The organism is Caballeronia sp. SBC1 (assembly GCF_011493005.1).
Taxonomy (GTDB): domain Bacteria; phylum Pseudomonadota; class Gammaproteobacteria; order Burkholderiales; family Burkholderiaceae; genus Caballeronia.
Genome location: NZ_CP049157.1, coordinates 628447 through 742284, shown reverse-complemented (window position 1 = coordinate 742284; position 113838 = coordinate 628447). Strand labels below are relative to the sequence as shown.

Annotated in this window: 108 protein-coding genes and 3 pseudogenes (2 of these 111 cut by a window edge); 58 read left to right on the top strand and 53 right to left on the bottom strand. The window is 59.3% G+C overall.

Annotated features, from left to right (window positions below):
• A protein-coding gene (locus tag SBC1_RS21380) for an FMN-binding negative transcriptional regulator (RefSeq protein ID WP_165096688.1) crosses the window boundary here: on the bottom strand, positions 1–268 show its 5' end (the start). 377 nt of this gene lie to the left of the window's left edge; 268 of the gene's 645 nt are visible here — the first part of the coding sequence; its start codon is at positions 266–268; the stop codon falls past the left edge of the window.
• 166 nt (positions 269–434) lie between these two features.
• Here SBC1_RS21380 and SBC1_RS21375 point away from each other — a divergent pair, with 166 nt between their 5' ends.
• From SBC1_RS21375 to SBC1_RS21365, 3 genes are all read left to right on the top strand, one after another.
• A complete protein-coding gene (locus tag SBC1_RS21375; protein WP_165096691.1) occupies positions 435–1964 on the top strand; it encodes a PLP-dependent aminotransferase family protein in 1530 nt (509 codons plus the stop codon).
• A gap of 164 nt (positions 1965–2128) precedes the next feature.
• Positions 2129–3142 carry an SGNH/GDSL hydrolase family protein gene (locus SBC1_RS21370; RefSeq protein ID WP_165096694.1) on the top strand — a complete coding sequence of 338 codons (1014 nt, stop codon included), beginning with the start codon at positions 2129–2131 and terminating at the stop codon, positions 3140–3142.
• 327 nt (positions 3143–3469) lie between these two features.
• The gene (locus SBC1_RS21365) at positions 3470–4927 is read left to right on the top strand and encodes an NCS1 family nucleobase:cation symporter-1 (RefSeq protein ID WP_165096697.1); all 1458 of its coding nucleotides are present in this window, start codon (positions 3470–3472) and stop codon (positions 4925–4927) included.
• Between the two features lie 72 nt (positions 4928–4999).
• Here SBC1_RS21365 and SBC1_RS21360 read toward each other — a convergent pair whose 3' ends face one another.
• On the bottom strand, positions 5000–5794 hold the full coding sequence (locus SBC1_RS21360) for a DUF899 domain-containing protein (protein ID WP_165096700.1): 795 nt from the start codon (positions 5792–5794) through the stop codon (positions 5000–5002).
• 930 nt (positions 5795–6724) lie between these two features.
• Between SBC1_RS21360 and adhP the strand changes: the two genes are divergently transcribed.
• The 5 genes from adhP (at position 6725) to SBC1_RS21335 (ending at position 13260) form a co-directional block, all read left to right on the top strand.
• Positions 6725–7753 (top strand): alcohol dehydrogenase AdhP, encoded by a 1029-nt coding sequence (gene adhP / locus SBC1_RS21355; RefSeq protein ID WP_165096703.1) that lies wholly within the window; start codon positions 6725–6727, stop codon positions 7751–7753.
• A gap of 508 nt (positions 7754–8261) precedes the next feature.
• Positions 8262–9773, top strand: a complete 1512-nt coding sequence (locus SBC1_RS21350) for a sugar ABC transporter ATP-binding protein (protein WP_165096707.1) — start codon at positions 8262–8264, stop codon at positions 9771–9773.
• Positions 9774–9797: 24 nt separating this feature from the next.
• Complete coding sequence (locus SBC1_RS21345; RefSeq protein WP_165096711.1) at positions 9798–10823, top strand: ABC transporter permease; 1026 nt, start codon at positions 9798–9800, stop codon at positions 10821–10823.
• 107 nt (positions 10824–10930) lie between these two features.
• Positions 10931–11872, top strand: coding sequence for an ABC transporter substrate-binding protein (locus SBC1_RS21340; protein WP_165096714.1), 942 nt, complete (start codon positions 10931–10933; stop codon positions 11870–11872).
• Between the two features lie 89 nt (positions 11873–11961).
• Entirely contained in the window at positions 11962–13260 is a 1299-nt protein-coding gene (locus SBC1_RS21335; RefSeq protein WP_165096717.1) for an L-fuconate dehydratase, read from the top strand.
• A gap of 83 nt (positions 13261–13343) precedes the next feature.
• Here SBC1_RS21335 and SBC1_RS21330 read toward each other — a convergent pair whose 3' ends face one another.
• From SBC1_RS21330 to SBC1_RS21320, 3 genes are all read right to left on the bottom strand, one after another.
• Positions 13344–14417: a helix-turn-helix domain-containing protein gene (locus SBC1_RS21330; RefSeq protein WP_243830314.1), complete on the bottom strand. Its 1074-nt coding sequence runs from the start codon at positions 14415–14417 to the stop codon at positions 13344–13346.
• A 351-nt stretch (positions 14418–14768) separates the two neighbouring features.
• Positions 14769–15275 carry a hypothetical protein gene (locus tag SBC1_RS21325; RefSeq protein ID WP_165096723.1) on the bottom strand — a complete coding sequence of 169 codons (507 nt, stop codon included), beginning with the start codon at positions 15273–15275 and terminating at the stop codon, positions 14769–14771.
• A gap of 422 nt (positions 15276–15697) precedes the next feature.
• Positions 15698–17617 carry a DUF3857 domain-containing transglutaminase family protein gene (locus SBC1_RS21320; RefSeq protein WP_165096726.1) on the bottom strand — a complete coding sequence of 640 codons (1920 nt, stop codon included), beginning with the start codon at positions 17615–17617 and terminating at the stop codon, positions 15698–15700.
• A gap of 658 nt (positions 17618–18275) precedes the next feature.
• Here SBC1_RS21320 and SBC1_RS21315 point away from each other — a divergent pair.
• Together SBC1_RS21315 and SBC1_RS21310 are read left to right on the top strand one after the other, a co-directional pair.
• On the top strand, positions 18276–18539 hold the full coding sequence (locus SBC1_RS21315) for a hypothetical protein (protein WP_165096729.1): 264 nt from the start codon (positions 18276–18278) through the stop codon (positions 18537–18539).
• Between the two features lie 193 nt (positions 18540–18732).
• A complete protein-coding gene (locus SBC1_RS21310; protein ID WP_165096733.1) occupies positions 18733–19536 on the top strand; it encodes a lipid II flippase Amj family protein in 804 nt (267 codons plus the stop codon).
• A gap of 287 nt (positions 19537–19823) precedes the next feature.
• Here the strand turns inward: SBC1_RS21310 and SBC1_RS21305 are convergent.
• Positions 19824–20393 (bottom strand): annotated as a pseudogene (locus SBC1_RS21305) (HD domain-containing protein); the annotation flags it as partial.
• Positions 20394–20544: 151 nt separating this feature from the next.
• Here SBC1_RS21305 and SBC1_RS21300 point away from each other — a divergent pair.
• Entirely contained in the window at positions 20545–21414 is an 870-nt protein-coding gene (locus SBC1_RS21300; protein ID WP_243830313.1) for a LysR family transcriptional regulator, read from the top strand.
• A 93-nt stretch (positions 21415–21507) separates the two neighbouring features.
• Here the strand turns inward: SBC1_RS21300 and SBC1_RS21295 are convergent, their stop codons facing one another.
• Positions 21508–21672, bottom strand: coding sequence for an FmdB family zinc ribbon protein (locus tag SBC1_RS21295; RefSeq protein WP_165096741.1), 165 nt, complete (start codon positions 21670–21672; stop codon positions 21508–21510).
• Positions 21673–21912: 240 nt separating this feature from the next.
• On the opposite strand from SBC1_RS21295, the gene SBC1_RS21290 reads away from it, so the two are divergent.
• Together SBC1_RS21290 and SBC1_RS21285 are read left to right on the top strand one after the other, a co-directional pair.
• The gene (locus SBC1_RS21290) at positions 21913–22398 is read left to right on the top strand and encodes an adenosine-specific kinase (RefSeq protein WP_165096745.1); all 486 of its coding nucleotides are present in this window, start codon (positions 21913–21915) and stop codon (positions 22396–22398) included.
• A 57-nt stretch (positions 22399–22455) separates the two neighbouring features.
• Positions 22456–23385, top strand: coding sequence for a DUF4922 domain-containing protein (locus tag SBC1_RS21285; RefSeq protein WP_165096749.1), 930 nt, complete (start codon positions 22456–22458; stop codon positions 23383–23385).
• 128 nt (positions 23386–23513) lie between these two features.
• Here the strand turns inward: SBC1_RS21285 and SBC1_RS21280 are convergent, their stop codons facing one another.
• The gene (locus SBC1_RS21280; RefSeq protein ID WP_165096752.1) at positions 23514–24149 is read right to left on the bottom strand and encodes a cytochrome b; all 636 of its coding nucleotides are present in this window, start codon (positions 24147–24149) and stop codon (positions 23514–23516) included.
• A 392-nt stretch (positions 24150–24541) separates the two neighbouring features.
• Here SBC1_RS21280 and SBC1_RS21275 point away from each other — a divergent pair, with 392 nt between their 5' ends.
• Complete coding sequence (locus tag SBC1_RS21275; RefSeq protein WP_165096756.1) at positions 24542–24817, top strand: metal/formaldehyde-sensitive transcriptional repressor; 276 nt, start codon at positions 24542–24544, stop codon at positions 24815–24817.
• 8 nt (positions 24818–24825) lie between these two features.
• Positions 24826–26103: a CDF family Co(II)/Ni(II) efflux transporter DmeF gene (gene dmeF, locus SBC1_RS21270; protein WP_165096760.1), complete on the top strand. Its 1278-nt coding sequence runs from the start codon at positions 24826–24828 to the stop codon at positions 26101–26103.
• A 94-nt stretch (positions 26104–26197) separates the two neighbouring features.
• On the opposite strand, the gene SBC1_RS21265 is transcribed toward dmeF, so the two are convergent.
• Positions 26198–26662 carry a cupin domain-containing protein gene (locus SBC1_RS21265; protein ID WP_165101389.1) on the bottom strand — a complete coding sequence of 155 codons (465 nt, stop codon included), beginning with the start codon at positions 26660–26662 and terminating at the stop codon, positions 26198–26200.
• A 604-nt stretch (positions 26663–27266) separates the two neighbouring features.
• Between SBC1_RS21265 and SBC1_RS21260 the strand changes: the two genes are divergently transcribed.
• The 3 genes from SBC1_RS21260 (at position 27267) to SBC1_RS21250 (ending at position 30104) form a co-directional block, all read left to right on the top strand.
• Positions 27267–28349, top strand: coding sequence for a sensor histidine kinase (locus tag SBC1_RS21260; RefSeq protein WP_165096763.1), 1083 nt, complete (start codon positions 27267–27269; stop codon positions 28347–28349).
• Positions 28337–29041, top strand: a complete 705-nt coding sequence (locus tag SBC1_RS21255) for a LytTR family DNA-binding domain-containing protein (RefSeq protein WP_165096766.1) — start codon at positions 28337–28339, stop codon at positions 29039–29041. Before SBC1_RS21260 ends, SBC1_RS21255 begins: the two co-directional genes overlap by 13 nt.
• A gap of 109 nt (positions 29042–29150) precedes the next feature.
• Entirely contained in the window at positions 29151–30104 is a 954-nt protein-coding gene (locus tag SBC1_RS21250) for a sterol desaturase family protein (protein WP_165096769.1), read from the top strand.
• On the opposite strand, the gene SBC1_RS21245 is transcribed toward SBC1_RS21250, so the two are convergent.
• Positions 30062–30958, bottom strand: a complete 897-nt coding sequence (locus SBC1_RS21245) for a LysR family transcriptional regulator (RefSeq protein ID WP_165096773.1) — start codon at positions 30956–30958, stop codon at positions 30062–30064. The genes SBC1_RS21250 and SBC1_RS21245 overlap by 43 nt on opposite strands.
• Positions 30959–31083: 125 nt before the next feature.
• On the opposite strand from SBC1_RS21245, the gene SBC1_RS21240 reads away from it, so the two are divergent.
• The 3 genes and pseudogenes from SBC1_RS21240 (at position 31084) to SBC1_RS21230 (ending at position 32914) form a co-directional block, all read left to right on the top strand.
• Entirely contained in the window at positions 31084–31827 is a 744-nt protein-coding gene (locus SBC1_RS21240; RefSeq protein WP_165096777.1) for an SDR family oxidoreductase, read from the top strand.
• Between the two features lie 92 nt (positions 31828–31919).
• Positions 31920–32378: pseudogene (locus SBC1_RS21235) on the top strand (SDR family NAD(P)-dependent oxidoreductase); the annotation flags it as partial.
• Complete coding sequence (locus SBC1_RS21230) at positions 32375–32914, top strand: hypothetical protein (RefSeq protein WP_241202245.1); 540 nt, start codon at positions 32375–32377, stop codon at positions 32912–32914. The pseudogene SBC1_RS21235 and the gene SBC1_RS21230, both read left to right, overlap by 4 nt.
• A 175-nt stretch (positions 32915–33089) precedes the next feature.
• On the opposite strand, the gene SBC1_RS21225 is transcribed toward SBC1_RS21230, so the two are convergent.
• The 8 genes from SBC1_RS21225 to SBC1_RS21190 form a co-directional block, all read right to left on the bottom strand.
• A complete protein-coding gene (locus tag SBC1_RS21225) occupies positions 33090–33425 on the bottom strand; it encodes a type II toxin-antitoxin system HicB family antitoxin (RefSeq protein WP_165096781.1) in 336 nt (111 codons plus the stop codon).
• Positions 33422–33676, bottom strand: coding sequence for a type II toxin-antitoxin system HicA family toxin (locus tag SBC1_RS21220; protein WP_165096786.1), 255 nt, complete (start codon positions 33674–33676; stop codon positions 33422–33424). Before SBC1_RS21220 ends, SBC1_RS21225 begins: the two co-directional genes overlap by 4 nt.
• Positions 33677–33794: 118 nt before the next feature.
• Positions 33795–35339, bottom strand: coding sequence for a methyl-accepting chemotaxis protein (locus tag SBC1_RS21215; protein ID WP_165101395.1), 1545 nt, complete (start codon positions 35337–35339; stop codon positions 33795–33797).
• A gap of 65 nt (positions 35340–35404) precedes the next feature.
• Positions 35405–35665, bottom strand: coding sequence for a hypothetical protein (locus SBC1_RS21210; RefSeq protein ID WP_165096790.1), 261 nt, complete (start codon positions 35663–35665; stop codon positions 35405–35407).
• A 24-nt stretch (positions 35666–35689) separates the two neighbouring features.
• Positions 35690–36856, bottom strand: coding sequence for a GGDEF domain-containing protein (locus SBC1_RS21205; RefSeq protein ID WP_165096794.1), 1167 nt, complete (start codon positions 36854–36856; stop codon positions 35690–35692).
• Positions 36816–37439, bottom strand: coding sequence for a hypothetical protein (locus SBC1_RS21200; protein WP_165096797.1), 624 nt, complete (start codon positions 37437–37439; stop codon positions 36816–36818). The genes SBC1_RS21205 and SBC1_RS21200 overlap by 41 nt, the downstream gene beginning before the upstream one ends.
• A gap of 676 nt (positions 37440–38115) precedes the next feature.
• Positions 38116–38289: a hypothetical protein gene (locus tag SBC1_RS21195; RefSeq protein WP_206366126.1), complete on the bottom strand. Its 174-nt coding sequence runs from the start codon at positions 38287–38289 to the stop codon at positions 38116–38118.
• Positions 38290–38358: 69 nt separating this feature from the next.
• Complete coding sequence (locus SBC1_RS21190) at positions 38359–39321, bottom strand: zinc-binding alcohol dehydrogenase family protein (RefSeq protein WP_165096802.1); 963 nt, start codon at positions 39319–39321, stop codon at positions 38359–38361.
• Positions 39322–39430: 109 nt separating this feature from the next.
• Between SBC1_RS21190 and SBC1_RS21185 the strand changes: the two genes are divergently transcribed.
• Positions 39431–39883 carry a MarR family winged helix-turn-helix transcriptional regulator gene (locus SBC1_RS21185; protein ID WP_165096806.1) on the top strand — a complete coding sequence of 151 codons (453 nt, stop codon included), beginning with the start codon at positions 39431–39433 and terminating at the stop codon, positions 39881–39883.
• Positions 39884–39933: 50 nt separating this feature from the next.
• Here SBC1_RS21185 and SBC1_RS21180 read toward each other — a convergent pair whose 3' ends face one another.
• The 4 genes from SBC1_RS21180 to SBC1_RS21165 form a co-directional block, all read right to left on the bottom strand.
• Positions 39934–41406, bottom strand: coding sequence for an MFS transporter (locus SBC1_RS21180; RefSeq protein ID WP_165096809.1), 1473 nt, complete (start codon positions 41404–41406; stop codon positions 39934–39936).
• 75 nt (positions 41407–41481) lie between these two features.
• Positions 41482–42690, bottom strand: a complete 1209-nt coding sequence (locus SBC1_RS21175; protein WP_165096813.1) for a CaiB/BaiF CoA-transferase family protein — start codon at positions 42688–42690, stop codon at positions 41482–41484.
• Positions 42687–43616: a hydroxymethylglutaryl-CoA lyase gene (locus SBC1_RS21170; RefSeq protein WP_165096816.1), complete on the bottom strand. Its 930-nt coding sequence runs from the start codon at positions 43614–43616 to the stop codon at positions 42687–42689. The genes SBC1_RS21175 and SBC1_RS21170 overlap by 4 nt, the downstream gene beginning before the upstream one ends.
• Positions 43617–43829: 213 nt before the next feature.
• Positions 43830–44723 (bottom strand): LysR substrate-binding domain-containing protein, encoded by an 894-nt coding sequence (locus tag SBC1_RS21165; RefSeq protein WP_165096819.1) that lies wholly within the window; start codon positions 44721–44723, stop codon positions 43830–43832.
• A 307-nt stretch (positions 44724–45030) separates the two neighbouring features.
• On the opposite strand from SBC1_RS21165, the gene SBC1_RS39980 reads away from it, so the two are divergent.
• The gene (locus tag SBC1_RS39980; RefSeq protein WP_241202266.1) at positions 45031–45351 is read left to right on the top strand and encodes a helix-turn-helix domain-containing protein; all 321 of its coding nucleotides are present in this window, start codon (positions 45031–45033) and stop codon (positions 45349–45351) included.
• Here SBC1_RS39980 and SBC1_RS21155 read toward each other — a convergent pair.
• Entirely contained in the window at positions 45320–46249 is a 930-nt protein-coding gene (locus SBC1_RS21155) for a glycosyl transferase family 90 (RefSeq protein WP_165096824.1), read from the bottom strand. The genes SBC1_RS39980 and SBC1_RS21155 overlap by 32 nt on opposite strands.
• 652 nt (positions 46250–46901) lie before the next feature.
• Complete coding sequence (locus SBC1_RS21150) at positions 46902–47804, bottom strand: LysR family transcriptional regulator (RefSeq protein WP_165096827.1); 903 nt, start codon at positions 47802–47804, stop codon at positions 46902–46904.
• A 124-nt stretch (positions 47805–47928) separates the two neighbouring features.
• Between SBC1_RS21150 and SBC1_RS21145 the strand changes: the two genes are divergently transcribed.
• The 4 genes from SBC1_RS21145 (at position 47929) to SBC1_RS21130 (ending at position 52467) form a co-directional block, all read left to right on the top strand.
• Positions 47929–49182: an MFS transporter gene (locus SBC1_RS21145; RefSeq protein WP_165096830.1), complete on the top strand. Its 1254-nt coding sequence runs from the start codon at positions 47929–47931 to the stop codon at positions 49180–49182.
• Positions 49183–49194: 12 nt separating this feature from the next.
• A complete protein-coding gene (locus SBC1_RS21140; RefSeq protein WP_165096833.1) occupies positions 49195–50100 on the top strand; it encodes an amidohydrolase in 906 nt (301 codons plus the stop codon).
• A 71-nt stretch (positions 50101–50171) separates the two neighbouring features.
• Positions 50172–51059 carry an oxaloacetate decarboxylase gene (locus SBC1_RS21135; RefSeq protein ID WP_165096836.1) on the top strand — a complete coding sequence of 296 codons (888 nt, stop codon included), beginning with the start codon at positions 50172–50174 and terminating at the stop codon, positions 51057–51059.
• A gap of 91 nt (positions 51060–51150) precedes the next feature.
• Positions 51151–52467: an MFS transporter gene (locus SBC1_RS21130; RefSeq protein WP_165096839.1), complete on the top strand. Its 1317-nt coding sequence runs from the start codon at positions 51151–51153 to the stop codon at positions 52465–52467.
• A 114-nt stretch (positions 52468–52581) separates the two neighbouring features.
• On the opposite strand, the gene SBC1_RS21125 is transcribed toward SBC1_RS21130, so the two are convergent.
• Entirely contained in the window at positions 52582–52977 is a 396-nt protein-coding gene (locus SBC1_RS21125; RefSeq protein ID WP_165096842.1) for an ester cyclase, read from the bottom strand.
• Positions 52978–53099: 122 nt separating this feature from the next.
• Positions 53100–53819, bottom strand: a complete 720-nt coding sequence (locus SBC1_RS21120; protein WP_165096845.1) for a hypothetical protein — start codon at positions 53817–53819, stop codon at positions 53100–53102.
• Between the two features lie 369 nt (positions 53820–54188).
• On the opposite strand from SBC1_RS21120, the gene SBC1_RS21115 reads away from it, so the two are divergent.
• Both SBC1_RS21115 and SBC1_RS21110 read left to right on the top strand, forming a co-directional pair.
• Entirely contained in the window at positions 54189–55097 is a 909-nt protein-coding gene (locus SBC1_RS21115; RefSeq protein WP_165096848.1) for a LysR family transcriptional regulator, read from the top strand.
• 274 nt (positions 55098–55371) lie between these two features.
• Positions 55372–55674 (top strand): hypothetical protein, encoded by a 303-nt coding sequence (locus SBC1_RS21110; RefSeq protein WP_165096851.1) that lies wholly within the window; start codon positions 55372–55374, stop codon positions 55672–55674.
• 177 nt (positions 55675–55851) lie between these two features.
• On the opposite strand, the gene SBC1_RS21105 is transcribed toward SBC1_RS21110, so the two are convergent.
• Together SBC1_RS21105 and SBC1_RS21100 are read right to left on the bottom strand one after the other, a co-directional pair.
• Positions 55852–56310, bottom strand: a complete 459-nt coding sequence (locus SBC1_RS21105) for a GNAT family N-acetyltransferase (RefSeq protein ID WP_165096854.1) — start codon at positions 56308–56310, stop codon at positions 55852–55854.
• A 93-nt stretch (positions 56311–56403) separates the two neighbouring features.
• Positions 56404–57159, bottom strand: a complete 756-nt coding sequence (locus SBC1_RS21100) for an AAA family ATPase (protein WP_165096858.1) — start codon at positions 57157–57159, stop codon at positions 56404–56406.
• Positions 57160–57393: 234 nt separating this feature from the next.
• On the opposite strand from SBC1_RS21100, the gene fabV reads away from it, so the two are divergent.
• The gene (gene fabV, locus SBC1_RS21095) at positions 57394–58590 is read left to right on the top strand and encodes an enoyl-ACP reductase FabV (RefSeq protein ID WP_165096861.1); all 1197 of its coding nucleotides are present in this window, start codon (positions 57394–57396) and stop codon (positions 58588–58590) included.
• A 102-nt stretch (positions 58591–58692) separates the two neighbouring features.
• Here the strand turns inward: fabV and SBC1_RS21090 are convergent, their stop codons facing one another.
• Genes SBC1_RS21090 through SBC1_RS21080 form a run of 3 tightly spaced genes read right to left on the bottom strand, consistent with a single transcriptional unit; the run spans position 58693 to position 62913 of the window.
• The gene (locus tag SBC1_RS21090; protein ID WP_165096864.1) at positions 58693–60159 is read right to left on the bottom strand and encodes an efflux transporter outer membrane subunit; all 1467 of its coding nucleotides are present in this window, start codon (positions 60157–60159) and stop codon (positions 58693–58695) included.
• A 20-nt stretch (positions 60160–60179) separates the two neighbouring features.
• On the bottom strand, positions 60180–61781 hold the full coding sequence (locus SBC1_RS21085) for a DHA2 family efflux MFS transporter permease subunit (protein WP_165096868.1): 1602 nt from the start codon (positions 61779–61781) through the stop codon (positions 60180–60182).
• A complete protein-coding gene (locus SBC1_RS21080; RefSeq protein WP_165096873.1) occupies positions 61774–62913 on the bottom strand; it encodes an HlyD family secretion protein in 1140 nt (379 codons plus the stop codon). Before SBC1_RS21080 ends, SBC1_RS21085 begins: the two co-directional genes overlap by 8 nt.
• A gap of 92 nt (positions 62914–63005) precedes the next feature.
• On the opposite strand from SBC1_RS21080, the gene SBC1_RS21075 reads away from it, so the two are divergent.
• The gene (locus SBC1_RS21075; RefSeq protein ID WP_165096876.1) at positions 63006–63812 is read left to right on the top strand and encodes a CerR family C-terminal domain-containing protein; all 807 of its coding nucleotides are present in this window, start codon (positions 63006–63008) and stop codon (positions 63810–63812) included.
• Positions 63813–63870: 58 nt separating this feature from the next.
• Here SBC1_RS21075 and SBC1_RS21070 read toward each other — a convergent pair whose 3' ends face one another.
• Positions 63871–64926 (bottom strand): class I SAM-dependent methyltransferase, encoded by a 1056-nt coding sequence (locus SBC1_RS21070; protein ID WP_165096880.1) that lies wholly within the window; start codon positions 64924–64926, stop codon positions 63871–63873.
• A 123-nt stretch (positions 64927–65049) separates the two neighbouring features.
• A complete protein-coding gene (locus tag SBC1_RS21065) occupies positions 65050–65262 on the bottom strand; it encodes a DUF1059 domain-containing protein (RefSeq protein WP_165096883.1) in 213 nt (70 codons plus the stop codon).
• Positions 65263–65840: 578 nt separating this feature from the next.
• Here SBC1_RS21065 and SBC1_RS21060 point away from each other — a divergent pair.
• The 3 genes from SBC1_RS21060 to SBC1_RS21050 all read left to right on the top strand — a co-directional run bounded on the left by SBC1_RS21060 (position 65841) and on the right by SBC1_RS21050 (position 67628).
• Complete coding sequence (locus tag SBC1_RS21060) at positions 65841–66179, top strand: hypothetical protein (protein WP_241202247.1); 339 nt, start codon at positions 65841–65843, stop codon at positions 66177–66179.
• 144 nt (positions 66180–66323) lie between these two features.
• Entirely contained in the window at positions 66324–66851 is a 528-nt protein-coding gene (locus SBC1_RS21055; protein ID WP_165096888.1) for a Spy/CpxP family protein refolding chaperone, read from the top strand.
• A 222-nt stretch (positions 66852–67073) separates the two neighbouring features.
• The gene (locus SBC1_RS21050) at positions 67074–67628 is read left to right on the top strand and encodes a cysteine hydrolase family protein (RefSeq protein WP_165096891.1); all 555 of its coding nucleotides are present in this window, start codon (positions 67074–67076) and stop codon (positions 67626–67628) included.
• Here SBC1_RS21050 and SBC1_RS40640 read toward each other — a convergent pair.
• Positions 67529–67915: an NPCBM/NEW2 domain-containing protein gene (locus SBC1_RS40640; protein WP_371826763.1), complete on the bottom strand. Its 387-nt coding sequence runs from the start codon at positions 67913–67915 to the stop codon at positions 67529–67531. The genes SBC1_RS21050 and SBC1_RS40640 overlap by 100 nt on opposite strands.
• Before the next feature lie 585 nt (positions 67916–68500).
• On the opposite strand from SBC1_RS40640, the gene SBC1_RS21040 reads away from it, so the two are divergent.
• Both SBC1_RS21040 and SBC1_RS21035 read left to right on the top strand, forming a co-directional pair.
• Positions 68501–69670, top strand: coding sequence for a DUF6402 family protein (locus SBC1_RS21040; RefSeq protein ID WP_241202248.1), 1170 nt, complete (start codon positions 68501–68503; stop codon positions 69668–69670).
• Positions 69667–70032: a hypothetical protein gene (locus SBC1_RS21035; protein ID WP_165096898.1), complete on the top strand. Its 366-nt coding sequence runs from the start codon at positions 69667–69669 to the stop codon at positions 70030–70032. The genes SBC1_RS21040 and SBC1_RS21035 overlap by 4 nt, the downstream gene beginning before the upstream one ends.
• 669 nt (positions 70033–70701) lie before the next feature.
• On the opposite strand, the gene SBC1_RS21030 is transcribed toward SBC1_RS21035, so the two are convergent.
• Both SBC1_RS21030 and SBC1_RS21025 read right to left on the bottom strand, forming a co-directional pair.
• Entirely contained in the window at positions 70702–71976 is a 1275-nt protein-coding gene (locus SBC1_RS21030) for an MFS transporter (RefSeq protein WP_165096901.1), read from the bottom strand.
• A 113-nt stretch (positions 71977–72089) separates the two neighbouring features.
• Positions 72090–73274, bottom strand: a complete 1185-nt coding sequence (locus SBC1_RS21025) for a M20 aminoacylase family protein (RefSeq protein ID WP_165096904.1) — start codon at positions 73272–73274, stop codon at positions 72090–72092.
• A 115-nt stretch (positions 73275–73389) separates the two neighbouring features.
• Here SBC1_RS21025 and SBC1_RS21020 point away from each other — a divergent pair, with 115 nt between their 5' ends.
• The gene (locus SBC1_RS21020) at positions 73390–74349 is read left to right on the top strand and encodes a LysR family transcriptional regulator (protein WP_165096907.1); all 960 of its coding nucleotides are present in this window, start codon (positions 73390–73392) and stop codon (positions 74347–74349) included.
• Between the two features lie 16 nt (positions 74350–74365).
• Here SBC1_RS21020 and SBC1_RS21015 read toward each other — a convergent pair whose 3' ends face one another.
• On the bottom strand, positions 74366–75580 hold the full coding sequence (locus SBC1_RS21015) for a gamma-butyrobetaine dioxygenase (RefSeq protein WP_165096910.1): 1215 nt from the start codon (positions 75578–75580) through the stop codon (positions 74366–74368).
• A gap of 351 nt (positions 75581–75931) precedes the next feature.
• On the opposite strand from SBC1_RS21015, the gene SBC1_RS21010 reads away from it, so the two are divergent.
• On the top strand, positions 75932–76897 hold the full coding sequence (locus tag SBC1_RS21010) for a GlxA family transcriptional regulator (RefSeq protein ID WP_165096922.1): 966 nt from the start codon (positions 75932–75934) through the stop codon (positions 76895–76897).
• 36 nt (positions 76898–76933) lie between these two features.
• On the opposite strand, the gene SBC1_RS21005 is transcribed toward SBC1_RS21010, so the two are convergent.
• From SBC1_RS21005 to SBC1_RS20980, 6 genes are all read right to left on the bottom strand, one after another.
• Positions 76934–77446 carry a DinB family protein gene (locus tag SBC1_RS21005; protein ID WP_165096925.1) on the bottom strand — a complete coding sequence of 171 codons (513 nt, stop codon included), beginning with the start codon at positions 77444–77446 and terminating at the stop codon, positions 76934–76936.
• A 159-nt stretch (positions 77447–77605) separates the two neighbouring features.
• Positions 77606–78514, bottom strand: coding sequence for an ion channel (locus SBC1_RS21000; RefSeq protein ID WP_165096928.1), 909 nt, complete (start codon positions 78512–78514; stop codon positions 77606–77608).
• A 75-nt stretch (positions 78515–78589) separates the two neighbouring features.
• Positions 78590–80440: an FAD-dependent oxidoreductase gene (locus tag SBC1_RS20995; RefSeq protein ID WP_165096931.1), complete on the bottom strand. Its 1851-nt coding sequence runs from the start codon at positions 80438–80440 to the stop codon at positions 78590–78592.
• Positions 80441–80492: 52 nt separating this feature from the next.
• Positions 80493–81836: an NAD(P)/FAD-dependent oxidoreductase gene (locus SBC1_RS20990; RefSeq protein WP_241202249.1), complete on the bottom strand. Its 1344-nt coding sequence runs from the start codon at positions 81834–81836 to the stop codon at positions 80493–80495.
• Complete coding sequence (locus SBC1_RS20985) at positions 81833–82492, bottom strand: PadR family transcriptional regulator (protein WP_165096935.1); 660 nt, start codon at positions 82490–82492, stop codon at positions 81833–81835. Before SBC1_RS20985 ends, SBC1_RS20990 begins: the two co-directional genes overlap by 4 nt.
• Before the next feature lie 223 nt (positions 82493–82715).
• Positions 82716–83441 carry a sulfite exporter TauE/SafE family protein gene (locus SBC1_RS20980; RefSeq protein WP_165988996.1) on the bottom strand — a complete coding sequence of 242 codons (726 nt, stop codon included), beginning with the start codon at positions 83439–83441 and terminating at the stop codon, positions 82716–82718.
• 277 nt (positions 83442–83718) lie between these two features.
• Here SBC1_RS20980 and SBC1_RS20975 point away from each other — a divergent pair, with 277 nt between their 5' ends.
• Both SBC1_RS20975 and SBC1_RS20970 read left to right on the top strand, forming a co-directional pair.
• Positions 83719–84126, top strand: a complete 408-nt coding sequence (locus tag SBC1_RS20975) for a MerR family transcriptional regulator (protein ID WP_165096943.1) — start codon at positions 83719–83721, stop codon at positions 84124–84126.
• Positions 84081–84482 carry a carboxymuconolactone decarboxylase family protein gene (locus SBC1_RS20970; protein ID WP_165096947.1) on the top strand — a complete coding sequence of 134 codons (402 nt, stop codon included), beginning with the start codon at positions 84081–84083 and terminating at the stop codon, positions 84480–84482. The genes SBC1_RS20975 and SBC1_RS20970 overlap by 46 nt, the downstream gene beginning before the upstream one ends.
• A 60-nt stretch (positions 84483–84542) precedes the next feature.
• On the opposite strand, the gene SBC1_RS20965 is transcribed toward SBC1_RS20970, so the two are convergent.
• Positions 84543–85436, bottom strand: coding sequence for a LysR family transcriptional regulator (locus SBC1_RS20965; RefSeq protein ID WP_165096951.1), 894 nt, complete (start codon positions 85434–85436; stop codon positions 84543–84545).
• 276 nt (positions 85437–85712) lie between these two features.
• Between SBC1_RS20965 and SBC1_RS20960 the strand changes: the two genes are divergently transcribed.
• Complete coding sequence (locus SBC1_RS20960; RefSeq protein ID WP_165096954.1) at positions 85713–86789, top strand: nitronate monooxygenase family protein; 1077 nt, start codon at positions 85713–85715, stop codon at positions 86787–86789.
• A gap of 87 nt (positions 86790–86876) precedes the next feature.
• Here the strand turns inward: SBC1_RS20960 and SBC1_RS20955 are convergent, their stop codons facing one another.
• Positions 86877–88280, bottom strand: coding sequence for a PLP-dependent aminotransferase family protein (locus SBC1_RS20955; protein WP_206366106.1), 1404 nt, complete (start codon positions 88278–88280; stop codon positions 86877–86879).
• A gap of 106 nt (positions 88281–88386) precedes the next feature.
• On the opposite strand from SBC1_RS20955, the gene SBC1_RS20950 reads away from it, so the two are divergent.
• The gene (locus SBC1_RS20950) at positions 88387–89274 is read left to right on the top strand and encodes a DMT family transporter (RefSeq protein ID WP_165101411.1); all 888 of its coding nucleotides are present in this window, start codon (positions 88387–88389) and stop codon (positions 89272–89274) included.
• 100 nt (positions 89275–89374) lie between these two features.
• On the opposite strand, the gene SBC1_RS20945 is transcribed toward SBC1_RS20950, so the two are convergent.
• Entirely contained in the window at positions 89375–90361 is a 987-nt protein-coding gene (locus SBC1_RS20945) for a zinc-dependent alcohol dehydrogenase family protein (RefSeq protein ID WP_165096957.1), read from the bottom strand.
• 111 nt (positions 90362–90472) lie between these two features.
• Here SBC1_RS20945 and SBC1_RS20940 point away from each other — a divergent pair, with 111 nt between their 5' ends.
• The 4 genes from SBC1_RS20940 to SBC1_RS20925 all read left to right on the top strand — a co-directional run bounded on the left by SBC1_RS20940 (position 90473) and on the right by SBC1_RS20925 (position 93805).
• Positions 90473–91327, top strand: coding sequence for a LysR family transcriptional regulator (locus SBC1_RS20940; RefSeq protein ID WP_165096962.1), 855 nt, complete (start codon positions 90473–90475; stop codon positions 91325–91327).
• 707 nt (positions 91328–92034) lie between these two features.
• Positions 92035–92337, top strand: coding sequence for an H-NS family nucleoid-associated regulatory protein (locus SBC1_RS20935; RefSeq protein ID WP_165096965.1), 303 nt, complete (start codon positions 92035–92037; stop codon positions 92335–92337).
• Positions 92338–92750: 413 nt separating this feature from the next.
• The gene (locus SBC1_RS20930; protein ID WP_243830312.1) at positions 92751–93134 is read left to right on the top strand and encodes a MarR family winged helix-turn-helix transcriptional regulator; all 384 of its coding nucleotides are present in this window, start codon (positions 92751–92753) and stop codon (positions 93132–93134) included.
• A gap of 236 nt (positions 93135–93370) precedes the next feature.
• Positions 93371–93805: a tautomerase family protein gene (locus SBC1_RS20925; protein WP_165096971.1), complete on the top strand. Its 435-nt coding sequence runs from the start codon at positions 93371–93373 to the stop codon at positions 93803–93805.
• A gap of 386 nt (positions 93806–94191) precedes the next feature.
• Here SBC1_RS20925 and SBC1_RS20920 read toward each other — a convergent pair whose 3' ends face one another.
• Positions 94192–94608 (bottom strand): MarR family winged helix-turn-helix transcriptional regulator, encoded by a 417-nt coding sequence (locus SBC1_RS20920; RefSeq protein ID WP_165096974.1) that lies wholly within the window; start codon positions 94606–94608, stop codon positions 94192–94194.
• Between the two features lie 210 nt (positions 94609–94818).
• Here SBC1_RS20920 and SBC1_RS20915 point away from each other — a divergent pair, with 210 nt between their 5' ends.
• From SBC1_RS20915 to SBC1_RS20885, 7 genes are all read left to right on the top strand, one after another.
• Complete coding sequence (locus SBC1_RS20915; RefSeq protein ID WP_165096977.1) at positions 94819–97080, top strand: TonB-dependent siderophore receptor; 2262 nt, start codon at positions 94819–94821, stop codon at positions 97078–97080.
• 133 nt (positions 97081–97213) lie between these two features.
• On the top strand, positions 97214–98137 hold the full coding sequence (locus tag SBC1_RS20910; RefSeq protein ID WP_165096979.1) for an ABC transporter substrate-binding protein: 924 nt from the start codon (positions 97214–97216) through the stop codon (positions 98135–98137).
• The gene (fhuB, locus tag SBC1_RS20905; protein WP_165096983.1) at positions 98134–100158 is read left to right on the top strand and encodes a Fe(3+)-hydroxamate ABC transporter permease FhuB; all 2025 of its coding nucleotides are present in this window, start codon (positions 98134–98136) and stop codon (positions 100156–100158) included. Before SBC1_RS20910 ends, fhuB begins: the two co-directional genes overlap by 4 nt.
• 56 nt (positions 100159–100214) lie before the next feature.
• The gene (locus tag SBC1_RS20900; RefSeq protein WP_165096986.1) at positions 100215–101903 is read left to right on the top strand and encodes a cyclic peptide export ABC transporter; all 1689 of its coding nucleotides are present in this window, start codon (positions 100215–100217) and stop codon (positions 101901–101903) included.
• 5 nt (positions 101904–101908) lie between these two features.
• Entirely contained in the window at positions 101909–102748 is an 840-nt protein-coding gene (locus SBC1_RS20895; RefSeq protein WP_165101414.1) for an ATP-binding cassette domain-containing protein, read from the top strand.
• Between the two features lie 16 nt (positions 102749–102764).
• Positions 102765–105218, top strand: a complete 2454-nt coding sequence (locus SBC1_RS20890; protein WP_165096990.1) for a penicillin acylase family protein — start codon at positions 102765–102767, stop codon at positions 105216–105218.
• A gap of 118 nt (positions 105219–105336) precedes the next feature.
• The gene (locus tag SBC1_RS20885) at positions 105337–105843 is read left to right on the top strand and encodes a GAF domain-containing protein (protein WP_165096994.1); all 507 of its coding nucleotides are present in this window, start codon (positions 105337–105339) and stop codon (positions 105841–105843) included.
• A gap of 75 nt (positions 105844–105918) precedes the next feature.
• On the opposite strand, the gene SBC1_RS20880 is transcribed toward SBC1_RS20885, so the two are convergent.
• From SBC1_RS20880 to SBC1_RS20870, 3 genes are all read right to left on the bottom strand, one after another.
• Complete coding sequence (locus SBC1_RS20880) at positions 105919–106878, bottom strand: alpha/beta fold hydrolase (protein ID WP_165096997.1); 960 nt, start codon at positions 106876–106878, stop codon at positions 105919–105921.
• Between the two features lie 82 nt (positions 106879–106960).
• Positions 106961–107890: an AEC family transporter gene (locus SBC1_RS20875; protein ID WP_165097000.1), complete on the bottom strand. Its 930-nt coding sequence runs from the start codon at positions 107888–107890 to the stop codon at positions 106961–106963.
• Positions 107887–108786 (bottom strand): NAD(P)-dependent oxidoreductase, encoded by a 900-nt coding sequence (locus SBC1_RS20870; RefSeq protein ID WP_165097005.1) that lies wholly within the window; start codon positions 108784–108786, stop codon positions 107887–107889. Before SBC1_RS20870 ends, SBC1_RS20875 begins: the two co-directional genes overlap by 4 nt.
• A gap of 240 nt (positions 108787–109026) precedes the next feature.
• Here SBC1_RS20870 and SBC1_RS20865 point away from each other — a divergent pair, with 240 nt between their 5' ends.
• Complete coding sequence (locus SBC1_RS20865) at positions 109027–109884, top strand: LysR family transcriptional regulator (RefSeq protein ID WP_165101417.1); 858 nt, start codon at positions 109027–109029, stop codon at positions 109882–109884.
• 82 nt (positions 109885–109966) lie between these two features.
• On the opposite strand, the gene SBC1_RS20860 is transcribed toward SBC1_RS20865, so the two are convergent.
• Together SBC1_RS20860 and SBC1_RS20855 are read right to left on the bottom strand one after the other, a co-directional pair.
• Positions 109967–110221 (bottom strand): hypothetical protein, encoded by a 255-nt coding sequence (locus tag SBC1_RS20860; RefSeq protein ID WP_165097009.1) that lies wholly within the window; start codon positions 110219–110221, stop codon positions 109967–109969.
• 79 nt (positions 110222–110300) lie between these two features.
• Entirely contained in the window at positions 110301–110879 is a 579-nt protein-coding gene (locus SBC1_RS20855) for a TetR/AcrR family transcriptional regulator (RefSeq protein ID WP_165097013.1), read from the bottom strand.
• Between the two features lie 150 nt (positions 110880–111029).
• Between SBC1_RS20855 and SBC1_RS20850 the strand changes: the two genes are divergently transcribed.
• The gene (locus SBC1_RS20850; protein ID WP_165097016.1) at positions 111030–111452 is read left to right on the top strand and encodes a hypothetical protein; all 423 of its coding nucleotides are present in this window, start codon (positions 111030–111032) and stop codon (positions 111450–111452) included.
• 62 nt (positions 111453–111514) lie between these two features.
• A pseudogene (locus SBC1_RS20845) lies at positions 111515–111912 on the top strand (VOC family protein).
• Positions 111913–111962: 50 nt separating this feature from the next.
• Here the strand turns inward: SBC1_RS20845 and SBC1_RS20840 are convergent.
• Positions 111963–112577: an HAD family phosphatase gene (locus SBC1_RS20840; RefSeq protein WP_165097019.1), complete on the bottom strand. Its 615-nt coding sequence runs from the start codon at positions 112575–112577 to the stop codon at positions 111963–111965.
• Positions 112578–112808: 231 nt separating this feature from the next.
• Between SBC1_RS20840 and SBC1_RS20835 the strand changes: the two genes are divergently transcribed.
• Both SBC1_RS20835 and SBC1_RS20830 read left to right on the top strand, forming a co-directional pair.
• Complete coding sequence (locus SBC1_RS20835) at positions 112809–113171, top strand: translation initiation factor Sui1 (protein ID WP_165101420.1); 363 nt, start codon at positions 112809–112811, stop codon at positions 113169–113171.
• A 333-nt stretch (positions 113172–113504) separates the two neighbouring features.
• Positions 113505–113838: the 5' portion of an AAA family ATPase gene (locus SBC1_RS20830; protein ID WP_165097024.1), read on the top strand. Its footprint extends 242 nt past the window's final position; the window shows 334 of its 576 coding nt (coding positions 1–334); the start codon lies at positions 113505–113507; its stop codon lies off the right edge, out of view.

Genomic DNA, 113838 nt, shown 5'->3' with positions numbered 1-113838 from the left:
ACCAGGTGGGGGAAATGTAGGCGTCGCCAGCGCGAAACACGACCAGCACCTCGTCTCCGTTGGCCACGTCCTGCCAGAACGGATTTGCGCGGGCTACGTGGGCATGAAGAACGCCACATGCGCCTTCTTCGGCTTTCAGGTCAAACGGAATGTGATTGGCATCCAGACCGCTCTTGCCGTGCGTGAACAGAATGCCAAGCGGATTCTCCGCGATCAGCGTGTGCAGGACCTCAGCGCGCGGTTCATCGAAATGGGTTGGTACGTACATATAGGCTCCGTGATGGTTGCACGATTGCAGCTGATCGTGGCGATGCGCTAACCCTCATGCAGCAGGTTCGCGCATTGTCGGGCTCCATGCCAGTACAAGAATTGTGGCGGCAAACTGGTTTATGTTGTAGAACCAGTTTGGATCATTTTCTTTGGACCAGAAAGCAATGGCTCGAAAACCAAAAGGGGTCGAGGTTCCGTCGATCGGGACGCTGGATCGAGCGATGGGTAACTTGGGGCGTCAGCTCGCGCAGGCGCTCCGCGATGCTATCCGCCGAGGCGACCTCAAACCCGGCGAGCTGCTGCCATCCACGCGCACGCTGGCTGCGTCGTTGCATGTTGCCCGGGGAACGGTCGTCGAGGCATTCGAGCAACTGATCGCCGAGGGCTTTCTGCAATCGCATCCTGGAGCCGGCACGCGCGTGGCGCAGTCGCTAACGCCGCCCGCCGAGGCGCGGGCGCGTTCGTCATCCGTCGAAACAGCCCCGCTTTCAGAACGCATCCGCCTGTTTGCCCAGGTTGCACGTCAGTTTGCTGCGGTACCGCAAGCGCCATTTGCTGTTTCGGTGCCGGTTGGACCTGCCGCTCCTGACGATGTGTGGCGTCGTCTAGGCAACCGGCTGCGCGCCCGCGGCCCCGGCGCACCGGCAGGGTATGGCGACCCGCACGGGGCGCGGGCGCTGCGTGAAGCAGTAGCCGATTACGTCAGGAAATCGCGCTCGGTTCGCTGCGAAGCCGAACAGGTGATCATCACCAGCGGCACACAGCAGGGCCTTTACCTTTCATGCCAGGTGCTGCTCGATGCCGACGAGCCGGCGTGGGTGGAGGACCCTGCATATAGGGGTATTACGGCAATTCTGGAAAGTACGGGTCGCCCGGAACGCATGATCCGGGTGCCCGTCGACGCAGAGGGTCTCAACGTCGACGCGGGTATCAAGCTGTGCCCGCATGCACGGGCGGCATTCGTCACATCGTCGCACCAGTATCCGTTGGGAATGCCACTGAGCATGGCAAGGCGTAACGCGTTGTTGGCGTGGGCTCGATCAAACAACGCGTGGGTGGTCGAGGACGACTATGACAGCGAGCTGCGTTATGCGGGACATCCGTTTCCGTCGCTGCAAGGACTGGATCCAGACCGGGTGATTTATCTCGGCACCTTCAGCAAGATACTGTTCCCGTCGTTGCGACTCGGCTATGCCGTTGTTCCGGAGAACCTCGTGGAAGCATTCTGCGGCGCGCGCGTGCTAATGGATCGCAATCCTCCCAATGCCGATCAGCACGTGCTGGCTGCTTTCATCGCGGAAGGTCACCTTGACCGTCACATCCGGCGCATTCGTGGCGTGTATGCGGATCGCCGCGCGCGGATCATCGAGACAATCGAGCGATTTTTGCCGAAAGAGGTCGCCTGGTTGCAGCCGAGTGATCAGGGCATGCACCTCGTGCTCTGGCTTGGAGAAGGCGTCAACGACAGGTTAGTAGCGTCGTTGGCGTCCGAAAGCGGGGTGGTGGTACGAGCGGTGTCTCCCATGTATTCCGGTGGAAAAGGTCCAATGGGTTTGATCTTAGGTCTTGGGGGCTTCAGCGACGATGAGATTGAAACCGCCACCCAGCGTCTCGCCACGAGTATTGCCGCGGTGGCAAAAGCTGCTCACTGTGATCTTCCGCATTCGCCAAGGAAAAAGGCGGCTCGAAGCTAATTGGCGCAGACCACCCAAAGGACCTGTTCAATATTTGAAAGCAGGACGATAGCGCATGCTTTTTGCTTAACGAAGGTGCATATTGCAAGAGCGATATGCAGTCTGTCAGGCTGCCCATAAGCCCGCCGCACGAGGCGGGTGCCTGAGTGACCAGCGGAGGAGCTATGCAAGGAATTAATGACACGGTACGGGCTGCAATTCTTGCCGTGGCGATTTCTCTGCTTACCTCATGCGGCGGCGGTGGAAGCGGCTCAAGTGGCGCGCCTAACCCGCCGGGCGGCATTGATCTGCAGGTTATCTCGTTCGGCGACAGTCTGTCGGACGTCGGAACCTATGCGCCGATCGCCAGCGCGGTCGGCGGGGGGCGTTTCACAACCAACCCAGGGCAAGTGTGGACTCAGGATGTTGCGCAGTACTACGGGGACACGCTCACCGCTGCGTTTACGATCAACGTCGCTCATGAGTTGAGTGCGCAAGGTGGCCTTGGCTATGCCGAGGGCGGCGCTACGGTGGCAACGCCAGCAAACCTGTACAACTTTCTTACCGACGTGATCGGCAATATAGAAATGCCCGTCAATCAGCAGGTGTCGAGCTATTTGAGCGAGCACGGCAGCTTCAACTCTAATCAACTGGTGCTGGTCTGGGCTGGTGCGAACGACGTGCTTCGCGCCGGGCCGCTGCCGGCGGCGGCGTCGACCGTGCAGACGGCGGCAACGACGCTGGCTCAGGTTGTTGGACAGATCATCCAGAGCGGCGCCAGTCATGTTGTAGTGGTTAATGTCCCGAATATTGGACTGACGCCCGATGGCATCGCTCAGTCCGACGGCGGAGCAAACCTGACCCAGTTATCGCAGCTCTTCAACAATGACTTGAATGCTGCCTTACAGGCCGATGGCCTGCAAGGCAAGGTGATCCAAATCGATTCCTATACTTGGGCGGATCAGATCATTGCGAACTTTCAGGCGAATGGCTTTACCGTGTCGAACACCAGTACCGCCTGCGACCCTTCGAAAACGCCTGATGACACGGCATTGCTGTGCTCACCGGCTACCTACGTGACGGCCAATGCCGATCAGACGTATATGTTCGCCGACGACATTCATCCGACAACGCATCTGCACGCCCTGTTCGCCCAGTATGTGGAGCAGCAGATTGCCGCGAGCGGTCTTGGTCATTGAGCTTGGGGAATGATGACTCGCCAACAGAATGGCCGGGTACTCGCACGCCCGCTCTGACGTTGTTTTGCTATCGCGTCAATCAAGCGCATTCCTGCGCGCCGTGACCATACGCGAACTTGCGACCACGCTAATGGTGCGTGGGACCGGGCGTTCAGCTTATATTTAGCTTGTACTCTCACGCATCTCGACTAGGGTTAACCCATTCGAAACTCTGCGACAAAGTGCATAGAGTTCTTGCATATCAGCATGCTTCAGACGCGGGGGCATTTCCACCCAGGAGTGTCCGGCGGTGTTTCCTCAGTTCCACGAACTCAAAGGAGATGACAGATGGAAATCCGCGATCCTTCCCCCGGCCTCTACAACGAAGATCTCGCACCCTCCAGGCAGCGCAACTGGGGAACCTTCAGCATTTTCAACGTCTGGACATCGGACGTGCACAGCCTCTGGGGTTACTACCTCGCCGCCAGCCTGTTCCTTCTGTGCGGCAGCTTTGTCAACTTCGTGCTGGCGATCGGGATCGGCTCGCTAGTGATCTTCGCGCTCATGAACCTGATCGGCTACGCCGGCGAGAAGACTGGCGTGCCTTATCCGGTGCTGGCGCGCGCCTCCTTTGGCGTGTGGGGCGCCAATCTGGCCGCACTGGTGCGCGCCGTGGTGGCTTGCTTCTGGTACGGCGCACAGACGGCAGCCGCGTCGGGTGCGATGGTCGCGCTGCTGATCCGCAACGACAGCCTGATGGCGTTCTATAAGGGCACGCACTTTCTAGGTCACTCGGGGCTGGAGGTGATCTGTTACGTGGTCATATGGGCGTTGCAGTTGCTCATTATCCAGAAGGGCATGGAGACGGTGCGCAAATTCCAGGACTGGGCCGGTCCGGCGGTATGGGTCGCAATGCTGATCCTGGCGATTGGCCTGTGCATCAAGGCGGGCGGCTTCTCGTTCAGCAGTGGCATTCCAATGAACGTGCTCCTCGATAAAACCAAGGACGCCGGCGTCAGCGGCGAGCCTGGCTCGTTCTGGGCGCTGATGGCAGTGGGCGCGACCTGGATCACCTACTTCGCGGCGCTATACCTGAATTTTTGCGACTTCTCGCGTTATGCAAAAAATCGCGACGCAGTGAAGAAAGGAAATCTGTGGGGTCTGCCGGTCAACCTGATCGCGTTCTCGCTGGTCGCCGGCGTCACCACCATCGCCGCCTTCAGGGTGTACGGCGAAGTGCTTCTGCACCCCGAGCAGATCTCGGCCAAATTCGATAGCTGGGTGCTGGCACTGATCGCAGCGCTGACCTTCGCAGTCGCCACGCTGGGCATTAACGTGGTGGCCAATTTCGTCTCGGCCGCGTTCGACATTTCCAACACGTTCCCCAAGCAGATCAGCTTCAAGAAGGGTGGCTACATTGCCGCGGCCATCGCGCTGGTACTGTATCCATTCGCGCCGTGGGAAGGCAACGCCGCGCACTTCGTCAACGCGATCGGCGCCACGATGGGCCCGCTGCTGGGGATCATCCTGGTGGACTACTATCTGGTGGCCAAGGGCAACATCAATGTCGCGGCGCTCTACCAGGAGTATGGCGAATACCGCTACGAAGGCGGCTGGAACGTCAACGCGCTGGTCTCCGCGGCGGTCGGCAGCGTGTTTTCGACCTTCTTGCCCAATTTCACCAACTTGCTGCCGGTCTGGTGGAATACCTATGGGTGGTTCTTTGGCGTGGTGATCGGCGGCGGCATGTACCTGATCATGGCGACGCTGCGGCCGCGGACCGCGATCGCAGCGACCGGCGCTTGACGGTTTAGTGGGGGCGATCGCCGCCCCCGCCTGACTGTCGCCGCCGTTAGAGCCCACAGGAACGGGCGCGACTCAAGGCTTCGTGCTCGCGTCCTGGTTTCGGAACGCCGCTTCTCCGGCGTCCGACACCTCGACCCACTTTTTGTCTGGCGCCGCGTCTGCTACATAGCTGTCGTGCCAGTTCCACCACTTGTAGGTTGGGGTTTGAGGGTAGCCCTCGGGCGAGTCCTCCCAGAGTTCTTGCCGGCCCAGCGGCGTGATGTCGAGGTAGTTCCAGGTGCCGCCCATCTGCTCGTCGCCGCGGTTGTTGATGAAGTAGGTGCGGAACACGCGGTCGCCGTCGCGGTAAAACACGTTCGTGCCGTGCCACTCGTCTACGCCGAAGTCGGCGTCGAAGCTGTCCGTGAGGGTGAACCACGGTATCTCCCAGCCCATCTCCGCCTTCAGTCGCGCGATGTCCGCCTGAGGCGCACGCGAGACGAAGACGAGGGTAGTGTCGCGGGCGTTCAGGTGGGCGAGGTGCGCCACCTGATCCGCGACCATGGAGCAGCCCCGGCAGGCGTGCTCGGGCCAGCCGAACACGCCCGGCTCGAAGAAGGCGCGGTAGACGATCAGCTGACGCCGGCCGTCGAAAAGATCGAGGAGACTGACCTTGCCCGCAGGCCCCTCGAATGCATACGCCTTCTCCACGGCCATCCACGGCATGCGCCGGCGCTCGGCGGCCAGTGCATCACGGGCGCGGGTGTGGGCCTTTTCCTTCACGAGCAGTTGCTCGCGGGCCGTCTCCCACGCCTCTGACGACACGACCGGCGGCGTGTGCATGGCAGGCTGTCCTTCTTTGAGTCCGTTCTCGGCTGATGATGTCATGACTTTTGCAATCTCCTGGTTTGGATAAATTCGCGCGCCCCGTGACTGAAGCGCGACTCCATTCGCTGGTCATCGATCGTTGTTGGCTGTGGAATGGTTTGAGTTTGGCACCGGAAATAGAACGTTGGGAGTAACAAGCGTGGCGGTATTCCGATGGAGTCGCTGACTCCAGCCGCGGCGCGTGGGTCCGAAGCGGGTGATCCGCCGGCGCCTTGAACGATGTGGTGTTGTGCCTATAGCCCCGGATTCCAAAGCGAGTTTTTATATGATTGCCCGCAATGGCGTCGCTGGCAGGCGCGCTACCTGGCGCGCCTGTGCGAGCGGACCGTACCCGTTCACGAGTGCGTCGATTTCGCCTCGACAATGTGAAGGATAGAAAACCAGACCATGATCTGGATCAACGGCAGCTATTTTCGATAAGCTATCCTGATCATATCGAGTTATTTTTTCACGATGGCATGACCGCGACAGAATCCTTAAAGCCAATGCTCTGTCAGTGGAACATTTATTTTTCACTACGACGACAGTTCACCGCTATGCAGCCCACTAGCAATGCGAATTGCCCCATGACAGGCAAAAGGGTCTCATACAGAAGTCGCCATGGTTGCCGTTGGTTCTTTTGTATCGCTTTGCCACATATGCCCGCCTGCTGTCTCGAAACGGCACACCCCACTGAACATATTGGCCTCAGCCCGGATCAGCCGATTAGTTAAGCAAACCTTTGCCAGACGTGCAACGCAGGGAAAGAATGCGCCTCTGGCACATCTCTCGCGTATCTACAGATGCCGGCAGCGGACAGAATTCGCTGAGTACTTTTAATGACATGCGAGGCAAACGCTCACGTCGCACGAAAACGCGGTGTCGGTCTGGGATCGCGAGCAACACGAAACAAGTTCGCATCACCCGATGCGTTCACAAGGAGATCGATTGATGAGCAAGATAATGAAAGCCGCAGTGGTCCGCACCTTCGGCCAGCCGTTGCAGATTGAGGAAGTGGCTGTGCCAACGCCGGGCACAGGGCAGGTTCTAGTCAAGATCGAGGCGTGCGGGGTCTGTCATACCGACCTGCACGCTGCCGAGGGCGACTGGCCGCTCAAGCCCAACCCGCCCTTCATACCGGGGCATGAAGGTGTGGGCTATGTTGCCGAGGTTGGCGCAGGGGTGAAGCACGTCAAGGCCGGCGACCGGGTCGGCGTGCCCTGGCTGTACTCCGCCTGCGGCCATTGCGAGCATTGTCTCGGCGGCTGGGAGACCTTGTGCGAATCGCAACAAAATACCGGCTACTCGGTGAACGGCGGCTTTGCCGAATACGCGCTTGCCGACGCCGACTACGTTGGCCACCTGCCCAAGGGGATAGGCTTTGTCGAGATCGCGCCTATTCTGTGCGCCGGCGTCACCGTCTATAAGGGGCTCAAGGTCACCAATACCAAGCCCGGCGACTGGGTTGTCATCTCCGGCATAGGGGGCTTGGGCCACATGGCGGTTCAATATGCGAAAGCGATGGGGCTCAACGTCGCCGCAGTCGATATCGACGATGCCAAGCTCGCGCTCGCCACGCGCCTTGGAGCCGCCCTCACCGTCAATGCGAAGACCACCGACCCGGTCGCCTTTATCAAAAAGGAAATTGGCGGCGCACACGGTGTGCTGGTCACCGCAGTGTCACCGCGGGCCTTCTCGCAAGCGCTGGGCATGGTGCGGCGTGGCGGTACGGTCGCGCTGAATGGCTTGCCGCCGGGGGATTTCCCGCTGCCAATCTTCGATGTGGTGCTCGGTGGCATCACCGTGCGCGGTTCCATAGTCGGCACACGGCTCGATCTGCAGGAGTCGTTGATCTTCGCCGAAGAGGGAAAGGTCAAGGCGACCGTATCCACCGACAGCCTCGACAATATCAACAAGGTGTTCGAGCGCATGCGTCTGGGTGATATTGAAGGCCGGGTCGTGCTCGACCTCGCGCTGTAGACCGCCCGAAGCAAAACGGCGTGCCGGAGGCCGTGCGGGGTCCAGGAACCCGCGCGGCCCGCAAACCATGACCGCTCGTTCGACATAGTGCGGGAAGGCCGTAGTCTGCTGGGGTGAAACCACCCCGCGCGCAGAGCAATTCGGATACGGCCGGGAAGAAGACCGTCCCGGAATTCAGGATGGCGGAGTTTTATTCGACGAACGTACTGACGAAGCCTCGGCACTTTCCGGCTAACCGAGGCGCGAACGCTATGCGCACAACACTAGGGAATGCCTACGGTTGAGCCGCTGCCGTCCAGCGTCGTAAAATCGTGGCACATCGGTTTGGGGGCCCAGCAATGTGTCTGGCTTCTCGTTGCGATTTCCGCCGCGGTTTTCACCGCAATTCCAGCCACGATTTTCATCGTGATACCCGGCTACGCCCGGCGCATCCACACTTGGCGCTTTTTCGACCCGCTTCTCGCGATGACGCCGGCCGCCGTCGCGGAAATGCCGATAACTCCGCGCCATGACCCCGCTCATTTCCGTCAAACGGCTCAGCAAGAGCTTTCCCGGCGTAAGGGCGCTTCACGAAGTCCAATTCGAGCTGATGGCAGGTGAAGTCCACGCGCTGATGGGCGAGAACGGCGCCGGCAAGTCGACGCTGATGAAAATCCTCGCCGGCGTGTACACCCGGGATACCGGCGAAATTCTCTATGACGGCCAGCCCGTCGACTTCTCAAGCCCGCGCGAGGCGCAGGCCGTGGGCGTCTGCATCATTCATCAGGAACTCCAGCTGATGAATCATCTGAGCGTCGCCCAGAATATGTTCATCGGCCGCGAGCCGCGCGGACGCCTCGGCCTGTTCCTCGACGAAGACAAGCTCAACGCGCAAGCCCGCGACATTCTTGCCCGCATGCATGTGAATCTTGATCCGCGCGCGGTTGTCGGCACCCTCACGGTCGCCAGCCAGCAGATGGTCGAGATCGCCAAGGCCTTGTCCTTCGATTCGCGCGTCCTGATCATGGACGAGCCCACCTCCGCGCTCAACGATGCCGAGATCGCCGAGCTGTTTCGCATCATCCGGGAGCTGAAGAGCCGGGGCGTGGGAGTCATCTATATCTCGCACAAGATGGACGAGCTGAAGCAGATCGCCGACCGCGTCACCGTGCTGCGTGACGGCGAGTATGTGGCCACCGTCACCGCCCGCGACACCAGCGTCGAAGCGATCATCGGGATGATGGTCGGGCGAACCTTGACCGACATCGCGCCTTCTCATAGCGCCGCAAGCGAAGGCGAGATCGCACTCGAAGTAAAGAATCTGAACGCCGGCCCCTTGGTCAGGGACGTAAGTTTCACGCTGCGCAAAGGCGAGATATTGGGTTTTGCGGGCCTGATGGGCGCCGGTCGTACCGAGGTCGCGCGAGCGGTGTTCGGCGCCGATCCGGTCGAATCCGGCGAAATCCTGGTGAGAGGCGTGAAGGTGACGATCAGGACACCGAGCGACGCGGTGGCGCGCGGTATCGGCTATTTATCGGAAGACCGCAAGCGCTTCGGTCTTGCGACCGGAATGGACGTCGAATCGAACATCGTGATGTCCAACCTGGGTAAATTCCTGTCGCTCAACGTTTTCTTGCGCCGCGCCCAGATACGCCGGACAGCCGCCCATTTCATCAATCTGCTCGCCATTCGCACGCCCTCCGCGACTCAGCAAGTGCGGCTCCTTTCGGGCGGCAATCAGCAGAAAATCGTCATCGCCAAATGGCTCGAGCGCGACTGCGACGTGCTCTTCTTCGACGAGCCGACGCGCGGCATCGACGTCGGCGCGAAGAGCGAAATCTACAAGCTCCTGCGCTCACTGGCGGGGGAGGGCAAGGCGATCGTGATGATCTCGTCGGAACTGCCCGAAATCTTGCGCATGAGCGACCGTATCGTCGTGATGTGCGAGGGCCGCATTACTGGCGAACTCTCGGCCATGGACGCGACGCAAGAGCGCATCATGCAATTGGCGACGCAGCGTGAAACCTTAAAAGCGGCATGAGTCTTTAGAGGAGAGGTCCGTTTCATGACACTGCCATCGGATACTTCGGCGCTGGGAAATCAGGGACGGGTGTCCGGCCTGAGAGCCCGTCTCTTCTCGCCGACCGCCCTGCAAAAGCTGCTCGCCTTCGGGAGCCTGGTTTTGCTGCTGGCGTTTTTTAGCTTCGCCTCGCCCGCTTTCATGCAGATGGACAACATGCTCGGGATTCTGCAGGCGACGGCGGTCAACGGCGTTCTGGCGATCGCTTGCACGTTCGTCATCATTACCGGCGGCATCGATTTGTCCGTCGGCACGTTGATGACCTTCACGGCGGTCATCTGCGGCGTGTTCCTGACCTATTGGCATTTGCCGATGTCGCTCGGCGTGATTGCTGCAATTGGCACAGGCGCGCTCTGCGGGACCGTTTCGGGCACCCTCACCGCGAAAATGAAGATACCGCCGTTCATTGCCACCCTGGGCATGATGCTGCTGCTGAAAGGACTTTCGCTCGTGGTCTCGGCCGACAAACCGATCTATTTCACCGACACTGAAAACTTCTACAGGATCTCTCAGGATTCGCTGATCGGCTATTTCCTTCCGAGCTTGCCCGTTCCGAATGCGGTCCTGATCCTGTTTTTCCTGGCTGTCGTGAGTTCGATCACGCTTAACCGCACGGCGCTGGGCCGATACACCTTTGCGCTCGGGAGCAACGAAGAAGCCGTGCGCCTTTCCGGTGTGAATGTCGACCGGTGGAAGATCGCGATTTACGGCCTGAGCGGGGCAATTTGCGGCGTCGCCGGCCTGCTCATCGCCTCGCGCCTGAATTCGGCCCAGCCGGCGCTAGGCCAAGGTTACGAACTCGAAGCGATAGCCGCCGTGGTCATTGGCGGGACGTCTCTCAGCGGCGGTTCGGGCACGATCATGGGCACGATCATCGGCGCCTTCATCATGAGCGTGCTGACCAACGGCCTGCGGATCATGTCCGTCGCTCAGGAATGGCAGATCGTGGTGACCGGTCTCATCATCATTCTCGCGGTCTATGCCGATATTCTGCGGCGCAAGAAAGGCTGACGAAAGCTGACTAACGTTGCAGCGACGCGGAACAAAATCAAGAAAGGGAGCGCCAAGGCTCCCCCAACGGCTGAAGGTTGATAGCCCACCTTAGGAGGAGAACCACCATGTTGAAAAGAAGACTAATCGGTGCTGTGGTCGGCGTTGGCGCGCTCATTGGCGGGGCGAGTCTTGCGCGCGCAGACGAAGCCTACATCCCGCTGATCTCGAAAGGTTTCCAGCACCAGTTCTGGCAGGCCGTCAAAGCCGGCGCGGAACAGTCGGCCAAGGAGCACAGCGTCAGGATCTCCTTCGAGGGTCCGGAAACCGAGGCCATGGTCGACAAGCAGATCGACATGCTTTCAGCCGCGCTCGCCAAGAAGCCCCAGGCGCTCGGCATCGCCGCACTCGACAGCAAGGCGGCCATTCCGCTGCTGAAGCGGGCGCAGGCCGACAAAATTCCAGTTATCGCCTTTGACTCCGGCGTCGACAGCGACATTCCGCTCACGACCTGCGCGACGGATAACCTTGCCGCCGCCTCACTCGCCGCCGACAAGATGGCCGAGGCGATCGGCAATTCCGGTGAGGTTGGCCTGATCGTGCACGACCAGACCAGCCGCACTGGCGTTGATCGTCGCGATGGCTTCCTGAACGAGATGAAAGCCAAGCATCCGAACATCAAGATCGTCTCGGTCCAGTATGGCGGCGGCGACCATTTGAAGTCGGCGGAAATTGCCAAGACGATGATCCAGGCCAACCCCAATCTCAAGGGCATTTTCGGCTCGAATGAAGGCTCGGCGGAGGGCGCCGCGATCGGCGTCAAGGAGTCGGGTAAAAAGCTCGTGCTGATTGGCTATGACTCCGGCAAGGAGCAAAAGGACGACATCAATTCGGGCCTGATGTACGGCGCCATTACGCAGAACCCGATTGGCATCGGCAAATGTGTTGTCGACTCCGCGGTGAAGGCGTTGAAAGGCGAGAAGCTGCCGAAGAAAGTCGACACAGGCTTCTACTGGTACGACAAGAGCAATATCAACGATCCGAAGATCACCGCCGTGCTCTACGACTGACCGTCGCCTGCCGGAACGCGACGAGAGAGGAAGGGGTGCGGCGCCTGTTTGGGCTGCGGCCCTCGTTGTTCAATGGGGAGGAGGTTCAGATGCCCACGATCACCAAGCTGTCCGTCCGGGACATCCGGTTTCCGACCTCGCGTTCACTCGACGGCTCCGATGCGATGAACGCCGCGCCGGATTACTCCGCCACCTACGTGACGCTTGAAACGGATTCGCCTGAGACGCTCACGGGTCATGGCCTCACGTTCACCATCGGGCGCGGCAACGAGATCTGCGTGAGTGCGGTACACGCGCTTAGCGCTCTCGTTGTCGGCAAAAAACTTGAAGATATTGCAGCGAACATGGGCGCTTTCTGGCGCGCGCTGACGTCGGACAGCCAGCTGCGCTGGATCGGCCCAGATAAAGGCGTCATCCATCTGGCAACGGCCGCTGTCGTGAATGCCGCCTGGGACCTGTGGGCCAAAGCGGAAGGCAAGCCGGTGTGGAAGCTGCTCGTTGACATGAGCCCCGAAGAACTCGTGCGTTGCCTCGATTTCCGTTACGTGACCGATGCGATCACGCCGCAAGAAGCCATCGCCCTATTGCACCGCCATGCAAAGACCCGGGGCGAGCGCGAAAGGGAGATGCTGGCGCACGGTTATCCGGCCTACACGACGTCGGCGGGCTGGCTAGGCTATGACGACGACAAGATCCGCCGGCTCGCCCGTGAAGGCGTGGCGCAAGGCTGGACGCACTTCAAGCAGAAGGTGGGCGGCAACCTCGAAGAAGATATGCGCCGCGCCCGCATCCTGCGCGAGGAAATTGGCGAAGACCGCAAGCTGATGATGGATGCGAACCAGGTGTGGGACGTCGATGAAGCGGTCGCGAACATGCGGCGCCTGGCGCAATTCGATCCGTGGTGGATCGAGGAACCCACGAGCCCCGACGACATTCTCGGCCACGCGGCTATCCGCCAGCGGATCCGGCCCATCGGCGTCGCGACGGGCGAGCATTGCCATAACCGGGTGATGTTCAAGCAGTTGCTGCAGGCGCAGGCAATCGACTTCTGTCAGGTCGATAGCTGCCGCCTGGGCGGTCTGAACGAAGTGATCGTCGTCCTGCTGATGGCGGCGAAATTCGGCGTGCCCGTTTGCCCGCATGCGGGCGGTGTGGGCTTATGCGAGTACGTCCAGCACATTTCGTTGTTCGACTACATTTGCGTGTCGGCTTCGCTGGAGAACCGGGTGCTCGAGTACGTGGATCATCTGCATGAGCATTTCGTCGATCCTGTCGTGATCCAAAACGGCAGATACATGCCGCCGCAACGTCCGGGCTACAGCATCGAAATGCAGGCGGCGTCGCTCGATCAGTATGACTTTCCTGAGGGTCCTGCCTGGCGGGCCTGAGACGGTACGCGCTGGGCTTTGGTATTCGACGACGCCATGCATGGGCGTTCGGGATGCGCGGCTGAGCCGCGCGCATTGCCCGACTATGTGAAGCGCTCCTGCGTTGCATGTTTGCGTTGGAGCAGGGGCGCGTACTCATGCAGTTCCCGTGGCGCGATGTCGAAGGCGCGGCGGAATGCACGGGTAAAGCTCGACGCATCATTGAAACCCAGCCCCGAGGCAATGTCCTGTACCTCCATATGCGGAAAGCGCACCAGCTCATCGGCCGCCATTCGCAGCCTGCGGCTGCGAATATAAGCGGCCAGGCCGCCGTCATGTTCGAATAGACGATACACGCTGGCGCGCGAGAGATGCAGCGATGCCAACACGCTGTCAGGCGTCAAATCCGGATCGTGCAGGTTAGCCTCTACATACCGCCGCACTTGTCCATAGACGGCCGCGCGCACCGCTGCGCGGCCGTCGCCGGAAAGCCCCGCTTGGCGGCTGAAAGCGGCCGCGAGCAGCTCTACAGCGGTGAGAAAAGACTGATGCGCGTCCACCTTGCTCAGTCCGACGATTTGTCGCTTCAGCGCCACCAGATGGTCAATCAATATGCGCGTTACAGGGGTGGTGGCGCGGACCCAGCGGCCATGCAGCGAGGCGGCATCTGGGAACGACCTTTCCACCAACGCGCGGGGCACAAAAAGGAGCAGCAAGCGACCATGAAAACTCTGGATCGTGCACGGCTGATCCATGTCCAGCGCGAGGATGCTTGGCACTTGCGGTATGTGCGGCGCATCGAGCCGCGGCTTGCCGCCCAGGAACTGCGACGGTTGCCCTTCAAGGAACACGCTGAAGCTGATGTCACGAACGCTTTCGGTCGAAACACGACCTAACGACCGCACGGCCAGGTTCGGCCCGGTGCGGAAATCGAAAAGGCTCAGATTGTCGATTGTGTAACGAGACAGCGATGCAGCGAAGGTATCTTCAGCTTGATTTGAGGACGGCTGTATGTCGTAGACAGGGCTCATACGCTCCTGCCAGGCGAGGAAGCTTTGACGGGCGTTGCCTTGAACGCTGAAATTGCTGTGTACGATGCCGGGTGAAAGCGTCGGCGACTCCGGCGGCGATAACAAGCGGCTTAGCGGTATGGCAGTGTGGTGCGAGTCGTCGTTCAATGCAGTGCCCATCGCTGTTTTTTGTCCAGTTTTGATCCGCCCCGTGCGGCTGGATTTTATGTCGAGCCACTAGCCCGCTCCGAGCGCGCTAGTGTAGGTTGCAAAGCATATCAGTACTTGTTCGCCGTAGCGCGCGCGGCCCCGCGCGGGGAGTATCGGGCGAACGTTTCTTTGATTTTGGATGTGAGGCGAAAGATCAAAGGGCGATATATCGCGCTCTGATCAGCCTCCGGACGTTGACAGACCGGGACCAGCCACTTTCAGTCCTTCGAAAGGGGGCCCCCAATTTGTCGATAATATAGCTGCACGCGAAGCGTCTGCAACGTAGTCAGTGACTGACCTCCTGAGAGGTCAGTCACTGACTGGCAGTCCGGCGACTAACGCGATTCCATTCGCTGCCTGCTCGCCTACCGCATTCGAAACCTCTTCCATCGAACGAAAACCAGTAATCGCCCAGTCTAGCCACGTGTCTTCCTCAATCTCAAAGCTAGCATCCCCCACACTGACGACTCCGCTAAGATGATCAGCGCCGTCGAAGAAATTTGCGAATGCGCGAGCGGTCTCGGATCTACTTCTGACACTTGTAATGTGAATAGTTACTGGAATACCGTTCGGATTGATCTTAATCCCGAGGTGGGCTGCTCGCATGTAGAACGCTGAGATCATCGAATCGCGTACCCATGGCGTCACCAGATTTCCATTGGCGTCGATCGTCGGCGCTTGTATCCCGTTAGCAATCAGTTGTCTCGTCTGGACGCTAGCAGAATGCTGTGCATCAATTTTGGGGACGGTTGTCAGGCATCCCGCGAGCAATACGCACGTGAGTCCAAGGACGCAGGCCAGGCTTCTGTTCTTCATGGGGATCGCCGTGAGTTGAACGGTCCGTCTTGCACCGCGGTTGGTCGAAGTCTGTATTAACGGCCGGGAACATACTTTCTTTATATTTAAATAGCCGTCGAATTGACTCACTGGAAGACGCTTGAGCGGCAATAAATTTGGAAACTCACGAAGCGACCCGAGTTGCGCGTGCTTAGACTTGCGAATCCACCGATGGCCACTGCCGGGGAGATTGGCCGTCGGATGCGGGCCGACGTCTGCTCGACGCGGACCGATCTATGCCGACCCTCTAGCGAGTTAATCGTCAGACCGGGTTCGGCCACAAGCGGTCCTTCAACATTTCGACTGGAATCGTCGGCAATCCGATGGTCCTCTCGACTCCGCACGTTCGGTTTTCGCGCCATTTGTTTGCGACCGCTCGGTTTACCGATTCAGTGTATCGATCATTGATACACGATCTGCGCCGCAAGGTCATGCTTGATTGATACAACCATTTTTTTTAGGGCGGGGCACTCATCCGGCTGCAAATACGGAACTCCTGACGTCAGATCAAGCGTCCGAGTCACGGTCACCGTTCTGCCTTCAAGGGCATAGGAAGACGTGTAAGTGCCAAACGCTGACGTAACGGTTGCGGGTTTCGGAAGGCTTAACACCTTCATAGTGGCGGGCAAGTTCACTTTGGTAATCTCGCTGAAGTACCCTGCTTTAAATAGGAACGGGGTTCTGCGTCTATTAGAACCTAACCCGTCAAAGGCGCTGGAGATATTGTTGATGCCGCCTAACCCTCTTGGAACACGCATGGCCCCAGGGCCGGGAAAAGGGGTGTAGTCGGGTAGCTCAAACACAGTCCAGAAGAAGAACGCGTCCTTGAGATTACGAATGTCGCCGTGAATATAGTGTCCGGTTCCGTCTGCTCCACTCCCCGTCAGCAACACTTGCGCAAACAGCGGTTCGGTACCCGCGCGCAACTCGGCAAAAATTGAACGCGCGATCCAGTCATATTCGCCCCGGTTTTCGACTGTGCTAGTGCCTCGAGCTGTGCCAGCGCTATCCAACCTGATCTCCGTCGTGACGATTACCTTGTCGGTGTCCGCGTGTGTGAGGGGAAGAGTGACCAGGCGGCTAGGTTCATCACCGTCGCCCGTCAGCAAAGCACGTTTGCCTCTTTCGTTCAAAGGAAGGATGCCGAATCGGGCCGTGCCCGCTGTTGAGTCAACGTAGACGTCAAACTCGGGAATGTAGGTGATCACATGGTTGAAGACCGCCAGCGGGCTAGCGGCTGAAGGCAGCCAATAGCGGCTATCCGCATTGACGAGTACCGTGCTGCTTTTGATGCCTTTCGCTGCCAACAGCGCCTGAAGCAGCGTTGTATGGTCTTTGCAGTCGCCATAGCGCGCCTTCAAAACGTCCTGCGCAGTATGCGGGACAACCCCGCCGAAACCGAGAAAGACGGCGACGTAGCGAACGTTTCGGCTAACCCATTGATAGATGGCATCCGCTTGGTCGCGCCGGTCGGTAATTCCCGTCGTGACCTCATTGGCCAGCGCTTGTATGTCGGGTGTAGCGGCCATTTGAGTTTGCGCACGCGCGAGGTACGCCTGCCCAAGCGCCTCATAGCTGGGAAACGTTGTGATCGCTAGCCGCGGACTGCGATCGTCAATGCTTGGCGCGTAGGCTTCGCCGGGGCGTGCGCGTGCATCCTTTATCGACCAACTCCACGTTTGTTCCCCGTCGACATCTGCAGCAACCAGCCCGCCCGGCATATCAACGACGTCCGCATGCAGTTTCATTGATGATGGCGCATTTATAGTTACGCTCGCACTCTTGATGGCTTTGTCGTTAGGAAACGAGGCATTAGCCGAAAATTGCCCCGGGAACAATGGCGTGACCTGCGTCTCACGCGTGCGCATCGTGACAGTCGCGCCAGGCTCGACGCCGGGAAAGACAATCGTCTTGACAAGGTTGTCATCGAAAGTAGGTGCGTAGGCGCTCACCGGACTTTGACGGGTGAAGATCGCATTGGGCGAAACGTCGATACGCGCTCCGTCTCGAGTTGTTGTGTAAGCATCGAGAACGTCGAATTTCTGGAATTCGTTGCTGTATCGATATGAAACCTGACCGTAGCTTCTAACCCCCTCGTCATTCTCAATGTGAATTGACCGCGTTTGATCGTGTATTGACGTGCCATCGCCATTCACCGTGTAGATATTCTCATCGGACAAGACGGTCACGGGAGGAGCGTAATCAGCGGCAAAAGCGGCTGAGCAATGCGCGGTGACCACGGCGGTGATGACGGCCGCGATGAGGTGTGCCATGAACAGGCCATCCATTGATTTCGACCGCTCGTTTCGCGCAATCAGCATGCGGATAGTCTCTCTTAAATTTTATTTTTTCCCTCTTTCGAGGTGCCGAATCAGGAAACTACCACGGCGATGGGCATGCCACCACGGATTAGTGCGCGGGTCCTGGTAGAAGACTTCTCAATTAATTGGCTCGTGGTAACCACGCGGGCGATTACGGTCGAATCTGACCATCCGGGAGCTGGCGTTTCTTCGTCCACGACAAACGGCGTAGTACGATGATGCGGATTAAGGCAGAGGTCCCAATGGAGTCAGAATATGTGTAGTACGTCCGGTTCAGGCCAAACGCTAAGCGTTCCTGATGCGCTTGGCCAAGCACACGCGCACTGGAACGCAGGGCAGGCCGATCAGGCGGAAATGCACGGGTATGCCGACCTGTAGGGAACCTGGCCATCTATTTCTCTTTCCGTCGGTATTGGACGATAAATAAAAACCAACGGTGTGCAACGACCTGTTTGTGATTTTTCAGGCTTCAATTGCGAATGTCACTTGTCGGCCCTGAATTCAGCCCTGAATTCAGCCCTGAAACGGACGAAATCGAAAGGATCGGCTGTTGTGGGTCGGGACTGCGCCTCTGCGTTCTGGCAGAGTCCAGCCACGTCCGGGACGAATTCTTCATCGGCCATACTGGCCAAGTAACGTTGCTGGAGTTCACGCCATCATGAAGCCCTTTTGCTTGGCAGCGGCCTTCGTTGTGCTCACCGCCGGCTGCTCCTCAACCTCGTCGCCCGAGAATAATCAGATCGCCCGGCCAAATCCCGCCAACACGGATACCTATATTCTTCATAGTACTAACGGTCCGATGCCCAGTGACTCCATGTCATCAACGCCACCGAGGCTGAGCGTTGGCGTCAGCTATCCCGATACGCAATTGATTCTGCCGTGGTTCCTCAATGACATCATCAACTTTGTTAACTATCGCTAGTCTGACAGGGACTTGCTGCGGGGTGGCCGGAAGCGGCTCCTGAGGATCATGTCCGGGACTGGCAGCGCGGAGCGGAGAACGCGCCAGTGCGGTCAATTTCCAACCTTCCGTATTGACCGTCAGGTTGGTGACAATCGAACCGTCGACGGCGCTCCGGTAGACTTCGACTCTCGTTCAACTTCGCCGCGATCGCATGGACATCCAGCTTTTGATTATTTGCGGACTTACATTCGTAATCCACGTTATCGCGACGCTGGCTTACGCTGTGCGGATCGCCGGTGTTCGCACTCGACGTATCGCTGTGTCGTTCTCACTGTTCGGGATCATTGCCCTTGTCTCCCGAACGGCGAACTCCTTTCAAGGGCCGTTCATAGCCAAGCGTGTGGAGCTTGATATTGCTCGACATCTTGAAGGTGGCCTGCTCGGTGATTTTCGGCTCTTCCTGATTACAGCCACAGCGGCAAGCATAGTGGGCGCTTTGCTGATCCCAACATTCCAGCGTTATTTCAGCCGCGCTGTCGAGCATTTTCAGGCTAATCGATCACTGCCGCGCCTTCTACTCCACATTTTCAGCCGCGGCGGTATCAACTATTTGCGGGACGGCGCGCGGGTCCCGTCGCGCCAAAATATCTCTCAGCTAGCGAGCGGCGCCGGTGTATCCGGGACGGTGATAGCGCTCAACATCTTTGCGATGGCCATCTGGACCGTCGGTGTTTTCGCGTCGCTTTACGCGGGATACCTGAAGCCAGATTTGCGCGTCACGTGCGCCAATCTGTCGTCGGTCATTAATGGCTTTGCGACCGTGGTATTGGCGGTCGTCATCGACCCGCAGGTTTCTGTCATGACCGACGACGTTATCGAAGGCCGAATCTCCGAAAACAGCTTTAGGCGAGCTATTACCACCCTCGCCGGGGCACGTGTTGTCGGAACCTTATGTGCACAAATCATGCTCGTACCGGCCGCGCTCATTATCGTACGCGTCGCGGAGCTGATTTAGCGTGGATTAAGCAATCCTGCGATGCTGTGACGGATCGCTCATGGGGATAGTACGGGCGCTCCCGGTAGTTGGGCGCCGGCATCCGTCAGGCTTCTTGATGTCCTCGCGAATGGCAGGCGCGCTATGAGTCTTTCAGTGCAGTTTGACTGTCATCCGTGGGCTGTCTGGAGGGTGAGCAGAAGCAAACCCAAATCTGAATCTTCTTGGGCGCGGGTGAAGTTTTCGCGTCCGTTTCCTCTGAGGGTCGTCCGGAATGACACTCGGCCTATTTTCTCGAATGCGGCTTTGTACAGGGTCCGCTTCGGCTCGGCAAACACTCGCCGCACCATCGGTTCGAAGAACTCTAGCGGCAGCGTTTCCGCATCCGGATCAAAGGCCGCCGCATCATATTTCTCGCAGAAATGCGCGGTACGTTTGAACAACTCCGGCACGTCGCGGTAGCGATCGCGCAGATTGCGGTCCATGCCCATGTGGTGAAAGAAGTAATACCCCTGGAAGATCCCATGGTGCTGGATCATCCAGTGATTTTCCCCGCTGACGAATGGCTCCAGCAGCACGGCTGCGACGTCGGCATGGTTGTAACTTCCCAGCGTGTCGCCAATGTCGTGCAGCAGTGCGCAGACCACGTATTCCTCGTCCTGGCCGTCCTGATGCGCCAGCGTGGCAGTCTGGAGGCTGTGCGTCAGACGATCGACAGGAAAGCCGCCAAAGTCGCCATCCAGCAGTTGCAAGTGGTCCAGCAGGCGGCCAGGCAGTCCTTTGGCGAACGGCCCAATCTCACCACCGATAATCGCCCAATCCTGCTCCGTCCCGTCGCGCATGTGGCGAAACACGGCGCACTGTTCATTACCTTTCATGGAACTTCTCCTTCTCTGTAATTGGAGCTTCAATATTCAGGGGATGGCGATATAAAATCCAATAACTGCAAGGCCAAAATCCATAACTTGCAGGAATGGCATGATTGATAACGACCTTGCATACTTTCTGATCATTGCGAGTACCGGTACGTTGGCACGCGCTGCCGACCAGTTAGGCATTTCTCAGCCGGCCGTGACCAAGGCCATACAGCGGCTGGAACGCAAGGTGGGAGTTGCTCTGGTCGAGCGCACCGCACGCGGTTCGGTATTGACCGAGGCAGGCAAGGTATTTCATGCGCGGGTATCGGGCGTGTCCTTGCAGCTCGATAGTGCGCTGCAGGAAGCGCGCGATATTGGTGGCGGACACGCGGGCCTGCTGCGTATCGGTACGACGCCGGCCACCACGAGATTCGCGCTGCGCTCGCTTTTCCCAACACTGCTGGTGGAGCGGCCCGCAGCACGCGTCAATGTGACAACAGCGTTTAGCGACGTGCTGCTGGACGCCATTGACCGGCGTGAAGTGGAACTGGCTGTATGCCCCTTGCCCGACACATTGAACGCATCAATGGCCAAGGAGGTCCTTTATGACGATCACTACAATTTGATGGTTGGGACCGGGCACCCTCTGGCTGAGCGGGAATCGGTCACGCTAGAGGATCTGGTGGACTGCGCATGGGCAGCCTCGAGTCGACAGGAATTTGCGCGTGTGCAGATCGAGCAAGCCTTTGCAAAGCACGGGTACCCACGTATGCGCATTGTGGCCGAGGCCAATAGTTTGGCCGCGTTGTTTCTGATCGTATCTACCACGCAGCTGGTTAGCTTGATCAACGCGCGCAGCTTCGACCCTGGCCCCCTGCCGTTTGACATCGCCGTGCGTCCAATTCAGCTTGACGGCCTGCTGCGTCAGGTCGGACTGATACGAAGGGCCGGCTATCTATCCCCGATCGCGCAACGCGCTCAGGAAATTTTGCGCAACGCAGCCCGGGAGTCGTTCGTACAGTGTGATACCCACGGCAAGTGAACCCGAGGCACGGTCCTCCTTTTTGAGGTGGCCAGCATCCTGGCGCGCGAACTAACTCCCGCTCAGCCCGACGAATTGACGCGAGACAACATCTCAGCTCTTTTTCGACGTCTTGGCGACAAATGGCGTTGGTACATGCTGACGCGTCTCGCTTCCGCACTTCGGGCAAGGTGGATGGGCGTTCTCGTGTTCGGCGAGATGTTCAGCGTGCTCGAACGAATGGCCACACTTCTCGCAACGATATTGATACGTTGGCATTTGCGCTCCTCCCACACGAATTTACCTCGCCGGCCTGACGCGACTCACCAGCACTGTCCGGCACTGTGAAATTCATTCTAGTGCAGGAAATGCACAGGCATGTGTCTCCGGTTCGTACTAGGCTTGATATGGCCAAGGTGGTCGCCGTCCGGCGAAACGTGATGAACTGATACTGGTCCCGCCTGCTGGCGAAAACCGCCTCCACCGCAGTGTTCCTGGCGCCACAAAGCGAGGTCCGATATGCAAGTGCTTACGGTAACAATCGTCAAACCCGAAGCGACGAACTTCATCCTGGGGCAAAGCCACTTCATCAAGTCTGTCGAGGATCTGCACGAGGCAATGGTCGGTACCGTTCCGGGTATCAAGTTCGGTCTGGCATTTTGTGAAGCGTCAGGTAAGCGCCTTGTGCGCCGGTCTGGCACCGACGCCAACCTGATCGAGTTGGCGTGCCAGAATGCCGCTGCCATCGGTGCGGGCCACAGCTTCCTGATTTTTCTCGGCGATGGCTTTTACCCCGTCAATATTCTGAATGCGATAAAAGCTGTGCCGGAGGTATGCCGGATATTCTGCGCGACGGCGAATCCCACGCAGATTCTGGTTGCCGAGACGGAGCAGGGGCGCGGTATCCTGGGTGTGGTTGACGGGTTCCCGCCGCTCGGCGTGGAAAACGAGGAGGACGTTCAATGGCGTAAGGACCTGCTGCGTGCTATCGGTTACAAAGTGTAGGTGCGATTGCTCTCATCGCTCGACCCGTGTGCCCATCGAACAACCGACCATGGAACCATGGAACATTTACGTCTTCAGCCCGGCACGTTGTGGCCAGCCATCCTGCGTCAGACTGAGCATGCGTTGCGCTGTGGTGCGCTGCGGCCAATCGAGACTATCCAGACGCTGCTCGAAGAACGCGGTGTACGCTTTCTCGTCCGCCAGGTCGCAAGCCTCGCGCGCAAGGAGGAAACTCGACAGGCGCGCAAGGTCGAGGCGGGGGCGTGCAGCGCGGTGAATCCATTCCTTCCTTACGACTCCGACCTCTTTGTGGCCGATATCTCGGACACTCACGTCGCGTTGCTCAACAAGTTCAACGTCATCGACCATCATCTGCTGATCGTCACTCGTTGCTTCAAACCGCAGGAAGCGCTACTTGAGTTCGCGGACTTTGTTGCATTGGCCTCCTGCATGGCCGAGTTCGACGGCCTCGCCTTCTACAATGGCGGCGCGGAATCCGGCGCGAGTCAACGCCACAAACATCTGCAGATCGTGCCGCTGCCGCTTGGAGAATCAGGTCCGCCGCTCCCCATTGAATCTGTTTTAAGACCCGGGGGCGTGGAAGGTCCTATCGGCACGGTAGGCACTATTCCTGGCCTGCCTTTTCTGCACGCGTTCGCGCGTCTGGAACTGGCTCCTGCCGCCTCGCGGCATGCAGCACACACCGCGTTCGATTGCTACCACGCGTTGCTCGAAGCTACCGGCCTGCGAGCGATCGAGGTGAATGGCGAATTGCATCAGTCGGCACCGTACAACCTGCTTGTCACCCGCCGATGGATGCTGCTCGTACCAAGGTATTCGGAATGCGTCGAGGGCATTTCAGTGAATGCGCTTGGATTTGCCGGATCACTCTTCGTGCGTGACGCAGCACAAATGGAAGTCATTAAAAGTCTCGGTCCGATGTCCGTGCTGCAACGCGTCGCGGTCGCTGCCGCTGTGGGTCAATAGGGCCACCTGTATAGCGTTTTCGCTTTAAGGCTGTGCCTCACGAGGCGGAAATATGCACAGGCGCTGATCGTCCGTGGCGCAACCGACGGTGGAGTATGCCAATCCCCCATGGGGGCGCCGGACAGCATTCACAGCATTCTTCGCAGCACGTTGTTACGGGTGATCAACTGATGCTTGACGACCGCGAGTACGTGCAGCACAACCAGCCCCGCCAGCAATGCGCAACTTGCGCGGTGTATGACGAAGAGCTTGTCGGTGAGCGCCCCTTTCACGAATGGCGTGTGAATCTCGACCAGACCAAAAAATGAATAACCGTTCGGGACCATCAAGAAACCGCTCACCAGCACAGCGAAGATTGTTAAGTACATCAAAATGTGCACTCGGTGTGCCAGCTCGTTCTGCAGTTCCGACACGTCTGGAAGCGCACGCGGCTCGATTCGCACGAATTTCCAGCACACCCGCAGCGGGAAAAGCACGATCAGCACCGTAGCGATCGACATATTCAGTCGCGACAGGAAATCACGCTCCGGTCCGGCCGAAAGCTGGGCCAGTGTGTAGCCGGTAATACTCGCGTAAATAATGCCGGCGGCGAATACCCAATGGAAAAACCGCGCGACGCCATCGTAACGGTCCAGATCGTGCCCGCGTTTCATCCGGCGTGCGTTGCGCTCGTCAAGGCCACCGTTCTGAATGTTCGCGGCTTGCGCGTCGGCAGTGCCGTTTCGGCTATGTGGTGCCGTTTGCAGCATACGGTTCACAGACATGTTCACGTCCAAACTTGTTAAGCCGAATTGATGTGCTACCGCGCCATACATTGCCCGTTGTCCGGCGACTACGGTACGCGTTCAGGGGCTGCCGTACGAACGGTCCAATGAGCGTCAGATCGTATCCATCCCGTGCATGCCGGTCAATACAAATGCAAATAATAATCACCCGCATTTACATTTGTATTTCATACCTTTCAGTTTGATTGCGCAGGGTCCCTGTTGGACGCGTACCCGGGGATTGGCAGGTGCGCGCGAAGTTCTGTTTCTGGACGTGGCGAACGCACTGCCTGACGCGATCAGCTACTTTCAATAAGCATTCGATTTCGAAGTTGGTATACCCCCCTACCCTATATTAGGTATACTTCATCACGATCTATACGAGGTCATCCATGAGTCACACAATTCGCGAGAAACAGAAACTGCTAAATAGGGTGCGCCGCATCAAGGGGCAGGTGGAAGCCATCGAGCGGGCGCTCGAACAGGAGCATGGATGTGCCGACGTGCTGCAGCAAATCACGAGCTGCCGTGGTGCGATGAACGGCCTGCTGGCTGTCGTGCTCGAGGACCACATACGGACCCATCTCGTCGACGCCGACAGTCACGAAGAGCCAGCCGGCAGCGCGACTGAACAGCTCATCGAAGTTGTCCATAGTTATTTCAAGTAGAGTCAAAAATGAGTGATTTCAAAAACGCCGCGTTTGGCTCGGGGCATGACCACATCTTTCTGGGCGCGGCCCATGAACAGAACGAGCGCAGGACATGGGCGGTGATTGGGTTGTGCGCGGCGATGATGGTTACCGAAATCGTCGGTGGGAGTATGTTCGGCTCACTGGCGCTCGTCGCGGATGGCCTGCACATGTCGACACACGCGGGCGCGATGCTGATTGCGGCACTCGCCTATATGTACGCACGCAAACATGCCACTGATTCCCGCTTCGTATTCGGTACTGGCAAGCTCGGCGACCTCGCGGGATTTACCAGCGCCATTGTCCTCGCGATGATTGCTTTGCTGATTGGTTACGAAGCGGTTTCCCGATTCCTTGCACCGGTACCTATCCATTTCGGTGAAGCGATTCCCATCGCCGTGGTCGGCCTGTTGGTGAATCTCGCGAGTGTCTGGCTTCTGAGCGGCGACCATCACGGCCATAGCCATGGTCACAGCCACGGGCACGGCCATGGTCACGACGAACACGCTCACGAAGAAGAGGTGCAGAGGGTTTTCACCGGGTCAGGTGTGTTTAACGTGTCCATCTTCGAGGACGGCGTTCCTCCGGTCTTCCGCATGACGCCGGCAACCGAGGGTTCGCGACTGGACGCGTCGGGGGTGTCCGTTACGACTGTACGGCCTGACGGCTCGCGACAGGTATTTGCGCTGGCGGACCGGGGCAGTTATATGGAGTCGAATGACGACATTCCCGAGCCGCACGCATTTAAAGCCATTGTGCGGATGCCGGATGGCGAGCACGAGGTCGAATTCGAAGAGCATGAGCATCACGACGATGTGGACCAAGCGGCTAGCCGGGACCACAACATCCGGTCTACCTACATCCACGTGATAGCGGATGCAGCGGTCTCGGTGCTGGCCATTGTTGGCCTCCTGCTGGCGCGCGCTTTCGGATGGGTCTGGATGGACCCGCTTGCTGGCGTCATCGGGGCGTTGGTGATTGCGAACTGGTCCTACGGTCTGATGCGCGACACCGGGGCGATTCTTCTCGACATCAACCCCGACCGACGGATGGCGGACAACGTGCGTCAGGTCATTGAGGCCGCTGGTGACAAGGTCATCGACCTACACGTTTGGCGGCTCGGCCCCGGACATATGAGCGCCGTACTGTCCGTTGCGACTGATGAATCGAATCACGACTCGCGTTTCTATCATTCGGCTCTCAGGCGTTTCAAGGGCCTGTCGCACGTCACCGTTGAAGTGCAGCCCGCTCAAGCGATGGCCTGAGCCATGGCAGTCAAGTCAACGTGCATCGACATGTGCGGGAGAAACCGCGTCAGTTCGCAAGAACCGTAGCCAGGTCCCGGATCTGCATTGCGTCTCACGGCACCATTTGCATGTCGCCCGGAGCTTGTGGCGGCAATTTGATCGAGAGAACCTTGAACTCTCCACTGGTCGGCTCGGACCCGGCATGTATCGTCCCCTTTGGGATAATGATCAGGTCTCCGGGATGAATCGGGCGCTGCTCGTTTCCCAGCCAGAAAGTGCCGCTTCCCGAGATCACATACTGGATTTCGTCGGAGCCCCTATGAGTATGCTTTGGCACGTTGCCCGTCTGGACCGCAACGGTTCCGTTCGACGTCACTACCAGGCCCTTTGAACGTAAGGTTCCCATGTTTGGAACCTGTGCGCCAATATCGGCATCGGTCATTGCCATCAGGTCTATGATTTGCGCCGTGAGCTTGACATCTGGCGTCTGAGCTCGAGCCGGCGTGCTTAGGTGAGACACAAACAGGCCGGCAACAAAGGCAACGGGAATAGCCGCGAGATAAATGTGGCGATGCATGTTCTGTTCCATTTTGGTTGAGCCGGCGATTGATGTGTAGGGTAACGGCACCATGGCATGGTGAGTCACGGCTTGATTGTCACACCACAAACTGGCGGTTCGTAACCGGGACAACACCTGAGTACGCGGCGGCGAACAAAACTTTAAAAGGCGATCGTTTTCTTGCGGGGCGGGTTGGTGGATGGGTTCGCGCGCGTCCTTCCGAACCTGATTTAGCCAGTTGAATTGACCGCCATGAGGTCACGCCCGCAGGCAGTCTTGCCTGACAGCAAAGGGGCGAGGGCGATCCCGTCGCGACATGGATTCTGTTGAAATATCGCCTTTTCGCTAATAGTTAGATATCCTGTAGATATAAATTGACCGGGAATGAATCGTCATGGCGGGTCCTGATCGAATGACTCATTCGGGGCCGGTTTCTGCACTTCGTCCTCGCGTGACTCACACGGGAAGGGCATAGCCATCCTGGACCACGACAAGTTTTTGCGACTACCATAGTCAGTGCTCGCCGAAGTTGGGTGAGAATAAAGCCGCTTTTAAGCAGCGTCGAAATGTGGTGCGTGGACGCGAAACTTGCGCCGGGGACGAGCGTGAATGAGCCGGGTAAATGAACACTAGCTTTCTAGTTGGCGAAATCAAACCAATCAGCCTGTGGCGGCGTCTGGTGTGGCCGTGGGCCGCATTCTTGCTGCTCATGTTGGTCGTGGGTGTGCAGGAGTATCTGCGCGATGGCGGACACCGTTTATGGCAGCCGTTCGTCGACTATGGCACGGCCGCTCTTGTAGCCACGGTGCTGGTTGTGGTGCAAATAAAGCGCGCAAACCAATTCGACAGTCTTCTCAACCATCCCCTGCAATGGTTTCTGCGCCTTGGGGCGTGGATGCCGCTGGGACTGGTCGCTTACGTGACGGCAATGTACGCGTTGCGCATCGGTATCTATGCACTCGCCGGCGTCAGGTATCGGCATGAGCCGTGGCTCGAAGTGATGGCCTACGAATCGACCAAATTCGTACTCTTCTATGCGTTGTTCGCGGGTATCCATTTCGGCCTGCGGTCCTACGGGGCGTGGGTTTCCGAGCGGCTGCGCTCCGCCCAGCAGTCGAACCTGGCGCGACAGGCACAACTTGCCCAGTTGACCCAGCAACTGCAGCCGCACTTTCTGTTCAATGCGCTGAACACCATTTCATCGCTGATCCACAGTAATCCCGATGTGGCCGACAAGCTGCTCAACCGCCTGGCGACATTGTTGCGCGCAGCCACCGACGCGAGTCAGCGTCCCGAACAGTCACTGGCCGACGAACTGACGCTGCTTCACGCCTACGCAGACATCATGGTCCAGCGTTTTTCCGACCGCGTCAGAATTTCGTGGGAAGTCGATGCCGGTGCACAGGCTTGCCGTGTCCCCACGCTCGGACTGCAGCCTCTCCTGGAGAATTGCTTTCGCCACGTGGTCGAGCGGCGCAAAGCGCTTACGCATATCGTGGTCCGCATAGAGTGCAGCGCAGGCCAGTTGCAGATTGAGGTTGAGGACAATGGGGATTTGCACGACCTTCCCGACAAACGCGGCGTGGGTCTCGGCAACCTTGAGGATCGTCTGCAATCGTTGTACGGTACGCAGGCGAGTCTCGAATTACGACTGCGACCTGGCGGCGGCCTGATCGCCGGGATGAACCTGCCATGCGCGCACTGATTGTCGACGACGAGGCACTGGCTCGCAGCAAGCTGCTGCGTATGCTTCGCGCGTTTCCCGATGTCGACGTGATCGGAGAAGCCTCCGACGGCACGATGGCGCTGACGCTGGCTATGCAGCTACGGCCGGACGTAATCTTCCTCGACGTACAGATGCCCGGGGTCGACGGCTTCGACGTAGCCGCGTCGCTGCCGGACGACGCTCCGGCGCTGGTATTCGTGACCGCGTTCGACCAGTATGCGTTGCGCGCATTCGATACCCATGCAGCCGACTACTTGCTGAAACCGGTCGAGCCGGAGCGCCTGGAGCGCGCCGTCCAGCGGTTGCGAGGGGCGGTCCGTGGCGCGGCACGCCCGAGCATCGGCGTGCCGGCCCATCTGATGATCGCCGACCGCGGGCAAATGCATGTTGTGCGCTGCGAGGACATTGAATGGCTGGAGGCCGCGGACAACTACGTCAACGTCCATCTTCCCGGAAGGAGCCTGCTCATGCGCCGCACGCTGGCCGCGTTGCTCAATGACCTTGACCCGGCGTTCGTCCGCACGCACCGCAGCGCTGCGGTGGCGCTGGCCGCTGTGCTCGCTGTGCGGCCGCGGGCGAAAGGCGATGCCACAATAATTCTGCGCAGCGGCGTCGAGGTGCCCTGCAGCCGGCAGCATCGCGAGTCATTGATGCAACGCCTCCGGCAATAGCGCAAATTGTCCGATCCGCCCCTGCACAGACCCGACTCGTCCCAAGTTGATTGCCGTACAAGCTGCGTCGAACTACGCTGACTGTCATCGCCCTGTTGATGATCCGGTCATGGCTATCTTGCTCACGATACTCAAATACTCTGTCATCCTGATCCTCGCATCCTCATTCGCCGAGGCTCTGGTGCTTTCTCTCCGATCCGGCTGGCGTGGCTATGACTGGAAGGCGGCCACCGTGTCCGTGGTCGATCTCCTCGTTCGCGAGTATCCATTGCACTGGTTGCTGCCGCTTGCGTTCTGGAGCGACGCAATGAGCTGGTTCTGGCGGCACAGGCTTTGGACCTTGCCGATGAACCATTGGAGCGGCTGGCTCGCGTGCTTCATTGGTCAGGAGTTCTGCTATTACTGGTACCACCGTGCCGCACATCGGACGCGCTGGTTCTGGTGCACCCATGCCGTCCACCATTCACCGAATCAACTCAACCTTTCCGCCGCGTACCGTACCGGCTGGACTGCCCGTCTTACCGGTTCCACACTGTTCTTCGTGCTCGCACCGTTATTCGGCATGCCGCCTCGGATTGTGCTGACGTTGCTTTCGCTTAACCTGCTTTACCAGTTCTGGCTGCACGCAGCCTGGATTCCACGCCTGGGTCCGCTGGAATGGATTCTCAACACGCCTTCCTCGCACCGCGTGCATCACGCCTCCAACATCGAATACCTTGATGGAAACTATGGCGGCGTGCTGATTGTGTTCGACCGTTTATTTGGTACCTATATTGCAGAAAGGCGCAGCGTGCCGTGTCGCTTCGGGCTGGTGCGGCCCATGACGACCTATAACTTGCTGACTATCGAGTTCGCACACTGGCGTGCGTTGTGGCGCGACGTGATAACAGCGCGCTCAATACGCGAGGCGTGTGGCTATGTGATCAAGCCGCCCGGCTGGCGGCCGGATAACAAAGGGGAAACTACCGAAGATCTACGGCGCTCGTTCGCTTCCTGCGAAATGGAAATGGCACGCCAAAATCAAACCCTTCCCGCTGCTTCAAATATCTCCCGGAGCCATTGAGCGAAGACCCTGACTCTCGCCGATAACTGCCGGTTCTGTGGATACAAAACCGAAACCGGCATAGGAGGCGGCGGAAACGCATCAAGCACGACCTTTAGTGTCCCCTCCGATAATTCCCCCATCACCCGATATCGCGGCACCTGCACGAGCCCCAATCCCGCCACCGCGGACCCTGTGTACAAATCCGCGCCAGTGACCGATACCACCGCGGCAAGCTGGATCTCGACCGCGCGGCCGTCGACGGTGAATTCCATCGGCAAAAGCCGCCCCGATCCGCTCGAGAGGTAATTCACCGCCCGGTGCGCACTCAGCGCCTCGAGCGTTTCCGGCTCCCCGAACTGTTCCAGATAGGCGGGGCTCGCCACCGTGACCTGCTCCATCAGCGCGACGCGGCGTCCGACCATCGACGAATCCTGCAGCGTTCCCGCCCGCAGCACGCAGTCGATCCCCTCGCGCACCAGATCGACCAGCCGGTCGTCCTCGCCAATCTGCAATTCAATATCGGGATACTGCGCGATGAACTCAGGCAGCGCCGGCACCACGAAATGCCGGGCAAGCGTGCCCTGCAAATTCACGCGCAGCAGGCCCTTCGGCGCGACGTTGCGGAACGATCCCTCCGCTTCCTCCATGTCCGCGACCAGCCGTACGCAGCGCCGGTAGAACGCCTCGCCGTCGTGTGTGAGCCGCACTGTGCGCGTGGTGCGCTCGAGCAGCCGCGTCCCCAGCCGCTCCTCCATGCGCTTGAGCAGATTCGTGACCGTGGCGCGCGGTATCTGCAGGTCGTCGGCGGCATGCGTGAAGCTGCTGCGCTCGGCGATACGGATAAACACCTGCATTTCCTGAAACCGGTCCATGGGCAACTCGCGAGCGGTGATTGTTAAAGTAAATGGAATGATATTACCAAATCAAGAGTAATTATCAATCGATGTGAATGATCAATACTTCATTCCACGCACTCACCACCCCAAAGGAGCGAATCATGAACACAGTCAAGAACAGCCAGGTAGCCATTGTCACGGGTGCATCGCGCGGTATTGGCGCAGCAGTGGCGCGGCGTCTCGCCAACGACGGTTTTGCGGTAGTCATCAACTATGCATCGAGTTCGAAGGAAGCCGATGCGCTCGTCGCTGAACTCGCTGCGCAGGGCGCGAAAGCCATCGCGATCAAGGCCGATGTAGCGAACGCCGACGAAGTCCGCGCCATGTTTGACGCGACCGAGCAGCAACTCGGCAAGATCGACGTGCTGGTGAATAACGCCGGCGTGCTGAAGACGGTCCCGCTGGCGGATACCTCGGACGCGCTTTACGACCAGACCTTCGGCATCAACGTGCGCGGCACTTTCAACACGCTGCGCGAAGCGGCGGCGCGGATGAACAACGGTGGCCGCATCATCAATTTCTCGAGCACGACGCTCGCTTTGAACATGCCCGGCTACGCCGTCTACAACGCGACGAAAGCGGCCGTTGAAGCGTTCACGCATGTGTTCGCGAAGGAACTGCGCGGCCGCAACATCACGGTAAACGCCGTTGCTCCAGGTCCGATCGCGACTTCGCTTTTCCTCGATGGCAAGACCGAAGAACAGATCCAGACCTTCGCCAAGATGCCGCCGCTGCAACGCCTTGGCCAGCCCGAAGATATCGCATCCATCGTGTCGTTCCTCGCCGGTCCGGATGCGGGCTGGGTCAACGGCCAGATCCTGCGTGCCAATGGTGGTGTCGCTTAATAGATCGAAAACATTAGCTTAGCTAAACGTTTCGGAGAATCATCATGAAATCAGTCATTTTGGTAACGGGCGCAGGCACGGGTATCGGCAAGTCGAAGGGTGGTTTCCCCCCGTTCATGGGCCCTTACGGCGCGGCCAAAGCGGCGATGGATTCGCTTGCCGTCACGCTAGCTTATGAACTGGCGCGCTTTGGCGTGGAGACATCGATTGTCGTGCCCGGCGCATTTACCAGCGGCACGGACCACTTCCCGAGCGCGGGCAAACCAGCGGACTCGGCAAGGGCCGCAGCCTATGCCCGATACGACGGCGTGATGGATCAGATCGGCGAGCGCCTGACCGCACTGACACCGGCGGACGCCGATCCCAAGGCGGTTGCGGATGAAGTCGTGCGCATCGTAGGGCTTGCGAAGGGCACACGGCCGATGCGCTCGGTGATCGATTTTGTCGGTGATGGCGCGGCGCAGGTGCTGGAGGTGTCCGAGCGAGTGCGGATTGAATTTGCGAAGCGCATTGGCATGGGCGATCTGCTTGAAGCGAAGGTATCGCGATGACAAGGGTGACAACGGCCGGGCGTATCGGTCGCGGCGCCTGGCTCGGCCTTTTCATGCTGGCCGCTGCGTGCGGTCAGCAGGGCTACGCGCAGCAGGAGGGCAAGACCATGAAAGCATCGACTACTTATTTGTATCTGCTTAGGAAGACGCCGTTTTTTACGAAGCTTGATACAGAGCAGTTGCGCTGGACCATCAGTCATTCACGCGAGTGGGAAGCGCAGGCGGGAACGGTAGTCGCGGATTGTTCGGCGGCGGATACGCGCGATGACTTCTGGATCCTGCTCGATGGCCGCTGGCAAGTGGAACACGATGACCATACCTACCCGGCCGGTCATGCCGACGCGGGCAAGTGGTTCAGTGCGGCGGAGGCCTCGGGGAACTGCCGGTTGGTCACGACTGAGCATAGCTACGTGATGAAAATCACCCGCGCCGATATGAACGACATGCTGAGCCGTGGGTTCGCATTTGAATCGCACATGCGGGAAGGTCGTGCTTATTATCGGACGGTGTTCGCGGCGGTTCCGGCGCGAGATTAATGGAGAGCTTTGTTAGTTCGATACGCAACGTATCCTGGCAGCACGGGAAGCGGCAGCACGCAGCTTCTGTCAGATGGGAAGACGAAACGCCCGATCTTGCCGTCGGGCGTTCTGCCTTTCAACCTAGCCGATACAGAAGTATCTTTGACCGCCGAATGACCGAAAAGCGAGGTTATTACGCATGCGAAGCGCGCGCCAATACTTCGTCAGCCCACTGGCTGATGCTTTTCCCAGCAGCTGCGGCTGCTATGCCTACCGCAGCGTGAACTTCCGGTCTTATGCGCAACATGAGTTTGCCTGATGCTGGCTTTTGCGGATCGCGACCTGTCTTGGCGCAATCCTCAAGATAGTGATCGACTGCCTCATGAAACCCGGTGGTCAACTCATGCACGGTCTCACCGTGGAAGCTGATGTGCTCCGATACGCCGAGCACATGTCCGACGAAAATGTTGTCGCGCGGATCGAACTCGACTCGCGCAAGATACCCCTTATAGTTCATTGCGTTTATCACGGCTTCACCTCCAATTCGATAAACCACTCTCGCACTTCCTCCACCTGATACCTCTTCGCATCCTTGCCTGGATGCGGTCGATGCAGATATCGGCGGCGATCGTTCAACTCGAATGCGACTCGTGAGCCAGAGCCCTCCCGTACCTCACCGCCAAGCGCGATGACCAGTAATTCAATTTCCGCGAAAACAATACCGCCGTTCGTGGGCTTTCTGAATATTGCTTCGAGCGTCTTCCTATGCTTGGCTTTCATTGTCAAATGATATCATAAATTGATATCACCATGGCGGCGCAGTGTTCGATAGAAGTAGACATACGGGGTCGTACCCGTAAGCGATGACCGTGCAGTGCCAGGAACACCGGCTTGCCCCCTAAACCCGAAACACCGCCACCGCGACGTCCAACTTCTCAGCTTGCTGTTCAAGCGACGCCGCAGCCGCAGCGGCTTCCTCCACCAGCGCCGCATTCTGCTGCGTCACCTCGTCCATCTGCGCGACCGCGCGGTTGATCTGTTCAATACCGCCGGTCTGCTCATTCGATGCCGCGCTGATCTCGCTGATGATGTCCGACACTCGCTTCACCGCCGCGACCACTTCGCTCATGGTCTGGCCCGCTTGTCCCGCCAGCACGTTGCCAGCCTGCACCTTGCCCGCCGATGCATTGATCAATTCCTTGATCTCTTTCGCCGCCCCGGCGCTGCGTTGCGCGAGGTTGCGCACTTCGCCCGCGACCACCGCAAAACCACGGCCTTGTTCACCCGCACGCGCGGCTTCCACCGCCGCGTTCAGCGCGAGAATATTCGTCTGGAACGCAATCCCCTCAATCACGCCGATGATGTCCGCAATCCGCGTGGAACTCGTCGCGATATCGTCCATCGTATGCACGACCTTGCCAACCACCGTGCCGCCACGCACGGCAGTTGCCGATGCATCGACGGCCAGTTCGCTCGCTTGCCGCGCGTTGTCGGCGTTCTGGCGGACGGTGGCCGTCAACTGCTCCATGCTCGACGCGGTTTGCTGCAACGAAGCCGCCTGTTCTTCCGTGCGTTGCGACAAATCGATGTTGCCCGCCGCGATCTCACGCGCCCCGTGCGAGATCGCGCCCGTGCCGCCGCGCACCTGCTGCACCGTCCCCACCAGCCCCTGCTGCATCTTGCCGAGCGCGGCAAACAAGCGGCCCATTTCGTTGTCGCGCGAGGCGTCGATGCTCGCCGTCAGATCGCCCGCGGCAATCTGTTCGAAGTGGTGAATTGCAGACTCGATCGGCTTCATCACCGCGGCGCTCAACGCAGCCCGCGCGATGAACCCCAGCACCAGCGCCAACGCGGCGACGATCACGGCTGCCGTCGCCATCGTATGGAACTGAGCCTGGGCCTGCGCATAACGGTCCTGCTGATGCGCGATCTGGAACGCTTCCACCGCGGACATCGCGTGATCGTAGGTGGCGTATAACCCGTCCGCCGTTTGAACCTGGAGCGTGCGGAACGTGGTGAAGTCGTTCTGCGCGAGGGCATCGAATTCAAGGTTGAGCGCCTTGGCGATCAACGCGTCGCGGGCAGTCTTGGCGGCTTGCACAAGCGGCTCTTCCTGCGGGTCGCGCGGCTTGGCGAGGTACGCATCGAACTCGGTATCGCTCGCATTCAGCGTCTTGCGCGCGTTGGGCAGCAAGTCGTCACCAGCCTTGCCGAGCATGAACAGCGTCTCGAAGCTGCCGAGCGAAAGGCGCACTTGCAGCAGCCGTTGCGAACTCGTCTTGAGATGCGTGATGGCGACGGTATCGGTGGCGACCATCTGTTCAAGCGCCTGGTTGCTCTGGCGCAGGCACAAAGCGGCGGCAAGCAGCACCGCCACAAGCGCGATCGTATAACCGGCGATGGTAATCGTGAGTCCGCGGCGAATCGTAAAGTTCTTAAGCATGGTCTTGATCGCGGGCGAACACGGCACGCGTGGTTTTCCTCGGTTGGGTCTTTGGCCGGAATTGTTTAGTTTTCTTGAATAAACAGCAGGCGATGCCAGTCACGGCTGAGGCGAGCCAAGCTGATCGCCAGAACGGGCAGGCTAGTCGACACGGCTCGTTGCGCGATTCTCACGCAGGCCACGCGACAGCGACATCGGGAAATGTGCGCCTTCAGATTCTGTGTGTTCGTGCCGATAAGCGGGGATGCTGCGCACAAAGCGACGCGGTGGCACTTGCGCTTGAGCAATTTCTGGATGCCGGCGGCGGAATCGGCATCAACCGGCATCAACCGGCATCAACACGGTCCTGCTCAGTTCGCTTGTGTCGCGAACGCGTAGCCGTTCTTGCCGTTGCGTTTCACCTGGTACATGGTTTCGTCAGCGGCGGCGACGAGCTGATGGTAGTCCCTGACGGGATGTGGAAAGCTCGCAATGCCAATGCTGGCGCTGACAAATCCAATGCCCATTTGCTCGTCGGTCTGGAGCACGCAGTCGATCAGGCGCTGTGCAATTGCCTCTAATTCGGCGTTGGTCGAAAACTCGCGGACCAGTACAACGAACTCGTCGCCACCAAAGCGGGCGACTACATCAACCGGACGCACGGTCTTGCGAAAGCGCTTTGAAATGGAAATCAGGAATTCATCGCCAACGTGATGGCCGAGCGAGTCGTTGACCTGTTTGAACCCGTCCAGGTCGATGTAAAGCACCGCCATCTTATGGGGTGCCGCATTGCCCGCTGCTGCTGCTGTTTCCGCCAGCGCGGCGAACAATTTTCGTCGGTTGGGCAAGCCGGTCATGACATCGTGCAACGCTGCATGCTCGAACTTGTGCGACTCGCCCGCCAGTTGGCGCGTGCGTTTTGCATACATACCCAAAGCGGTGATCAGCGCGCCGAATACACATGCCGACAACACGATCAACGTGCTTGCCACGCGTGCTATGCGGGTCCGTGCGTCGGCGCTGTCATTGTCGCGCTGCGCTCGCCAGTACACGGATTCCACGGCGAGCAGTGCGTCGGTATCGTCGAGATTGGCGTCGGGCGACAGGGCGGATTGAGGGATGCGCGGTGCCGCCGACGGGCTCGCGTTCACGAGCGCCGCGAGCGACGCGAGGCGGGCGGCGAGATCAATTCGTGCCTGCCGATAGTCGTCCGATTGTTCTGATTGTTCCGATTTTTCTGGATGCCCTGATCGCGCGATGCTGTTGTCGACTTGGCGTTGCCAGACGCCAACCAGATTGCGGGCGCCTTCCGCTCGTTCGATCCCTTCCAGGACGAGCCCGCTGTATTCCTGCTTTAGTTGGTCCGAGAAGATTGTCCTGATTTGCAATGCAAGGAACAGCAGACCAATTAGCAGACAAAGGAAGGAAACGCACGCGATCGTCGCCGGACCTGGCCTGAAATGCATCGGAAGGACAGGTTTGTAGACGCGCTGCCGCTCACGGATGGGCGTAGATATCTCGCTGGCTTTCGGTGCCATGCTGCCGGTAGCTTACGCGATGAAAAAATGAACCTACGCGGGTGAACACATTGCGATTGGACTTGACGCGCGTCACCGGCCGGTGACGTTCGACGCTTGCAGAACAACTCGCTCGAAGAGGGCGGGTGACCGCGAGCTTGGGCGCGGCCGAATCAGAAGGCGCTGCGCGGTGATCGAACTGAGTGGAGGATGCGGGCGCGTTCAGATCGGCGCTGGCGACAGTGACTGGGCGAGAAGAGGCCAAGGGCGCCGCGACATAATCGGACGAAAGCGCGGCCGAAGGCGTGGAAGAAGCCGTCTGTAGCACTGCCGGAGTCGATTCTGGTGCCGGTGTTGGAGCGGCGAGCCAGAGCGTCTGCCGCGCGTGTTCCATGGCTTCGGCGTAGGCGTGCTGATCCTGGTTGAACCAGACACCATACGCGACCGTACCCATGATTCCAATTGCCAGTGCGCTTGCCGAGGCAATCCAGAGCGCAAGCCGTCCGAACCTCACGGGCGTTCGGGCAAGCGCCGGGTCGGCGTCAGGATTTAAGTCGGCATCGGTTCCGTCGGTCTCCGATGGCAACTCGGTATGCTTGGACATCACAACATTCTCCGATCATTTCGTCTGATATTTTGACGAAATTAACTCATACGATTACGAGAAATTTTGGGGTCTGAAATTGCTAAAAGAATGTATCCCCAACGGGTGGAGGTAACCTGACCACCGAGCAGTTAATGTGCCCGCGCGCCGTGCAAGCCGAAGCTAAGCATTCAACCTTCCGATTTTTGGATCGACGCGAGATTCCACCGATCAATGATCGGGCGGCGCGCGCCGATATCAGTCTGGAGAGTAATGCCGATTGACGCGTGGGTGCAGCCTTACAGTAGCGCCACCAGAAATTGCCGGGAAGTAGATTATCGCATCGGGCACTACGTCTCAGCTCGCTCGTCTTTCCTTCCAACCTTGCTGATGCACGCTTCCATGGAAGCACGAAGAGATTGAATGTGGCTGATCGACGACGGCCAGAATGTCTGGCGGAATTGGGGAAATCGCGCCCGGCGTGAAGCGGACTCTATGAGATGCTATTTGAATGGATGTCAGCCAGATTGATACTGAAATTTGTAGGAATCCTTTCTAATATTCTGTGCATCTTCAGGCGATATACATGGCATGCAGGGACGGCGAGATTAGTACGTGGTTAGAGCATGAGCTCGCCGCCGTCATGCGAAAGGGCTGACCGCTTTATCTAACTGGCAGGTTGCGCTTCCGGGAAGTGTCAGTTGCCGTTCAGCACCTCGGGCCCAGGACGATAGAGGCGAACCATGTAGTTCCATCCCGGCGTGATCGGCAAGCAGTTGGCCGTTTTCCCGTCGCAGCCGCCGAACTGGACCTGGATCGACCCGTCAGCGTCTTTCTTGGCGGTGCCGGCCCCGGAGCACGGAGTCAGCACACGGCCCCCTCTTCTATTGGCTAGAGGTTGCGCAATCGCGAAGTTCGGCAAATTGGCAATGCCTAGTCGTTACGCTTGAAACCCGGTGGTAAACACCGTGCGTGCCTGGTTTTCATTTGCCCAATGATCCTCGACCTGAGACAAGGCCACTGGGTTCGTCGCAATCTCGAAGCCGCCGGGGACTGTTGCGTTCAGCAATTGCTCGATCGAACCAAGGAGGCGCGCCATTGGAATGCTGCCAATACCGCTGCCCATGAGTTCAATGGCCGATGATCGAAGCGCTGCGCTTGGAAGCGTGATGGTTGCCGCGCTCATGGAGCCGATCTGAACAAAGCGGAGCGGCACCGCCTCGGGCGCCGCTTTGGCGCCTGCCGCCAGCAGCAGCTCAGCGCTTTGCCCCCAAAGATAGTCGAGCACGACGCCAATACCCTGCTGAAATTGCTGCTGGAACGCGTTTTCGAGTGCATCGTTGTCTTGCGCAAGACTGATCGTCTCGTCAGCGCCAAGCGCTTTCAGAGACTGCAGGGTTTCCGCGTTCCGCCCGGTCGCAATGATCTTGCCCGCGCCCAGATACTTGGCGACCTGCACGGCGAGACGGCCCGATACGCCTGTTGCACCATTGATCAGGACGGTCTCTCCCTTCACCAGCTTTGCACGTTCAGCCAAAGCCGCCCATGACGACATTCCCGGAATGGCGATTGCCGCCGCGGTCACCTCATCCAGCGCCGCCGGCAAAGGAATGCAATGCGTCTTCTTGACGATGCAGTACTCGGCCATGCCGCCGAAGGGCGCTTCGGGCAGCACGAAATAGACGCGCGTGCCGTCTTCAAGAACACCGGTGCCGTCGACCCCAGCCACGAAAGGGAACTTTGCAGAGGCGCTATAGTGCCTGCCCGATGCCCGGCCCTTCGTGACATGGCTCAGCGCGGATGCTACAACCGCGACACGGACCACGCCTTCGGTGACGGCCGGCTCGGTGAAGTCGGCATAAACCGGCGTCGCGCCGGATTCTTTAACGAGTGCTGCTTTCATATTTGCTCTCCTTTGCCAAGTATCCGAGCGTACGCTTCATCCGGGATTGGATCATCGAATATATGTGTACTATACACATATCACGGCATTGACAAGGAATTGAATTGCGATGGGGAAGGAAATACGTGAACTGCGCGAAGCGCTATTGGATTTGACAGGCGTGCTCAATCGGCCGCAACCCGATGTTGCCCTTATTGAAGCGGCAGGTGTCGATCTGGACCGTGCACTTTTTCCGCTGCTTGCGAGAGTCGAACGGTTGGGGCCGCTTGGTATTGTGGAGCTCGCGGAACTGGCTGGGCGCGACTACAGTACCGTTAGCCGGCAGATCGCGAAGCTGGAAAGCCTCGGGCTTGTCTCGCGGTGTCCAAGCCCGAACGACGGCCGGGTTCGCGCGGCCGTGATTACGGATCAGGGGCGGTTCATGACGGACGCGCTGGACGCGGCGCGTCAGAAAATCATCGAAGAGTTACTTGCCGGCTGGGAAGCAAAAGAGGTGGGCGAACTCGCCCGTCTGCTTCGAAAGTTCGCGGATGATGCGCTTGGCTGGGTCAAGACTCTGTAAGCGGCACTACGCTTGGCCGGGTGAAGACTGCTTCTGACTTCGCGACGTGCTCAGGTGGATATATCCTCCAGCGCAACGTTTCGAGTCTTCGGTCCGAGTATTGCGATCGCGCAAATCACAACGATCATTGCGCCGGAGATGAACACGAACACCCCGTTCACGCCAAACTCCTTCAGGCACCAGGCGATCACAAAAGCCGAGAACATCGCCGAGATCCGGCTCCATGAATAGACAAAGCCCACCGCCCGCGCCCGAATGCTGGTCGGGAACAACTCTGCCTGATATGCGTGGTAACTGAACGAGATGATGTTGCCGGCAAGGACCAGGCATACGCCCAGGCTGACGAGCAACATGGTTTCGCGTGCCTGGCTGAACATCAGGCCGCACACCACATTCACCGCGGCCATCACAATGATCACGGTCTTGCGCTCGAATCTGTCTGCGATCAGCATGCCGAGCAGTGGTCCCAAGGGCGCCGCAATCGCGATGATCGATGCATACATCAGGCTGCTGGTGACTGTAATGCCCTGCTTGATCAACAGGGTGGGGATCCAGTTGGCAAACCCATAGTAACCCATTGTCTGGAAGACGTGAAAAATGATAAGCATTGCTACGCGTTTTCGGTACGGCGCTACCAGTAAATCCCGAAACGACGCACGCGTTCTCACCGGTTCGGGCAGCGCGGGCGGGGGTAGCGGTTTTCCGTATTCTTGCTCGACGCGCGCTTCAATGCGTGCCATGACGGCATCGGCTTCATTCAGGCGCCCTTGTTGGGCTAGCCAGCGCGGACTCTCCGGAAGCCGTCGCCGTACCCACCATACGACCAGTGCTCCAACCACGCCCGTGAAGACCACACAACGCCAGCCGTCAATACCGAACACCTGGCGAGGAACGAGCAAGTAAGACAGGAACGCGACAACGGGAACCGCGCAGAAACCGATCGCCTGCGAGCATGCCGACGCGCGACCGCGAATATGCTTGGGAACGAGCTCCGAGATATACGTCCCAATGGTTACGATCTCCACCCCGATTCCAACGCCGGCTATAAAGCGCCACAGGTTCAATCCGAAGGCGGTGTCCTGAAACGCCATGATGATGTTCGCCACGGTGTACCAGAGCAGCGAGTAGGTGAAGATCGCGCGGCGGCCGAATTTATCGGCGAGAAAGCCACACGCTGCCGTGCCTATGAAAAGACCGGCGAACAGTGCCGCGATAAAACTCGCCACTCCGCTTGTCCCGAACAGTCCATGCGTGGTTGAAGTCAGAATGCCGCTCCTGACCAGGCCCGGGGCGATATAACCCGAAAACATCAGGTCGAAAAGCTCGAAGAAGAGGCCGAGACTTAACAACATCACGAGTTGCCAGATCGTTTTCGTTGCGGGCAACCGGTCCAGCCGCGCCGAGATCCGCGCCGCGCCCAGCGCAACATCGTTCGCAGCGGATTCGGCCTGGGTGGATGCATCCGGCATTGCGCCAGGATGTGCAATGGCTGCAGAAAAAACAGCATGCTTCGACGATTCCATCGCCTGTCTCCATGAGTTCCGGTCTTGCGCCGGCTCGAATAATGTTCGGGACTTTTATGCGGCCTCGGGCGGCTCTCAGGCCGCGTTCGGGCGCGCGGCGAACGTGAGTTCGTCGATCTGTGTTTCGCCGTAGCCAAGTTCACGCAACACCTCGGCCGTGTGCTCGCCAACCTTCGCAATCGGTTGACGTGGCTGCAGGCGCTCGCCATTCATGGAGATGGGGAGAAGCGGCATTGCTGTCTCGGTTCCGTCGTCGAGCGTCAACGTTGCAAGGCCGCCGCTTTCGATCAAATGCTTGTCTTCGAAAAGGTCTTCGGGCTTGGTGATCGACGCAAACGGAATATGACTGCGTTCGAACTGTGACGTGAGCGCTGAGCCTTCGAGTTGGCTCAACGTTTCGCCCAACGTTTGCAGAAGCCACGGGCGCACCACCACGCGATCATTGTTGGTCGCGAGCCGCGGGTCCGCGAGCAAGTCGGGTCGATCGAGGATGGCGCACAGCGCGCGCCACTGGGCGTCTCCCGTCGCCGCTATGAACATCTGCTCGCCTCCTGCAAGCGTGAAGACGTCGTACACCGCCCACGCGCTGATGCGTTCAGGCATGGGGGCGGCGGCGACACCGGTCGCGGCGAACTGTTGCATATGCTGAGCGGACAGCAGCACGCAATTCTCGAACAGCGCGCTTTGCACTTCCTTGCCAATGCCGCTGGACTTGCGCTCGAAGAGCGCTGCAAGCACGCCAATCGCGCCGAACATGCCGCCCATGATGTCGTTCACGGAGCTTCCTGCGCGTAGCGGCCGGCCGACCGGGCCCGTCATGTAAGCGAGGCCCGCCATCATCTGCACGACTTCATCAAGAGCTAGGCGATGCTCGTAAGGTCCGTTGAGAAAGCCCTTGTGCGACACATAAATCAAGGCGGGATCCCGCGCTTTCAAACTCTCGTAGTCCAGACCCAGCATTGCCATGCGGCCAGGCTTGAAGTTCTCGATAAAGACATCCGCAGTATCGACCAGCTTGTGAAGCGCGTCGAGACCCGCTTCGGTATCGAGGTCCAGGGCGATGCTCTTCTTGTTGCGATTAAAGGTGCGGAAGAAACCCGCGCCGGTGCCGAGCAGGCGCCGGGTGCCGTCGCCGCGTGGTGGCTCGACCTTGATGACTTCGGCGCCGAGGTCTCCGAGGATCATGCCGCACGTCGGTCCCATCACCATGTGCGACAGCTCGACCACGCGAATGCCTGCCAGTGGCAAAGCGCTGTTTTGTGCGGAAGACGTAGAGGGGTTCATCGGGCGGCCTTTGATTCGTGGAATTGCGAGGGAACGCCCGCGCGTGCGAGGTATCCATAAAGCGGTTCACCAGGCAGCGCTTGTTCGAGCACGCTGCGTGAGGCAATCAGTTTTTCTATATCGATGCCGGTCTCATAGCCCATGCTTTGCAGCATGTAGACAAGATCTTCGGAATTAACGTTACCGGTAGCGCCCGGCGCGTGCGGACATCCTCCGAGTCCGGCAAGCGACGAATCAAACTCGCGGATGCCGTGCTGAAGGGCAATGAGCGTGTTGGCAAGGCCCAAGCCGCGCGTGTCGTGGAAGTGCGCGGAGCGCAGTTTGTCTCCCGCAATGGCACGGACCAAATCGATAACTTCGCCCACTTGTCGAGGCGTGGCCTGACCCGTTGTGTCGCCGAGTGCGATGACGTCGGCGCCTGCTTCGAGCGCTTGCCGTGCGATGCTGCCGATGCCGTCATAAGGCACGTCGCCTTGCAACGTGCAGCCAAATACGGTGGATAGCCCCGCAATGGTCTCGGCATGGCCTTTGGCGAGCGAACACATTTCGGCAAACGCGCCAAGCATCTCTGCCGGGGTCTTTCGCACGTTGGCAAGGCTGTGAGCGGCGCTGACCGATATAGGTGCGAGGATCCTGTGGACGCCGGATTCGATCGCGCGCTGCGCGCCCTTCACGTTTGGAACCAGCGCGGTTACAACGAGGCCCTCAAGGGTCAGCGCGTGGGCAATGACCGCTTCGGCATCCGCCATTTGCGGCAGCAGTTTCGCCGGCACGAAGGACGCTACCTCCATGCTGCGAATGCCGGCTTCCCAGGCGGCGTCGATCCAACGCTTCTTGTCGTCGGTCGACATGATCCGCGAGATGCTTTGAAGGCCGTCGCGCATGCCGACCTCGGTGACGATCACGCGTTCGGTAGGGTGGTTCATCGCTTCTCGACTCATGATGACAAAGTTGAGTTGAAGCGTGACGGGCCGGGTCCCCGGTGAAAAGACTCATTTGGCGATGCAGTCCATCTTGCCCCGCGATGACCGTTGACGCTTACGTGGCGGGGCGAAATGTCTGAAAAGGGAAAACCCTTAAGGGCTTATGGGGAGCCGTGCAATGCGCCAACAATGCGCCGGCAATGCGCTGGTTATGTGTCAACGAGTCGCCATCAGATGCTCGATCAGTCGCGCTGCTGGCAGGGTCAGGGCCGCGCGATCACGTACGCAAATGACGAAGTGACGCTCGGCCCAGGCTTCGGCCAGCGGAATCACGGCGAGCCCGTACTGTTCCCGGACCTGAGGGTTAACCGCTTCGCGAGGCAGGATTGCAACAGCGAGTCCCGCCTGGATGAATCTATAGGCCGCATCGAAAGTAGAAACGTACGCCCGGTAGCTAAGCTCTCGACCCTTCTCCGCGGCAATGCGCTGCATCAGGGCGTTCACGGACGCATTCGACGATAGCCCAAGGTGGTTCAGATCAAGCGTCTGCACGAAGCCGATAGTCGGCGCTCCCGCCAGCGGATGGTCCTTCGGGACCACGAGCGCAAGATGGTCCGAGCGGTACGTTGTCACGTCGAGTTCACGGGTGGAGATGAAGTCGCGGCAGATACCGATATCGGCTGCGCCTTCTTCCAGCCCCCGGACGATGTCAACGCTCGAACGTTCTTCAACGTCAACACGCACACTCGGGTTCGCTTCCAGGAATCGGGAGAGCGCCTCAGGAAGAAACTCAACCATTGACGACACGTTCGCCAGCACGCGCACATGTCCGCGGCCGCCGGCGGCATATTCGCTCAGCTCGGCCTGCAGGCGCTCATGGTCAAGCATGATGAGACGCGCGTGTTTGAGCAGCGCCTCGCCCGCTGCGGTCGGCCTGACGCCGCGCTGGCTGCGCGACAGCAATGTTGTGCCGACCAATGTTTCCAGGTCCGCCAAACGCTTGCTGACCGCCGAAGGCGCGATGAACTCGCGCTCGGCTGCGCGCGCGATGGTCCCTTCTTCACATACCGCGATGAAAAGTCGAAGACTGATTTGGTCGATTTGCCACATGATCGAGCGCCGGGAGTGAAGGAGCCCAGTTTGCATCAGCTCGAGCGTATTGACCGCTGGGATGTACCCGATCTGTCAGGGCCGCGGGTCATGGCACATAGGCCACGTCAATAAGTCAAAAAGGCATCCTGGAATTTTCGTGTGCATTGCTCTTCGGATCGGCATGTGCACGGGCAGTTTCATATTGTCAAGAGCAGGCTTGATGCGGGACCGTGTTGCTTGCGTCCACGCGTTTCACCTGGAGGACTAGAAGGCGACGTTCCCGGGCTTGCGGGTCAGGCAACTCAAACTGAACTTCCTGGCTGAAATGGGCGTGTCCCCCAAGAAGTTTTACCGGACGATGCGGCTTCGATACGCACGCTGGTTGCTACTCAACACGGAAAAACGCATCACAGTAATCGCCTATGAATGCAGTTTTTTGCCGGCTCCGCGCTTTTCATCCGCGCTTGTCATCCGCGACTTCAGGGAAGTCTACGGCGTGACACCCGGAAGACTCAGGGTCTCCCTGGAAGAACGTCTGCCCTGCGCGCGGAGCAAGCATGCAACGGACCTGCGAGGAATGTGTCAGCGAGATGTTCTACGCAATGTCAGATACTTCATTGACCGGAAAGATCGAAATATTTTCTGAGAACCAGCAGTGAGATGAGTTTTTCCCGGCGGGTGTCAAGAAACTGCATGGCGTACTGATTGGCATTTTTTATTATCGCCAAGGCCTTGTCTGTATGCTTACTGTAATAATCTATTTTATCTTCCAGATCGGAAAATTCATCGTCCAGAAGGACATAGTGGTGGTTTGGGATTAAGGAGCCTTCCATAAACCAGCTTTCCACCCGCGGCTTGCGCATAAAGCATACGGAATTTGAAAGCATGATCCATTTCAAGTTGGTTGCAACATCATTACCTTCCAGACTGATCACGAACTTGTACTTCAACTGGTCAGTAATACTCATATAAGGTCGATGACCTTGTTGACCTTTTCTGGCGTCGTCAGTGTCGCCAATATCGGCCAATGGTGAACTGTGATACTTGGCGACGAATGCTTTTCTGTGCTCCTGGTAGCACGCACCTCGAAAAACGGCCATGTTTATTTTGCTTTCGAATGATCGCGTATCTTCAATAAAATTGAAGTGCCTCATTTTATCCAGTTTCAAGATAACTGAATTTTCATTCGCTTCAGTGAGTGGTCTTGTTTTGAGAAGCGTTGGCTCGGCTACTGCTTCCTTGATGTCCTTGAAAACGTAATTGAATTTTGCGGAGCTCGCGAAGTACCGGGATATCTCTTTGAAATCATAGTAGTAGGCGCTAGGATTGCCGCGCAACGGCAACGTACTGCTGCGACTTGCCGTTTCATTCAGGACAAACTGCCGCTCAAGCTTATTGTAGTAATTGGCACGTGAGCGAATATAAGTCCACTGCTGTTCGTCCAGATTTCTGAACATGCTGTCGTATCTTTTTTCGAAAATCAATGATGGAAAAAGATCAAAAATAACATTTTTTGCGTAAAATCTAAATTTTCTGGCATGCATAAATCTGACTCAATCTTTTAATGGGGTGCTAAAAATTTCATGAAAAATGATTTGAAGCATTTGCGGGTAGGGCAACCGTCATTCTTCACAAAACTCATCACCTTTGGGTCACACCGAAATGCTCTGCAGCAGTTGCTTTGCATGGGTTGCATTGCTCGCGTTGCTTGCGTAGCAATAGTCACGTGCGCAAGCGGGATGCCAGACAGTACTAAAATTGAACAAGCAGAACAGTCGTTGCATTGTGCGGGTACCGACAGTGTACCTGCTACCATTTTTCCGACAATATAGTCAACCATTTTTTAGAACATTGAAGGTCGAGTTCGAACCGCTGCGACTACTAATGTGCCGATCCACTGAGTACTTTGCTCCGCGATCAGTGATAAGCTATGCTAATTATTTGTCTCAATCGAAGAGAATAATCAGCGACGCGGAGACGTGCCGTCCAAGTCATCCATCGCTTTTTTGCAAATGGGAAAGAGCCGCCGAGGAGAAGTCCCGCCTGAGTTACATTCCACCAGTCACATCCCACTCAATTTCGACGTCAGGTTGGCCGCAGTAAATGCAGCGCGCAACCACGGCTCAAACGTCGCCGCTGCTTGTGAGCGGGTTTTATAACCTCTCGATCCGCCATCAAGTAAGCGGCCCATAACTTCTACGCTACCCAAGCCGCGGAAGAAGGCTCGATCAATTCGGCGAAGCGATCGGCGAGTGTCTGCCTTGCACGTGCTGGCCAGATTGCGCTGAGTTCAAAACGCGGCAGCGCGGCGCCATCGACTATCTCGCACAGCCTCACTCCGCTAAATTGCAACGCCCGAACCGAATGCGGCAGCAGCGACACGCCGCACCCGGCGGCCACGCAAGCGAGCACAGTCAGCGACCGGTTCGCCTCCTGCGCTATCTCCACCTCGCAACCCGCTTGCCGGAACGCACTCAGAATGCCCGCGCGGACGCCGGGCAGCTGGCCTTGTGGAAACCAGACCAGCCCGTGCGGCGCGAGTTCGCGTAACGACACCTTCGACCCCGCCGCCAGCGGAAACGTCTCGGGCAACACGGCGATCAACGGCTCGCGCGCGATCAGCTTCTCGCGCATCTTGCCCGCGACCGCCACCGGCGTATGCAGCAAGCCAATATCGATTTCACCTTTCTCCAGCGCACTTGCCTGCTCGGCATTGCTCATCTCGCGCAGAACCAACTCGACATCAGGCACCGACGCGCGCAGCGCCGCGATCGCACGCGGCAGCACTTCGAACAGCGCCGCCGACGCGAACCCCACCGTCAGCCGCCCTGCGCGCTGCGCACCGATTTCGCGAGCGCGGTGCGAGGCGGCGTCGATTCTCGCGACGCTCATCCGCACGTCCTCCACAATCGCCAGCCCGGCCGCAGTGAGGTCCGCACCGCGCCGCGTGCGGCTGAAAAGCTTGACGCCGAGTTCCTTCTCCATACGCGTGAGCGCCTGGCTCAGCGCGGGTTGCGCGATGTTCAGACGGTCGGCGGCGCGGGTGACGCTGCCGGCATCGGCGACGGCGAGAAAGTATTTCAGGTTCCGTGTGTCCATATTAAAACGATATGAAAGATGATCATTTGCATCATATATGTTTATCCAAACGATCCTTAAAATGCCTCCATGCATGAGACGCACGAGTGACCCTCGTCGCGAAAAATACAACCTGGAGACAACAGTGAACTGGTATCGCGACATATCGGCGACGGAAAAGCGCACCCTGTGGAGTTGCTTTGCCGGCTGGGCGCTCGACGGCGTGGACACGCAGTTGTTCAGCCTCGTGATCCCGACCTTGCTTGTGACCTGGGGTATCGGCAAGGGCCAAGCGGGATTGATCGGCGGCGCAACGCTGGTCGCCGGCGCGTTGGGTGGGTTGCTCGCGGGCATGTTGTCGGACCGCTATGGCCGCGTGCGCGCGCTGCAGATCACTGTGATCTGGTTCTCGCTCTTCACTTTCCTCAGCGCCTTTGCGCAGAACTTCGAACAGTTGCTGGCGCTCAAGGCTTTGCAGGGTGTGGGTTTCGGCGGCGAATGGACTGCGGGCGCGGTGCTCTTGAGCGAGACCATCCGCGCGGAACACCGTGGCAAGGCAATGGGCATTGTGCAAAGCGCCTGGGGTTTCGGCTGGGCCGGCGCAGTGCTCCTTTATATGCTGGTGTTCTCGTTCGTGTCGCCGGAGTGGGCGTGGCGGCTGCTGTTTGGTATTGGTGTGATTCCTGCCGGGCTCGTGCTTTATCTGCGACGTGGCGTGGTCGAACCGCCGCGCGCTGTCGTAAGCGCAGGGTCATCCAGGCAGGCGCTGCCCGCAGCGAGCAGCATCTTCGACCGGTCGGTGATCCGCACAACGATCGTGGGCGCATTGATCGGCGTGGGTGCGCATGGCGGCTATCACGCGATCACCACATGGCTGCCCACGTACCTCAAGACCGAACGGCACCTGTCCGTGCTCGGCACGGGCGGTTATCTTGCCGTCGTTATAACGGCATTCATCTGCGGCTGTTTCGTGAGCGCCTGGCTTCAGGACCGGATTGGCCGCAGGCTCAACGTGATCCTCTTCGCCGTGTGCTGTGTCGCGACGGTCAACCTCTACGTCTTCCTGCCAATGGGCGACACCGCCATGCTGTTCCTCAGCTTCCCGCTGGGTCTCTTCGCGGCCGGCATCCCGGCCACGCTCGGCGCACTTTTCAACGAGCTTTATCCGCAAGGCATCCGGGGCACCGGCGTGGGATTTTGCTATAACTTCGGGCGGATCGTCTCGGCAGGTTTTCCGGTGCTGGTGGGACACATGGGCAACTCAATGCCGCTCGGCTCGGCGCTTGGCATCGACGCCGGCATCGCGTATGGACTCGTGGTCGTGGCCGCTCTCATGCTGCCGGAAACAAAGAACCGGCGGATCGCGACGGCAGCAGCCAATGCCGCGACCCGAGCCTGAAACAGGAAATCCATGATCGACGAACGGATTGAAACAATGCACGCACAAGACACGACGATGGCGGATCAGTGGTCTGACGCCAACGACATCAACGGCGCTGACAATGCGCGGATCACTGCTATTGACGCCCATGCCCACGTCTTCGTGCGCGGCTTGCCGCTTGCGAAGCAGCGTCGCCACGCGCCGGATTACGACGCTACGCTCGATGACTACGCGGGCCACTTGCTGGCGAACGGCGTCTCTCACGCCGTGCTGGTCCAGCCCAGTTTTCTCGGCACCGACAACCGCTTTTTCCTCGATGTGGCGAAGCGTTATCCACGACGCTTTCGCGGAGTGGCGGTTGTGGATTGCGCAGTCATGGATGCCGAGCTTGCGTTGCTCGATCGAACCGGCGTGGTCGGTATCCGCTTGAACCTGATCGGCTTGCCGGTTCCGCCGTTGAAGGCGCCTGACTGGCAACGATTGTTCGCGCGTGTCAATGCGCTCGGCTGGCATGTCGAGGTCCATCGTGAAGCAGTGGACTTGCACGCGATAATAGGTCCGCTGCTGGAACAGGGTTGCACCGTGGTCGTCGACCACTTCGGCCGTCTGGATCCGCGTACTGGCGCCGACGATCCGGGCTTCAGATACCTGCAGTCGGCGGCTGCAACAGGACGCGTGTGGGTGAAGCTGTCGGCGGCTTACCGGAGTGCGTCCGGCGACGACGGAACAGCGTTGGGGACCGCACTCACTCGCCAGCTTCTCGACGCCTATACGCCCGAGCGCCTGGTCTGGGGCAGCGATTGGCCACACACACAGCACCAGCAACTGGTCGATTACGACGCCACGCGGCGTGCGCTCGACCAATGGGTTCCCGACGCGGCGCAGCGCGAGTGGATCCTCACCCGCTCGGCGCGCGCGCTGTATCGATTCGAATAAGCCGCGCCGTACGTCACTAATATTACTAGCGTCACTAACACGTCACTAACGTCAACACGGAGAGTTCAACCATGTCGCTTCCATCTGCTGAACGTCGCAGCGCCTTCCGCTTGCTGGTCGAGAGCCGGCGTGCGTTACTCGTGCCCGGTGCGTTCAACGCGCTGAGTGCGCGCGTTGTTGCCGATACCGGTTTCGGTGCGTTGTATATCACCGGCGCTGGCGTGACCAACATGTTTTTCGGGCTTCCGGACCTGGGGTTTATCGGTCTGCACGAAATGGCTGACCATACCGCGCGTATCCGCGATGCGGTGGACCTGCCGCTTATTGTCGATGCCGATACGGGCTACGGCAACGCGCTCAACGTGCGTCATGCGGTTCGTACCCTTGAACGCGCGGGCGCCGACGCCATCCAGCTCGAAGATCAGGTAAGCCCCAAGAAGTGCGGACATTTCGCCGGCAAGGCGGTTATATCGACAAGCGAGATGGTCGGCAAGCTGCACGCTGCGGTTGATGCTCGCGAGGACCCCAATCTGCTGATTGTTGCCCGTACCGATGCCTGCGCGACCCATGGATTCGATGCCGCCATTGAACGCGGGCATCGTTTCGCTGAAGCGGGCGCTGATGTTCTTTTCATTGAGGCAGTTGAAACGATCGAGGAGATTCAACGCTTGCCCGCGATGTTCAACGCGCCTCAGCTCATCAACATTGTGATTGGCGGCAAGACGCCGACGCTCCCGCAATCCAGGCTGGCGGAACTCGGCTTCGGGATCGCGCTCTACGCCAACGCACCGCTGCAGAGCGCAGTACGGGGCATGCAGCGGGCTTTGAACGTGCTCAAGGCGCAAGGCAAACTCGACGAAGATCCGGACCTCGTGGTGCCGTTCAGCGAGCGTCAGCGTCTGGTCGATAAACCCTTCTATGACCAGCTCGACGAAAAATACGCCGCGCGCGATGAGTAAGCAGTTGACCAAGCAGCCGACTAAGCCGGCTGCGCCGTAAAGCAAGCGGACACGTGAGCTTCACCGCATAACAAATAAAAGGAGACTGACTATGAACGCCCCTCGAATGGGCGGACCTTCGGGTCGGCCAGCGCTATTGAGATCCATTGCGGGCGGTCTCGCCGGTAACCTGATCGAGTGGTACGACTTTCTCGCGTACAGTATTTTTTCCATTTACTTCGCCAAAGCGTTTTTCCCCAGCGACAACGCCACGGTGCAGTTGATGAATGCAGCGGCAATCGCTGCAGTCGGGTATGTGGCCCGTCCGCTAGGCAGTTGGTTGATCGGCTTGTATGCGGATCGTCGTGGCCGCAAGTCTGCTCTGACCTGGTCGGTATCGGTGATGTGCATTGGTTCGCTGATCATTGCTGTCACGCCGGGCTACGCGACTATCGGGGCCTTCGCTCCCGCCATCCTGATCTTTGCGCGGCTGTTGCAAGGCTTGAGCATGGGCGGCGAATACGGCACGAGCGCGACTTATCTCAGCGAGATCGCGCCGGCGAATCGGCGGGGCTTCTACCTTGGGTTCCTGCAGGTCAGCGTGGTGGCGGGTCAGTTGCTGGCGCTGGGTCTGCTGCTCGTCATGCAGCACCTGCTGTTCACCTCCGGACAGATCGACCGGTGGGCATGGAGAATTCCGTTTGTGATTGGCGGCGTGCTTGCATTGTTTGCGCTCTACATGCGGCGCAATGTGGTGGAAAGCGATGCATTCAAACACAGCGGGACACGGCACGGCCCGCCCATCAGCCGCGAAATGCTGCTTCACTGGCGACAACTTTTGTTGGCTGTCGGGATCACCGTGGGCGGGACGGTGGGCTTCTACACCTACACCGTGTATATGCAGAAGTTCCTGGTGAATACCGTCGGGCTCGGCAAGGAAACGGCCACGCTTGTTTCGGCTTTAGCGCTGTTGCTGTACATGCCATTGCAGCCGCTCTTTGGCCTCGCTTCCGACGTCCTGGGGCGCCGGCCCGTCCTGATCTTCTTCGGGCTGAGCTGTACGTTGTTTTCCGTGCCCATTTTCAGCGCGCTTGCAAGCACGCACGATCCGCTGGTTGCGTTTGTTTTGTCGTTTTGCGGGCTCTTCATGCTGAGCGGTTTTACGTCGGTCCACATGCTGGCGAAAACCGAACTGTTCCCCGTACGCATTCGAGCGCTGGCTGTGGGCCTGCCCTATGCCCTGACCACGGCTATCCTCGGCGGCACCACGGAATTCGTCGCGCTGAAGTTCAAATCGATCGGGCATGAGCCCTATTTTTACTGGTACGTCACGGCATGGTCCGCTATTTCGCTGCTCGTTTATCTGAAGATGCCGGAGACACACGCGCGCAGCGCCAGGCTTAAGCTTCAAGAGCCGATCGAGCCATGAGGGCGACCGGGAAATCGGGGTGGCCGGGAAATAAGCGATAACCCGGTGCGGGATGAAATTCGGCTTTTCACTTCGCATAGACCCTGTCACGCGCGATGCTCGCAGGGAGGCAGTTCAACCGGGAAAGCGCTCGCCGAACATGGGCAGGCCGCTGGCCGAACTTTCGGCGGTCGCTTCATCCTGCAGTACGTCCCAGTGCTCAACGAGTATTCCGTTCTCAAGCCGGACGATGTCTACCGCAATGAAAGGCGCAGCCCGGCCGTTGCCCGAGAAACGTCCGTGAACCATGACGAAGTCACCTTCGGCCATGATGATCCCGTGTTCATAGACCAGCGTGTCAGGCAGATTCCGGGTGAGTTCGAAAAGACCCTCGCGGCCTGGAGCGATATGGGCGCTGTGTTGAATATATTTCGGAGACCAGAAGGTTTCGGCGGTGGAATAATCGCGCCGATTGAAGAGCGTGTCGAATGCTTTTAGCACGATGCTCTTGTTCTTCTCTTGAGTGTTCATGGCGTTTCCTTTGATATGCGTTGGTTAGTTACGCGCCGTTCATCGAGCCTTAGTGGCGAGCCCAAAGACGCGCGGTAGGCAACCACAGCTCACTTGACGCTGAGTTGTCGCTTAGCTACAGGTTAGCTAAAAGTCAACTGACCGAAGTCGAGAGAAACGAGAAGCGGCTCGGGCACCTTCTGCATGTTTTCGTCGTAGGCATAGATGCGCCGCTTGGTCGGCATCTTGATGCCCTGGAATTCGACGTAATCGCTGACATAGTTCGCGCCGCTCGCGCCGCCCAGGATATCGACGGTGTAGTCGTGGCGTCGCATCAGCCCGTCCGGGCCGAAATGGGTGATCTGCGTCCGGGTGTGGCTATGGATATCAACCGGGAACGTCACCTTGAGCCGGCGCCACTCCTCGCCGTTCTCGTGCCACGGTTCGATCTCTTCGCTCTTGAACCCGGGATAGGTGTACAGGAAGGGCGACGTGAGATAGGTCCACAACGCCTCGCTCGCGAAGTAGACAACGTGGAACTTGTCCCACGGCGTTTCCTGGACGTGACCGGCGTAGGCGGCCTCGGGGTCGTCGCGGCTCTCGAGCACCGTGCCGTCCAGCTTTTCAACTGACACACGACCCGGAACAAACACGCTGCGCTGACCGGCTGCGAGGAAAGGCGTGATTGTCAGCAGCTGCTTATGTGTATCGATCTCGAAGATTTTGTCGTTGAGCAGACCGGGCTGCTGCTTGAGGTGCCAGATCGCACCGTCGACCGAGAGTTCGGCCTTGAGTCGGCTAAACGCGTTCCAACGGTCCAGACCACCGTGGGCATCAATTGCAAAGGCTAGCAGGTCGTTCATGATCAATCTTCGGTGTAGAGAAAAATGAGGTGTGAGGGGAGTGACTCGCTTTGTCGATGAACACAGATTAAAGCGAGCGCCCTCTAGCCGGTAGCCGGTCTTTTTCGCTATGACTTATGTAATGAACACATGGGTTCGTGGTCATATCGTCTGATGATTAATAGCGAAACGTCGTGACTAGCTCGTGACTAGCGCCGCGCCCGAGGAAGCTCGAGCTTTAACTGTTTTCAGCTCGACGGACTCAAGTGCCTGGGAGAGAGAAGAGCAGACGCCCGATGAATTCGGTTATCTTTTATGTCCCGGGCACATGAATTACTTTGCCTCCGAACGCTGCCACCGGCGCTGCTGTTACGTTCCGCGAGAACCTTGATGAAAGACATATTCGCGCTCAAGCTTTATACCCGCGTCGCCCGGCTAGGCAGCTTCTCAGCCGCGGCTCGCGAATGCGGACTCTCGCAGTCGCAGGCTTCACGCATCATTGCCGAGCTGGAAGCAGGGCTCGGCGCCCGGTTGCTCTCGCGCACCACGCGCGCGGTCGTGCCAACGGAAGCGGGTTCCGAATTCCTCGCCCGAATGGAACCGATTCTTATCGCTCTGGACGACGCCGAGCACAGTGTTCGTGAAGGGGGCGAGTTGCGCGGATCGCTGCGAATGAGCATGCCGACCAGCGTGGCGATCCGCGAAGTCATCCCGCGCCTCGCGACGTTTACCGCCAGGCATCCCGATCTGCAGATCCAGCTGCTGCTTGAGGATCGACGGCAGGATCTGGTTCGCGACGCCGTGGATGTCGCGATCCGCGTTGGCACGCTGGCGGATTCGAGCGCAACGGCGAAACTTATCGCCACGATTCCCCGCGTGATCCTTGCGGCACCGAGCTATCTTGAGCGAGCAGGGATACCGGCCAGGCCCGATGATCTCGTTGCGCACAGGATAGTGGGCGGCCCTGCGGCATCGGTTCCGTCGGCGTGGCAGTTCGAGCGCAATGGCGAGACCGTGGTGGCGGATGTCTCGCCGCATTTCACGACGAACGAGAACGAAGGCGCTGTTGCTGCTGCGGTGGCGGGCTTTGGCATTACGTCGACCACGGGATGGGCGTGTCGCCGTGAGCTGGAAGAGGGGTCTCTCGTCGCCCTGCTGACGGACTGGAAAACCGTTGATGTTCCCGTGCATGCCTATTTTCCGCTGGGCCGCGCTACGCGCGCTGCCGGTCGCGCAGTGATCGAGCACCTGATAGCAGACCTTCGGGTGACAGAGGAAACGTTTGGCTCCATCTCATGATGTGCAGAATGCGCAGAACCTGGACAAGATCCCGGGCGCGCTGGAGGCTCTCGGCGCTCCCTTGTACATTCGCTAGAACCGTGTCAATCTATTTCCCATTCGCCGCACAGTATCTGCACTGAAAGAATCGACTGCTAGCGATTCCTTCCGAAGCCTGAAAATCGGCGAGCCGTGTCATGCGAACCGTTCGCCCTAGCGTCAACAAAGAATAAAAAGCGCTGGCGGACGTGGTTGCCGTTTCATTAAGGTGCTTCATTAATAGACGGAGTCAGCTATGTCTATTGTTGCCATTGATGGTGTTCGTTGGACCAATGATCGCGTTACCCATGTACGTTGGGGCAACATCGACGAATTGACGGCCAACTGGACGTCGGTACCCAAAGTCGTCGATGTGGACCGGGTAGTGAAAGTCCTGGAGAAAGGAGAGTTGGTGCGCACGGTGTTCAAGCTTGGGGGGCGAAGCTATCTGGGCCCCCAGGTCAGCGCCATCCCTTACGCTAACGGGCACATTGGCATTGAAGCCTCTTTTGAAGAGGGTCGGATTGAAAAAACACTTGAAGACCTGCCAGTCGTTTAGCCGATTTAATCGATTCAACTGCTTCATTTCATTCTTTCGCAGCGTCGGGGGCACGCTTGGCATAGGGCAGCTTTGGCGTTCTGGCTGCGCCATAGACGCACGGATGGCCGTGCGCTCAGGTCTTTGGGGAGCACGGAGGCGCGTGGTCGTCGTTCAGGCCCGGTGCCGCCAGTGTCTCTACAGGGCAAGCTTGTAACCCTCGTGGCTTGCCTTGAAGCCGAGCTTTTCATAGAAGCGGTGTGCGTCGGTACGGCTCCTGTCGGTCGTGAGCTGCACCAGGCTGCACCCTCGCGACCTGCATTCGGAGATCGCCCATTCGAACATCTTGTGGCCCAGTCCGGAATCACGGCGATGCGCGGCGATTCGAACCGCTTCAATTTGTCCCCTCCACGAACCCATGCGTGCAATGCCGGGGATAAATGAAATTTGCAGCGTACCGATTATCTCGTCACCGTCGGCAACCACGACCAGTCGCTGGTTCACATCGGCTTCTATGGCCTGGAACGCGTCGACATATCTTTGGTTGAGCGGTGTGCCGATGATTTCTCTCTGGCTGCCCAGTTCGTCGTCGGCTAACAAAGCTACGATTGCAGGGACATCGGCTAACAGAGCGGTACGGAAAACGATGTGTTCCACGTTAGAACCTCATAAGATGATGAGTTGAAGTATACAAACCCCGTGGCGCCGCCATCGATGAAATTGACCGAGCTCAACGTTCGACGGGTCTCGTCATTCCTCGTCACGCAGAAGCGCGCGCAGCATGCGTTCGGGGTTGGCCAAAAACGACCGCATGACCTGGAAGTGTTCCGTCTCTTCGTAGCTGACGCGCGTTACACCTTCCGTAGTGAACTCATATATCCACGCGTCCGGATACGCCATCAGAATAGGCGAGTGAGTTGCAATGATGAACTGCGACTCGTCGCGGGCCAGGTCGTGAAGCCTGGCAAGTGCAGTGAGTTGCCGTTGTGGAGACAATGCGGCTTCAGGCTCGTCGAGGAGGTAGAGACCCTTGCCGCCGAAGCGGTTCATCAGCAGCGCCAAAAAAGATTCGCCGTGCGAGCGCTCGTGCAGGGAATTGCCGCCGTAGGAGTTGATTACGGGAGGACCCAACCCCGGTTCAGCATCAAGGTTCTCAATCTCGGTCGCCACATTGAAGAAGCTTTCCGCGCGCAGAAAGAAGCCGTCCTTCGGACGCCTTACTCCTTTGGCAACACGCAGATATTCGTCAAGTACCGAGTGTGATGCCCGGGTGCCAAAGTTAAAGTTCTTCGTGCCGCCTTCCGGGTTGAATCCCATCGATACAGCGATGGCCTCGAGAAGCGTCGATTTCCCGGAGCCGTTTTCGCCGACGAAGAAAGTCATCTTTGGATGCAGCTCAAGCGTTTCCAGCGACCGGACTGCCGGCAGCGAGAATGGATAGCGATCGAACGACTCGACCTTGTCGCGCTGCAAGCTGATCCGGCTGATGTACTGGGTAGAGATCATGATATGAGCGTCATGCTTTTACGAAGCTCGCAAGTGACGCGAGGTGTTGGAATGCATCGAGTTGATACTGTGGAAAGCCGCGCCCGCCGCCGCTTTGACGAAGCGTAATCTTAACTCGCTGAGATACCGCGCAATGAAGCGAGCATGCGCCGACATGACGCGCCTCAATTACAATGCTCGAAATTTTTAGTGCCGCCCTGCTGCAATCCCGGCATCCTCACAAGCGAGGCCTTCATGATCGTCAAACCACGCGTGCGCGGTTTCATCTGCGTGACCACTCATCCCGTCGGCTGCGAAGCCAACGTCGAGAAACAAATCGACTATGTGGCGGCACAGGGCTCCATTGCGGGTGGACCCCGGAAAGTTCTGGTGATCGGTGCGTCGACCGGGTACGGCCTTGCCGCCCGGATCACGGCGGCATTTGGTTGCGGCGCCGAGACCCTCGGTGTTTTCTTCGAACGTCCAGGTGAAGAAAACAAGCCCGGCACGCCCGGTTGGTACAACACCGCAGCATTCACGAGGTTCGCGGCTGCGAAGGGCCTGTATGCCAAGAGCATCAACGGCGACGCTTTTTCCGACGAGATCAAGCAGAAGACAATCGATGTCATCAAGCGAGACCTTGGGCAGGTCGATCTGGTCGTCTATAGCCTCGCGGCACCGCGGCGGACGCACCCGAAGACCGGAGAGGTCTTCAGCTCGACACTGAAACCTGTCGGTAAGGCCATTACGCTGCGCGGCCTCGATACCGACAAGGAAGTTGTCAAGGAAAGCCACCTGGAGCCGGCGACGCAAAGCGAGATCGACAACACCGTGGCCGTGATGGGCGGTGAAGACTGGCAGATGTGGATTGATGCACTGCGTGCAGCCGGCGTTCTGGCGGAGGGCGCGAAGACCACCGCGTTCACATACCTCGGCGAGAAGATAACTCACGACATCTATTGGAACGGCTCCATAGGCGCCGCCAAGAAAGACCTGGATCAAAAGGTACTTTCGATTCGCGGCAGCCTGTCCAGTCATGGTGGCGATGCACGCGTCTCGGTATTGAAAGCGGTTGTCACGCAGGCAAGCTCAGCCATTCCCATGATGCCGTTGTACTTGTCCTTGCTGTTCAAGGTCATGAAAGAAGAGGGGACGCACGAGGGTTGCATAGAACAGGTCTATGGCCTCTATAAAGACAGTTTGTATGGCGATTCGCCGTGCATGGATCAGGAAGGCCGGTTGCGCGCGGACTACAAGGAACTCAGTCCGGCGGTGCAGGCTCGCGTGCAGCAACTGTGGGACCAGGTGACGAGCGACAACCTTTACGAACTCACTGATTTCGCCGGCTATAAGCACGAATTTCTACGGCTGTTCGGGTTCGAGATCGATGGGGTTGACTATGAAGCTGATGTCAATCTCAAGGTGGACATTCCTGGCATTGTCCAGGATTAGGTCCAGGCTGCGCCGGCCTGTTTGTATAGAGGCCGGCACGCCAAAGCTGCTTGCGGGCGAGCCGCAGCCCCAAGCGGCGACGATGTCCTCAACGCGCCCGCGTCACCCCTGCACGCGCCAGCCAAGTCCCAGGCTCTTCTGCAAGGAGACAAAGTCCTTCAGCAACTCAGCTTGTCCAGAGACTACATTTTGCTGCGCGCTAAACTGCGTGCGTTGGGTGTCGAGCAGGTCGATCAGGCTTGACGCACCCGCTGTATAACGTTGGCGCATCAAGGTAGCCGAGCGGTCCGCCGACGCTTGCACTTGCTGCAGCGTCGCCAGATGTTCGCGCTGATGCCCATATCGCGACAATGAAGTATTCGCGTCCTGCAACGCGGCGAGTACCGCATGCGCGTATTTCGCATCGGCTTCGTCGCGAGACGCTTCGGCGCTGTGAACACTCGAGAGCGTGCGGCCGAAGTCCAGAATGTTCCACTGCAAATAGGGCGCGCCAATCCAGCTGAAGTTGTTTTTGCGGACAAGGTGGCCGGGATTGGCGGCGGTATAGCCTAGGTCACCGAACAACGTCACCTTAGGGAAGAAGTCAGCCTTGTGCTCGCCGATCTGGGCGTTGCTGGAAGCGAGGCGCCGTTCCGCCGCGCGAATATCCGGCCGTTGCTGCAACATTGAAGCCGGGTCACCAATAGCCACGGACGCCGGCAAAGTCGGCAACGGACGTGGTGCAGATAACGCCTGATCGAGCGCGCCCGGCGCCTGGCCCGTCAACACGGCGAGCTGATCGAGCGACTCGGCAACTTGCTGGTCCAGCGGCGTCAACGTCGCGCGGGTGTTCTCGACCTGCGTGGTCAGGCGCTCCACATCGATGTCGGCAGCCGTGCCGTGCGCGCGGCGCTGCTGGGTCAACGTGAGCATCTGCTGTTCCAGTTCCGCGGAGCGTTGTGCAAGCGTCAGGCGCTGTTGCTCATCACGCAGGTCGACATAGGCTTGCGCGACTTCCGCGGCGAGCGACACTTGCGTGTCGGCGAGGTCGGCATCGACCGCATCCGCTTCCGCCGTAGCGGCTTCAACCGCGCGTCGCGTGCCGCCGAACAGATCGATCTCCCACGATGCATCGAAGCCTGCGGTATAGAGCTGCAGCGGTCCTCCTCCGGACGAGGATGAGCTGCCCGAACTTCCCTGGGACGATGACAGCGAACTCAGGTTGGGCTCACGCATGCGCAACGCGGCGGCGTCGAAAGACGAGGTCGGCATGCCGTTCGCTTTTTGATGCTGCAACTGCGCGCGTGCTTCGCGCAGACGCGCTTGCGCCGCATGAACGTCCGGGTTATGCGCAAGCGCGGCGTCGATCAGCGCGTTCAGTTGCGGCTCGTTGAGCGACAACCACCATTGACTCGGTGCGCGTGTGGAAACCATGCCGACCGCGGGCGTACGCACGAAGTTGGGGGCATGCGCCGCGTCGGGCGCCACCTGCGGCGCACCGGCGTAGTCGGGGCCGACGGTGCAGGCCGAAAGCGCGCAGACGGACGCCAGCAGCGTTAGTAAAAAAGGAGTAGTAGGGCGAGGGAACATCGTGGATAGTGTCTTTGCCGTCAATGGCCGGCGGACGTCGAAACGGGACCGCGCGGAGTCTTCAGGAGGAGCGCGAGCGGCACGCAGGCAAGCAGCGCGAGACCGAGCAAATAGAACGTTTCGGAGTACGTGATGACAGTAGCCTGCATATGGATCTGCGCGGCTATCTGGCCGAGCGCACGCATTTTGGAGTAAGCCATGTCGCCGGTTTGCGCGAACCAGCTCGCGGTGCTCGACGCCACGCGCTCCTGACCGACCAGCGAGTTCGCCGTCAGGGATTCGCGGATCATCGCGGTATGAAAGGTGGTGCGCCGGTCGATCACGGTCCCGATGATGGCGAGGCCAACCGAGCCGCCAAGATTGCGGGCCATGTTGTAGAGGCCGGCTGCATCGCCTGAATCCTCGCGCGAGACCGCCGCCATGGACGCCTGGTTCAACGGCATCAACGCGAGGATTTGCGCAAAGCCGCGTATTAGCTGGGACCAGAAGAAATCGTGGCCAACGCTCTGGGCAGTCAGGTCTATATCGAGCATGCAGCTCAACGCAAACAACAACAGTCCACCGATCACAAGCATGCGAAAGTCGAGCTTGCCGAGAATGCGCGGCAGGATGGGCATGATCAGGAACGCCGGCACGCCCGATATCAGCATGATGGCTCCCGACTGCTGCGCGTTGTATCCGGACACTATGCCGAGGAACTGCGGCAGCAGATACGACACGCCATACAGCCCCGCGCCGACCGCAAACACAATGACAATGACGCTTGCATAACGCGGGTTGCGCATCAGGTTCAGGCGCATGATCGGCCGCTGCGCAGTCAGTTGCGAAATGGCGATCAGCATCATGCCTACCAGCGACACGCAGGTCAGCGAGACGATCATGCTGGACTCGAACCAGCGTTCGCGCTGACCTTCTTCGAGCACGACGGTCAACGAGCTCAGGCCGATTGTGAGGCCAATAATGCCGACCCAGTCCGCCTTGAAAAACGTGCTCCACTGCGGCCGGTCCGACGGCAGTCCGACGATCAGCAAGGTGATCAGCGCAATACAAACAGGCAGGTTGATAAAGAAGCACCAGCTCCAGCTGATGTTTTCCGCCAACCATCCACCGAGCACCGGTCCCAGCAGCGGACCCAGCAACACGATCAAGCCGAACATCGTCATGCCGACGGGCATCTGCGAGCGTGGCAGCCGGGTGCGAATGATGGTCTGCGCGGTCGGGATCATCGCGCCGCCTGCGAAGCCCTGCCCAATGCGCCCGGCGATCATCATGGGCAAGCTATGCGACCATCCGCACATCATGGAGAACGCGATAAACAGCGTGGCATTGGCGAGCAGGAAGTTACGCAAGCCGAACACGCGCGTAAGCCATGCGGCAAGTGGGATCATGACGATCTCGGACATCAGGTAGCCGGTCGAGATCCACGTACCCTCGGTGCCGGTTGCGCCAATCTCGCCCTGGATCTGCGGCAAGGCCGAGTTGGTGATCGAGATATCCAGCGTGGCCATCAACGCGCCCAGCGAGCCGGCCGCAACCGCGAGCCAGTCCGCCGCACTCGCGCGCTCTGCCTCCGGTGCGGGCGCCGCAGGCGAGGAAGCGGCTGCCGTCGTCACATCAGCCATGGTCGTTCTCGGCTTTGATGCGCTGGTCGCCTTCGCGGGAGGAACGCGTATCGACATCGGCGGTCACCGACAGGCCCGGCAGCAGCACGCTGCGTGTCTCCGGCCCTGTCTCAATGCGAATGCGCACGGGAATTCGCTGGACGATCTTGGTGAAATTGCCCGTGGCGTTTTCCGGCGGCAGCAGCGCGAACTGCGCGCCGGTACCGGGAGCAAAGCTGTCGACCACGCCGTGCAGGTCGGTGCCTGGCAGCGCATCCACGTGCAGGATCACGGGCTGGCCGACGCGCATGTGGCCGACCTGCGTTTCCTTGAAGTTGGCTGTCAGATAGGTACTTTGCACCGGTACCACCGACAGCATCCGCGTGCCCGGCTGTACGTATTGACCAACACGAACCGAGCGGTCGCCAACCTTGCCGGCCAGTGCGCTGCGCACCACGGTATCCTGCAGGTCGAGGTGCGCTTGCCGCGCGCTTGCCTCTGCTGCCTCGAGCTGGGCACGCGCCTGAGCGATCTGTGCGGTGGTGGCGGCGATCTGCGTCTCGGCGGCATCGACCGCGGCGCTATTGGCTGCCAGCGTTGCCAGTGCCTGATCGCGCGTGCTGGTCAACTCAGACAGCCGTTCGCTGGTTTCAGCGCCGGTGGCAGCGAGCGGTGCGTAGCGCTGGACTTCATCGCGTGCGTGCTGAGCGCTTACTCGTGCGACTTGCTGCTGCGCTTTGGCCTGTTCAATGTTGGCGTGCTGCTGGAGGATGTCCGCTTGCGCGCGCTGGATATCCGCGGCGCGTGCAGCGATGGTCGCCTGCGCCTGGTCGAGCGCGACCTGGTACTGGCGGGTATCGAGCCGGACGAGCGGGTCGCCGGCCTTGACCGTGGCGTTATCGCCCACGTATACGTCGGTCACGTAGCCGCTGACCTTGGGCGCGACAGTGACACTGTCGGCTTGCAAATAGGCATCGTCAGTGCTTTCAATAAAGCGCCCAACAGTCCACCAGCGGGCAAGCCAGATTCCCGCAAGGATCACCGCAATGATCCCAAGCGCCACCAGGATCATGCGTCTTCCAGACCGGCGCGTAGGCGAAGCGGCGGAATCTTGTGGCACTTCGTGCGGAGGCAACCCTGCGGTTGTTGACATTTTTGACCTAAATTATTCCAATCGGAACAATTATTCCAGTTGGTAAAATTGTGTCAAGTGATATATTTGTTTCGTTGAAGGGAGAAGCACGAATGAACGACACAAAACGGCTACGCCGTCCGTCGGCCGGCGGATATGTGCGAGGCGACGAGACAAGGCTGCGAATTATCGAAGCGGCAATTGAGTCTTTTGGAGAGCATGGTTTCGAGGGCGCGTCCACGCGTGACATCGCTGCGCGCGCCGGGGTAAATGCACCCGCGCTGCAGTATTACTTCGAGAATAAAGAGGGGGTGTACCGGGCGTGTGCGGAATTTCTCGCTGATTCGTCCTGGGTCACGCTTGAGCCGGTGGTGACTCACGCAGCCGATGTCTTGAACAAGGACAGTGATGTTCCCGTGCTGATCGATGCTTTCATTCGCATTCAGGAAGCGATTGCGGACCGTATGTTCGCGAAGGCTTGCGATACGTCTAACCAGCGGCTTTTCTTTACGCGTGAACAGGCGGGGCATGAGCCGACCGTTGCATCAGAGATCATGATGCGGCGTGTGCGGCAGCCCTTGAACGATGTTGGGTCAAGGCTGATTGCGCGCATCACCGGCACGAAACCCGACGACCAGCTTACGTTGATCCGGATGCTGAGTTTGCACGGACAACTGTTGATGTTCCATGTCGCGCCGCGCACTACGCTCGCGTTGCTCGGATGGACGGAGATAGACGCCGAGAAGGGCGACTTGCTCAAGGCGACGGTGCGCACGCAAACCCAGATTTTGCTTGAGCAATGGAGCAGGGAGGGTTTGGCAAAGAAGGCGGAAGCGAGCGCACGTAAGAAGCCCGTCGTGAAGACGGCGCCCAGAAAACGTGCCGCCCTCAAGAGTGCGAAGGCAGCCGAAAAAAAGTAACGGAGGGGGCGTTGCGTGCGGGTTCCCGTCACGCAATGCGGGGGATCTTAGGCCCGTTTTATCGCCGTGCCTCGAACACGAGATTGAACGGCGTCTCCGTCGCCCGGCGAAACTGCCGGAAACCTCCTCCGGTTACCACGTCGTGAATCCGCCGCTCGCCGGCTTGCGCGCCCAGGCACATGGCGCCCGATTGGGCCCTGGAAGCCGGTGTACAGATCAACGTAGAAGCCGAGTAAAAGATCCGTCCAACGGGATTCAGGTTTCCTTCAAGCGTGTCGTTGGCAAAGGGTTCGACGATCATCCACGTGCCATCGTCGTCCAGGGTTTCATAGACGTGACGTGACGCCCCGAGTGGATCGCCCATGTCGTGAAGACAGTCGAACATGGTGACGAAGTCGTAACCGTGTCCAGGATAATCTCCGGCCGAAGCGACTTCGAAACTCACGCGGTCTCCCACCCCCGAGGTTGCTGCCGACTCTCTGGCGTGCTCGATAGATCCCTCGTGATAGTCGTAACCCACGAACTCCGACTGCGGGTAAGCCTGCGCCATGATGATGGTGGACGCGCCATGTCCGCAGCCAACATCGGCTACGCGTGCGCCGCTTTTCAGTTTCGTCTCGACGCCGCCAAGCGACGGAATCCAGTTGTTCACGAGATACGCTGCATAGCCCGGACGGAAGAAGCGCTCGGTGCCGTGAAAGAGGGAGACATCGTGCTCGTGCCATCCAACGCCCAGTCCGGTCTTGAACGACTTCACCATCTTCGGGATGATCTTGAACTGCGCGACGGCGATCTGGAACGCGCCGGGTATGAACGCCGGGCTGCCTTCCTCGGCGAGCGCAAAGGACTGTTCTTCGCTCAAGCTGAAGCGTTCCGACGCAGGATCGTAGTTGACGTAGCCGCTCGCAGCCTGTGCGCTTAGCCACTCGCGAACATAACGTGCGTCCGTCTCGGTCGCCTGCGCGAGTTCTTCCGCACGTAGCGGTTTGGCGGCGAGCGCCTTATACAGCCCGAGTTGATCGCCAACGACAACAGTGGCCGCGTGCATCACGGCGCCGAGATCGTGGACAAACCCTCCCATGAATGCATCGAGTTTTGACTGGTCGACTGCCATGACATGCTCCCTTAAAAGCATCCCCTTTTGGAATAACGGCGTTACGTCATATTTTGTTCGTCATACTTATTATGTTATCTGCGCCGCTTCGTCAGAATAGGGCTTGGATCGTTCAATAGATAGTCATACGGTTTTCGGTGAATCGACCGGCGGAGTGCCTTGGTGGAACAGCGCGCTCAACTGGGCACGCAGTTCGGGAGAGTCGGTGTGTTTGTGAACGGACACGGCATGCTGGACGGCGGCATCCAGGAGTTCCTCGTCGGAGTCTGCAGACAGCGCGACGGTGCAGTTCATCTCGCTAGGAAACTCGCGGCAGTCGATGTATTTGCGGGTCATGGCGTTATCCCCCAATTCCGAAGTAGGGAGTTAAGTGACAAAGAAGGGCCGGGCGGCGCCACTCGCCTCCCAACGAATATGCGCCTGCAAAAATTATAGGTCGCTAACAAGGGGCTTGCGGACTCATTGAGCGCTGCTCCGTGGCTGCAAAGCATCGCGGTCACGGTGGGAATTTTTATTTCGCTAATGAGTTAAAAGAGTGAGGCAGAAGAGCGCGCGGACGCCCGTTCGGCTTTGGAGGCGGGCTGGCTTGGTTCCTGCTGATATCACGGCGATACTGAATCCGTTCCGGGCCACGAGATTCAGTCGACGGATCGGCAATCGGCTTCACTGCGGAAACTTTCTTGAACCGCGGGTTATCAGAAACACGAGCAGACGCACGAGGGTAGCCGGTGGCGCCTGGTTTTGCGCGATGGAACTGTAAGTAATGGGGGCTAAGCTGGTCGCGCAATGACGGTGGAGTCACTCCTCCTCTGCATTTGATCGCAGGTCGTCTTGGGCCTAATCGTCCTTCATCGGTAATCTTCGCGGTTGTCGATGCAGACACTTCACCTTTTACATGAAAGGAGATGAGCTTAATGATGCAGCATTCCCGAAGTTTGTTGTACCGCCGGTTGGCGACGGTCGCCATCGCGATCGCCGCTGCAACGTCTGTGCTACCGGCACAAGCGCAGCACCGTGACGATCGCGGCGGCCACGGTGGGTACCATGGTGGTGACCGTGGCGGTTATCGAGGCGGCGGGGGCGGCGGCGGCGGTGGTGGCCTGCTCGTCGGCGCGCTACTGGGCGTTGTCGCGGGTGCGGCTATTGCGGGGGCCGCCACGCAGGCGCCTCCTCCTGTGGTGTATTCAGCACCTCCGCCTCCGCCACCGCCGGGCGTCGCTTATTACCCGAATAGTTATCCTCCCGGTTACTGAAATTGCTTGGTGAGCTTGCTACCCCGAGCGCGCCAAACTCGCTGAAAGCACATTGAGCTCATCGGTACATTGGCCGGCAACAAGACCACAATGCGTCCTGATAAAAACGTCGCGAATCCAACAACTCAATTCAAGCCTCCCAACATGAAACCATCCATTCGTATTGCTGTTGCACCTGCTTTGCTGGCGCTTGCCTTCACGACTTCCGCGTGGGCGCAGTCCACGGCGGCAAGCGATGCAACCGCTGCGCCTTCTTCGGCCGCGTCGGCGCCCGTTAGCCATGCACAGAAGCACGCAGATTTTGTGGAGAAACGAATCGACGACCTGCACGCGCAGATGAAGATCACGAGCCAGCAAGCGCCACAGTGGGACGCTTTTGCGCAAACGATGCGCGACAATGCGGCCAAGACCGATCAGGCCTTCCGCGATCGCGCACACAAGCTGCCTTCGGAGAACGCAGACGACGCCATGAAGTCCTACGCCGAGTTGGCCCAATTGCACGCGGACAATATGCAGAAGCTGGCAGCGTCGTTTAGCGCCCTTTACGCCACGCTGTCCGACGATCAGAAGAAGATTGCTGACCCGCTGTTTAGAAATGACCACGCGAAGAGGCATGCAGCATCGCGTAAGCATAAGCCTGCGGCGGCGGCTCCGGCACCGGCCTCGAACTAAGCTTCGTTTGTTCTATTGCGCGAGCCCTTAGCCGGCACGGCGGGGCTCGATTTCCCCGGATAAAGGATTCGGCTGGAAACCTTTTCTCTTGGGGATTTTTTTGCAGCTTCAATCGCATGAAGGGCACTGATAAGCATGAGCTCCATACCGGCGACCGCTCCCATCAGCTTGTAGACCGGGAGGCGCGGTCAGCTAGACTACGGTTTTCCCGGGAGCGAAAATATGGTCGCAGCGCTGATAGTAGTCGATGTGCAAGAGGGTCTGTTCCGGCCATCTCCTTCACCGGCAATGTCCGTGGATGTTTTTGCACGCATCAACGAACTGACTTCACGGGCGCGGGCTGCCGGCGTTCCGGTGATTTTTATCCAGCATGAAACGGCGACGGGTGACCTTGAGTATGGCTCGCCCGGCTGGGCGCTTGCTGAAGAGCTGCACGTGCACGCGTCTGACGAGATAGTTCGTAAAACAACGCCGGACTCATTTTTGAGGACAAATCTTGGATCGATACTTGAGAGCAGTGGCGTATCCGACGTCGTCATATGCGGCTACGCCACGGAGTTCTGTGTCGATACAACGGTGCGCCGCGCTGCCGCTCTCGGATACCGCGTAACGCTCGTCGCTGACGCTCACACTACGCACGACAAGGTCCATGCCACTGCTGCCAGAATCGTCGAGCATCACAATGCGACCTTGCCGGATATCAGCAGTTTCGGCCCGACCATCAAGGCAGTGACAACCGCAAACATTCGCTTCGATGCCGGTGAGGCATATGTGTGATTGCTTGGTCTCTCACGATCCGCAGACGAGCGTAGGGTCGCCCAGTCCGCCACGTCGTTAGTGATGCCGTCTTGCGCATCGGTCACGACAAGCTGAAGGGTCTGGTAGCCGTTCAGGCCCACGCGGACGGTCTTCGTCGGCGACGATCCCGTAATAACACCGCTGTCATAGAGCATGACGTTGTCCGCCCAGACCTGAAAGTCCACGGTACCTGCTCCCTTTGCCTCGGCGTCCAGGCCGATATCGCTCTGGAACGTGCTGCAGTGGTCACCGAGGCGATAGACCATCTGCGCAAGTGCGTTCACCGTGAGGCCATCGCGGTACGACGTTCCATTGACGATGACGGCAGCCGCGCAATCGCGCCGACCGGCAGCGCGTCATTGCTCGGCCAGACTTTGACGACTGCACCGGACTGTGTGCTGACCAGATCCAGTTCGAAAGTGCGAGCGGGGCGTTGAGCGCGAGGGCATCGGTTCCGGTCAGTTTCCGCAGGTAGGCGACGCCGTGGCGGCGCTCCTATACGTTGCAGAGTTGCCGCCGGATAAGTTGCTCAGGGTCGAACAAGTGCTTACGCTGATTCTCATTTCCCTATCCACTTGGAGACGCGGCGTTCGAAGTGGGCGCTTTCCGCCCGGTGTGGCTTTTCCCGCCCATCTCTTTTCTGGCGCGTCGATGCTATCCGCGCATTGCCACAAAGGCGTTGAAGCAAACCCCCGTGTAAGTCACCGCCCGCGCGCCCGCCTGTTTATTGAGATGGACGCGCGGAAAAGTGCTGTAGCGTAGCGGTTGTTGCAAAAATAAAACCATCGATTACTTCCGGCAAACAGCCATTTATTCGATGGCGCTCAACGACAAAGGTAGGAGACCAGCTGGTGACTCTGCTGTATTACAAGGTGCATAAGCTGTTGCCGTACGTGAGCAAAGAAGACGGTGCGCGCATCGTGCGCGAGGTGTCGCTGTCGTTGGATCGTGCGCCACCTGTGCGCGAGAATCTCAAGACGCCGTCTGCACCCGCCCCGGAAAGGCTAAAGCCACAGCCAGGCGATGGATTAATAAAAATGATGGAGTTGCATTCGCGCTTCAAAACTTGGATGGAGACACCGGATCCGCCGAAAACGCCGAAGCCGACGAAACCGGTAGAACAGGAAAAAACGGTTCCACCGTTCGACATTCAAGAGATTCCGGGCGCAATGCGTAAGCTGCACTTACCGGTCTCAGCCGCCCTTATGGAACGATGGTTCGCGGGAAGGCTTAACTATTCTCCGACAGATGACGATGAAGCTGCGACTATTAATCAGGATGGCAAGCCTTACCCGCCTGATATGTACGATACCACCACGGTAAAAATCGATTGGGTGCTGAAGTTTACGCGTACGAAGGAAAGCTTCGACAATCTGATAAACGAGCGCATTCGATCAGAGAGAGCACACAAGATGCTCATCGAAAGGCTTAGCCCCTATAAGGAAACGCTCGGCGATCTCTTTCCGGAAGAACTTTGCAAGAAAGACCCCGTAATGCTGCACCGTCATTTCCATTTTCAATTTGTCGGCGTAGACGGTACATTCGCGCAAAAAATCAACCTTTTACTAACCACGCAGTGGGAGCGCAGCGGCGCGCCTGACGATCTCACGGGCGCAATTGGTTCGTTTAATTTCTACGCCGCCATTGGCCACGCCCGCATCGGGTGGGATAGAGCTTCACGGCAAAAGATCGCGACGGTGACGGGTGTCTGGGTTTATGTGAAAGACAACTACACATTCACCGACAAGCAAGGCGACCGGTCCCAGTATCTAGGCCACTGGAGTAGCAACGGCGTTATTGTTATCCCGCTCGATGCTGTTGCCGCAACCTCGCCTTATATACCTTACGTAGAATACCCCGTCACCCTTGGCAATCCACTTGTAAAGGGTGACGTCTATTACCCCGTTTACAACAGTGACTTTCGAAAGTGGGCGCTCAAACACCAGCGGGGCGGCGACTTCGTGACTTACTCGGATCGCCGCTATGTTCCGGTTGTGCCGCCTATCACGATACCCCTATGAAGCCAATACTCAAGCGCGTCGTGCTCTGCGCGGCGGTCGTCGGCGTGCTTTATTTCAGTCTTTTCGACACCACTCAGCATGGCACTGAATGCCACAAATTAACTTCGCCAAACGGTATTTACATAGCCGAGCGGTGCTTGTTGCAATGGGTTCCCGGCGGGGATTCAAAATATGTTGGACGGGTACTTGACGCGAAGAGCGGAAAGAAGCTTGCGCAGCATACATTCAGCACACCAGAACCCACAATTTTATGGTTTGTTGATGGCACCATGTCATTTTCCACTGGAGGCGATGACGACGCTTTTATTACGCTCCCGGCTTCCACGTGGGACAAGCTCCTAGCAGCCCGGCCACACTTGTAAGCCGCCCCCGCTGCACCGCCTTTGTTCTCATGACGGCGTGGTGGGGTTTATGCGGCTTTGCTAGCGTCATCGTCGTCCGCGGATTGTTTCTCGAACCGCTGTTCCCACGCTTCAGCGCTGCGCGGGCAATCAAAACCTTGCGCGGCCCGGCACCTAGTTCCACCGGGCCTTCGCCGCTCGCTTGCGGCGCGTAATAGTGCGTGCGGCCCATGTGATAGAGCGTGCAAAATTCGTTGATCGTGTAAGCAACTTTTTCCCGGCATTGCGTCTGTCATGGTGGGGTCCTTGCTCGTTAGTACCCGCTCGCGTGCGTTGGTGGCGCCCGGCGTTCGATGTAGCGCGCTAGAGCGGTCGACGGTTGGCGCGCGCGACGGGTAATGTGCCGATTCCCGAAGGGCAAATACGAGCACTAGCGGCCAAGCGCGGTCATTCTGAGACGGACAAAAAAAAAGCCCTTCGCGCGAAGGGCTGTATGTGCGTAAAAACGCTCTAAATTGTGAGTTGCGCGGGCTTCGGATGATGGTCAGCTTGCGCAGGTTGTCCGGGATGCAAGCAAAGCAACTCGACCGCCGCCGCGCGAACGTCTGGGCTTAGGTGCGCGTAGCGTAGCGACCAAACCCGCGGAAAACAGAACCGTCCAACTCCCAACCCGAGTGCGAACGAACTCCCTCAAGTCAGCTCACGCCCACCGGTTTCCTCCAGCATCGAAACGGCGATCAACGAAATAATCACGCACACGATCATGTACCACGCGGGGGCCATCGTATTGCCCGTAACCTTGATAAGCCACGCCACAACCAGTTGCGCCGAACCCCCAAACACTGACACCGCCACCGCATACGCACTCGCGAGATAACCCGCGCGCACATGCTTCGGAAAGTTCTCCGGCATGAGGGCATAAGCCGGCGCCGAACCCATTGTGTAGAACAACATCAGCAGCACGATCAATCCCACCATGACCGGCAACGAAGGAAACTGGTTCATCAACCAGAACGCCGGATAAAGCAGTACGATCAGCGCAATGCGTCCCACCAGGATCAGCGGCTTGCGACGTTGCATCTTGTCGGATAGCGCGCCCCAGATCGGGCAAAGCGTCAACGATACGATCGCCGCGCAGATCGACACCAGCATGGAAAGCTTGGCTGGCATCTTCAGGTACTGGATTGAATAAGTCGGGATGTAGTACATGAGGACGTAGGTTGCCACTGTCATGCCCATGATGGCGAACACGGTCAGGAACCACTTGCGCACAAGGCCCGGCTCCGCACTCGACCTGACTGTCTTGGCCTGCTTCGGCGGTTCTTCCACAATGTGCCGACGCAAATACACGCCAACCGGCATGATCAGCGTGCCTATCAGGAACGGCACGCGCCATCCCCAGTCGAGTAGTTGCTCGCCGCTTAGCCGATAAGTCAGCAGTGCCGCAATACCCGAGCCCATCAGTGCAGCGGCGCCTTGACTCGCGAGCTGCCAGCTAGCCCGAAAGCCGCGGCCCTTAGCGGAGCCCGTCTCGAGCAACGTTGCGGTGGCGGCGCCGAATTCACCGCCCTGCGCGAAGCCCTGCAGCAGTCGAGCAAAGATGATCAACGCCGGAGCGGCGAGGCCAATGCTTGCGTAAGTCGGCGCCAGGCCGATCATGGCTGCGCCTATCGCCATCAGGAAGATGGTCAGGGTCAGTGCAGCACGCCGGCCGCGTTTGTCCGCGTAGTGACCCAGCACGAAGCCGCCGACCGGACGCGCGACAAAGCCAATCGCAAACGCGGACAGCGCGAGCAGCGTGGAGACAACCGGGTCATGCGCCGGGAAGAACAGCTTGGCTATCGTAAGCGCGAAAAAGCTATAGACGGTGAAATCGTAAAACTCGAGCAGATTGCCGATGATCGCGGCAATCACGATCTTGCTTTGCGAAACCGCTTTAGCAGGCTGGGCTGTAATGACTGACATGAAAGTCCCGTGAGTGCTTGGGTCTTGCGCACGACTAAGCGCGATGCCGAGGCATCGCACAGTGCGCCGCTTTAATTGCTAACGATGTTTCTACCGATTCATCCGCGAGAAGCCTACTGCGCGAGAAAACGCTCGACCAGACGAGTCCAGTAGGCCGCGCCGACGGTGAGGTTGTCATCGTTGAAATCGTAGGACGCGTTATGCAGCATCGGCGCGCTTTCACCATTGCCCAAGCGCAGGAAACATCCCGGCTTTTTCTGCAGGTAATAAGCAAAATCTTCGCTGCCTGCGATTGGGCCAAAGTTATCGACAACCCGGTCATCGCCAACCAGTTCGCGCGCCACTTGCAATGCCAGTTCCGTCTCGGCCTGACTGTTGATCACGACCGGATAACCCGGCACGTACTCAATCTCCACGCGTGCGCCATACGCGCTCGCCTGAGCATCCGTCAGCGCGCGGATACGTGCTTCGAGCAGCTTGCGCACAGCGGGGTCGAACGAACGAACGCTGATCTGCAAACGTGCGGACTCAGGAATCACGTTAGCGGCATGGCCCGCGTTGAACGCGCCAACCGTGACCACGGCGGTTTGCATGGGGTCAATACTGCGTGCGACCACCGTCTGCAACGCGGTCACCAGACCCGCACCGATCACCACCGGGTCCACGGCAAGATGCGGGCGCGCTGCGTGGCCGCCACGGCCGTGAATGGTGATGTTGACCGTATCCGACGCGGCCATGAAGGGGCCGCTGCGGAACATGAACGTGCCTGCCGGATAGCCGGGATGATTGTGCAAGCCGAAGATTGCCTCGCAGGGGAAGCGCTCGAACAAGCCGTCGGCAATCATTCGCATGGCGCCGCTGTCTGCGCCAATCTCTTCGGCGGGCTGGAACACGAGATGAACCGTGCCGTTGAATGCGCGAGTGCGCGCGAGGTGACGCGCGGCGCCCAGGACCATGGTGGTGTGGCCGTCGTGACCGCAAGCGTGCATCAGGCCCGCGTTGCGGCTGGCGTACGGCAAGCCGGTTTCCTCGGCAATCGGCAACGCATCCATGTCGGCGCGTACGGCCACCGCACGGGTGCCCGTACCCGTCGTGAGTGAAGCGACCATACCAGTGCCACCCAGGCCACGCGTCACCTTGTAACCCCAGCTTTCCAGGCTTTGCGCAACGAGGTCGGAGGTTTGAAACTCCTTATACGCAAGCTCCGGATTCTGATGCAGGCGATGACGGATATCGCTTAGTTCATCGCGCAGATCCGTGGTGTCGTCTAGTGAGCAAAAGCCCTTGGTATTTTCCATGGTCGTGGGTGTCTCTCTGTAAGAAATCCAATGGGGGAGTATTCTGCCGCAAAATCCGCTAATCAATGACGTTCGCTGACCGATAATGTTGACCTCTATGTCAACAGACAAAGCTATGGCTAAAGACAATACGCCTGCCCGCGAGAATTTGCTTAGCGCCCGGAGCCTGCGTTATTTACATGAAATCGACGTGCACGGCGGAGTGCGCGCCGCAGCCGACGCGCTAGCCATCAACGGTTCGGTGATCAGCCGGCAAGTGGCGCAACTCGAACGCGACCACGGGGTTGTACTGCTGGAGCGGCGCGGCAGGCGCGCGGTGTTGACCGAGATCGGGCTAAGCCTCGTCGAACATTTCCGCGAGAGCTGCCGCCGCGATGCGGACATGCTGGCACAACTGGAAGAGTTCAGGAGCCTGCGGCGCGGACGGCTGGGCATTGGCGTGGGCGAGGGGTTTGTCGAGAATCTGCTGGCCACCGTGCTGGAGCGCTTCAGCTTGCAGTTTCCTGACATTGTGGTGGAACTGCGCAGCGGCGCGACGTCGGAAATCATCGCGATGGTCCGCAACGACGACGTCGATCTTGGCTTATGCGCGGGCGGCGGCAGCGACCCCGCCATACGTTCCCGCACCTTCCGGGCGGCGCAATTCTGTGCGCTCGTCAGTCCGCGCCATGCTTTGGCGGGCGAGCGTCGAATCCGCTTTGAACAGTTGCGCGATCAGCGGCTTATCTTCATGCCCGAGCGCTTTGGCGCCCAGCAATATCTTGATGCCATCATTCGCGCAGAGCGGCTGAACCTGACGCCGTCGTACCGCTGCGATCTTTTTTCGGCTGCCCAGGCCATTGCAGCAGCGGGACTGGGCGTGGCGTTCATGTCGACCGATGCGGCGCGGCAATACCTTGACGCGGGGCGTCTGGTTGCGCTGGAACTGGAGCATCCGATCGCACGTGAATTCAGCAGCCAGGCAATACGGCGTGTAGGCCGGCGCCTTTCTCCGGCTGCTGAATTCCTGTGGCGGCAACTTGTAGAAGCGATGCAGCGGCGATGGGCCGTTACGTCGCCGAAGCAGAGCGAGTGATGGTGTTGTGCAATCGCTAAGCGGCGCGGATCAAGCGGCCAGGATGACTGCGTTGCAGTACAAGAATGCGCGAGAGCAGCTCATCGCGGTCCATGTAACACCCTCGCAGGAAACGCTTCCCGCTCGCCTGATCGAAAGCTTTGCGGGCATGCATGGTCCTGCGATTATCGAAGCACCACATTTGGCCTGCTTCCAACCGGCGGCTCACTATGAATCGCGAATCCCGGGTAAGCGCGGAAAAGTGCCGATACGCGCGATAGAAAGCGCCCATCTCGGAGGCCGGCAAGTTGAAGGGCGCACGAAGCCAGTTCGCCAGCCGGATTTCACTCACCTCGCCGCGCGAGTCCAGGCCAATAATAGGTGCATAGCTGCGATAGTCGCTCTGCGCCGCTTTGTTCCAGAACTCTACCGGGTGCTCGCACAGCAGGCGGAAGTCTTCGGGTGACTCTGCTTGTAAAGTCGCTGCGATCGCGAATCCATCCACGAAGGTACTTTCTCCGCCGGTGGCGTCGTTGATCAGGCAATGAAGAAACTGCAAGCCGGGCTGAAGCTCCCGGGTTGGCAGGTCGGTGTGTGCCGGCAATTCCAGGGCTGTGTAGGCATTGCTATCGGCGGCTTCCGCTTTCGTCCTGACTTCGAAGGTAATGCCGAAATTGCTCTCGCGAATAAACGATATGCGCCTAGCCACGGTTTCCACCCCTTCGTCGGTTGACGGCATGCCGGTGAGCATGGTCAATCCAACATCGCGCGCCGCAAGCAGCCAGTCGAGCAGGACAGAGTCGGATGACATCACGTCCGAGTAATCGAACATAGGGATAAGCAGGTTGTTTTCCCAGGGACGGACGCTGCGCAGCCGGTCTGCCCGTTCGCTTCGGGACATAGGGTCGTAGGCGTGGGAACGCAACCAGCCGGCTTCATACACGCTGCGATGGCCGTCGCTCCAGTGCACATTCAGTGCACCCGTGGCATTCAGGGAAACGCTCTCGGCGGCAAGGTCATCCGGTGCATCCACCACCTCGAACATTTGTTCGCGGGTACCCGGATGGACGCACTTGGAGCACGGGCAATTGTCGCGCAGCCATAAGAAATGGTAGTGGCTGATCCGGTCATCGTCCCATGTTGTTTCCAGGCTGTCGCTCACGAGTTTGACGGTCCGAAGGCGATGGTTAGATTCGAACGTTCTCCAGTCTGCGGAGAAAGTTTCGTTGGCCGGGCTTGCAATTGCGTTCATATTCATCTCCGTGTTGTGCTGTGTGTTTGTTGCGGTCGGGTTGTTATTACGTTAGTGGATGGATTCCCGCTCAATTTATTAGATATGTAATCCTAATTTATAAGGATTTATGATTTCGCATCACGTTACGGTGACTCGCCTCCAGGCGCTGGCCGGAGGGGCTGCCGCCAGCGCCCGAACGGAACTGAATCCTACCCAGCGTCCGGCTAACTTTACGGTTCCTGTTTAAAAATAAACAATAAATATGCGACCTCGATTGCTAATTTTGCGACAATCGATTGAGAATGCGAAAAGCGTTCGAGCGCTTTCGCTGTTTTACGGCGCCGTCAGTTTTGGTTGGAGTGTTCACCCATGAGCGAACTCATTGTTTTTTTGCTGATGCCCGGTTTTTCGCTGCTCGACTTTGCGGCCATAGCCGAACCTTTGCGATCCGCTAACCGGCTCGGCGGCGACTTGTATCGCTGGAAAGTCTTAAGCGCGGACGGACATCCGGTGGAGGCAAGCAACGGCATGTCGATGGCAGTGGACGGGCCGCTACAAGCGATCGAGGCGGCCTCGATCCTGTTCGTCGTCGCGGCCTATGATCCGCTGGCACACCTCGACCGGACGCTCAAGCATTGGCTGAAACGACAGGCAAACGCGGGAGTCATTCTTGGCGGCGTGGACACTGGCGCTTTCGTGTTAGCGGAAGCGGGGTTGCTGCAGAGATTTCGCGTAACCGTTCACTGGGAGACGATCGCGGCGTTCGTAGAACGCTATCCGGCGTTACGCACCAGTCATGAAATTTTCGAGATCGACGGCCAGCGGATCACCTCAGCCGGCGGAACGGCCTCACTGGACCTGATGCTCGAATTGATCGCGCGACGTCACGGGCGGGATCTTGCGATCCGGGTAGCCGACCAGTTCGTGCTGGGCCAGATTCGTCCGCAGAAGAACTTGCAGCGCGCGGCGCCCGTTGAGCGTTATGGCGTGAACAACACCAAGCTGCTCTCGGCTATTGCGCAGATGGAGCAGCACATTGAAACACCCTTGGCTATTGATTCGCTGGCCAGGAATGTCAACATCACCCGCCGGCAACTCGAGCGGCTGTTTCAGGCAAGCATGGGCGAATCGCCTGCCGGGTTCTATTTGAACCTGCGGCTGGAAAGAGGGCGTCAACTGCTGCAACAAACGGACCTTTCCATTATGGAAGTCAGCCTGGCGAGCGGGTTCGAATCACCTTCTTATTTTGCGCGCTGCTATAAGAAACGCTTTGAACGGTCACCGCGCGAAGACCGGCAGGCAACTGCGGGAACCATGGGTCCTGACCGCTCATAAACCACGCGCCGCCTCTTATCGGGGAACCATGCAGCGCTAAACCTCCTGCGCCACGTCGCGAAGGAACACGGGAAGATCGGTTGCGGATGGCGTGACTCCTGCCTGATACATCATGTCGCCAACAAACCCGCGGTGATAAGTACCATGATTCACCACATGCAGGATCATTTCGTTGCAGGTCATGACACCCTCGCCACCGCCAATGAACTTGAAGTGAATTGACCGGTCGAGATCGTCGGCCGATAGACTCTCGGCGAAATCGACATACCACTGGTCCAACGTCCGGACGGCTTGCCACAGTTCTTCCAGAGACGGATGACTCGGCGTATTGCGTGCCGAGTAACCATGGTCGCGTCCCTGAAGATGAGCCTGGAACACGGCGTCTATGACGTAGATGTGGTTCAGCGTGTGGACCATGTTTCCAAAGCGTGTCTGCCGTGGCCGGACAACCTCTTCGTACGGCATGTTCCTCAGCATGGAAAAGACGAGATCGTTGGCCCAGGCTTTATAGCGGGTCAACATTCGGACGGTCTTGTTAGCGGCAGTCATGGCTTCCTTCCATGGCAAGAATCAGATGGGGCAATCCATCAAGCGCAATAGCGTGCTTTAGCTTACCCGCCGAGAAATTGGTGCGACAGATACAGTGATTGTATGAACCGCCGGATCAGTTGACGCCCCAAGCGCTGCGGAGCAGAACCAGACTCCATGTCAGAGCGGCAAGACATCATGAAACTTGCCGTAGTCGAGGTGCGTCTCGCCGTCCCGCTCGTACATCAGGTCGACGTACTTATGCTGCCAAAGAATACATTCAGGCGGCCATGAATAACGTGCCTGCATGGGCTGGGACGTGGTTTCGTCCAGGCCTTCCACCATCAGCATCAACTCGGAGTTGGTCGCTTTGAGTGATTCGAGCGTCTGGCCATAGAGCGGGCTTTCTTCATCTATGACATGCATCATGCTCCAGCCGAGGAGGAAGATCGGGTGCTGTTCGCGGATCAGCGGAAGATCAAACACCTTGCGAAAATAGAAGCCTTCGGGAGTGGTCTCCGAGCGCATCAAGCGCATGCGTGCCCTCGCTTCCACAATCACGTTCTGGCGCGCGTTGGCGGCGCGGACCATGAGCGTCATGCGGCCGTCGATAGGACGAACCACCGCGCGCTTGGCAAACAGGATACGCGCATGGGGTCGCGAAAACCGCGCGAAGATCATGCCGGTCGTCAACGCAATGCCTGACATGCCGACGAATATTTCCAACGTGGCAACGCTGTGGCCGTAGATGGTATCCGGATGCATGTCGCCGTAGCCAACCGTTGCAAGCGTCTCCACGCTAAAGAAGAATGCGCCTAGCAGACCAGCGGGAGCCTGGTTTGCAATCGCGTGATGCCCCAGCAGGTACAGCAACGCGAACCCGAAGTTGAGCAGCAGGAATAGCAGAGCGACGACCGCGAAGAACAGCGGCCACCCGGCCGTTAGTGCGATGTGGTAAATGTCCTGCCAGAAGTAGGTCTTGAGTCCATGCGTGATGACATGACGGTTTTCATCCAGCGCCAGCCGGCGATGCGGTGCCCCAGGCTCATATGCCTCGTCTGATGGCGATTGAGTAGTATTCGATGACATCGTTGATATGACTCTCAAAGGGGCAGGCGGGACATCTCGAGCGGTGCGCGTGCGGATGCTCAACGGCTATTGGTCTTATGCAAGTTTCGTGAAACCGTCGGCGCTCCAGCGTTCGCTCCCCACGCCGTGATGAACGAAGAACAAGCCTTCGGGATCATACTGATTTTTCACGGCAAGCAGCCTGCTGTAATTCGATCCCCAGAAAGCCCGTTGCCAATCCGCGTTGAAGAAATTGCTTTCAGAGACGTAAGAGCCCGGGTTCGGAACCAGCTTGCGCACCTCGTCCATCGCGCGCCCGATAGCGCGCGCAGCCCGCCGCGCTGCTTCAATATCCGGCTCGTGGCTCTGAATGCCCGGATAGGCTGGCGGTCCTTCCGCCCCGGCAATGAGCAGCGCGAAGGCGTCCAGCGCGACCGGGTTAGTGGCGCAGTCACTTGCTGCCGCGATGGCTTCGGCGGGCGCACCCGCCAAACCCTTGTTGACGTGCAGCGACACGCTCCACTGCCGGCTCGCGGCAAATAGCGTATCAGCCAGCGCTTGACGCTGGTCATCTTGCAGCAAGGCCGCAGGAAGCCACGCGGACTCGTAGCCGTGCAACACTTGTCCTGCCTCTCCCCGATTACCCGACCAGAAGATATTGTCGCTGGATGCGCCCGGCCGGTCGTCGGTGCTGATGAAGCCGAGGAGCTTCTTGAACATCGTCGGAGCCCAGAAACTGCGAGCCGGCAGGGCAACGATCTTCAGCGGCGAGAACTCCACCTTGAAATCGTCCGGGGAGGAGGCGAGCTTATCTATGAACGGCTGCCAGACCGCTTGTGCTTCGCTGCGGCTGAGGCCCTGGAACACCATCGAGATATTGAGGACGTTGTTGGGACGAAACCTGATCTGCTCGCCCCAGTGCGGGTTCATCAGGTCCTGATGATAGAAGTCGATGACTACGCCAATCAGCCGACGAAATGCAGGTGCTGAAGTCGCCTTGATCGTCATGTTCACCGCGCCGAAGGACTCGGGTAATTCGTGGACCCGAAGCGTCAGCCGTGTGACCACGCCCAGGCTGCCACCACCGCCGCCTTTCAGCCCCCAGAACAAGTCGGGATTCGTGCAGGCATTGGCGATTCGGACGGCACCGTCGGCCGTTACGACTTCGGCTTCGAGCAGGCTTCCCGCCGCCAGTCCGTAGGCTTTGGAAAAGCTTCCGAACCCGCCGCTCTGGATCAGGCCGGCCACGCCAACCGTCATGCAGCCGCCACCTTGGACGTAACCGCCGGCCTGCGTGGTGACCGCATCATAGACGTGTGCCCAGAGCGCGCCGGCTCCGACCGTGACAGCCCGCACCGGCGAGGCGTGCCCCTCGCATCCCGTAGCGACGAACGCGTCTTGCAGGGTGATGTCGTTCATTTTTCGCGTCCAGATCAGCAGGGAGTCCGGCGCATTGGACGTGCCTTGATAACTGTGGCCACCACCCTTCACGACAAGCCGCATATTATTTCGGCATGCGAAGTTAACGGCGGCGACTACGTCATTCGTATTGCGCGCGGCCACCGCATAGACACTGGGTGTAGATGTCCACGCGTCGACCCAACCAAGGGATTGCGTCAGGCCGACTTCATCGCCAAGAAAATAGGGGTTTTTGAGTTCCTTGAACAAATGCTGGCAGTCGGCGCTATCGGGCGAGTTAAGGCAAGTCGCGAAGGGCGATTGCACTTTGACCAGTGCATCGCCGACTTGCTGGCCGAGTTCTTTCCACTTTGCGTCGGATGGCCAGCCCGGTTCGCCCGGACGCACTCGGGCAGGCGTACTGGGCGCCACCGCTGCCCGCGCGGGTGTGAGGGTCGTTTTCCAGAAGCCGGACAAAAACGGAAGCCCGGCTGCGAATTGCAAAAGACGTCGTCTGTTCCGCGAGAGCGTTCGGGTCGAAGGTTTCATCGGTTGGCGTGAAAACTTTATTTGGTCGCACCCGTGAAGTTAACCCCGTTGGCTACCGTTGTGCACCCTCTACACCACGAAAATCGTTTTCCGCATCGATCATGCGGCGCTTGAGCAACGGTACGTTATTCACCACGCGCAAACCGGTGCGCATCGCGCCGAGGGCCACGCGGCCAACTAACGGGCGATGTATCGCACCACCGGCGTCAAACTGCTTGCGCGATTCCGCCACTGCATGGAAGCCGTATTCGCGCATCTGCGCCTCGTAGCCGGCGACCGCGTCGTGGCCCGACATCTCGCCGCGTTGAGCCGCGTTCAAGCGTGCAGTCAGCAGCGCCGCGTCCCGCAACGCGGTGTTGGCGCCGACGCCGCGGCCCGGCGTCATCAGGTGCACTGCGTCGCCCAGGACGGTCACATTGGTGGTCGGCCACGCGTCAACGGGCACCGACGTGCGGACATCGACGGCAAAGGCGGTACTCGGATCGGATGCGCGAATCAGCGCTCGCAGATTCGGATGCCAGCCGTCGGTGATCTCGGTCGCCAGCGCGAGCAGCGCAGGCTGACCGAGCGATTTCGGATTGGCCGGCAAGTTACGCAGCGCGCCCCATACGCCCCACATCAGATAGTCGCGGGTGTTGTCGAACAGCAGTCCTGGCCAGCGCGCGAGCAACTCGGCATCGCTGCCGCCCATGTCCTCCTTGGGACCGTCCGCGCCCCACGGGAACTCCATGACATGCACGATGGCGCCGAAGCCTTTCGGCGCGTTGATCAGCGTGATGCCGTCCAGCGCCTTGGGCGGCAGCAGCGCGCGCGATGCTTCGCTCATCGGCACCTTGGCCGCGATGCTGACAATACCGGTGTTCTCGATCCGCGCTTCGGGCAGCAGTTGCCGGCGCACTTTAGAGCGCGCGCCATCCGCACCGACCAGCAGGTCAGCCGTGGCGCGCGTGCCGTCGTCGAAGAACGCGGTCACGCTACCGTTGGCGTTCTGCTCGTACCGGGTAAACGTTTTGTTGAAATGGATGTGCTGTTCCAATCCGGTCAACAGCACTTGCCGAAGCGTCATCCGGCTCACGGATTTGCCCCCGCCCATGGACTCCTCGTCGAGCGTGACCGATAACAACTCGGTCAACCGTTCCGTCAGGATGTTGAAGTGGCCGGGCGTGCGGGCGCAGGTTGCAAGGAAGGTCGCGAACAGATCAGGCGGCAAGCAGGCGGCAAGGGATGCAACGCCATGCGCATTGATGCCCACGCGATAACCCTGCAAGCCATCCGTCCGAGTACGGTCGCGTTCATAGACGGCCACGGTGATGCCTGCCTGCTTCAGACCGTGCGCGAGACACAAGCCACCCGTGCCGGCGCCAATGATGATGACGTTCATGGGTTCGCGGTTCATGTTTTCGTCTCCTTGCCCGGGGTGGGCGTGTTCAGTTTGTACGAGGTAGCGTCGGCGGGCAGCGCAAAGCGTTTCGCGATTTCATCCAGCCACTCTGGACTCCAGGTGAGGGTTCCGGCCTTCAGGTCGGCGGCCACGCTGCGCACCCAGTCGAGTTCTGCCACGAGCTTCGCGCGGATCAACTCGCTCTCGAGGAGGAATAAACGCGGCACCTGTACCGCGTTGGCGTGCTCGCTTACTGAGTCAAGGCGAGTCAGTTCGCGCTCCAGTGCGCCGATCCGTGTCACGAGTTGCCGGCACACATCCTCGGGCGTCAGCACAGGCAGGAACGAAAGCGCTGCCGGGAACGCTGGAAACTCGTGCGCGGGTTGAGCGAGCTGTTCGCGCAGCCAGAGCCGGGCGGTGTCGCGGCCGGCCTCAGTGATCTCGTAGACCGTGCGCTCGGGGAATGCACCATCGCGCTCCGTCTCGCGCACAGCGATCAAGTCGCCGCGCATCAGGCGATCGATTGTTTGATAGAGGCTGTTGCGCTGGCTGACATTGATGACTTCGTCCTTGCCGCGCGCCTTGATGAGCTGCTGCATCCGGTAAGGATGCATGGGCGCTTCGGTCAGCATGGCGAGAACGGCGAGGGCGAGCGGTGAATAACGGACCATGAGTGTCGACTAGTCTTAATGTATCTAGTCATAATATAACTAGCTTTGCAGGATTGGCAAGCGGGATTCGATTGCGTTGGCTGTGCGGGGGAGCGTGTGACGTGACATGACATGACAGGCCCCGGGCGAAAACGCCCTGGACCTGCTGGATATTCGGGTGTGGTGAAGGACCGCCGGGACCGGTGGTTTATCTTTGCAAGCCGTTGATCCGGAGGACGGACTACTACTGGCCGGCTGCTGCCCAAAGTAACGAGAGACCCGACGACAGCATGAGTCCGTCGACAAGCAATTTGAACGTCGATGGCGCCATGCGGACGACGATCGACTTTGCGAAAAATGATCCGGTCATGAGCGCGGTTCCCGCGATCAGGCCTTGAAACACGATGCCCGCCGGCAGCGCGCCAAACTCCTTGAACGCAGCAATCTTGGTCCCGTACACGGCGAGCGAACCGGCGGCTTCTGTCGCGAGGAAAGCGCCTCGTTCAAGCCCGTAAGACGTGAAAACAGGCACGGTGATCGGACCCGTGGAAACAACGATGCCGGTCAAAAATCCGACCGGGCCGCCGATCAGCGCGAGGTGCAAAAGGCTGAACTTTACCGACCGTCTTGCGAGCCATCGCCGGGTGGGAATCATGGCTACAAAAAATACGCCAAGGGCTATTTCAACCGCGCGGGCAGGCAACGCTAACAGCGTGTGAACGCCAAGCGCGGCGCCCGGAACAGCGGTCAGGCAATAGGCGCCGCAAGCACGCCACTCGATCTCTCTCCACCACGCGACAATCTTGCCGAAGTTTCCCATGATCGCGCCAATCGCCATGATAGGGACGGCTTGCTGGGGACCAAACAGGATCACGAGCACTGGCATCAGCATCATGGACGATCCTGTGCCAATAATGCCGCTCAACATGCCGGCAGCCACGCCGACGATTAAAACAAGGACGTATTCCATAGCCCGCGTCTCTGTAGGGATTCTTCGAATGAGCGACGTTGAAGAAATGGGATTAGCCAGTACGACGCACGACGAATGGTACGTGAACTTTGGGCGCTTCGCGACGGGCGGCAGACGAGAATAAAGCGAGCTTTTACTCTCTCCCGGTACTAAGCCCGCTCGCTTATTGCAACGCCAGCGGCCCGTATTCCGCGTTAGCGGCACAATGCCGGAAAGCGCTTGACTTAGAGCGCACTCGAAGTCCTACCATGCTCTATGTCGAAACGAGAACGCAGCCATGAAGATAGGTGATATCGCCGGGCAGACGGGCCTGACAGCCCATACGATTCGCTACTATGAACGGATCGGATTGCTCCCGTTCGCGCCGCGAGACAGCACGGGTCAACGTGTGTATGACGCTTCCATCCTGACGTGGATCGAGTTTTTAGGCCGGCTTAAAACAACCGGCATGTCGATTCAGGAAATGCTGCGTTATGCGGGCCTTCGCGCGCAGGGCGCGGCCACCGAGGAAGCCCGGTGCAAGCTGCTGACGGAACATCGTGATCAGGTCCGGCTGAAGGTAGCGGAGCTTCAGGCATGCCTTCTCGTCCTCGACAACAAGATAGCCGGTTATGCCCATACTCAACAGAGGACAGAAAAATGCAAAACACGATCGAACGCCAAGCGGATCAGGAAAGCCGCCTAGAACGGGGCAAGCGGGTGTTGTCGGAGATCGACGGGGAAGCCGGGGAGAAGGTCATCGACTCGCTTGCGGATATTGCGCCGGACTTTGCGCGCTACCTGCTCGAATTTCCATTCGGCGATATTTACTCGCGGCCGGGCCTGGACATTCGTGCCCGTGAAATTGCCACCATTGCAGCACTCACCGCTTTAGGCAATGCAACGCCTCAGCTTAAGGTTCATATTGCCGCGGGGCTTAACGTGGGTCTTAGCCGCGATGAGATAGTCGAGACCATCATGCAAATGGCAGTGTATGCAGGATTTCCGGCTGCCCTCAACGGCCTGTTCGCCGCGAAGGAAGTTTTTCGCGATCACGTGTGAGCAGGGTCATGTAAGCGCACCTGTGCGAAGCCTCAACTTGATCGCTTACGCCCGCATTGTTCAAGCAAGTACGAGCGCAGGCGTGGGCGTTGCAACCGGACGCGCGATCTCGAGAAAGGCGTTAAGCGCGGTGCTCGCATACACGTCACGGCGACGCACGAACAACGTGTCGACGCGGGCATCTTCGGGCGTGACATCATGCATCGCCACGCGGCCGTCGCGCCACGCTGTTGCGACCACGCCTTTGGGCAGCAGCGTCACGCCCACGCCGGCAGCTACGCAACCGAGCATGGCGTCGAGCGAGCCAAATTCCAGCGGCGTGCTGACTCGCAAGCCGTGCCGCGCCAGCACGATATCCAGCCGTGTTCTGTACGAACATCCGGTCCGGAACACGATCGTCTTCACGTCACCCGCCTGTGCAAGCTCAGCGATAGAACGAATATGACGTGCCGTCACGAGCACCAACTCCTCGCGAAAGATGGCCTCGGTGGACAGGTCTTCGTGATGCACCGGACCCGCGACAAACGCTCCGTCGAGCCGATATTGCAGGACATCGTCGATCAGGCTCGCCGTGGTCCCGGTCCGCAGGACCATGTCCACTTGCGGATAAGCCAGTGCGAACGACGCCAGCACGTTGGGCATGCGCAGTGCGGCAGTGGTTTCCAGCGTACCGAGGATCAGTGGTCCGCGCGGGACGCCGTCATCCTTGACGGCGCTGCGCGCGTCGTCGAGTAGTCGCGCCATCTGTCTGGAGAAAGGCAGCAGCCTGCGGCCCGCAGCGGTTAGTTCAACACCTCGATGGTGCCGGTGAAAGAGCGGCGCGCCCAATTCCTCTTCCAGCAAACGAACCCGCGCCGTTACGTTTGATTGAACAGTATGAAGCTCCAGGGCTGCGCGATTCATGCTGCCGTTTCGCGCCACCGACTCGAATATGCGTAAATCGGCTGCGTCCATGTCGATCCTCGATATCGGGAAAAGTGATAGCAATTATCACATCAAAGCGCCGCTCGCTCCTCGAAAGCTTGCTAAGCTTTGCGCTGCTGGCGGCGTGGGCTAAACGCTGTCTTTAAGCGGGAAGCAGACGGTTCCATTGAAAAGCAATGCACGCTTTTCACGGTAATGTAGCTGGGTCGCGGGTGGGATCAAGCCGAGCGCAACGGATGGATCCAAGTCGCTCAATGTCGCTTAATGTCACTCACGCAGCGCAATCCTCATCAAGGAGAAGAGAACATGGGCACCTGGCGCGATCGTCGGATTATCGACCTGTTTGGTATTGAAGCACCTATTGTTCTGGGACCCATGGCGGGCCCAGGCACGCCCGAATTGGCCATAGCCGTATGCGAAGCAGGCGGCCTGGGTTCCCTGCCTTGCGCGCTTCTCAGCGTGGAGCAGGCGCGTGACGGCATCGCGCTGATCCGGTCGAAAACGCGTGCGCCGATCAACCTCAATTTCTTCTGTCATGTTCCGCCACAAGCCGATGCAGCACGCAGCATGGCATGGCGCGCGCGCCTGGCAGAGTATTACGTTGAGTATGGACTCGACCCCGAATTGACGCCGCCCGCCGCAACCCGTCACCCGTTCGACAGCGACTTCTGCGCGGTCGTGGAAGAATTCAAACCCGAGGTCGTGAGTTTTCATTTCGGACTGCCAGATAAAACCCTGCTCGATCGCGTGAAGGCGACCGGCGCGAAAATCATAGCGGCGGCAACCACCGTGGCGGAAGCACGTTGGCTCGAAGCGCATGGGTGTGACGCCGTGATTGCGATGGGCGTTGAAGCAGGCGGGCATCGCGGAAATTTCCTGACGCAGGACTATGCTGCACAGGTCGGCACGTTTGCGCTGGTTCCACAAGTAGTTGATGCCGTCTCTGTTCCCGTGATCGCGGCAGGCGGGATAACCGACGCGCGGGGAATTGTCGCTGCGTTCGCACTGGGCGCGTCGGCTGTGCAGATGGGAACCGCGTATCTGTTTTGTCCAGAGGCGAAGGTACCGGAGGTGCATCGTATTGCGCTGCGCGAGTCCCAGGATGATTCCACCGTGTTGACGAGCATATTCACGGGCCGGCCGGCGCGCGGCATTATCAATCGGGCGATCCGTGAACTAGGTCCGCTGTCTACGGCGGCACCCGCCTTTCCGCTTGCCGGCGCCGCGCTTGCGCCGCTTAAGGCCAAGGCAGAACAGGCAGGCAAGGGCGACTTCACGAGCCTGTGGTCGGGGCAGGCGGCGCGGCTTGGGCGTGAACTGCCTGCGGGCGAATTGACGCGAGTGCTGATCAGCGAAGCGCTGGCGAAGATGGCGCAGGCTTGACGCGTTGCAGGTGACGTTCACGCTGCGCGGTTGATGTGCGTTTGATTGCGTATTTGACGCAATCAATGCATTAAAAGCGGCCGAGCGTCACCCGTGCATCGCTGCCTGGAGCACAGTAAAAACGCGCGGGTCGGTCGATTGGGCGACGTTAAAGCGCAGGAACTGGCTTGCGGACTGCGCGACACTAAACGCGTTGCCCGGCGCAAGGATGACGTTTTCAACCAGTGCCCGGCGGGCAACGTCCGTCGCATCGAGTCCGTCGGGTAGCTTGCACCAGAGAAACATGCCGCCTCGCGGCTCGATCCATGGCTCAATGCCGAGTGCTTCCAGCCGCGCGCTTGTTTGTCCCATCGTACGGGACAGGCGTTCTCGCAAGCTCTCCATGTGCTTTCTGTACGTGCCGTCTTTTAACACGCCGAGGACGAGTTCGCCTGAAAGACGTCCGCCGCCGAATGAGGTGGCAATCTTTAAATCGATCAATCGCTCGACCCAGTCGCGCCGCACCGCGATGAAACCGCAGCGTACCGACGCTGAGAGGCTCTTGGAAAAGCTGCCTATATGGACAACTCGCTCCAGGCCGTCGAAAGCGGCCAGACGGGGGGCGGATTCGTGCTCGAAGTCACCGAAGATATCGTCTTCAATAATCGTCAGACCCGACTGGTCCGCGAGCTTCAAAAGCCGATGCGCGACGACCGGCGAGAGCGTAGCGCCCGTTGGATTATGAAGCGCCGAGTTGGTGATGTAGAGGCGCGGCCGATGCTCCGCGAGCGCCTGCGCAAACAGGTCGATATTGGGACCTGCCGGCGTATACGGAACGCTGACGACCTTGGCCCGGTGAGCACGCAGCAAGGCGAGGAAATTGAAATAGCAGGGGTCATCGACGAGTACTGTGTCGCCTGGTTCCAGCAGCAGGCGGCATAGCAGGTCGATCGCTTGCGTGCCGGACTCGGTGAGGATGATCTGATCAGGCGCCGCTTCAATACCGCGTTCCGCCATGCGGCGGGCGAGCAATTGCCGCAGCGCCGGGAGTCCGAGGGACGTGCCGTAGTCGGCCAGCACGGCGGCGTCGGTGCGCGCGACGGATCTCAATGCGCGGCGCAGACCCGCCTCCGGCAGCCACGATGCAGGCAGCCAGCCGCAGCCCGGTTTCAGGGCATTCGCGCCGGCTTCCAGCGATTGCCGCGATACCCAGAACGGATCGACAACGCGGTCCAGGCGCGGGCCGAGCTCAGCGAGCGACAGCGGCGGCAGGTGTCCGGCGACGTAAAAGCCCGAACCGCGGCGTGACTGGATGACCCCTTCGGCAGCGAGCCGGTCGTAGGCCTCCACCACGGTGGACTTCGAGACTTGCAAGGTTTCGGCGAAGCCCCGGATGGACGGAACCTTGGCTCCCGGCGCCAGGATACGCCCGGCAATTCGCTGCCGGATAGCGTGCATGACACGTTCGACCAGCGTGCCGGCGTCTGCGCCAAAGAAGGGTGTGTCTTCCATGTGTACTGATTTTTAACCCATACAGTTTTCCCTAACTGTAGTGCACTGTCTCTGGGAAATCCATGCCTTGTGGGCCGATACTGGCTAGCTGAAATAGGGGAGCATGATGGACAAGACGGCAAGCGGATGGATGAACGGTTTTCTCGGGATGCTGATTTTTAGCGGCTCATTGCCCGCGACACGGGTAGCGGTCGCGGCCTTCGACCCGGTCTTCCTCACGGTCGCGCGTGCTGGAATAGCGGGCTTGCTGGGACTCGTGCTCTTGCTGGTGTTTCGGCAAAAGCGGCCCGAAAGAGGCGATCTGATTTCGCTTGCGGTGGTGGCGTGCGGCGTTGTTATCGGCTTTCCGCTACTGACCGCCCTCGCGCTCAAGCACATCACCGCCGCTCATTCTGTTGTCTTCATTGCGTTGCTGCCGCTTTCGACGGCGATCTTCGGCGTGCTGCGCGGAGGTGAGCACCCGCGCCCTGCGTTCTGGCTGTTTTCTGGCTTCGGCGCCTTGCTCGTAGCCGGCTTTGCGCTGGCCCGGGGGGCAGGGTCGTCGCCCGTCGGCGATCTGCTGATGTTCGCGGCCATCATCGTCTGCGGGCTTGGTTATGCGGAAGGCGGCAGGCTCTCGCGCAAGCTTGGCGGCTGGCAAGTGATCTCGTGGGCGCTGGTATTGTCGCTGCCTATCATGGCGCCGCTGGCACTAGCCACCATGCCTTCGACTTGGGCCGACGTAGGTGGATCGGCATGGATGGGACTTGCCTACGTGTCCTTGTTCAGCATGTTGATCGGCTTCATGTTCTGGTATCGCGGTTTGGCTCAGGGCGGTATTGCGGCAGTGGGGCAGTTGCAATTACTCCAGCCGTTCTTCGGACTCGTGCTTGCCGCGACGTTGCTGCATGAGCCGGTCGGCTGGCCGATGGTGGCGGTTGCAACGGCCGTGGTGCTGTGCGTGATTGGCGCCAAGCGTTTCGCACGACCGGCGAGTCCCGCGTTATCGCGTTAGGGCATTTCTGGGCGGCTGCCATCGGGGCGGCCCTGTGCGGGTTGCGCTCCGGACGAACTTGGTCGTCGGCCGGAAACGCTTGTTTATCTTTACTTGCCCGCTATTGAACGTCGACGACTATTTTTCCCTTCGTGGTTCCCGCTGTAATAGCCTGGTAAGCGAGGTCGGCGCCAGCCAGATCGAAACCGCGTGGGTCTACTCTAGGCACGAGCTTTCCCGCTTCGACCAGCTGCGTTGCTACCTGCAGTATTTCTCCGTGATGCTCGCGGTGCTTGCCGGTTAGCAGCGGCGAGAGCGTGAATACGCCCGAATACGTTGCTTCGCGGAATGACAACGGCGCGAGGGCGTGCGTCCCCCAGCCGAGCGCGCTCACGACACGCCCAAATTGCTTGACCGCCGAAAACGACGCGTCCAGCGTTGCTCCGCCAACCGTATCAGCCACCAGGTCAAAACCTTCCCCACCCGTGTGTTCCTGGACGTATTGCTCGACCGAGTATTCACGATAGTCGATAGCCGTCGCGCCATAACTCGCTATGAGTTCAGCGTCGCCCTTGCTTGCCGTTGCAAAAACGCGCGCGCCTAATGCTTGCGCGAGTTGCACGGACACGTGTCCGACGCCACCCGCTCCGCCTTGCACAAGCACGGTTTGCCCCGCTTTCAACTGCGCCCTGTCCACAATGCCCTGATAAGAAGTGATGAAGCTGAGAGGAAGGGCTGCGGCTTCTTTCATCGACAGGTTAGACGGTTTTAACGCGATCAGCCGCGCATCGACCGCTGCGAACTGCGCGAGTGAGCCCTGGATTCCGCCAACACCGCCAGTCATTCCGTAGACCTCATCGCCCACCTTGAACTGCGCGACGCCTTGCCCGACCGCTTCGACCACACCCGCCATGTCGATACCCAACACCAGCGGCAGTGGATGCCTGGCATGCGCTGCGCTGCCGGCGCGAATCTTGGTGTCCAGCGGATTCAAGCCGCTTGCCTTAATGCGGACCAGCACCTCGCCGGGTTGCACGCTTGGGCGAGAGAGTTGCGTCAGTTCAAGCGGGCCGTTATAGCGGTTCAGAACCAGCGCTTGCATGTTCATGGTGTTTCTCCCGGTGATTGATCGAATTTGCTTGATTCATATTCGTCCATGCGGGAAATTACGTAAATCGACGTTTTTGCACGACGACCAAACATTTATGCATGAGGCAAAATGGACTGGGGCGATGTTCGGATTTTTCTGGCGATTGCCCGCACGGGTTCGCTTGGCGCGGCCGCAAAGCAGACCGGTCAAACACAACCGACAATGGGGCGGCGGTTGCGAGTCCTCGAATCGGCAGTCGGCCAAACCCTGTTTCAACGCACTACAGACGGTTTTGTCCTGACCGATGAAGGGGCGGCCGTCCTGATGCACGCGGAGCGTATGGAGGAAGACGCACTCGCGTTCGAGCGCTCTTTGGCCGGCAAGGAGCCGCATCTTACTGGAGTGCTGCGGGTTTCATCGTCGGACTGGTTTGGCATTCATGTCCTGACGCCGCTCTTCGCTGAATTCCTGAAGGCTAATTCGCGCGTGAGCATCGAGCTTGTGACCGATGCCCGCCAATTAAGTCTGGCGAGGCGCGACGCGGACTTGCTGTTTCGCATCACGCAGTTCGACGAGGCCGATGTGATTCAGCGCAAGTTCATGCACATGGACTACGCGCTGTACTCTCCGGTCGACATGGTTTCACCGCAGGCCGGCGACGGCGAGGGATATAGCCTCGTCACCATGGACAGTGCGTTTGGAGCGCTGCCCGATGTCGATTGGGCAAGACGCATGCTGCCAAAAGCGCACGTGGCGTTCGGCAGCAACAATCGTGGCGCACAAGCCAGGATGTGTGCGGAGGGTGGCGGACTAGCGGTCCTCCCCTGTGCGCTAGGCGACAATACAGCCGGCATACACCGCATTGATCTGGGAGAGACGCCGCCCGGCCGCGACGTATGGTTCGGCTATCATCGCGACCTGCGTCGCCTCGGAAGACTGCGGGCGTTGCTTGATTTGGTTATCGAGCGACTGGCGAACGTGTGAAGCTCCTGGGTCGTCTATTCAATTCCGCCACCTCATGCTTTCAATGTGCTTTCGTTCAAGCGATTGTTAAGGCGGGAGCGGATAGATCGGAAGCGTGAGATGCGTGAGATGCGTGGAGTGGGCCCGGAATATTGCCGCACGCGTATCGCTCCAGCGATACGTTACACTTGGCAGCCGAAAGAGTGCGCGCTCGCGGATTCACTTTCTTTAACGAGTCGGAATCTGCTGCGAATAACTGTTTCGCCAGATTCAGAGTCTGATCATGTGTGTAAGATATCGTTAATACCAATGTCTGGATCAATTGGGCTGAGCGTGCTATTTGTATCCTATTGATCCGCGACCTGATTCTTCCCGATGCGCCCCGGCGTGATGCGCGTACACTAGCCGCTGTTTTAGTGAAGAGACCCGTGGGGGAGTTCCCTCCGCGCGCATGCAGCACCTCTTTGATCGCCGACTGACGTGGCATGCTGCCGTTCACGGGGTTGAGAGGCCGCTGAAGACTCCGACGAGGTCGCAGGCAGGAATGTCGCTAAACCGGCAATTATCGGTCTTGCTGATTAGCTGTTCGCCAAATGGACAGACTGACTGAGGCTCCGTGGCGCACAAGCTATTAAAACGCGATTTCCCCCGCGCTGACCCTTGTTGAACAATACGCTGTAGAACACCCATACAACTTCAAAGAACGACCTTTTATAATGCAAACTGAAATGCCCACCCTTAAAGAACTGCTCGCCCAACGCGAAGCGCTTCAGGATCAATTGAACGTCGCCCGACAGCGCCAGGCCGAAATCGTCCTCGCTGAAATAGTCGCAAAGATGGGCGAATATAAGATCTCGCTTGCCGAGCTGATGGGACACAACAATCCAGTCAAGGCAACTGCAACAGCGACCGCTACAACGGGCGTGCCGAAATATCGCGATGCGGTGAGCGGTGCGACCTGGTCTGGCCGTGGCCGCGCGCCTCACTGGATCGCCGACAAGAACCGTAACGATTTCCTGGTAACTGCCTGACCGGTATCTTTGCACAGTGCTGTGGCATGCGATTGCGTGACGCGAGCAAGCTACGCTCGCGGGGTTCGAAAGATCCCGGGCACCGGGTGAAAGAGCTTGGGCAACATGTAGACCTCACTGAAGACGAATTGACGCCATCGCCCGTCGCCGATTAAGCGGGCGGGTTTCGCGTCTCAACGTCCTGATCGACGAACTACCTCCTTGTGATTTGGCATTGACTCGTCAAGCGAGATGCGAGCTATACTAAAGCAGTTGCATATGCATCTTCTTTTGGCGCTGACGATGTTCTCCCGGTGCTAAGAAGGTGCTTAATTGCGGTAACGCAACGCTTGGGATTATTCGCCGCTAATCGATTCTGGAATGTCATGTTCACGGACTGCTACTGCACACAATTCCGTCGCTCGGCAAACGCTTTGACGAGCGTCTACGACGACGCGCTCCGGCCGATCGGATTAAAAATCACGCAGTTCTCGCTTCTCCGCGCGCTCGAGCGTCTTGGATCGGCGACCTTCACTGAAATTGCGGTGGAAGCGGCGCTGGACAAGACCACCATCTCGAGAAACCTCAAGGTCCTGATCGATGCCGGCTGGGTCAAGGTCGGCAGCGAAGAGGACGCCCGCTTCAAGGTCGCGACCTTGAGCAAGGAGGGGGTGAAAATGCTGCGACGTGCGGAGCCTCACTGGCAGGTCGCCCAGAAACAAGTTGAAAGCGAAGTTCAAAAGTTCATGAAGGGACCCGCCAGTAAGCGCCTGTTGGAGGCGCTCGAAACGCTTCAAGGTGTAGGGCCAGAGGCGTGACGCTTGTGGGGATTCAGACTGACGGTTCCTCGCATCGACTGCCGGGTAAACACGTGTATCTGGCCGGTACCGCAAACAATAAGATGTAGCTACAACTATCTCGCCCGACTTTCTTCGTAAAATTGGTTGTAGCTGCAACCCTGCGTCATTTCGAACAATCTGTTGCGGAATAGTTGTATATGCAACATATAGAACGAAGCAACGAAAACGTGGTTCTATTGCTAAAGGAGGGGCTAATGCCTACCTATATTGTTTCCGCTGCTGCGGGCAGCCTGTCTGCCGATGCCAAGCAACGCATCGCGGAGGAGATCACCCGGATTCACAATCAGGCCACCGGCGCGCAATCTTTCTTCGCCCAGGTGATTTTCAACGAAGTGCCTCAAGGCAATCACTTCGTGGGAGGAAGGCTACTTCGCTCGGAGCAGATTTTCGTGCACGGACATATTCGCGCCGGTCGCAGCGCAGAGCGCAAGCGTGAGTTGCTTGAGGGTATTGTGGACGCGATTTCGAAGACCACGGCCGTTGCCAATCGATACGTCTGGGTCTACCTATCGGAACTGCCTCCGGCACAGATGATCGAATACGGCCATGTTCTACCGGAACCCGGTTCTGAACAAAGCTGGCTTTCGTCGCTGCCCGCTGAAGACCGCGACTTTATGCAAAGCATCTGAAACGCGCCTGATCTCCGTCGCGCCGCTGCGATGCCGAAGACGATGATTGATCGGCGTTCAACGCGAACATTGATCGATCGCCTGCGCGAGCGAATCCTGCAGCGCCGAATCCTGGAAAAAAGCGTCGAGACTACGGTGTTCATCGTTTGCGAACGCCTGAAGGCACCGAGCGTTGTTGGCACGGCTGCTTGAAGCAGAGCAGGCAAGCGCGACTAGCAGCGCTGCTAATCCAAGGATCGCTACAGCGACGCTGGTGACTCGTGCCGGCGACCATGACCACCCGATGCGCTTTTCAACCACGGCTATTCGACGCAGCTCGTTATCCATTTGCCGGCCCCATTATGATTAGCAAGACAACTATTTGATTATGAAAAAAGACGTTGGAGTTACACCAACGCCTTCCTCACGCCGTGCATGGACGTGACAGCTGACTCGAACAACTCCGGGCCGATCTTTGCGCGCAAGGTCCGTGCAATCTTTGCGCTGGCATTGTTGATTGGCCGATCGAGCGCCAGACCGGCTGGAGTGGCATGGACTGTCCACTCGCGGCCATCTTCCTTGGCTTGACGGCGTTCGACCAGTTGCTTTTCACAGAGACTGTCGATAAGCCGGGTTGCGGTGGGACGCGCTATGCCCAGGATCTCGGCCACCTGACTGCTGAGGCAACCGGGCGTAGCCAGCACAACGCGAAGCACAAAGCCCTGCGGCGGCGTCAGCCCGAATTCTGCATAGACAACGCTCCACTCCCGCTCCACGAGACGGGCGAGGGCAGCCGAGTTGAAGTAAAGGCAGTGATCGAACATGAACAGATTAGATCACGTAATAGTTAGCAAGGCAATTAATTGAAGGCGGCAGCGTTGGGATGTTTCGTTGGCGGGCGGCTGGATCGGCGCGCCGAGGGCATCGATAAAAATCTTTTCCGCGAAAAATCTCTAGCTCATATAATTCGTTATTAGCAATCATTCGTATTTGCATTATCATTCACAATTCGACGACACCAACCGCAAGAGACCATGGCACGACAACAATCAGAACGACGCGGCGCAGACCGTATCGGGGCGCGCGAGCGCCCAAGGAATCCCTGGCGGCTCGCGCCGATCGCAGCGGGCGTGTTCCTGGCGACCTCTGCGTTTGCGCAAAGTGACGCTGTCGTGCCCACAGACGGATCAGGCCAGCCGGCCACATCCGCAAGCCCCGGACAACAGTTGCCGGCTGTAGTGGTGAAGGGTCAACGCGATGCCGAAACGGGCGCGGGGCCGGTAAAGGGTTATGTGGCGAAAGAGAGCACGGCGGGGACCAAGACCGACACGCCGATCATCAAGACACCGCAGGCGATCTCGGTGGTGACGCGCGACCAGATGGACATCCAGGACGCGCAGAGCGTGGCGCAGGCGCTTCGCTATACGTCAGGCATCAACCCGGAGCAGCGCGGCACCAACACGGATTCGCTCGAGTACCTGTACGCGCGCGGTTTTCTCGTAGACGAGTTCTGGAACGGCTTGCGCACGCCCGGTCCGGCCGGCGGGTTCGGCTTCAACGTGACGAGCTTCGATCCGTATATGTTTGAGCGGATCGAGTTGCTGCACGGGCCGGCGTCAGTCTTGTACGGACAGGGTTCGCCGGGTGGCACGGTGAACCTCGTGAGCAAGATGCCGACAGCCGACCCGCTGCACGAAGTCGGATTCCAGACTGGCAGCTATGGGCGCCTGCAGGGGTTCTTCGACTTTAGTGGTCCTATCGATCAGGACGGCAAGGTGCTGTATCGTTCGACGGCAGATGGTTTCAATACCGGCACGCAAACTGACTACGTGAACCAGCAGCGCTTCGCGATTTCGCCGACCATCACGTGGAAGCCGACGAAAGACACCACGTTCACGGTCTTTATGAACTACCAGGCGGACCCCGAGGCGGGTATCTACAACACCGTGCCGGCGGTGGGCACGATCCAGACCGGTGTGGCTCAACTTCCGCGCAGTTTCTATCCTGGCGAGCCGACCTTCGACAGCTTCCGCAAGACGCAGGAGTCGATCGGGTATCAGTTGGATCAGCGTCTGAACGATGTCTGGTCGTTCAAGCAGAGCTATCGTTTCCTGCATAACAGCCAGACCATACAGTATGTGGCCGACGACGCGGGCTATATCAACAACGGCACGGAGCTGGCGCGTGATGTGTACCTGAACACAGGCCGGTTGAACTCGCACACGCTCGACAACCAGGCGACCGCGCGGTTCAACACGGGGCCGGTGTCGCATACGGCAACCGTGGGTGTCGACTACCAGAATACCCAGTTCGACCACGCCTTCTACGGAGCGTTCGACAATGTGCCGTCGCTCAGCATCACGAATCCGCAATACGGCCAGTCCATTCCGTATCCGGACTTCATGTTCGGCACGTCGAACAAGCAGTCGGTCAAGCAGCTTGGCACGTATGCTCAGGACCAGCTCGACATCGGCCGGTGGTCGTTCTTGCTGGGCGTGCGCGAAGACTGGACGAACGAAGATAGTCAGTCATACGTAACAGGGGCGCAGACGAGCCAGTTCAACCGCGCGTTCACCTGGCGTGCCGGCGGCGTTTACAAGTTCGACAACGGTTTTGCGCCTTACGCCAGCTACACGACGTCATTCCAGCCGCAGGTCGGCTCGACCGCGTCGGGTACATCGTTCTCGCCGACGACCGCCCAGCAGTACGAGATTGGCGTGAAGTACCAGCCGAAGGGCTACAACAGTTTTGTCACGGTATCGGCGTTTCATCTGACGCAGCAGAACGTGCTGACCACGGACCCGAACAACATCAAATTCCAGGTGCAGACCGGCGAAGTTCGGTCGCAGGGTTTCGAGGCCGAAGCACATGCAAGCCTGACCAACAACCTGCAACTGATCTTCAGCTACACGTACACGAACCTGCTCAACACGAAGAGTAATACGTCGAACCTCGACAAGGTGCCGCTCGGAATTCCGCGTAATACCGCGTCGCTGTGGGCGGACTATACGGTTACCAGCGGGCCGCTCGTCGGCGTGCAAGCGGGCGCGGGCCTGCGTTATATCGGCGGTTCGTACGGCGATACGGCGAATACGCTCCTGACATCGTCGGCAACGCTGGTCGACCTCGCGCTGCGCTATGACCTCGGCCGCGCTTTCTCCTCGCTGCACGGCTGGACCGGCTCGCTCAATGCAAGCAACCTGCTCGATCGCCGTTACATGGCATCGTGCAGCAACGGATCTTGCTACTGGGGTCAAGGTCGACTCGTACTCGCGGGATTGAAGTATCAGTGGTAATTCATCTGGAGGCAGGGCGGCGACGCGGTCTTTTGCGGCAAGCGCCGCCGTGTCGACTGCGCGAGAGTACGCGGCGACGTGGCAAGACCCGCTTGGCCGACGACATGCAATCCATCCTCTCCGAACTCACGCAATGAACCGACGCGCCATGCTTTCCGCGCTGCTGGGCGCCAGCGCCCTTGCCGCAACCGCGCTGTCCGATGTTGCACCGGCCGGCGACGCTCTCGTAGCGCCGCCGCGCCGTATTGTCGTGCTCGACTGGGGACTGACGGAGATGGTGTTGTCGATCGGCGTGGTGCCGGTTGGGATCGCGAATACACGAGACTTCCGCAGGAATTTCACGGCATGCGATGTACCGGCGTCGGTGGTGGATCTCGGCCTGATGTTCCAGCCGAACATGGAATTGCTGTTCGCATTGAGGCCCGACCTGATTGTCATCTCGCCGGCTCACGCGACCCTTCGGGCAGCGCTCGAACGCGTTGCGCCCACCGTCACGCTCGGGCGTTACCGGTCGAGCGGAACGCCTTACACCGCGGCACGTGCCGAAACGCTGCAGCTCGCGCGTTTGCTGGGCCGCGAAGCGCGCGCCGTAGCACTTCTCGCGCAAGCGGATACAGCGCTCGACCACGCGCGCACCGCGCTTGCCGCGATGCCAGGTGCAAGCGGCGCAAGTGCAAAAGACCGACCGCTTTACATGGTGAATTTTATCGATGAAGCGCACGTGCGCGTGTTCGGTCCGAACAGCTTCTATGGAGAACTGATGACTACGTTCGGGCTGCACAACGCGGTCCGCTCGGGCGCTTTCTCCACAACCGGTTTCGACGTGCTGGGCAACGTGCCAGACGCGACGTTGCTCTACATGAAGCCGCTTGCGTCTTCCGTTGCGAACATGATGAAAACCAGCCCCTTGTGGCACGCCATGCCGTTCACGAACGAGGGCCGCATGATGGGCCTGCCGCGTGTTCCTCCTGACGGCTGCGTTCTTTCCGCGATGCTCTTCGCCCGCGTGCTGGTTGATGCCTTTGAGCATGCCGATGCAGCGAAGGAGCGCGCATGAAAAGCGTCGCGACCGTTCCCGTGACGCCATCACGACGCTTGCGACTCCTTCCAGTTTGCCTTGTGATCGTGCTCGCCGCGCTGTTGTCGCTGCACAGGCTGGAGGACCGGTTGCCGGTATCGTTATGGTGGCAAGCGTTGACGGCCCCATCGCCCACGGATCTGCGGCAGTTGCTTGTCCACTACGGCGACCTGCCGCGCATCGCGGTCGCGTGGCTGTGTGGCGCGGCGCTCGGGCTTGCCGGTGTGGCGACCCAGCAAGTGCTGCGCAATCCGCTCGCCGAACCGATGACGCTCGGCATCTTCTCCGGCTCTTATCTTGCGCTCTCGATTGCGACTGTCTACGCACCCGGCTTGCTGGCGTCCGGCCGGGACGGCGTTGCGCTGGCCGGTGGTGCAGTGGCATTGGCAATTGTTTTTGCGCTGGCCGCGCGACGCGGCATCTCGCCGCTTGCGCTGATTCTCGGCGGCATGATCGTCAACCTGTGCTGCGGCGCGCTGAGTTTCGCGCTCGCGATCTCGCACTACGACCTGTTGAGCGCGCTGATGATCTGGGGCGGCGGCTCGCTTGGCCAGCACGACTGGAGCGTCGCGCTGTCGCTGCTCGTGCGGCTCGTACCATGCGTGGCGTTGCTGCTGCTGTGCATGCGGCCCATGGCCGTCTTCGACCTGGGTGACACCGTCGCCAGCAGCCTGGGCGTCTCGTTGCGTAGGACGCGTGGCGCGGCGCTCTTTCTGACCTTGCTCGTGACCGCGTTCGTGGTGAGCGCGGTGGGGGTGATCGGCTTCATTGGACTTGCCGCACCGACGCTTGCGCGTCTTGCCGGCGCGCGCCGCTTGCGTGACCGGATGTTGTGGTCGCCGTTGTTCGGCGCGGCGCTGCTGTGGCTGGCGGATCAGATCGCGCAGGAATTCGAGGGACGTTACGGAACCACGATCCCAACAGGCGCGATCACGACCTTGCTGGGTGCACCACTGCTCCTGGTCATGTTGCGGCGCTTGCGTGGACGGCCCGACCTGACCTATTCGCCCGCGATACAGTCAGCCCCGCTGTCATCGCGCGTGCTGGCTTTGACAACGGGCGTTTGCGTACTGCTTTTGCTGGTGGTTATCGGCTTATCGCTTGGCGTGGGGCGCGGTCTCACAGGCTGGCACGTCAGCCGCCCGGACGAGATCGCGGCGTTGCTGTTCCTGCGTTTGCCGCATGTGGTCGCGGCGATGGGCGTGGGTGTCTTGCTCGCACTCGCGGGCGGTATCGTTCAGCGCATGACCGGCAATCCGATGGCAAGCCCCGACCTGCTCGGCATCACCGCTGGCGGCGCGCTTGGGCTCACCGGCGCGCTTTTTCTGACAGCAAGTCCGGGACTGCCGACGTTCCTTGTCTGGTGCGCGTGCGGGTCGGTGATTACACTCGGCGCGCTGTTGCTCTTTGCACGCAAATCGTCCTATGCACCCGACACGCTGATACTCGCCGGCGTGACGATCAGCGCCGTGTTCCAGGCAGTGTCGACCATAGCCGTTGCCAGCGACGATCCCCGCGTGATCGTCCTCTACAACCTGCTCGCGGGATCGACTTACAACGTCAGCGCGGGGGCTGCAGGCATTGTCGCCGTGGTTGCGCTGGCGGCGCTTGGCGCGGTGCCGTTTTGCCGGCGCTGGCTCGAGATCCTGCCGTTGGGCGCGGCCGTGTCGCGTGGCTTGGGAGTGAACATTACCGTCGCGCGTTTTGAGCTGCTGCTGCTGAGCGCGCTGCTGACAGCGGCGGCGACTTTGGTGATCGGCCCGCTGTCATTTATCGGCCTCATGGCGCCGCATATGACACGCATGCTCGGTATCCGGCGGGCTGTGCCGCTGCTGTTCATTTCGGCGGCGCTGGGCGCCGCGCTGATGGTCGCTTCCGACTGGCTCGGCCGATGGGTCCTGTTCCCGCAGGAAATGCCGGCGGGCGTGATGGCTACGCTGCTGGGCGGCGTGTACCTGATTGTCACGATGTTCAAACGCAGCCCACGTGAGTTTTCTTAGTCCTTTTATTCGCGGGATTGAGGTCGGTTTTCACCCGTTGCCCCACAAGGAGTTTCATGTCGCTGTTCTTGTATCTTGTCCGCAACTCACGTTGGGTGCTGGCCGTCGCGGTAGTGGCAAGCCTCGTCAGCGGGTTCGGCAACGCGGCCCTCATCGCACTGATTAACCAGGCACTGGGGGCGTCGAATACGAAGCTCGTCGAACTCGGCTGGCAATTCCTGATCGTGGGCGTGGTCGTGCTCGGCACACGAACCCTTTCGCAAACGCTGTTCATGCAGCTCGGCCAACGCGCCAAGGCGACGCTGCGCATGCGCACCATCCGGCGCATTGCCGAAGCCTCGTATCAGCATCTGGAAAAGCAGGGCGCGTCCAAGGCGCTCACCGTACTGACACAAGACCTGGATACGATCGTCGTGCTGTTCGTTAGCCTGCCCGCGCTCGCGATGCACGGCGCGGTGATCGCAGGATGCCTCGCCTATCTTGGTTATCTGTCATGGCAGATCTTTCTCTTCGCCGTCTTGACGATCTTCATCGGCTCGCTCGGTTTTCATATTGCCAACACGAAAGCGCTGTTTCATCTGCGCGGGTCGCGGCGCAAGGAGGACGATCTCGTCAAGCATTTCCGCGCGCTCTTCGACGGCGCCAAAGAGCTCAAGCTGCATCGCGAGCGCAAGAATGCGTTCGTGACGGACACGCTGGCAACCAACGTGGAAGCAGTACGTGTTCAGCGCACGCGGGGTTACATCCTGTACGCAGCGGCAGCGAGCTGGGGCAGCTTCATTTTGTTTGCGTTTATCGGCATTACGCTGTTCGTGCTCGCGCGTACGTTTCCAGTGAGCACGCACGTGATGTCTGGCTACGCCATGATCTTTCTGTACATGATCATGCCAATTGAAGGTCTTCTGTCCGCCATCCCCAACATCAGTTCAGCGAAGGTTGCACTGGAGCGTATTGAACAGGTCAATGCCGACCTGCCGCTCGAAGATACCTTGCACGAAGCGCCGGCCAAGTCGTTCGACAGCATCGTGCTCGACAACGTCACGCACCGGTACTTCCGCGAAAAAGAAAACGAAGTCTTCACGCTGGGTCCCATCGACCTGACGTTCAAGCCGGGCGAACTGATTTATCTGATCGGCGGTAACGGCAGCGGCAAGACGACGCTCGCGAAAATGCTCGTCGGACTTTACGCGCCCGAGGGCGGGCAGATCCTGCTCAACGGCCACCCCGTGGATGAAGCGCGCCGCGATATTTATCGCCAGCATTTTTCGGTGGTCTTCAACGACTTCTTCCTGTTCGACACGTTGCTCGGCATGAAAGTGGAAGGCCTCGACGCCCAAGCGCAGTCGTTGCTTGAACATCTGCAACTCGATCACAAGGTCACGATCAAGGACGGCGCATTTTCCACGACCAACCTGTCACAAGGTCAGCGCAAGCGTCTTGCGTTGCTGGTCACGTATCTGGAAGACCGGCCGTTCTATGTCTTCGACGAATGGGCCGCCGACCAGGACCCGACCTTCAAGGAAGTGTTCTACAAGCAGTTGCTGCCGGAGCTTCAAGCCAAGGGCAAGACCGTCGTGGTCATCACGCACGACGACCGTTATTACCATCTCGCCGATCGCTATATCAAGCTCGACTACGGTCAGGTTGTTGAACTCGGCCGTGGTGCAGACCTGCGCGTCGATCATCCGAACGCGATTCATCCGCAGACGCAAGGTCATGCGCCCGCGCCGGTTGCATCGGCATGAACACGATGAACGCCAACCCCGCATCTCTCGACCAGGATGCGAAGCGCCTGGCCAATCGCGAGTCCGATCCTGAGTCGATGTATTCGCTCGAAGGGGTCTCGTTCAGTATTGGCGAGCGGGTGCTGCTGCATCCGCTGTCGCTCGAGTTGCCCAAGCGCCGCGTATGCGGGCTCATTGGCCACAATGGTTCCGGCAAGTCCACGCTGCTGAAGCTGCTCGCCCGCCAGCAAGCGCCAGGCGGCGGCTCGCTGCGCTTTGCGGGCAAGCCGCTCGACGACTGGCAAGGCCGGGCGTTCGCACGCAAAGTCGCGTACCTGCCGCAACAACCGCCCTCCGCCGACGGCATGACTGTGCGCGAACTCGTCGCACTAGGGCGTTATCCGTGGCACGGTGCACTCGGGCGCTTCAGCGCACAAGACGGCGCGAAGGTGGAAGAGGCCATGCGGTTGACCGACGTCGAGCGTTTTGCGCACCGCACGGTGGACAGCCTGTCCGGCGGCGAGCGCCAGCGCGTGTGGCTCGCGATGCTTGTCGCGCAGGACAGTGAATGCCTGCTGCTTGACGAACCCATTTCGGCGCTGGACATTGCGCATCAGATCGAGGTTTTGCAACTGGTGCGGACCTTGAGTGTCGAGCGCGGACTCGGTGTGGTGGTGGTGCTGCACGACGTCAACATGGCCGCGCGTTTCTGCGACGATCTCCTGGCGCTCAAGGGCGGCCGTCTGCTGGCATCGGGCACCCCCGCGGAGTTGATGCACGCCGACACACTCGGCGCGATTTATGGTATTCCCATGGGCACGGTCCCGCACCCTCACGGTGGTTCACCAATCAGCTTTGCCCATTGATTCAAGGCTCCATGTCATGAAGCAAATTGTCAGGTTAGCGACGGTGGTGGTGTTGGCGGCAGCTACGTTGAGCGGCTGCGTTCAGTCTCCCAGAAACCTGGCGGGCAACCAGTCGCCCTTCAGTGTCGAGATACGCCGTACGCAAGACGGTATCCCGCATATCAAGGCTGACGACTGGGCCAGCCTCGGTTATGGCTACGGTTACGTGCAGGCGCAAGATAATCTGTGCACGCTCGCGGATGGTTTCATCACGTTTCGCGGCCAGCGCTCAGCGTACTTCGGTGCCGACGCACATCCGCCAACGGCCGCTTCCTTCGGGCAACCGCGCAATCTCGATGCCGATCTTTTCTTTCGGTTCGTCGACGACGCGAGCACTGTCGAACGTTATCGATCCGCGCAGTCCGCGCCCATTCGCGAGTTGATGGACGGTTTCGTGGCGGGCTACAACCGCTACGTCGACGAACTGGACGCGGGACGCATGGGCGGCGCGAACGCGGCGTGCAAAGGCAAGCCGTGGGTCGGAAAGATCAGCTCCGACGACATGTACCGGCGGCTCGTGGCAGCCAATCTCGCCGGCAGCGCCGCACGGTTCATGCCGCAGATAGCCCGCGCGCAGCCTCCAGCGAAACCCGCACCGTCGGCGCCTCCGGTGCAGACGGGTGCCATCGATATTGCGCCCTCGCAACTCGACGTAGGCGGCCAGTGGGGTATTGGCAGCAATGCACTTGCGTTCGGCGCACCGGTCATGCAGGAAGGCCGCAGCCTCCTGTTCGGCAACCCGCACTGGTTCTTGCGCGGGCCTGATCGTTTCTATGAAGTACAGCTAACGATTCCGGGGAAACTGAATGTGGCGGGCGCGTCGTTTCTCGGCGTGCCGGTCGTGATGATCGGCTTTAACAACGACATCGCGTGGACGCATACCGTGTCGAGCGCGCGGCGCTTCGGTATCTTCCAGTTGTCGCTCGATCCCGCCAATCCGACGCGTTATTTCTACGACGCCGTTAGCGAGCCGATGACGCCCGTGTCCGTCACGGTCCAGACCCGTAACGCCGACGGCAGCCTGAAGCCGGTCACTCGCACGCTGTATCGCTCGCGTTTTGGGCCGCTCGTGGATCTGTCGTCGATGTCGCCTTCGCTCGCATGGAATGCGCAACACGCGTTCGCGCTGCGCGACGTGAATACCGACAACACACGCGCCTTCGAGAACTTCCTGGCGTGGGGTCAGGCGCGTTCCCTCGACGATTTCATCTCGATCCAGAAGCGCCTCGCGGCCACGCCGTGGGTCAACACCCTGGCGATCGGCCGCGACGATCCACGTGTGTGGTTCGCCGACTTTGGCCCTGTGCCGGACGTGCCTGATTCGCTGGCGGCGGCCTGCACGACGCCTCTTGGCCGGGCGTTCGATGCAAAAGCGCCCGGCGTGCCGTTTCTCGATGGTTCGAAAAGCGCCTGCCAATGGCGCGTCGAAGCATCGAGCGTGCAAGCAGGAGCATTGCCGGTCTCCGAGATGCCGAGCATGGCGCGCGGCGATTATGTGGGCAACTTCAACGACAGTTACTGGCTGACCAACGCGAATGCGCCAACGACGGGTTATCCGCACGTGGCCGGCTTTACCGGCACGGAGCAGTCGCTGCGCACGCGTTTTGGCCACATGCTCGCGGCCGAGTTACAGGTGCAGAAGGGCGGTGTGACGCGGCTTGCACTCGAGACGAAGGTGCTGGATAGCCGGTCGATGTCGGAGCGGTTGTTCCGCAAGCCTATTCTCGATGCTGTTTGCGCCGATGCATCGGATGCAACGGTTTTGGTCACGCAAGGTACGCCCGGCGGTAAGCCGCAAACGGTAGACTTGGGCCAAGCGTGCAAGGTACTGCGTGATTGGGACGGCACCGCGAACACCAACGCGCGTGGCGCCAATCTCTGGGACGAATTCTGGCGCTGCCTGGATGGCGCAGGGCTCGCGCGTTTCTACCGCGTGCCGTTCGATCCGGTCGCGCCGCTTGCGACGCCGCGCGGTATCGACACCTCCAATCCCGCGCTTAAACCCGCTCTTCAGCAGGCGCTCGGCGGCGCTGTGCTCGCTATGCAGCGTTACGGTTTTGCGCTGGACTCCACGCGCGGCGAACTGCTGCACGTTGACCGGAACGGCGAGCGCGTGCCGCTCTTTGGCGGTTGCGACGAAGCGGGTTATTTCACGGTGATGTGTGCGCTCCATCCCGTTGATGCAAGCGGCTATGCGGTCGATCGTAGCGGCCACGGCGCGAGCTACTTGCAAGTGGTTTCGTTCGACGCGAACGGCGTGCAAGCGGACACCATGCTCGCCCATTCGGAATCCGACGACCCCGCCTCGCCCCATTTCGCCGATGCAACCCGGCGCTTCGCCGGCAAGCAATGGCTGCGCTTTCCGTTCACCGAAGAGGCCATAACCGCCGATCCGGGCATGACTACAATGACGCTGCAAGCACCGAGGTAGATTCGTACCTTGCCCCGGCGGCGCGTGTGTGCCGGATCCCGCGCGCCGTGCTATGGTCAAATGATTTCCTTCTTTCAATAGCCATGACTTAGCCGGTCATGGCTTACACATCGCCATCATGTCCTTCACTGTCCAGCAATCCACCGGTTCAAAAGCAGCGCAGTATGCCGAGCTCATTGCCCAGGCGCGCTCGCTTCTCAGCGATGAAACTGATCGCATTGCCAATGCCGCAAACTTCTCGGCGCTGGTGTATCACACGCTGCCCGATCTGAACTGGAGCGGTTTTTATTTCTTCGATGGCGTCGAACTCGTCGTCGGTCCCTTCCAGGGAAAACCGGCGTGCGTTCGCATCGCACTCGGAAAAGGCGTATGCGGCACTGCGGCGCAAACCCGGCTCACACAGGTTGTGAAGGACGTTCACGAGTTCCCCGGACACATTGCATGCGACTCGGCTTCGCAATCCGAGATTGTTGTGCCTCTGGTCGCCAAGGACGGCAGCCTGGCCGGCGTCTGGGATGTGGACAGCCCTTCGGTCGGCCGCTTCGATGCGGACGATGCCAAAGGCATGGAAGCGCTGTGCCGCATATTCATGGAGCTGGCGTGGGAGCCGCGTACGTCGGCCTGACACTCCTGTTAAAGCGCTTGAAATTTGTCTGCGGATACAGGGTGCGTCCCGATCACGATTGGCGGATTGATTTTGTCATCGGGCGTCGGTCTTGACGACAAACTCCGCAAGGTCGGCACGCACGGAGCGAGCCTTCAGCCATTCGAGCGGGATTTGCCATAGCGACGTTTCGAAGCGGCTATGGAAAAATGCAAAGTGGCCGATCTCGCGATACCCCATTGATTCCGGCGGAATACGCAGATGGGTGACAGGGCTATTCCTGAAGTAAGCAAGCAGACGTTCGATGGCGGACGCCGTGCCAAATTCGTCATCGGTTACGCTGAGTGCGAGCATTGGCCCATGCAATGCGGCGAAACCCTTGACCAGCGTCCCGCGCTCGGCTTCCGTCAAGGCGTGCGGACCGCGCCGGAACGCATCCTCGAACCTCGGTTGCGGCGCGGTCCAGTCGCGCACCACTCCGCGCGGCGTGTCTTCCATCCAGCCGAGCATGCCACCGGGGAAATAGCCGAGTGCCGTCGTGAGTGCCGGCATGATCGCATGCCATTTGATTAGCATGACGAATCGCTTGTGACTGGCATAGTCGCGCCAGTGGGCGAATTGCGCGCCCATGGTGAAAACGCGTTCGATCAGATGATTCGATGGGGCCAGTCCGACTAAAACGCCGCCGATGCTATGGGCGACCACCTGCACAGGCTGACGAGGAAACGTGCTGGATGCCAGCCGCAATACCGCTTCGAAATCGAGGCGTCCCCAGTCCAGCCATCCTGCGTGCAAGCTGCGAAGTGACGCGGGGCGAGACCCGCCGATGCCGCGATAATCATAGGTGATGACATCGAATCCGTGCGCATGCAGGAAAGCGGCGAAGCGCGAGTAATAGCTGCATCGGACCGATGTGGCCGGGTTGATGATGACCACGGGCCTGGGTTCGCCAGCGTCGGGTGCATCGGGTGCGCTGTGATGGCGCCATATGTGGCCTTTCAGCGCGTAGCCGTCCACGGCATGTATCGTGACCTGGGTAGGCTGGAACTCGCTCATTTTTATTTCTCTCTTGGGAGAGTTTGTCGATAGCTTGAATATACCGTTGTTCATCGATTCACTCTTCATGCTCACGCGAGCCTTAGCGAAGCACGAGCCAGGCGGCGCAGGGAAAGGTCACCACGCTGGTGATCGTGGACAGGAGAATGGTCGCCGACACCCGCTGCGGATCGGCGTCATAGCGCTGCGCAAGCACATAGATATTGCCGGCTGACGGCAAGCACGCAATCAGAGTGCCGGCCTGCACCCAGAACGGATCGAGCTTCATCAGGTGTCTGAGAACAAACCAAGTGAGCAGCGGATACACGACAAGTTTCACGAGACTAATCAGGCATGCAGCGACAACGGTGCCGCGGTCAAGCCGCTGCAAAGCGAGGGCGCCGCCCAGCGCAAAGAGCGCTGTTGGGCCAGCCGCGCCGCCGAGGAACATAAGAAAGCGTGCAACCGGCTCAGGCAGCGCGAGTCCCGTGCCCGCCAGCATTGCGCCCAACACGATCGCCGCGACAACCGGATTGAACGCGGTGCCTCGCAGGATCTGGGAACCGATGCCGCGCCTGGCGTCGCCATTTGCGCCCATGAGCACGCCGCCGATGGAAAGAAGCACCATGATCTCCGCCAGGATCGCCATTGCCAACGCGCCGGCTCCACGCTCGCCGAAGAAGGCGAGCATCAAGGGCGGCCCGAGGAAACCCAGATTGCTCACCGTCGCCGTCGTTGCGTGCGCGCCGGCCGCCGCGACGGTGCACGCGGCGGCCAGACGCGAAGCGCCCAGAACCAGCATGAAGACAATCACGCCCGAAGCAAGGTAGCCCGCATAGAAGCTGGGATTGAACGATTGACGCAACGGCTGCCCCGCGATGAGCCGCAAAACCAGTGCTGGAAGCGCAAAACGAAACGAGAAGACGTTGAGCGCATCCAGCGCGCCGGAGGCCAGGAGATGCGCTCGCGTTGCTGCCCATCCCGCCCCGATCACGCCGAAGACCGGCAGGCTGAGCAGGAAGAAACCAATCATTGTTGCAGGCCGCTGCGCGCTTCGATTGCCTTGATTACGGCAACCATGTCGGCTTCTCCCAGGCCAAGTCCAAGGGCTTCGCCATAGAGCGCGTGGCAGACGTCCAGCAGCGGAGAGGCGATACCATTCTCACGCGCCGCCTCGGCAATCAGGCGGTTGTTTTCCAGCACGTTGGAGATCGCGGCTTGCACTGCAAAATCCTGGTCGATGAGTTTGGGCGCCTTCACGCGTGATACATCGCTCGCCATGGGCCCGGCATTCAGCACGGCCAGGAACCGGCTGAGATTGAGGCCGTTGCGCTGGGCGAAATGCACGGCTTCGGCCAGCCCCGTGACGAGCGCGATCAGGAACAGGTTGACCGATAGCTTCATCAGAAGGGCGTTCGGCACAGGTCCGCACACCATGGTTTCGCGGCACATCGGGGCGAGCAACGGGCGGAGGGCTTCCACGGCATCCGCGTCGCCCGCGAGCATGGCGACGAGCTGACCCGCTTCGGCGGGTTTGCGCGATCCCGAGACGGGCGCCTCGACGTAACGCCCGCCGGCCGAACGGATCTCGGCTTCCAGGCCACGCGAGTAGGCCGGGGAGGTCGTGCCCATGTGGACGATAGTGCGGTCGTGTACGCGGGACACGAAGGTGGGGCCGCTGCGGTCAAGGACCGTGTCAATGGCCGCTCCGTCGACCAGCATCAGGATGACGGTCGGCGTACGCGCGAACACCTCGGCTGCATCTTCTGCGGGTTGTGCGCCGGCTGCAACGAGCGTTGTGGTTTTCGCCGGCGTGCGGTTCCAGATCACCAGCGGCGTGCCGGCTTTCGCGAGGTTCAGCGCCATGGCTTCCCCCATCGCGCCGAGTCCGATGAAACCGACCGTCTGTGTTGTCATGGCGTTGTTCATGAAGCGTCCCCTGGCGTGACGAAGCGTAGAGCGCTCCGCCGTGATCGGAACCGGTCAGGGTCCCATCCGGGGAGTCGCCCGGGTGAATCGGTTGAATGAGTCGGTTGAATGACCCGTGTGAACGAGTCGCGTGAACGAATCAGATCGCGCGATCCAATCAAAGATTGCACTGTATTCCGCCCTGTCGCATTAGAAAATCGATACTTATTGATGCAGCCCATTACGATACATAATATGTCCATGACCCAGAATCTCGACATCAATCTCGTGCGGACCTTCGTCGCGGTGGCGGACCACGGCAGCATGACCGTGGCCGCGAACAGCCTTCATCTGACGCAAGGAGCGGTGAGCCAGCAGATCAAGCGGCTCGAGGAATCGTTCGATTGCAGTCTGTTCGAGCGAGAGGGGCGCCGGCTGGAACTAACCTGTATCGGCGAACGTTTTCTTGGCAAGGCCAAACGCCTGCTCGGAATGAACGACGAAATCTGGGCGGATATGGCAACGCGTCCGCTACAGGGACCGCTGCGGATCGGCGTGCCGTACGACCTCGTGGGAACGTGCTTCCCGCCCATCTTCAAGGCGTTCGCGGAAGCGTGCCCCTACGTGGACATATCGCTCATGTGCGCAACGTCGCCAGAGCTCTCCAAAGCGCTTGCAAGCGGTTCGCTTGACCTGGCGGTCATAGAAGCCGCCACGCACGAAGCGGCGGGCGAATGCCTGCGGGTCGAACGACTGGTCTGGGTAGGCGCAAGAGGGGGAACGGCGCATTTGAAGCGGCCGTTGCCGGTCTCGATCGTGGCGGAATCCTGCGCGTTCAGGCCGGTCGTTTTACAAGCGCTGCGCGAGAAGAACCTCGAATGGCGAAGCGTGTTCGAGAGTGGCAACATCGACGCGACAACTGCGACTGTGAGAAGCGACCTGGCGATTACCGCCTGGTTGGCGTCTACCGTCCCGGCCGGCCTGGATATCCTCGATACAGATGCCGGCATGCCGGCGCTGCCGAACTTTGCGATCAGTCTGCATTTGCCGTCCAACTGCGGACCGGCGGCGCGGGCATTCGCACAATACGTTCGCGACGGTGTGTTGCGATGGTCCTGACCTTGGTGCGGCGGCATCGCAATACACGCACAGACAAGGGAGCTGATGAACCAGTGTCTCGCTTCATGCCATTGCGGCAGCATCAAGTTCTCGTTGCAAGCCGATTATTGATGAACTCGTGATATGCGATTGTTCGCCCTGCGCGAAACGCAGCGCGGTAATGGTGACGGTCCAGCGTGACAAGCTCAAGGTGATTTAAGGTGAAGAAGCGTTGAGCCTGTATCAATGGAATACCAGGCGTGCACGCCACCGTTTCTGTTCGACGTGCGGCATCTGCACCTTCCATCAGCGGCGCACGGACGAGAACGTTTTCAGCGTGAATGTGTTCTGCATTCAAGGCATTGATCCGACAAAAATCCCGGTTCGACACGTTGATGGGAAAAGCTGTTCCGTGGTGTAGGGTTGGTTATCCAACGCTAAGCATGAACGCCGAGCTTGAGTGCGGCCTTGCGAACGGCGGTGGCAATGTCGTTGCTGATGGCGGGATCCTGAACAGCGCGAGCGAGCGTTACGCCGCCAACCAGCATGGCGAGCAGCGCGGTCGCTTCCTCGCGCCGGGCCTTAGGCTTGCCCTCCAGTCCGGCGGCCACCGCTTCAATGATCGCGCACAATTGCGTTTCGTAGGCTTTGCGGGTCTCGTCATCGGCGCGAGCCACTTCGATCGAGAGGCTTTGTAATGCGCAACTCTCCGCCAGATCGCAGGTCCGCCGATCTCCCAGGTAGAAGTTGATAAACCCCTCGCGCCAACGGCTCCCCAATTGCTCCCGGGTCTGCTCAATACCCACTTTCAGTTCGTCAAGCCCAACCGTCACCGCCTCGCGGAACGCAGCCGCTTTCGACTTGAAGTGTGCATAGAACGCGCCCGATGTCACCTCGGCGTCCTTTGCCAGTCCGTCCACCCCTGCGCCGCCGAATCCAAGGCTTCGGAACCCCCGACCCGCGCTCTTGAGAATCCTCAGCCTGCTTTCTTCCTTCTGATCCGCCCGATTTGCCATGCCCATGCTCTCCAGATAACGATCGATATTTGGTTCTTGACGATATCACGATTGTTGTGAAACTATCGCCACATCACGATCGTTATATAACGATCGTGATGTCAATGCAGAAACTCTGATTCGACCAACTGTCATCAAGGAGTTGCTTAAATGCCTATTTCAATTCAAGTTACCGAAGGTCTTCTCACCCGCGAAGGCGAGCGTGAAGTGTTCCCGCTCGTCGCGGAAGCGTTGCTGAGCGCACACGGCCTGACCGGCAACCGCTTCATGACCCCGAACGTTATCGGTCATCTGGTTGTGAGCCCGGAGTCGGGGAGCTACGTGGGCGGCAAGCCCCAGTCGCTGGCAATTGTCGAGGTGAAGGTCCCGTCGGCTACCTTTCCGAATGCCGAGGTCAAGCAGGCGTTCATTGGCGCGGTCACTGACCTCATCGACCAGTTCAAGGCAGGGGCCCATCCGCGTGAGCGGACGTTTGTCAACGTGACGTATGCGGTTGATGGCGCCTGGGGCATCGGGGGGAAGGCGTATTCCAACGCGGAGATTGGCGACGCCATTCAGCAAGGCGCCAGCTAAAGCGTGCCGGTCAGGCGCTACTGGACACACTTGAACACTTCGGCACTCCGGGAGTAACGGCTATGCAGCTATCAAACTATCTGTTCTTCTCGAAGGCGTGCGAGCAAGCCCTCGACTTCTACGCTGAGTGCGGTCTGGGCAAGGTCGTTGAAGTCCTGCGCTACGGCGCAGGCGACATAGCGCTCGCGAATGAGTCGATGCGAGGCAAGATCATGCATGCCAGGTTCGAGGGGCCGGGTGTTCTCTTTTACGCCTCTGACAATGACGACGCCGAACCGATGCACGGTTCGGCGCACATCCTGACGATGGATAACCGCGACCAGACAAACCAGCTGTTCGAGCGATTGGGTCAGGGCGCAAACGTAACCACCCCGCTTGCTGTGCAGCCCTGGGGTGGTTATTTCGGTAAGCTAACCGACAAATTCGGCGTTTTCAGTGGATGCTCAATTGCTCGGCTTGACTTCCATTTTAGGGTTGCCTCAAGGATCTCGCTAAGGCCGATCGCGCTCGCTATAGCAAACGCCAACGCTCCAGTTCTTCTGCCAACGTATCGACGCTGACAAACTTGTATCCGTGCAGACCGGCGTTGATCGCGCCGACTACGTTGGTGTCCGTGTCGTCGATGAAAAGCGTTTCGTTCGCGCATACGCCGAGCTGTTCGAGACAACGAAGATAGGCTTGAGGCGCCGGCTTCGCTGCACCGAACAAAGCGGATGCATAGACGTGAGGGCCGAAGAGTTGCGCGACAGGAGGATTCAGATAGCCGATATAGTCAGTGACCAGGCGGCAGTTGTTTGTCAGCACTGCAATGCGGGAGCGTTCGGCTACACGTGCGGCGAGTGCGATCACTTCCGTGTAAGGCGTGATCGACGCGCGGCGGGCAGCGAGCCAGTCGTCGCGATGAATGGGGTAGCCCAGCAAGACGCCCAATGCGCTGAGATACTCGTTGTCGCTGATTTGCCCAGCATCGGCGCGTGCTTCGAGTCCGGATTCCCAGATGGCGTGACGCACGGCGTCGGGCGCCTGACCTGACACGGCCGACAAGTGATCGACTCGTGCGGAGCGGTCATAGTGCGACAGTACGCCTTCCATGTCGAACAGGACCAGCGCGGTGGATGCTGTCATGTGTCGGCCTCGCGGCAAATGCTTCCAGAAGGCGAACCATTCATCAGGCGATATGCCCTCAGGCCGCTGGAAGTTTCTATTGTGCCGCGACGAAAAACACCGTGGTTAAACAGGACAGAAGGAACGCTGTTGCCCGAAGAGATCGGTCCGCGTATGCCAGAAGCAGCTGCTAAGACGCACCTGCTAAACTCGACTCGATTCCCGACCTTTATGTGTTTGAATAATCCAATGATGAAGAGTAGTGCAAAAGGCGGTCTTGTCTATTCCACCGATGGCGGACGGATGTGTCCCGAATGCAGGCAGGCGCTCGCGGCGTGTGTCTGCAAGACGATTACCAAGGCGTTACCGGTAGGTGATGGCGTGGTGCGAGTGACTCGCGAGACCAAGGGCCGGGGTGGGAAAAGCGTGACGATCGTTAAAGGGCTGCCGCTCGATCCTCTCGCCTTGGGGTTGCTGGGAAAGCAGTTGCGCACCGCCTGCGGTTCTGGTGGAACGGTGAAGGATGGCGTGATTGAGGTGCAGGGGGACCATTGCGAGCGGGTCGTCGAAGCGCTTAGAAAGTACGGCTACAGCGCCAAGCGGGCCGGGGGCTAATCGCTTCAGCGAGCGGAGACGCTACGAGTTTAATGGACCGTGTTTCAGACTTACGTGGTGACGGTTCCCTGACGTTGACTTTGCCAACGTTCATATCATCGACCACGGGCTCATGCGAAGGACGGACACGCCGGTCGTATGTCCTCCAGACTGGGAATGCACGTCTTGGACAACTTAAACTCCGGTAGTCGATCTCGCTCGAACGCGGCCGTCTAGCCTATTTGCATCGACAACGCTGCCGACGAGTTCTGCATGCGGCCAACATCGGCCGGCCAAGGTTGCCTCGGAATCCGCGACAATTAGACAGAAACCGCTATTCAGGGAGCGTTGGAAATGTTGATTGCCTTCGGGGGGCTACCGGGAACCGGAAAGACAACGGTAGCGCAAACACTCGCACGCAGGCTCGCCGCCGTTTATCTGCGTATAGATACGTTGGAACAGGCATTCATCGCATCCGGGAGCGGCCAGGCGGATATCGGATCTGCCGGCTATCTGGCTGCATATGCAGTTGCGGGCGATAACTTACGTCTTGGGTTGACCGTGGTTGCGGACTCGGTCAATTCGTTGCACATTACGCGTCGCGCATGGAGAAATGTGGCGCTCGATGCAGGCGTGCGGATCTTCGAGATTGAGTTGATTTGTTCTGATGCGGCGACGCACCGTCTGA

Coding starts and splice junctions, on each gene's coding strand:
- SBC1_RS21375 (WP_165096691.1), top strand. CDS start 435: ATGGCTCGAAAACCAAAAGGGGTCGAGGTTCCGTCGATCGGGACGCTG.
- SBC1_RS21025 (WP_165096904.1), bottom strand. CDS start 73,274: ATGGAAAATACCAAGGGCTTTTGCTCACTAGACGACACCACGGATCTG.
- SBC1_RS20855 (WP_165097013.1), bottom strand. CDS start 110,879: ATGGCAAATCGGGCGGATCAGAAGGAAGAAAGCAGGCTGAGGATTCTC.
- SBC1_RS21325 (WP_165096723.1), bottom strand. CDS start 15,275: ATGAAGAACAGAAGCCTGGCCTGCGTCCTTGGACTCACGTGCGTATTG.
- SBC1_RS21030 (WP_165096901.1), bottom strand. CDS start 71,976: ATGTCAGTCATTACAGCCCAGCCTGCTAAAGCGGTTTCGCAAAGCAAG.
- SBC1_RS20975 (WP_165096943.1), top strand. CDS start 83,719: ATGAAGATAGGTGATATCGCCGGGCAGACGGGCCTGACAGCCCATACG.
- SBC1_RS21155 (WP_165096824.1), bottom strand. CDS start 46,249: ATGCATGCCAGAAAATTTAGATTTTACGCAAAAAATGTTATTTTTGAT.
- SBC1_RS21365 (WP_165096697.1), top strand. CDS start 3,470: ATGGAAATCCGCGATCCTTCCCCCGGCCTCTACAACGAAGATCTCGCA.
- SBC1_RS21245 (WP_165096773.1), bottom strand. CDS start 30,958: ATGGACCGGTTTCAGGAAATGCAGGTGTTTATCCGTATCGCCGAGCGC.
- SBC1_RS21140 (WP_165096833.1), top strand. CDS start 49,195: ATGATCGACGAACGGATTGAAACAATGCACGCACAAGACACGACGATG.
- SBC1_RS21130 (WP_165096839.1), top strand. CDS start 51,151: ATGAACGCCCCTCGAATGGGCGGACCTTCGGGTCGGCCAGCGCTATTG.
- SBC1_RS21175 (WP_165096813.1), bottom strand. CDS start 42,690: ATGAACCCCTCTACGTCTTCCGCACAAAACAGCGCTTTGCCACTGGCA.
- SBC1_RS21090 (WP_165096864.1), bottom strand. CDS start 60,159: ATGTTCCCTCGCCCTACTACTCCTTTTTTACTAACGCTGCTGGCGTCC.
- SBC1_RS21055 (WP_165096888.1), top strand. CDS start 66,324: ATGAAACCATCCATTCGTATTGCTGTTGCACCTGCTTTGCTGGCGCTT.
- SBC1_RS20960 (WP_165096954.1), top strand. CDS start 85,713: ATGGGCACCTGGCGCGATCGTCGGATTATCGACCTGTTTGGTATTGAA.
- SBC1_RS21345 (WP_165096711.1), top strand. CDS start 9,798: ATGACACTGCCATCGGATACTTCGGCGCTGGGAAATCAGGGACGGGTG.
- SBC1_RS21100 (WP_165096858.1), bottom strand. CDS start 57,159: ATGATCTCTACCCAGTACATCAGCCGGATCAGCTTGCAGCGCGACAAG.
- SBC1_RS21340 (WP_165096714.1), top strand. CDS start 10,931: ATGTTGAAAAGAAGACTAATCGGTGCTGTGGTCGGCGTTGGCGCGCTC.
- SBC1_RS20880 (WP_165096997.1), bottom strand. CDS start 106,878: ATGAGCGAGTTCCAGCCTACCCAGGTCACGATACATGCCGTGGACGGC.
- SBC1_RS21115 (WP_165096848.1), top strand. CDS start 54,189: ATGAAAGACATATTCGCGCTCAAGCTTTATACCCGCGTCGCCCGGCTA.
- SBC1_RS20840 (WP_165097019.1), bottom strand. CDS start 112,577: ATGACAGCATCCACCGCGCTGGTCCTGTTCGACATGGAAGGCGTACTG.
- SBC1_RS21280 (WP_165096752.1), bottom strand. CDS start 24,149: ATGTCTGTGAACCGTATGCTGCAAACGGCACCACATAGCCGAAACGGC.
- SBC1_RS21255 (WP_165096766.1), top strand. CDS start 28,337: ATGCGCGCACTGATTGTCGACGACGAGGCACTGGCTCGCAGCAAGCTG.
- SBC1_RS21180 (WP_165096809.1), bottom strand. CDS start 41,406: ATGGAATCGTCGAAGCATGCTGTTTTTTCTGCAGCCATTGCACATCCT.
- SBC1_RS21350 (WP_165096707.1), top strand. CDS start 8,262: ATGACCCCGCTCATTTCCGTCAAACGGCTCAGCAAGAGCTTTCCCGGC.
- SBC1_RS21010 (WP_165096922.1), top strand. CDS start 75,932: ATGAGCGAACTCATTGTTTTTTTGCTGATGCCCGGTTTTTCGCTGCTC.
- SBC1_RS20995 (WP_165096931.1), bottom strand. CDS start 80,440: ATGAAACCTTCGACCCGAACGCTCTCGCGGAACAGACGACGTCTTTTG.
- SBC1_RS21310 (WP_165096733.1), top strand. CDS start 18,733: ATGGACATCCAGCTTTTGATTATTTGCGGACTTACATTCGTAATCCAC.
- SBC1_RS20920 (WP_165096974.1), bottom strand. CDS start 94,608: ATGTTCGATCACTGCCTTTACTTCAACTCGGCTGCCCTCGCCCGTCTC.
- SBC1_RS20895 (WP_165101414.1), top strand. CDS start 101,909: ATGAACGCCAACCCCGCATCTCTCGACCAGGATGCGAAGCGCCTGGCC.
- fhuB (WP_165096983.1), top strand. CDS start 98,134: ATGAAAAGCGTCGCGACCGTTCCCGTGACGCCATCACGACGCTTGCGA.
- SBC1_RS21370 (WP_165096694.1), top strand. CDS start 2,129: ATGCAAGGAATTAATGACACGGTACGGGCTGCAATTCTTGCCGTGGCG.
- SBC1_RS20985 (WP_165096935.1), bottom strand. CDS start 82,492: ATGGTCCGTTATTCACCGCTCGCCCTCGCCGTTCTCGCCATGCTGACC.
- SBC1_RS20950 (WP_165101411.1), top strand. CDS start 88,387: ATGGACAAGACGGCAAGCGGATGGATGAACGGTTTTCTCGGGATGCTG.
- adhP (WP_165096703.1), top strand. CDS start 6,725: ATGAGCAAGATAATGAAAGCCGCAGTGGTCCGCACCTTCGGCCAGCCG.
- SBC1_RS20865 (WP_165101417.1), top strand. CDS start 109,027: ATGACCCAGAATCTCGACATCAATCTCGTGCGGACCTTCGTCGCGGTG.
- SBC1_RS21200 (WP_165096797.1), bottom strand. CDS start 37,439: ATGTCCAAGCATACCGAGTTGCCATCGGAGACCGACGGAACCGATGCC.
- SBC1_RS21210 (WP_165096790.1), bottom strand. CDS start 35,665: ATGCCGGTTGATGCCGATTCCGCCGCCGGCATCCAGAAATTGCTCAAG.
- SBC1_RS21075 (WP_165096876.1), top strand. CDS start 63,006: ATGAACGACACAAAACGGCTACGCCGTCCGTCGGCCGGCGGATATGTG.
- SBC1_RS21220 (WP_165096786.1), bottom strand. CDS start 33,676: ATGAAAGCCAAGCATAGGAAGACGCTCGAAGCAATATTCAGAAAGCCC.
- SBC1_RS21320 (WP_165096726.1), bottom strand. CDS start 17,617: ATGCTGATTGCGCGAAACGAGCGGTCGAAATCAATGGATGGCCTGTTC.
- SBC1_RS21165 (WP_165096819.1), bottom strand. CDS start 44,723: ATGTGGCAAATCGACCAAATCAGTCTTCGACTTTTCATCGCGGTATGT.
- SBC1_RS21260 (WP_165096763.1), top strand. CDS start 27,267: ATGAACACTAGCTTTCTAGTTGGCGAAATCAAACCAATCAGCCTGTGG.
- SBC1_RS20970 (WP_165096947.1), top strand. CDS start 84,081: ATGCAAAACACGATCGAACGCCAAGCGGATCAGGAAAGCCGCCTAGAA.
- SBC1_RS21215 (WP_165101395.1), bottom strand. CDS start 35,339: ATGCTTAAGAACTTTACGATTCGCCGCGGACTCACGATTACCATCGCC.
- SBC1_RS21005 (WP_165096925.1), bottom strand. CDS start 77,446: ATGACTGCCGCTAACAAGACCGTCCGAATGTTGACCCGCTATAAAGCC.
- SBC1_RS20850 (WP_165097016.1), top strand. CDS start 111,030: ATGCCTATTTCAATTCAAGTTACCGAAGGTCTTCTCACCCGCGAAGGC.
- SBC1_RS21015 (WP_165096910.1), bottom strand. CDS start 75,580: ATGAACGCAATTGCAAGCCCGGCCAACGAAACTTTCTCCGCAGACTGG.
- SBC1_RS20935 (WP_165096965.1), top strand. CDS start 92,035: ATGCCCACCCTTAAAGAACTGCTCGCCCAACGCGAAGCGCTTCAGGAT.
- SBC1_RS21050 (WP_165096891.1), top strand. CDS start 67,074: ATGGTCGCAGCGCTGATAGTAGTCGATGTGCAAGAGGGTCTGTTCCGG.
- SBC1_RS21020 (WP_165096907.1), top strand. CDS start 73,390: ATGGCTAAAGACAATACGCCTGCCCGCGAGAATTTGCTTAGCGCCCGG.
- SBC1_RS21205 (WP_165096794.1), bottom strand. CDS start 36,856: ATGGCACCGAAAGCCAGCGAGATATCTACGCCCATCCGTGAGCGGCAG.
- SBC1_RS21265 (WP_165101389.1), bottom strand. CDS start 26,662: ATGCATCGCCACATTTATCTCGCGGCTATTCCCGTTGCCTTTGTTGCC.
- SBC1_RS21065 (WP_165096883.1), bottom strand. CDS start 65,262: ATGACCCGCAAATACATCGACTGCCGCGAGTTTCCTAGCGAGATGAAC.
- SBC1_RS21290 (WP_165096745.1), top strand. CDS start 21,913: ATGCAAGTGCTTACGGTAACAATCGTCAAACCCGAAGCGACGAACTTC.
- SBC1_RS21190 (WP_165096802.1), bottom strand. CDS start 39,321: ATGAAAGCAGCACTCGTTAAAGAATCCGGCGCGACGCCGGTTTATGCC.
- fabV (WP_165096861.1), top strand. CDS start 57,394: ATGATCGTCAAACCACGCGTGCGCGGTTTCATCTGCGTGACCACTCAT.
- SBC1_RS21315 (WP_165096729.1), top strand. CDS start 18,276: ATGAAGCCCTTTTGCTTGGCAGCGGCCTTCGTTGTGCTCACCGCCGGC.
- SBC1_RS21120 (WP_165096845.1), bottom strand. CDS start 53,819: ATGAACGACCTGCTAGCCTTTGCAATTGATGCCCACGGTGGTCTGGAC.
- SBC1_RS20965 (WP_165096951.1), bottom strand. CDS start 85,436: ATGGACGCAGCCGATTTACGCATATTCGAGTCGGTGGCGCGAAACGGC.
- SBC1_RS20990 (WP_241202249.1), bottom strand. CDS start 81,836: ATGAACCGCGAACCCATGAACGTCATCATCATTGGCGCCGGCACGGGT.
- SBC1_RS20875 (WP_165097000.1), bottom strand. CDS start 107,890: ATGATTGGTTTCTTCCTGCTCAGCCTGCCGGTCTTCGGCGTGATCGGG.
- SBC1_RS21080 (WP_165096873.1), bottom strand. CDS start 62,913: ATGTCAACAACCGCAGGGTTGCCTCCGCACGAAGTGCCACAAGATTCC.
- SBC1_RS21275 (WP_165096756.1), top strand. CDS start 24,542: ATGAGTCACACAATTCGCGAGAAACAGAAACTGCTAAATAGGGTGCGC.
- SBC1_RS21335 (WP_165096717.1), top strand. CDS start 11,962: ATGCCCACGATCACCAAGCTGTCCGTCCGGGACATCCGGTTTCCGACC.
- SBC1_RS21135 (WP_165096836.1), top strand. CDS start 50,172: ATGTCGCTTCCATCTGCTGAACGTCGCAGCGCCTTCCGCTTGCTGGTC.
- SBC1_RS40640 (WP_371826763.1), bottom strand. CDS start 67,915: ATGGTCTATCGCCTCGGTGACCACTGCAGCACGTTCCAGAGCGATATC.
- SBC1_RS20980 (WP_165988996.1), bottom strand. CDS start 83,441: ATGGAATACGTCCTTGTTTTAATCGTCGGCGTGGCTGCCGGCATGTTG.
- SBC1_RS20925 (WP_165096971.1), top strand. CDS start 93,371: ATGCCTACCTATATTGTTTCCGCTGCTGCGGGCAGCCTGTCTGCCGAT.
- SBC1_RS20955 (WP_206366106.1), bottom strand. CDS start 88,280: ATGGAAGACACACCCTTCTTTGGCGCAGACGCCGGCACGCTGGTCGAA.
- SBC1_RS21000 (WP_165096928.1), bottom strand. CDS start 78,514: ATGTCATCGAATACTACTCAATCGCCATCAGACGAGGCATATGAGCCT.
- SBC1_RS21250 (WP_165096769.1), top strand. CDS start 29,151: ATGGCTATCTTGCTCACGATACTCAAATACTCTGTCATCCTGATCCTC.
- SBC1_RS20945 (WP_165096957.1), bottom strand. CDS start 90,361: ATGAACATGCAAGCGCTGGTTCTGAACCGCTATAACGGCCCGCTTGAA.
- SBC1_RS21295 (WP_165096741.1), bottom strand. CDS start 21,672: ATGCCAACGTATCAATATCGTTGCGAGAAGTGTGGCCATTCGTTCGAG.
- SBC1_RS20910 (WP_165096979.1), top strand. CDS start 97,214: ATGAACCGACGCGCCATGCTTTCCGCGCTGCTGGGCGCCAGCGCCCTT.
- SBC1_RS39980 (WP_241202266.1), top strand. CDS start 45,031: ATGGGCGTGTCCCCCAAGAAGTTTTACCGGACGATGCGGCTTCGATAC.
- SBC1_RS21085 (WP_165096868.1), bottom strand. CDS start 61,781: ATGGCTGATGTGACGACGGCAGCCGCTTCCTCGCCTGCGGCGCCCGCA.
- SBC1_RS21070 (WP_165096880.1), bottom strand. CDS start 64,926: ATGGCAGTCGACCAGTCAAAACTCGATGCATTCATGGGAGGGTTTGTC.
- SBC1_RS21150 (WP_165096827.1), bottom strand. CDS start 47,804: ATGGACACACGGAACCTGAAATACTTTCTCGCCGTCGCCGATGCCGGC.
- SBC1_RS21035 (WP_165096898.1), top strand. CDS start 69,667: ATGAAGCCAATACTCAAGCGCGTCGTGCTCTGCGCGGCGGTCGTCGGC.
- SBC1_RS20940 (WP_165096962.1), top strand. CDS start 90,473: ATGGACTGGGGCGATGTTCGGATTTTTCTGGCGATTGCCCGCACGGGT.
- SBC1_RS21230 (WP_241202245.1), top strand. CDS start 32,375: ATGACAAGGGTGACAACGGCCGGGCGTATCGGTCGCGGCGCCTGGCTC.
- SBC1_RS21240 (WP_165096777.1), top strand. CDS start 31,084: ATGAACACAGTCAAGAACAGCCAGGTAGCCATTGTCACGGGTGCATCG.
- SBC1_RS21285 (WP_165096749.1), top strand. CDS start 22,456: ATGGAACATTTACGTCTTCAGCCCGGCACGTTGTGGCCAGCCATCCTG.
- SBC1_RS21060 (WP_241202247.1), top strand. CDS start 65,841: ATGATGCAGCATTCCCGAAGTTTGTTGTACCGCCGGTTGGCGACGGTC.
- SBC1_RS21360 (WP_165096700.1), bottom strand. CDS start 5,794: ATGACATCATCAGCCGAGAACGGACTCAAAGAAGGACAGCCTGCCATG.
- SBC1_RS20835 (WP_165101420.1), top strand. CDS start 112,809: ATGAAGAGTAGTGCAAAAGGCGGTCTTGTCTATTCCACCGATGGCGGA.
- SBC1_RS21110 (WP_165096851.1), top strand. CDS start 55,372: ATGTCTATTGTTGCCATTGATGGTGTTCGTTGGACCAATGATCGCGTT.
- SBC1_RS20890 (WP_165096990.1), top strand. CDS start 102,765: ATGAAGCAAATTGTCAGGTTAGCGACGGTGGTGGTGTTGGCGGCAGCT.
- SBC1_RS21185 (WP_165096806.1), top strand. CDS start 39,431: ATGGGGAAGGAAATACGTGAACTGCGCGAAGCGCTATTGGATTTGACA.
- dmeF (WP_165096760.1), top strand. CDS start 24,826: ATGAGTGATTTCAAAAACGCCGCGTTTGGCTCGGGGCATGACCACATC.
- SBC1_RS21125 (WP_165096842.1), bottom strand. CDS start 52,977: ATGAACACTCAAGAGAAGAACAAGAGCATCGTGCTAAAAGCATTCGAC.
- SBC1_RS20870 (WP_165097005.1), bottom strand. CDS start 108,786: ATGAACAACGCCATGACAACACAGACGGTCGGTTTCATCGGACTCGGC.
- SBC1_RS20885 (WP_165096994.1), top strand. CDS start 105,337: ATGTCCTTCACTGTCCAGCAATCCACCGGTTCAAAAGCAGCGCAGTAT.
- SBC1_RS20900 (WP_165096986.1), top strand. CDS start 100,215: ATGTCGCTGTTCTTGTATCTTGTCCGCAACTCACGTTGGGTGCTGGCC.
- SBC1_RS21170 (WP_165096816.1), bottom strand. CDS start 43,616: ATGAACCACCCTACCGAACGCGTGATCGTCACCGAGGTCGGCATGCGC.
- SBC1_RS20915 (WP_165096977.1), top strand. CDS start 94,819: ATGGCACGACAACAATCAGAACGACGCGGCGCAGACCGTATCGGGGCG.